The 115343-nt window shown below is 42.2% G+C and carries 94 protein-coding genes, 6 tRNA genes and 1 CRISPR repeat array (1 of these 101 running past the window's edge); of the genes, 42 read left to right on the forward strand and 58 right to left on the reverse strand.

Features of this window, described 5'->3' with window-relative positions:
- Positions 1 to 48: 48 nt before the first annotated feature.
- A CRISPR array of direct repeats spans positions 49 to 1082; the repeat unit is 31 nt; unit sequence CTATCAATCGAACCATCTCTGGAATTGAAAC.
- A 142-nt stretch (positions 1083 to 1224) separates the two neighbouring features.
- From H6541_07220 to H6541_07230, 3 genes are all read right to left on the reverse strand, one after another.
- Positions 1225 to 1416, reverse strand: a complete 192-nt coding sequence (locus tag H6541_07220) for a cold shock domain-containing protein (GenBank protein MCB9015572.1) — start codon at positions 1414 to 1416, stop codon at positions 1225 to 1227.
- 393 nt (positions 1417 to 1809) lie between these two features.
- The gene (locus tag H6541_07225; protein ID MCB9015573.1) at positions 1810 to 2730 is read right to left on the reverse strand and encodes a class I SAM-dependent methyltransferase; all 921 of its coding nucleotides are present in this window, start codon (positions 2728 to 2730) and stop codon (positions 1810 to 1812) included.
- A 237-nt stretch (positions 2731 to 2967) separates the two neighbouring features.
- On the reverse strand, positions 2968 to 5598 hold the full coding sequence (locus H6541_07230; protein ID MCB9015574.1) for a valine--tRNA ligase: 2631 nt from the start codon (positions 5596 to 5598) through the stop codon (positions 2968 to 2970).
- A 200-nt stretch (positions 5599 to 5798) separates the two neighbouring features.
- On the opposite strand from H6541_07230, the gene H6541_07235 reads away from it, so the two are divergent.
- From H6541_07235 to H6541_07250, 4 genes are all read left to right on the forward strand, one after another.
- Complete coding sequence (locus H6541_07235) at positions 5799 to 6668, forward strand: glycosyltransferase family 2 protein (protein MCB9015575.1); 870 nt, start codon at positions 5799 to 5801, stop codon at positions 6666 to 6668.
- Between the two features lie 198 nt (positions 6669 to 6866).
- Positions 6867 to 7304 carry a DUF5606 domain-containing protein gene (locus H6541_07240; GenBank protein ID MCB9015576.1) on the forward strand — a complete coding sequence of 146 codons (438 nt, stop codon included), beginning with the start codon at positions 6867 to 6869 and terminating at the stop codon, positions 7302 to 7304.
- Between the two features lie 63 nt (positions 7305 to 7367).
- Positions 7368 to 8177 (forward strand): dihydroorotate dehydrogenase electron transfer subunit, encoded by an 810-nt coding sequence (locus H6541_07245; GenBank protein ID MCB9015577.1) that lies wholly within the window; start codon positions 7368 to 7370, stop codon positions 8175 to 8177.
- An 86-nt stretch (positions 8178 to 8263) separates the two neighbouring features.
- On the forward strand, positions 8264 to 9175 hold the full coding sequence (locus H6541_07250) for a dihydroorotate dehydrogenase (GenBank protein MCB9015578.1): 912 nt from the start codon (positions 8264 to 8266) through the stop codon (positions 9173 to 9175).
- Positions 9176 to 9318: 143 nt separating this feature from the next.
- On the opposite strand, the gene H6541_07255 is transcribed toward H6541_07250, so the two are convergent.
- Together H6541_07255 and H6541_07260 are read right to left on the reverse strand one after the other, a co-directional pair.
- A complete protein-coding gene (locus tag H6541_07255) occupies positions 9319 to 9675 on the reverse strand; it encodes a TM2 domain-containing protein (protein ID MCB9015579.1) in 357 nt (118 codons plus the stop codon).
- A gap of 18 nt (positions 9676 to 9693) precedes the next feature.
- Positions 9694 to 9996: a DUF2752 domain-containing protein gene (locus tag H6541_07260; protein MCB9015580.1), complete on the reverse strand. Its 303-nt coding sequence runs from the start codon at positions 9994 to 9996 to the stop codon at positions 9694 to 9696.
- A gap of 534 nt (positions 9997 to 10530) precedes the next feature.
- On the opposite strand from H6541_07260, the gene fusA reads away from it, so the two are divergent.
- The 4 genes from fusA to H6541_07280 all read left to right on the forward strand — a co-directional run bounded on the left by fusA (position 10531) and on the right by H6541_07280 (position 15739).
- Positions 10531 to 12612: an elongation factor G gene (gene fusA / locus H6541_07265; GenBank protein ID MCB9015581.1), complete on the forward strand. Its 2082-nt coding sequence runs from the start codon at positions 10531 to 10533 to the stop codon at positions 12610 to 12612.
- 246 nt (positions 12613 to 12858) lie between these two features.
- Positions 12859 to 14148 carry a phosphoribosylamine--glycine ligase gene (gene purD, locus H6541_07270; protein MCB9015582.1) on the forward strand — a complete coding sequence of 430 codons (1290 nt, stop codon included), beginning with the start codon at positions 12859 to 12861 and terminating at the stop codon, positions 14146 to 14148.
- 9 nt (positions 14149 to 14157) lie between these two features.
- Positions 14158 to 15138: a hypothetical protein gene (locus H6541_07275; protein ID MCB9015583.1), complete on the forward strand. Its 981-nt coding sequence runs from the start codon at positions 14158 to 14160 to the stop codon at positions 15136 to 15138.
- Position 15139: 1 nt separating this feature from the next.
- Positions 15140 to 15739 carry a ribonuclease HII gene (locus H6541_07280; GenBank protein ID MCB9015584.1) on the forward strand — a complete coding sequence of 200 codons (600 nt, stop codon included), beginning with the start codon at positions 15140 to 15142 and terminating at the stop codon, positions 15737 to 15739.
- Positions 15740 to 15770: 31 nt separating this feature from the next.
- Here the strand turns inward: H6541_07280 and H6541_07285 are convergent, their stop codons facing one another.
- Positions 15771 to 16670 carry a hypothetical protein gene (locus H6541_07285; GenBank protein ID MCB9015585.1) on the reverse strand — a complete coding sequence of 300 codons (900 nt, stop codon included), beginning with the start codon at positions 16668 to 16670 and terminating at the stop codon, positions 15771 to 15773.
- Positions 16671 to 16853: 183 nt separating this feature from the next.
- On the opposite strand from H6541_07285, the gene H6541_07290 reads away from it, so the two are divergent.
- Positions 16854 to 19607, forward strand: coding sequence for a hypothetical protein (locus tag H6541_07290; protein MCB9015586.1), 2754 nt, complete (start codon positions 16854 to 16856; stop codon positions 19605 to 19607).
- Between the two features lie 50 nt (positions 19608 to 19657).
- Here H6541_07290 and H6541_07295 read toward each other — a convergent pair whose 3' ends face one another.
- A complete protein-coding gene (locus H6541_07295; protein ID MCB9015587.1) occupies positions 19658 to 20647 on the reverse strand; it encodes a glucosaminidase domain-containing protein in 990 nt (329 codons plus the stop codon).
- Positions 20648 to 20791: 144 nt separating this feature from the next.
- Between H6541_07295 and H6541_07300 the strand changes: the two genes are divergently transcribed.
- From H6541_07300 to H6541_07335, 8 genes are all read left to right on the forward strand, one after another.
- Positions 20792 to 21499, forward strand: a complete 708-nt coding sequence (locus H6541_07300; GenBank protein ID MCB9015588.1) for a response regulator transcription factor — start codon at positions 20792 to 20794, stop codon at positions 21497 to 21499.
- On the forward strand, positions 21483 to 22862 hold the full coding sequence (locus H6541_07305; GenBank protein ID MCB9015589.1) for a HAMP domain-containing histidine kinase: 1380 nt from the start codon (positions 21483 to 21485) through the stop codon (positions 22860 to 22862). Before H6541_07300 ends, H6541_07305 begins: the two co-directional genes overlap by 17 nt.
- A gap of 6 nt (positions 22863 to 22868) precedes the next feature.
- Positions 22869 to 23489: a 16S rRNA (guanine(527)-N(7))-methyltransferase RsmG gene (gene rsmG / locus H6541_07310; GenBank protein ID MCB9015590.1), complete on the forward strand. Its 621-nt coding sequence runs from the start codon at positions 22869 to 22871 to the stop codon at positions 23487 to 23489.
- A 120-nt stretch (positions 23490 to 23609) separates the two neighbouring features.
- Positions 23610 to 25067 (forward strand): aminoacyl-histidine dipeptidase, encoded by a 1458-nt coding sequence (locus H6541_07315; GenBank protein MCB9015591.1) that lies wholly within the window; start codon positions 23610 to 23612, stop codon positions 25065 to 25067.
- A 148-nt stretch (positions 25068 to 25215) separates the two neighbouring features.
- Positions 25216 to 25377, forward strand: coding sequence for a 50S ribosomal protein L34 (rpmH, locus tag H6541_07320; protein MCB9015592.1), 162 nt, complete (start codon positions 25216 to 25218; stop codon positions 25375 to 25377).
- A 263-nt stretch (positions 25378 to 25640) separates the two neighbouring features.
- Positions 25641 to 25898 (forward strand): DUF4834 domain-containing protein, encoded by a 258-nt coding sequence (locus tag H6541_07325; GenBank protein ID MCB9015593.1) that lies wholly within the window; start codon positions 25641 to 25643, stop codon positions 25896 to 25898.
- 18 nt (positions 25899 to 25916) lie between these two features.
- Entirely contained in the window at positions 25917 to 28382 is a 2466-nt protein-coding gene (locus tag H6541_07330) for a YfhO family protein (protein ID MCB9015594.1), read from the forward strand.
- Positions 28383 to 28396: 14 nt separating this feature from the next.
- Positions 28397 to 29695, forward strand: coding sequence for a glycosyltransferase family 4 protein (locus H6541_07335; GenBank protein MCB9015595.1), 1299 nt, complete (start codon positions 28397 to 28399; stop codon positions 29693 to 29695).
- A 2-nt stretch (positions 29696 to 29697) separates the two neighbouring features.
- Here H6541_07335 and H6541_07340 read toward each other — a convergent pair whose 3' ends face one another.
- Positions 29698 to 30705: a glycerol-3-phosphate dehydrogenase gene (locus tag H6541_07340; protein ID MCB9015596.1), complete on the reverse strand. Its 1008-nt coding sequence runs from the start codon at positions 30703 to 30705 to the stop codon at positions 29698 to 29700.
- A 200-nt stretch (positions 30706 to 30905) separates the two neighbouring features.
- On the opposite strand from H6541_07340, the gene H6541_07345 reads away from it, so the two are divergent.
- The 6 genes from H6541_07345 to H6541_07370 all read left to right on the forward strand — a co-directional run bounded on the left by H6541_07345 (position 30906) and on the right by H6541_07370 (position 36032).
- Complete coding sequence (locus tag H6541_07345) at positions 30906 to 31433, forward strand: HAD hydrolase family protein (protein ID MCB9015597.1); 528 nt, start codon at positions 30906 to 30908, stop codon at positions 31431 to 31433.
- 95 nt (positions 31434 to 31528) lie between these two features.
- Positions 31529 to 32170 carry an acetyltransferase gene (locus H6541_07350; GenBank protein ID MCB9015598.1) on the forward strand — a complete coding sequence of 214 codons (642 nt, stop codon included), beginning with the start codon at positions 31529 to 31531 and terminating at the stop codon, positions 32168 to 32170.
- A gap of 5 nt (positions 32171 to 32175) precedes the next feature.
- Positions 32176 to 33195 (forward strand): N-acetylneuraminate synthase, encoded by a 1020-nt coding sequence (gene neuB, locus H6541_07355; GenBank protein ID MCB9015599.1) that lies wholly within the window; start codon positions 32176 to 32178, stop codon positions 33193 to 33195.
- Complete coding sequence (gene neuC, locus H6541_07360) at positions 33177 to 34301, forward strand: UDP-N-acetylglucosamine 2-epimerase (hydrolyzing) (protein MCB9015600.1); 1125 nt, start codon at positions 33177 to 33179, stop codon at positions 34299 to 34301. The genes neuB and neuC overlap by 19 nt, the downstream gene beginning before the upstream one ends.
- Entirely contained in the window at positions 34282 to 35337 is a 1056-nt protein-coding gene (locus H6541_07365) for an NTP transferase domain-containing protein (protein MCB9015601.1), read from the forward strand. Before neuC ends, H6541_07365 begins: the two co-directional genes overlap by 20 nt.
- Positions 35334 to 36032 carry an acylneuraminate cytidylyltransferase family protein gene (locus H6541_07370; protein MCB9015602.1) on the forward strand — a complete coding sequence of 233 codons (699 nt, stop codon included), beginning with the start codon at positions 35334 to 35336 and terminating at the stop codon, positions 36030 to 36032. Before H6541_07365 ends, H6541_07370 begins: the two co-directional genes overlap by 4 nt.
- Here the strand turns inward: H6541_07370 and H6541_07375 are convergent.
- Genes H6541_07375 through H6541_07395 form a run of 5 tightly spaced genes read right to left on the reverse strand, consistent with a single transcriptional unit; the run spans position 36016 to position 41587 of the window.
- Positions 36016 to 37845: a UDP-N-acetylglucosamine 2-epimerase gene (locus H6541_07375; GenBank protein MCB9015603.1), complete on the reverse strand. Its 1830-nt coding sequence runs from the start codon at positions 37843 to 37845 to the stop codon at positions 36016 to 36018. The two genes, H6541_07370 and H6541_07375, sit on opposite strands and share 17 nt — an antisense overlap.
- The gene (locus tag H6541_07380; GenBank protein ID MCB9015604.1) at positions 37830 to 39287 is read right to left on the reverse strand and encodes a polysaccharide biosynthesis protein; all 1458 of its coding nucleotides are present in this window, start codon (positions 39285 to 39287) and stop codon (positions 37830 to 37832) included. Before H6541_07380 ends, H6541_07375 begins: the two co-directional genes overlap by 16 nt.
- Positions 39288 to 39341: 54 nt before the next feature.
- Positions 39342 to 40307, reverse strand: a complete 966-nt coding sequence (locus H6541_07385; protein MCB9015605.1) for a YihY/virulence factor BrkB family protein — start codon at positions 40305 to 40307, stop codon at positions 39342 to 39344.
- 8 nt (positions 40308 to 40315) lie between these two features.
- Positions 40316 to 41149 carry a carboxylating nicotinate-nucleotide diphosphorylase gene (nadC, locus tag H6541_07390; GenBank protein MCB9015606.1) on the reverse strand — a complete coding sequence of 278 codons (834 nt, stop codon included), beginning with the start codon at positions 41147 to 41149 and terminating at the stop codon, positions 40316 to 40318.
- A 24-nt stretch (positions 41150 to 41173) separates the two neighbouring features.
- Positions 41174 to 41587, reverse strand: coding sequence for a DUF4783 domain-containing protein (locus H6541_07395; GenBank protein ID MCB9015607.1), 414 nt, complete (start codon positions 41585 to 41587; stop codon positions 41174 to 41176).
- A 406-nt stretch (positions 41588 to 41993) separates the two neighbouring features.
- Here H6541_07395 and rlmH point away from each other — a divergent pair, with 406 nt between their 5' ends.
- Entirely contained in the window at positions 41994 to 42467 is a 474-nt protein-coding gene (rlmH, locus tag H6541_07400) for a 23S rRNA (pseudouridine(1915)-N(3))-methyltransferase RlmH (GenBank protein ID MCB9015608.1), read from the forward strand.
- Between the two features lie 18 nt (positions 42468 to 42485).
- Positions 42486 to 43073 (forward strand): non-canonical purine NTP diphosphatase, encoded by a 588-nt coding sequence (locus tag H6541_07405; GenBank protein MCB9015609.1) that lies wholly within the window; start codon positions 42486 to 42488, stop codon positions 43071 to 43073.
- A 36-nt stretch (positions 43074 to 43109) separates the two neighbouring features.
- Here H6541_07405 and H6541_07410 read toward each other — a convergent pair whose 3' ends face one another.
- Genes H6541_07410 through H6541_07420 form a run of 3 tightly spaced genes read right to left on the reverse strand, consistent with a single transcriptional unit; the run spans position 43110 to position 46385 of the window.
- Complete coding sequence (locus tag H6541_07410; protein ID MCB9015610.1) at positions 43110 to 44765, reverse strand: PQQ-binding-like beta-propeller repeat protein; 1656 nt, start codon at positions 44763 to 44765, stop codon at positions 43110 to 43112.
- Positions 44766 to 44800: 35 nt separating this feature from the next.
- The gene (locus H6541_07415; protein MCB9015611.1) at positions 44801 to 45163 is read right to left on the reverse strand and encodes a hypothetical protein; all 363 of its coding nucleotides are present in this window, start codon (positions 45161 to 45163) and stop codon (positions 44801 to 44803) included.
- 52 nt (positions 45164 to 45215) lie between these two features.
- Positions 45216 to 46385, reverse strand: a complete 1170-nt coding sequence (locus tag H6541_07420) for a WD40 repeat domain-containing protein (protein ID MCB9015612.1) — start codon at positions 46383 to 46385, stop codon at positions 45216 to 45218.
- A gap of 544 nt (positions 46386 to 46929) precedes the next feature.
- Here H6541_07420 and H6541_07425 point away from each other — a divergent pair.
- The 3 genes from H6541_07425 (at position 46930) to H6541_07435 (ending at position 50646) form a co-directional block, all read left to right on the forward strand.
- Positions 46930 to 47466 (forward strand): hypothetical protein, encoded by a 537-nt coding sequence (locus H6541_07425; protein ID MCB9015613.1) that lies wholly within the window; start codon positions 46930 to 46932, stop codon positions 47464 to 47466.
- Between the two features lie 105 nt (positions 47467 to 47571).
- Positions 47572 to 49992 (forward strand): TonB-dependent receptor, encoded by a 2421-nt coding sequence (locus H6541_07430; protein ID MCB9015614.1) that lies wholly within the window; start codon positions 47572 to 47574, stop codon positions 49990 to 49992.
- 195 nt (positions 49993 to 50187) lie between these two features.
- Positions 50188 to 50646 carry a hypothetical protein gene (locus H6541_07435; protein MCB9015615.1) on the forward strand — a complete coding sequence of 153 codons (459 nt, stop codon included), beginning with the start codon at positions 50188 to 50190 and terminating at the stop codon, positions 50644 to 50646.
- Positions 50647 to 50733: 87 nt separating this feature from the next.
- Here H6541_07435 and clpP read toward each other — a convergent pair whose 3' ends face one another.
- From clpP to H6541_07500, 13 genes are all read right to left on the reverse strand, one after another.
- A complete protein-coding gene (clpP, locus tag H6541_07440; protein ID MCB9015616.1) occupies positions 50734 to 51405 on the reverse strand; it encodes an ATP-dependent Clp endopeptidase proteolytic subunit ClpP in 672 nt (223 codons plus the stop codon).
- Positions 51406 to 51799: 394 nt separating this feature from the next.
- Positions 51800 to 52261 (reverse strand): hypothetical protein, encoded by a 462-nt coding sequence (locus H6541_07445; protein ID MCB9015617.1) that lies wholly within the window; start codon positions 52259 to 52261, stop codon positions 51800 to 51802.
- A gap of 622 nt (positions 52262 to 52883) precedes the next feature.
- Positions 52884 to 54167, reverse strand: a complete 1284-nt coding sequence (locus tag H6541_07450; GenBank protein ID MCB9015618.1) for a T9SS type A sorting domain-containing protein — start codon at positions 54165 to 54167, stop codon at positions 52884 to 52886.
- Between the two features lie 187 nt (positions 54168 to 54354).
- Positions 54355 to 54942, reverse strand: a complete 588-nt coding sequence (locus H6541_07455; protein MCB9015619.1) for a hypothetical protein — start codon at positions 54940 to 54942, stop codon at positions 54355 to 54357.
- A gap of 1307 nt (positions 54943 to 56249) precedes the next feature.
- Positions 56250 to 59480 carry a type I restriction endonuclease subunit R gene (locus tag H6541_07460; protein MCB9015620.1) on the reverse strand — a complete coding sequence of 1077 codons (3231 nt, stop codon included), beginning with the start codon at positions 59478 to 59480 and terminating at the stop codon, positions 56250 to 56252.
- Positions 59477 to 61351, reverse strand: coding sequence for a DUF262 domain-containing protein (locus tag H6541_07465; protein MCB9015621.1), 1875 nt, complete (start codon positions 61349 to 61351; stop codon positions 59477 to 59479). Before H6541_07465 ends, H6541_07460 begins: the two co-directional genes overlap by 4 nt.
- Positions 61352 to 61354: 3 nt before the next feature.
- The gene (locus H6541_07470; GenBank protein MCB9015622.1) at positions 61355 to 61771 is read right to left on the reverse strand and encodes a hypothetical protein; all 417 of its coding nucleotides are present in this window, start codon (positions 61769 to 61771) and stop codon (positions 61355 to 61357) included.
- Between the two features lie 260 nt (positions 61772 to 62031).
- On the reverse strand, positions 62032 to 63252 hold the full coding sequence (locus tag H6541_07475) for a restriction endonuclease subunit S (protein ID MCB9015623.1): 1221 nt from the start codon (positions 63250 to 63252) through the stop codon (positions 62032 to 62034).
- Positions 63249 to 65345, reverse strand: coding sequence for an N-6 DNA methylase (locus tag H6541_07480; protein MCB9015624.1), 2097 nt, complete (start codon positions 65343 to 65345; stop codon positions 63249 to 63251). The genes H6541_07475 and H6541_07480 overlap by 4 nt, the downstream gene beginning before the upstream one ends.
- 444 nt (positions 65346 to 65789) lie before the next feature.
- Positions 65790 to 66590: a nucleotidyltransferase domain-containing protein gene (locus H6541_07485; protein MCB9015625.1), complete on the reverse strand. Its 801-nt coding sequence runs from the start codon at positions 66588 to 66590 to the stop codon at positions 65790 to 65792.
- 2 nt (positions 66591 to 66592) lie between these two features.
- Positions 66593 to 67060 (reverse strand): hypothetical protein, encoded by a 468-nt coding sequence (locus H6541_07490; protein ID MCB9015626.1) that lies wholly within the window; start codon positions 67058 to 67060, stop codon positions 66593 to 66595.
- A gap of 538 nt (positions 67061 to 67598) precedes the next feature.
- On the reverse strand, positions 67599 to 68099 hold the full coding sequence (locus tag H6541_07495; protein ID MCB9015627.1) for a DUF4411 family protein: 501 nt from the start codon (positions 68097 to 68099) through the stop codon (positions 67599 to 67601).
- 3 nt (positions 68100 to 68102) lie between these two features.
- Entirely contained in the window at positions 68103 to 69230 is a 1128-nt protein-coding gene (locus H6541_07500; protein MCB9015628.1) for an ImmA/IrrE family metallo-endopeptidase, read from the reverse strand.
- A 101-nt stretch (positions 69231 to 69331) separates the two neighbouring features.
- Between H6541_07500 and H6541_07505 the strand changes: the two genes are divergently transcribed.
- The 4 genes from H6541_07505 to H6541_07520 all read left to right on the forward strand — a co-directional run bounded on the left by H6541_07505 (position 69332) and on the right by H6541_07520 (position 74733).
- Positions 69332 to 70531, forward strand: a complete 1200-nt coding sequence (locus H6541_07505) for an IS4 family transposase (protein MCB9015629.1) — start codon at positions 69332 to 69334, stop codon at positions 70529 to 70531.
- An 801-nt stretch (positions 70532 to 71332) separates the two neighbouring features.
- Positions 71333 to 71839 carry a hypothetical protein gene (locus H6541_07510; GenBank protein MCB9015630.1) on the forward strand — a complete coding sequence of 169 codons (507 nt, stop codon included), beginning with the start codon at positions 71333 to 71335 and terminating at the stop codon, positions 71837 to 71839.
- Between the two features lie 212 nt (positions 71840 to 72051).
- Entirely contained in the window at positions 72052 to 74202 is a 2151-nt protein-coding gene (locus tag H6541_07515) for a TonB-dependent receptor (protein ID MCB9015631.1), read from the forward strand.
- A gap of 66 nt (positions 74203 to 74268) precedes the next feature.
- The gene (locus tag H6541_07520) at positions 74269 to 74733 is read left to right on the forward strand and encodes a hypothetical protein (protein MCB9015632.1); all 465 of its coding nucleotides are present in this window, start codon (positions 74269 to 74271) and stop codon (positions 74731 to 74733) included.
- Positions 74734 to 74976: 243 nt separating this feature from the next.
- Here H6541_07520 and H6541_07525 read toward each other — a convergent pair whose 3' ends face one another.
- On the reverse strand, positions 74977 to 75423 hold the full coding sequence (locus tag H6541_07525) for a VOC family protein (GenBank protein MCB9015633.1): 447 nt from the start codon (positions 75421 to 75423) through the stop codon (positions 74977 to 74979).
- 292 nt (positions 75424 to 75715) lie between these two features.
- Between H6541_07525 and H6541_07530 the strand changes: the two genes are divergently transcribed.
- The 6 genes from H6541_07530 to H6541_07555 all read left to right on the forward strand — a co-directional run bounded on the left by H6541_07530 (position 75716) and on the right by H6541_07555 (position 81597).
- Positions 75716 to 76723: a hypothetical protein gene (locus H6541_07530; GenBank protein MCB9015634.1), complete on the forward strand. Its 1008-nt coding sequence runs from the start codon at positions 75716 to 75718 to the stop codon at positions 76721 to 76723.
- A gap of 159 nt (positions 76724 to 76882) precedes the next feature.
- Entirely contained in the window at positions 76883 to 77563 is a 681-nt protein-coding gene (locus H6541_07535; GenBank protein ID MCB9015635.1) for a hypothetical protein, read from the forward strand.
- Positions 77564 to 77790: 227 nt separating this feature from the next.
- A complete protein-coding gene (locus tag H6541_07540; protein ID MCB9015636.1) occupies positions 77791 to 79356 on the forward strand; it encodes a lipid A deacylase LpxR family protein in 1566 nt (521 codons plus the stop codon).
- 2 nt (positions 79357 to 79358) lie between these two features.
- The gene (locus tag H6541_07545; protein MCB9015637.1) at positions 79359 to 80516 is read left to right on the forward strand and encodes a CapA family protein; all 1158 of its coding nucleotides are present in this window, start codon (positions 79359 to 79361) and stop codon (positions 80514 to 80516) included.
- A gap of 495 nt (positions 80517 to 81011) precedes the next feature.
- On the forward strand, positions 81012 to 81293 hold the full coding sequence (locus tag H6541_07550) for an NrdH-redoxin (GenBank protein ID MCB9015638.1): 282 nt from the start codon (positions 81012 to 81014) through the stop codon (positions 81291 to 81293).
- 16 nt (positions 81294 to 81309) lie between these two features.
- Positions 81310 to 81597 (forward strand): co-chaperone GroES, encoded by a 288-nt coding sequence (locus H6541_07555; GenBank protein MCB9015639.1) that lies wholly within the window; start codon positions 81310 to 81312, stop codon positions 81595 to 81597.
- A gap of 99 nt (positions 81598 to 81696) precedes the next feature.
- Here H6541_07555 and H6541_07560 read toward each other — a convergent pair whose 3' ends face one another.
- The 7 genes from H6541_07560 to H6541_07590 all read right to left on the reverse strand — a co-directional run bounded on the left by H6541_07560 (position 81697) and on the right by H6541_07590 (position 92443).
- On the reverse strand, positions 81697 to 84534 hold the full coding sequence (locus H6541_07560) for a hypothetical protein (protein MCB9015640.1): 2838 nt from the start codon (positions 84532 to 84534) through the stop codon (positions 81697 to 81699).
- A 210-nt stretch (positions 84535 to 84744) separates the two neighbouring features.
- Complete coding sequence (locus tag H6541_07565; protein ID MCB9015641.1) at positions 84745 to 86844, reverse strand: DUF349 domain-containing protein; 2100 nt, start codon at positions 86842 to 86844, stop codon at positions 84745 to 84747.
- A 268-nt stretch (positions 86845 to 87112) separates the two neighbouring features.
- A complete protein-coding gene (locus tag H6541_07570; GenBank protein ID MCB9015642.1) occupies positions 87113 to 89437 on the reverse strand; it encodes a patatin-like phospholipase family protein in 2325 nt (774 codons plus the stop codon).
- 110 nt (positions 89438 to 89547) lie between these two features.
- Positions 89548 to 90732, reverse strand: coding sequence for a PLP-dependent transferase (locus tag H6541_07575; GenBank protein MCB9015643.1), 1185 nt, complete (start codon positions 90730 to 90732; stop codon positions 89548 to 89550).
- 43 nt (positions 90733 to 90775) lie between these two features.
- The gene (locus H6541_07580) at positions 90776 to 91177 is read right to left on the reverse strand and encodes a VOC family protein (protein ID MCB9015644.1); all 402 of its coding nucleotides are present in this window, start codon (positions 91175 to 91177) and stop codon (positions 90776 to 90778) included.
- A 5-nt stretch (positions 91178 to 91182) separates the two neighbouring features.
- The gene (locus H6541_07585) at positions 91183 to 91779 is read right to left on the reverse strand and encodes a DUF134 domain-containing protein (GenBank protein MCB9015645.1); all 597 of its coding nucleotides are present in this window, start codon (positions 91777 to 91779) and stop codon (positions 91183 to 91185) included.
- A 61-nt stretch (positions 91780 to 91840) separates the two neighbouring features.
- Positions 91841 to 92443: a DUF2179 domain-containing protein gene (locus H6541_07590; GenBank protein MCB9015646.1), complete on the reverse strand. Its 603-nt coding sequence runs from the start codon at positions 92441 to 92443 to the stop codon at positions 91841 to 91843.
- Positions 92444 to 92668: 225 nt separating this feature from the next.
- Here H6541_07590 and H6541_07595 point away from each other — a divergent pair, with 225 nt between their 5' ends.
- On the forward strand, positions 92669 to 92947 hold the full coding sequence (locus H6541_07595) for a hypothetical protein (GenBank protein MCB9015647.1): 279 nt from the start codon (positions 92669 to 92671) through the stop codon (positions 92945 to 92947).
- A gap of 151 nt (positions 92948 to 93098) precedes the next feature.
- Here the strand turns inward: H6541_07595 and H6541_07600 are convergent, their stop codons facing one another.
- The 19 genes from H6541_07600 to H6541_07690 all read right to left on the reverse strand — a co-directional run bounded on the left by H6541_07600 (position 93099) and on the right by H6541_07690 (position 110836).
- The gene (locus H6541_07600) at positions 93099 to 93404 is read right to left on the reverse strand and encodes a DUF3467 domain-containing protein (protein ID MCB9015648.1); all 306 of its coding nucleotides are present in this window, start codon (positions 93402 to 93404) and stop codon (positions 93099 to 93101) included.
- 71 nt (positions 93405 to 93475) lie between these two features.
- The gene (rpoC, locus tag H6541_07605; protein ID MCB9015649.1) at positions 93476 to 97786 is read right to left on the reverse strand and encodes a DNA-directed RNA polymerase subunit beta'; all 4311 of its coding nucleotides are present in this window, start codon (positions 97784 to 97786) and stop codon (positions 93476 to 93478) included.
- A 110-nt stretch (positions 97787 to 97896) separates the two neighbouring features.
- On the reverse strand, positions 97897 to 101703 hold the full coding sequence (rpoB, locus tag H6541_07610; protein ID MCB9015650.1) for a DNA-directed RNA polymerase subunit beta: 3807 nt from the start codon (positions 101701 to 101703) through the stop codon (positions 97897 to 97899).
- Positions 101704 to 101839: 136 nt separating this feature from the next.
- Positions 101840 to 102217 carry a 50S ribosomal protein L7/L12 gene (rplL, locus tag H6541_07615; GenBank protein MCB9015651.1) on the reverse strand — a complete coding sequence of 126 codons (378 nt, stop codon included), beginning with the start codon at positions 102215 to 102217 and terminating at the stop codon, positions 101840 to 101842.
- Positions 102218 to 102294: 77 nt separating this feature from the next.
- Positions 102295 to 102816 (reverse strand): 50S ribosomal protein L10, encoded by a 522-nt coding sequence (locus tag H6541_07620; GenBank protein ID MCB9015652.1) that lies wholly within the window; start codon positions 102814 to 102816, stop codon positions 102295 to 102297.
- A 40-nt stretch (positions 102817 to 102856) separates the two neighbouring features.
- On the reverse strand, positions 102857 to 103552 hold the full coding sequence (locus tag H6541_07625; GenBank protein ID MCB9015653.1) for a 50S ribosomal protein L1: 696 nt from the start codon (positions 103550 to 103552) through the stop codon (positions 102857 to 102859).
- A gap of 63 nt (positions 103553 to 103615) precedes the next feature.
- Positions 103616 to 104062 (reverse strand): 50S ribosomal protein L11, encoded by a 447-nt coding sequence (gene rplK / locus H6541_07630; protein ID MCB9015654.1) that lies wholly within the window; start codon positions 104060 to 104062, stop codon positions 103616 to 103618.
- A 43-nt stretch (positions 104063 to 104105) separates the two neighbouring features.
- On the reverse strand, positions 104106 to 104648 hold the full coding sequence (gene nusG / locus H6541_07635; GenBank protein ID MCB9015655.1) for a transcription termination/antitermination factor NusG: 543 nt from the start codon (positions 104646 to 104648) through the stop codon (positions 104106 to 104108).
- A gap of 76 nt (positions 104649 to 104724) precedes the next feature.
- The gene (gene secE, locus H6541_07640) at positions 104725 to 104922 is read right to left on the reverse strand and encodes a preprotein translocase subunit SecE (GenBank protein ID MCB9015656.1); all 198 of its coding nucleotides are present in this window, start codon (positions 104920 to 104922) and stop codon (positions 104725 to 104727) included.
- A gap of 19 nt (positions 104923 to 104941) precedes the next feature.
- Positions 104942 to 105014: transfer RNA gene (locus H6541_07645), tRNA-Trp, on the reverse strand.
- Between the two features lie 102 nt (positions 105015 to 105116).
- Positions 105117 to 106304, reverse strand: a complete 1188-nt coding sequence (tuf, locus tag H6541_07650; GenBank protein ID MCB9015657.1) for an elongation factor Tu — start codon at positions 106302 to 106304, stop codon at positions 105117 to 105119.
- 64 nt (positions 106305 to 106368) lie between these two features.
- A tRNA-Thr gene (locus tag H6541_07655) sits at positions 106369 to 106440 on the reverse strand.
- 58 nt (positions 106441 to 106498) lie between these two features.
- Positions 106499 to 106571 (reverse strand) — tRNA-Gly (locus H6541_07660).
- Between the two features lie 49 nt (positions 106572 to 106620).
- A tRNA-Tyr gene (locus tag H6541_07665) sits at positions 106621 to 106702 on the reverse strand.
- 30 nt (positions 106703 to 106732) lie between these two features.
- Positions 106733 to 106806, reverse strand: a tRNA-Thr gene (locus H6541_07670).
- Positions 106807 to 107029: 223 nt separating this feature from the next.
- On the reverse strand, positions 107030 to 107326 hold the full coding sequence (locus H6541_07675; GenBank protein ID MCB9015658.1) for a ribosome-associated translation inhibitor RaiA: 297 nt from the start codon (positions 107324 to 107326) through the stop codon (positions 107030 to 107032).
- A 13-nt stretch (positions 107327 to 107339) separates the two neighbouring features.
- Complete coding sequence (locus tag H6541_07680; GenBank protein ID MCB9015659.1) at positions 107340 to 108221, reverse strand: tyrosine-type recombinase/integrase; 882 nt, start codon at positions 108219 to 108221, stop codon at positions 107340 to 107342.
- 109 nt (positions 108222 to 108330) lie between these two features.
- Positions 108331 to 108525, reverse strand: coding sequence for a 30S ribosomal protein S21 (locus H6541_07685; protein MCB9015660.1), 195 nt, complete (start codon positions 108523 to 108525; stop codon positions 108331 to 108333).
- 103 nt (positions 108526 to 108628) lie between these two features.
- The gene (locus H6541_07690; GenBank protein ID MCB9015661.1) at positions 108629 to 110836 is read right to left on the reverse strand and encodes a S9 family peptidase; all 2208 of its coding nucleotides are present in this window, start codon (positions 110834 to 110836) and stop codon (positions 108629 to 108631) included.
- 155 nt (positions 110837 to 110991) lie between these two features.
- Here H6541_07690 and H6541_07695 point away from each other — a divergent pair.
- A tRNA-Val gene (locus tag H6541_07695) sits at positions 110992 to 111066 on the forward strand.
- Between the two features lie 25 nt (positions 111067 to 111091).
- Here H6541_07695 and H6541_07700 read toward each other — a convergent pair.
- A complete protein-coding gene (locus H6541_07700; protein MCB9015662.1) occupies positions 111092 to 112138 on the reverse strand; it encodes a DUF1624 domain-containing protein in 1047 nt (348 codons plus the stop codon).
- A 205-nt stretch (positions 112139 to 112343) separates the two neighbouring features.
- Here H6541_07700 and H6541_07705 point away from each other — a divergent pair, with 205 nt between their 5' ends.
- Complete coding sequence (locus tag H6541_07705; protein MCB9015663.1) at positions 112344 to 113129, forward strand: T9SS type A sorting domain-containing protein; 786 nt, start codon at positions 112344 to 112346, stop codon at positions 113127 to 113129.
- A gap of 97 nt (positions 113130 to 113226) precedes the next feature.
- On the opposite strand, the gene H6541_07710 is transcribed toward H6541_07705, so the two are convergent.
- On the reverse strand, positions 113227 to 115134 hold the full coding sequence (locus H6541_07710; GenBank protein MCB9015664.1) for a 4Fe-4S binding protein: 1908 nt from the start codon (positions 115132 to 115134) through the stop codon (positions 113227 to 113229).
- A gap of 161 nt (positions 115135 to 115295) precedes the next feature.
- Here H6541_07710 and H6541_07715 point away from each other — a divergent pair, with 161 nt between their 5' ends.
- On the forward strand, positions 115296 to 115343 hold the 5' end (the start) of the coding sequence (locus H6541_07715) for an endonuclease (protein ID MCB9015665.1). 1002 nt of this gene lie beyond the right edge of the window; the window shows 48 of its 1050 coding nt (coding positions 1-48); its start codon is at positions 115296 to 115298; its stop codon lies off the right edge, out of view.

Here is a 115343-nt window from a genome sequence, read left to right on the forward strand (position 1 = left end):
TGGAATTGAAACGTAAAAATTCCAAACAAAAACATCTCTCTTATTTTACTATAAATCGAACCATCTCTGGAATTGAAACTAAAGAGTTGAGCCGGGAACATTTACAAGATAAACACTATCAATCGAACCATCTCTGGAATTGAAACTTTCAATCGAACTGGCTCATGAGTTGGCTGCAAATTCTATCAATCGAACCATCTCTGGAATTGAAACGGATTTAAGCAGCGCGGCAACGCTTGTAGCAAAATCTATCAATCGAACCATCTCTGGAATTGAAACGCATCAGTAAATTCAAGTGCGCTATAATCAGAGATACCTATCAATCGAACCATCTCTGGAATTGAAACTCCGGCAAATCAAAACACGCAGTTAATTTATACAAACTATCAATCGAACCATCTCTGGAATTGAAACAAACTGATTGATTCTTTTTTGCATAATGGGAAAAGGCTATCAATCGAACCATCTCTGGAATTGAAACTCAAACGTTTCGAGCGGTTGAAATAGTAATTTCTTTCTATCAATCGAACCATCTCTGGAATTGAAACATCAATTCATTAAGCGAATAATACATTATACTTTTCCTATCAATCGAACCATCTCTGGAATTGAAACGAGTGTGTTAATTAATACCAAGCTTTGAGCCATTTCCTATCAATCGAACCATCTCTGGAATTGAAACTCGTGAATACATTTCAGTCCACGGGCAGTAAAATACTATCAATCGAACCATCTCTGGAATTGAAACCTCCGACTGCGCAATCAGACGGCCTGAATCCCCTATCTATCAATCGAACCATCTCTGGAATTGAAACTAAATAAACCCCGTTGTGAATCTAATCGGCAGTTTTCTATCAATCGAACCATCTCTGGAATTGAAACACAATTAGAAACACTGGGCTAATGATAGATAAAAGCTATCAATCGAACCATCTCTGGAATTGAAACACCTGAAGTGTACAGTTAGCTTCACCAGCAATAAATCTATCAATCGAACCATCTCTGGAATTGAAACTGAGGTTTTACAAAATTCAACCTCCAATGATGAATCCTATCAATCGAACCATCTCTGAAATTGAAATACCTGCACTAAAGGTGTATCACCCAAAATAGCCTCTCTATCAATCTAACTATCACCGATTTTATGCCCTTCTCTTGCTAAATATCAAACATAAAAAAACCCCGCCAATGAGCGGGGTAAAAGATTTAAGCTAAACTATAAAGTTAGGCTAATTTTACTTTTACGGCGTTTAAGCCTTTTTTGCCTTCTTGAAGTTCAAATGTTACTGAATCACCTTCATTGATACGGTCAACAAGACCTGTAGCATGAACGAAATACTCTTTTCCGGATTCGTCGTCGAGAATAAATCCGTAACCTTTTGATTCATTGAAGAATTTAACTTTTCCTGTTTTCATAATCTATTAAAAAATTAAAAATAAAGGCAAATTTAAACAAAATTGTATTCGCATTACATTCAGTACCAAAAAAATCAAGGAAAAGTAAATATTTTTTCATCTTTCCTTATTATTCATCCGCCTATAAATCTATTACTCTTTGATATTGAAAGCATTGCAAACACTTCAATACAAGGGTTATTTTTGCTGATTCGCAGCGAAATCATACTTTTTTTAAGCCAAACAAGCCTGATTTATGTTTTAACGGGCACTAAAATGGCTGCAAAACACCCAATCGAGTGCAAAAATGATCACAATTCAGGCAATTATCCACATGATTAAGAGAGGCATGCAGGTTTGTGGCAGGGAGATTTTACTATCAGCAAAATGGCCTAACCTTGGTTTAAACTGCATTTAAAGCCTTTTTAAATGGGTTTTAAACAGTCCGGCAGCAACTGGTGTGCGGTTAAGACTAAACTTTCCATCGGGCAACAGGCTTTCCATTTGCGGCAGCGAAGGGGCATAATAAAAGCTGCCACCGGGTTTGAGTGATCTGACAATTTCGGCGTATTTCAGCGCATAGGCCTTTTTGTCACCATCGTCGCGCAGCTGATGGTGCATAAAATGCACCGAAAAAGCCATATTGGAAAGAATAGTCCCCCACTCCCCTCTTTTAAATTCAGTTTCGAACCAACTGCATGATTTTATCCAGGGTTGCGACAAATGACATGAGCGGTCGAGGCCATGAGCATCCACACCCTTTTCGCGCAAAAAGCTCACCAGCAAGGCATTATCGCCACAACCCAGGTCAAGCACAGGTTCTAATAAAGCCTCAGGTTGAATGCCCAGCACCTCCAGCTGAAAAGCCGGCGAATAGTTGGCACAAACCACGCGGGCTACATTTTCATTTTCAGGCGGATTGATGCGCGCCAGATAGGGGTTTGAACTGATTAACCACAAACTCAGCCGGTTATAATGGGCTTCGGCAGTAATCTGCAAATTTTGCCTGCTGTATAAATCGTCAAATAACTGTTGATAGATGGTGTGAAGCTGAGTTATTTGCGCATGGCTGACTTCAATAAATTGATTGGCATCATAAAAGGCCGAAAGCACTTTTTGCACGGTGTAAGCAATCACCTGCTCACGAAAACCAGCTTGCTGTTTCAGCAACTCAAAGGCCGGATTTTGCCTTACAGCCTCTATTTCGGCCGAAAAGCCGGCCGAAAGCCCGGCAGCAAAAAGATTGGCATTGCGATTTAGCCATATCTGCCTGTCAATAGCTTCAAAAACAGCGGATGCCATCTGTTGCAGGTTGGCTTGATTCAGAGCTGTCATTTGGACTCATTGTTTTTCAGTTCAAAAATATAACTTTAAAACCAATACTGGTCATTTCGACTATTCCATAGAAATGATTACACGAAAAGCTTCTCAGGCAGCGCAAAAATGAAATGCTATCAATACCAGCAGTTGCAAAAACACCTCATTTGAATGCCAGGGCAATGTAGCCGCAGGTAACAGGCAAAAAAAACCTCCGGCATTTACCGGAGGAAAAAAATACTGTAAAGGCCTGTATTACTTTAGCCCCTGCAGCTGTTCTTTCAGCAGCTGAATTTTAGCTTCGGCATCGGCCTTTTTCTTTTGTTCAACTTCAATCACTTCGGGTTTGGCACCAGCCATAAAACGTTCGTTGCCCAGCTTTTTCATCACCGAATTCAAAAACCCTTCAGTATATTCAAGGTCTTTGCGGAGTTTCGCTCTTTCGGCTTCCATATCAATGGCTTCACCCAACGGGATATAATACTCGGTAGCTTTCACCATAAAACCAGCAGCTGCACCGGGTTTTTCGTTAACCATGCTTATTTGGCTGATGTTGCCTAACTTGGAAATCACATCCTCAAAACCATGTTCAACCGCAGGGCCTGAGATTTTTACCTGCATTTCAATGGCATCCTTAAAGGCTATATTTTTCTCTTTTCGCACGTTGCGCACGCCAATGATAACCTCTTTGGCTTCTTCAAAAGCGGCAAGAATACCTTCATCCACATTTCCGGCAACAGGCATACTGGCAATCATAATGCTGGTGTTGTCAGCGGTATCATTTAATATATGATAAATTTCTTCGGTAATAAAAGGCATAAACGGATGCAAAACCTTCATCAGTTTTTCGAAGAAACCGATACTTTCCTGCAGGGTGCGACTATCAATGGGCTGCTGATAGGCAGGTTTTACCATTTCGAGATACCATGAGCAGAAATCGTCCCAAACGAGCTTATAGGCAGTCATCAGGGCTTCCGACAGGCGATACTTGTCAAAATTATCTTCAATCTGCAGCAGGGCCTGATTCAGCCTTGCTTCAAACCATTTAACCGAGATGGCAGCATATGCAGGCTGGGACAGTGTCGGGTCTTCGTTCCAGCCTTTCACCAACCTGAAAGCATTCCATACTTTATTGCTGAAATTGCGGCCTTGTTCGCAAAGGCTTTCGTCAAAAGGCAAGTCATTACCGGCAGGTGAAGTAAGCAACATACCCACACGCACGCCATCGGCGCCAAACTTGGCAATCAAATCGATGGGGTCGGGCGAGTTGCCGAGTGATTTCGACATTTTGCGGCCGAGTTTATCGCGGACAATACCGGTAAGGTAAACGTTTTTAAACGGAATTTCGTTGCGGTATTCCTGTCCGGCCATAATCATGCGGGCTACCCAGAAAAAGAGAATTTCAGGAGCAGTAATTAGATCGTTGGTCGGATAGTAATATTTAATATCTTCATTTTCAGGATTCCTTATACCATCAAAGACTGAAATCGGCCACAGCCATGATGAAAACCAGGTATCGAGTACATCTTCATCCTGTGTAAGGTCAGAAAGGGCAAGAGCAGCATTGCCGGTAATTTCGCGGGCTTTAGCAAGTGCCAGTTCTTCGTTGATGGCCACAATAATTTCGCCATCGGGCAGATACCATGCCGGAATGCGCTGTCCCCACCACAATTGGCGGCTGATGCACCAGTCGCGTACATTCTCCATCCAGTGGCGATAAGTATTTTTAAACTTTTCAGGATGAAAATGAATGGTATCGTTCATCACTACATCGAGTGCCGGCTTGGCCATGTCGGCCATTTTAAGAAACCACTGTACCGAAAGTTTGGGCTCAATCACTTCATCGGTACGTTCAGAAAAGCCCACATTGTTGACATATTCATCAATTTTAACAATATGGCCTTTTTCCTGTAGTTCGGCAACAATCTTTTTGCGCACTACAAAACGATCTTCGCCGATATAAAGTTGAGCTTTATCGTTAAGGGTGCCATTGTCGTTAAAAATATCAATGGTTTCAAGGCGGTGTTTGATACCGATATGATAATCGTTGATATCATGAGCAGGGGTAATTTTGAGGCATCCGGTACCAAACTCACGGTCAACATACTCATCGCCAATCATGGGGATAGAGCGGCCGATAAGCGGCACCAGTACCCTTTTGCCCGCCAGATGCTGAAAACGCTCGTCTTCAGGATGGTAACAAACGGCGGTATCGCCCAAAATGGTTTCGGGGCGGGTAGTCGCAATGGTTACCCATTCATCATCCGTACCTTCTACTTTATAACGGAGATAATATAATTTTGAATTAACTTCCTTGTAAATGACCTCTTCGTCGGACAGAGCGGTAAGTGCTTTAGGATCCCAGTTAACCATGCGGACACCGCGATAAATCAGACCTTTGTTGTACAAATCGACAAACACCTGAATCACCGACTCATACATATCCTTATCCATTGTAAACTTTGTGCGGTCCCAATCGCAGGAAGCACCCAGTTTTTTCAGCTGTTCAAGAATAATACCCCCATGTTTTTCTTTCCATTCCCAGGCATGTTCCAGAAATTCCCCGCGTGTAAGGCTGCTTTTATCAATACCCTGCTCTTTAAGTTTGGCCACCACTTTGGCTTCGGTAGCAATGGAAGCATGGTCGGTACCCGGCAACCAGCAGGCATTTTTGCCCATCATACGGGCACGGCGCACCAGCACATCCTGTATGGTATTGTTGAGCATATGGCCCATATGCAGCACACCGGTAACATTAGGCGGAGGAATTACAATGGTATAGGGCTCCCGTTCGTCAGGAACCGATTTGAAATATTTTTTTTCAAGCCAGTATTGGTACCATTTTTCTTCAATACCCGAAGGGTCGTATTTGGCAGGAATTTCCATGAGGTTGTAAATGCTTGTTTTTAAGAAGGTGCAAAAATAGTAAAAAAGAAAGTGAACAACTAACAAGTAAAACAGAGATGTAAGCCCGGCTTAATGATGTCTGTTAAAAATAAAGCTACAAAAAGCCTTACACTAACCCCTGCAGGGATGCAGGCATATTCAGTTCAAACATTTACCTTTGCCGGATAAACAATCAGGTCATGAAAGTTTCAGGTTTTACCTTTATCCGCAATGCTGTTAAGTACGACTACCCTGTGGTAGAAGCCATTACATCCATACTACCGTTGTGCAATGAGTTTGTGGTAGCTGTTGGTAAATCTGACGATCAAACCCGTGCCCTGATAGAATCCATCGATTCTCCAAAAATCAATATCATCGACACTGTTTGGGACGATAGTCTGCGCGAGGGCGGGCGCGTGCTGGCAGTTGAAACCGACAAGGCATTTGACGCCATCAGCAGCGACAGCGACTGGGCATTTTACATACAAGGCGATGAAGTGCTGCACGAAAAATACCACGACCATGTTCAGGAAGCCATGCTCCGCTGGAAAGACCACCCTGAAGTAGAAGGCCTGCTGCTCAATTACCTGCATTTTTACGGTTCATATGATTATGTGGGCGACAGCCGCAGGTGGTATCGAAAAGAAGTAAGAATCATCCGCAACAACAAACAGATAAGGTCGTACCGCGATGCCCAGGGTTTCAGAAAAAACAACACACCGCTCAGGGTAAAACAGGCCGAAGCTACCATGTACCACTACGGATGGGTAAAACCACCCGAAGCCCAGCAAGCCAAACAGGAGTATTTCAATAAACTGTGGCACGACGATGAGTGGGTTGAAAAGAAAATACCAAAAGTTGATAGCTTTGACTATTCAAATATTGATGCACTGGCGCATTTCAATGCCAGCCACCCTGCTGTGATGCAACCCAGAATTGAGAGACAAAACTGGCATTTCACCTTCGACCCGACCACAAAAAGGCTTCCATTAAAATCAAGAATACTGCACACCATTGAAGAGTTGAGCGGCTGGCGCCCGGGTGAATACAAAAACTATAAAATAATATAATCACTTACAACCAGCTCACCATCGCAAAACCCATAAAGCACCACAAGTAAAAAACAGAAAACCGGGCATCGCGAAATCACTTATCTGTTACGCCGCATATGGGAATCATCAACAAAAAACCATTTGTTTAAATCCTTTTTCAGATTTTCATTATTCCTAATAATTCTTACTTTTGCCAAAAATAAATAACATACGCGTATGGATTTGAAAGAGATTATGGCCATTGCTGGTAAACCGGGACTTTACAAGATGGTAGCTCAGGCCAAAAACGGAATTATTGTTGAATCAATTATTGATCAGAAACGCATTCAGGCATTTGCCCACGACAAAATCAGCTCGCTTGAGGAAATCAGCATTTTCACAGAAACTGAGGACAAACCATTGAAGGAAGTTTTGAAAAACTTTTTCGACAAACTGGAAGGAAAAGCAACACCTGATTTTAAAGGAGATAACAATAAGTTAAAAGCTTTCTTTGGCGATGTTTTACCCGAGTACGACAAAGAAAGAGTGTATGTTTCGCACATGCAAAAAATTGTCAGTTGGTACAACCTGCTATTAGAACACAATCTGCTGGATTTCAGTGAAAAGGAAGAGCAGCCCGACCAGGCTCCTACCGAAGAAACCAAAGCTGAATAATTAAAGAGTCCGTATTGTTTACGGACTTTTTTTCTATTTTTACTTCCTACTCAATATACGCTGATGAAAAAGCATCTTATCGATTTTAAAGTTCTGTCGAACAGTAGTCTGAACTACAACCATAACCTGCTTGAGCTGAGCTGCGACCAACCCTTGCCTGCAATGGTTCCCGGACAGTTTGCCGAGGTAAAAGTAGACAATTCGCCGGCAACCTACCTGCGGCGGCCTTTTTCCATTCACCGGATTGACTATGAGAAAAACACCCTGCACCTGATCATTAAATCAGTAGGTGAAGGCACACGCAAAATAGCAGCCTTGCAGGCAGGCGACACCGTGAACATCATGTTGCCTCTGGGCAATGGATTTACCATCCCTCAAAATTCAGAAGTTCTGTTGGTTGGCGGCGGCTGCGGCGTTGCTCCGCTATGGTTTCTGGCAGCCGAGCTGCAAAAAAACGGCAATCAGGTAACCATGCTTATTGGCGGACGAACAGAGAAAGACATACTGCTTGCTGCTGAATACAGTCAATTTGGCGAAGTACTTATTTCAACAGAAGACGGCAGCCTGGGACAAAAAGGAATGGTAACTGCGCACACTGTTATGCTACAGGAAAAACTTCCGTTTTCGGCCATTTATTGCTGTGGCCCTGACGGCATGATGCGGGCTGTTTCTCATATTGCTGAAAAACAAAGCATTCCTTGTATGGTGTCGCTCGAAAACACAATGGCCTGCGGCATTGGCGCCTGTCTTTGCTGCGTGGTTGACACCCACAAAGGGCACCAGTGCGTATGCACCGAAGGCCCTGTATTCAACTCAAAAGATCTCAAAGGCTGGAGCGCCGAAACAGAGGTAGGCTGTTCCATCAATAAATAAAACCTCACCCAATTGCCCTTAAGCATGCTGCTACTCCTCACAAGAGACAGTCAGACAAAAATATTAACCATCACGCAATTATAAAAATGGCCAATCTATCTGTTAAACTGCACCACCTGAATTTAAAAAACCCGGTAATGACAGCATCGGGCACGTTTGGCTATGGTGAAGAATTTGATGATTTTATTGATGTAAATGCGCTTGGCGGAATTCTGGTTAAAGCCACCACATCGGGCCACCGCGAAGGCAACCCTTATCCTCGTATGGCCGAAACACCTATGGGCATGCTGAATGCCGTAGGACTTCAAAACAAGGGGATTGATTATTTTGTGGAGCACATCTACCCTAGACTACTTAAATACAACAACAGTGTAATTGCCAATGTATCCGACTCAACCGTTGAAGGATATGTGGAAGTTGCCCGTAAAATGAACCAGCTGGAACACATTGCAGCCATTGAGTTAAACATTTCGTGCCCTAATGTAAAAGAAGGCGGAATGGCTTTCGGCACAAGTTGCCCTTCTGCCACTGCTGTTACCAGGGCTGTTCGCGAAGTGTATGATAAAACCCTGATAGTTAAACTTTCGCCCAATGTGACCAGTATTGCTGAAATAGCCCAGGCTGTGGAAGCGGCTGGCGCCGACGCTGTTTCGCTCATCAATACCCTGTTAGGCATGGCTATTGATGCAGAAAAACGCAAACCTGTTTTATCTACCATCACGGGCGGATTATCAGGCCCAGCCATTAAACCCATTGCCCTGCGCATGGTTTGGCAGGTAGCCCGGGCTGTAAAAATACCTGTAATCGGAATTGGCGGCATTTCAACAGCCGCTGATGCCATTGAATTTATGCTTGCCGGTGCTACAGCTATACAGGTAGGCACCGCCAATTTTGTTGACCCGCGAACTACCATGAATATTATTGCAGGCATCGATGACTACCTTAATCGCCATCAAATAAACGATGTTAATGAGCTGATTGGCGGTTTGATTTGCTAGACAAACCCCGATATTTTAGAAAAAACGCAGCCTGTAATAGAAACTCCTGCCCTGCAACGACCATTCAACCAGCAAATGATTGATTGGCGACAAGCAAGGCAGGAGTTTTTAATTATGTTAAAAAACCAGTCCGGAGTAAATACTTAGTCAGCAATTGATTTGGCAAGTGGAGCCACTTCATTGGCAACATTGCGGTTAAATTCAAAAGCCAGCGACTGATAGTTTACCGCATCTACAATAGTGCCAATAAAACACAAGCCGGCGGTAAACAGGTAAAGGATTCCCATGCCAATCTGGTTAATCAGAATGCGGTGAATACCGGCAAAACCAATAAATCCAAGCAAACAGGTGAGCAATATCATCTGAGGGTCTTTGCGGCGTGCGCGGTAAATAACAGCAAACTGTGCAGCCTGCTTGTCGCTGAAGTCTTTAATCAGCATCTGAACATGATTTAGTTCCATTCCCTGCAACTCGGGCAGGTGTAAAAGTACGTTTGCCATTTTATGTTTGATTTTAGTTTAGTAATACAATACAGGTTTTCTGAAAATATCAACAATGCGCCAGGTAAGAATCAAAACTGCAGCTATCCCCAACGGATGAGCATGAAACGACTGCACAAGATCACCTCTGAAAAGCCAGGCGATGGCGTGGCCGAGGCCACATCCGGGACAAAAGCTGAAGCCCAGGTTTTTAAGCGGACAAAAACTGGCATGAGCATCAACAGGCGACATAACGGCCATCAGCGTCAGTCCTGTTATCCATACAAATGCTTCAAATCTTGCCCTTAGCAACTGCCCAAAGTGCCTGAAATCGGGTTTCATGGTCTTACTGTTGAAAAAACAAATGTAAGGCATGATTTTACGATTTGAAAGATAAATTGAATGAATATGGGTTTTGCTGCCCTCAAAGGTAAAAAAAGGCCTGTGAATGGCGCTTAACCAGGCCGGAGTTTTGACAAACCATGCTATCAGCGCGTCAGAAACAAGGTGAAAAGCACCCTCATCAAAACATGGCTGAAACAAAACATCAACCGGCACCAATACACTCAAATCAGCATGCAGCGAATAAACTGTTTACCATATTTAATAAACAGGAATGACTATACAAGCCATGCATGCACAGAATGGAAATAAAAACAGCAGAGAGGTTGGCAGGAGAAAAAAATAATATTATTTGTTCAATGTCAGACATTAAATAAAAATGTTTAATTTTGCCGCCCGTTTCAGGCCTCCAATTTTGTTCCCTGCTAATAAACTTAAGAATTAATTAACCTTCTGTTTGTCAAAAGGTCATAAAATATTATTTGCTTTGCAGGCCTGAACTGAACCGTTATTTTTCATTTATCAAAACCAATCATGTCATTTAACAAACTTAGAAACATTGGTATAGCCGCTCATATTGACGCTGGTAAAACCACCACAACCGAACGTCTTCTCTTTTTAACCGGTGTAAATCGTAAAATGGGAGAAGTTCATGACGGACAGGCTACCATGGACTTTATGAAACAGGAGCAGGAACGTGGTATCACCATTGCATCCGCAGCCATTTCCTGTCAGTGGAACGGCCATCAGATCAACATCATTGACACCCCGGGTCACGTAGACTTTACAGTTGAAGTTGAACGTTCGCTCAGGGTTATTGATGGAATGGTTGCTTTGTTTTGTGCTGTTGGAGGTGTTGAACCGCAGAGCGAAACAGTTTGGAATCAGGCTGAACGATATAAAGTACCCCGCATTGCTTTTGTAAATAAAATTGACCGCACCGGCGCTGATTTTCATGAGGTTGTAAAACAGATGAATGAAAATCTTGACGCACGGGCAGTAGCCTTTCAGCTTCCTATCGGACTGGAAGAGAACTTTAAAGGTATCCTCGACCTGATTTCCTTTAAAATGTATACTTTCCAGGATACCGAAACCATCACTTCTGAAATACCTGAAGAGATGAAAGCCCTGGCCAATGAATACAGACAGACCATGATTGAAAAGCTGGCTGACTTCAACGAAGAAATTCTTGAGCTTTTCCTTGAAGATAAAGAGGTGCCGCTTGAAATGATTAAGTCAGCAGCCCGCGAAGCCACTTTAAAACTGCTGATTACCCCGGTTTTCTGTGGTGCAGCCTATAAAAACAAAGGAGTTGTTCAGTTACTCGATGCTATTGTTGACTACCTGCCGTCACCAGTTGACAAAGGAGCTATTGTTGGAATGGATGTCGACGACCACGAAAAGGCACGTCATCGCAACCCATCGGTAAAAGAGCCTTTTGCAGCATTGGCATTCAAACTCATTCATGATCCTTATGTAGGTCAGCAAACTTTTGTCAGGGTTTACTCAGGTACACTCCGCAGCGGAATGCAGGTAATGAACTCAACCAAAGGCAAACCCGAGCGTATCGGACGCATCCTGCGCATTCACGCCAAGGATCGCGAAGAGGTGAGCGAAGCAGGACCAGGCGACATTGTTGCGCTTATTGGTATGAAGTATACCAAAACCGGCGACACATTGTGCGACATGGAAAACCAGCTTCACCTCGAATCTATTCATATTCCACCCAGTGTTATTGAGCTGAAAATAAACCCTGCTTCACGCAAAGATCAGGGAAAACTTGGCGAAGCCCTTTCCAAACTTGTAAATGAAGATCCTTCATTCCATGCCCGTTTCGACGAAGAAACCGAAGAAACAGTGATTGCCGGTATGGGCGAGTTGCATCTCGAAATTCTGGTTGACAGGCTCAAACATGAGTTTGGAATCGAAGTTGTTGTGGGCGAACCTTCTGTTGCTTACCGTGAAACCATTTCACAGGAAGTTGAAGTTGAATACAGACATTCAAAACAATCGGGTGGTAAAGGACAGTTTGCCCAGACCTACCTCAGACTTGAGCCCAACGAAGGCAAGGGTTATGAATTTGTTGACAAAATCAAGGGTGGTGCTATTCCAAACGAGTACATTCCTTCGGTTAACAAAGGTATTGTTAAAACAATGGCTGATGGTGTATTGGCTGGGTTCCCTGTTGTTGACGTTAAAGTTGTACTGCTCGACGGTCAGTTCCACCCGGTTGACTCATCTGACTTTGCTTTCCAGATTTGTTCGTCCATCTGTTTCAAACAAGGCTTCATGAAAGCAACACCATTGCTGCTTGAGCCGGTTATGAAAATTGAAATCAACGTTCCTGATGAATTTATCGGCGATATCGTAGGTAACCTGAACAAACGCAGAGGTAAAATTGAATCGATGCGCCGTCACCGCAAAGGCTCTCAAAAACTTAATGGTTATGTACCTTTGATGGAGATGTTTGGTTATGCAACCACCTTGCGCAACCTCTCAAGCGGACGCGCCAACTATTCAATGGAGTTTTACCAGTACATGCCTGTAACCAAAGCTGTTCAGGAAGAAGCACTGAAAAAGATTGCCGAGAAAAAACGTCTGGAAAACAACAGATAATTCTATCACACTGGGCTCAGCCCCTATATAATAAAATCCCGCCCTTCAGACTTTCCGGATGGCGGGATTTTCTTTTTTAGCTAAACACAAGCTAACAGGCAGCAAGCAGAGGGCTGTGACGGTGCATAATACATCAGGTTGGCGGCCTTTCTCATGGTCACACAAAGACAGAATCAAACAGAACAGCCGCTGACTTAAGCCCGATGGTAACAATAATTTCATTTTCTTTGCAAAAAATTACGCCTCATGAATATTCTACTGCTTGGTTCAGGCGGACGTGAACATGCTATTGCATGGAAACTTTCGCAAAGTACTGAAATACAAAAACTTTACATCGCCCCCGGAAATGCCGGCACAGGACTTACCGGCATCAACGTACCCATTGATGTCAATGATTTTGAAGCTATCAAACTCTTTGTTCTGGAAAACGATATAGACATGGTAGTGGTTGGCCCGGAAGAGCCCCTGGTCAATGGTATTTACGACTTTTTCAAAGGTGACGGGCTGCTCACTGGCATTCCGGTAATAGGACCATCAGCAGCAGGTGCGCGGCTGGAAGGCAGCAAGGGCTTTGCCAAATCATTTATGCAAAGACACGGCATACCAACTGCCGCCTACCGTACTTTCTCAACAGGCGAAACAACTGCTGCCATTGAATTTTTATCATCTCTTAAACCTCCGTATGTTTTAAAAGCCGATGGATTGGCTGCAGGCAAAGGAGTTATTATTTGCAACGAACTTGCGGAAGCCACCCGTGAAGTAACTGATATGCTTGACCATGCCCGCTTTGGCAAAGCATCAGAAAAAGTGGTGATTGAGGAATTTCTGAGCGGCATTGAATTATCGGTATTTGTGCTTACCGACGGAAAATCGTGGATTTTGCTACCCGAAGCCAAAGACTACAAACGTATAGGTGAAGGCGATACCGGGCCAAACACTGGCGGCATGGGCTCCGTTTCGCCGGTTCCTTTTGCCGATGAAATCTTTATGGAAAAGGTAAAACAGCGCATTATTGAACCTACCATTGAAGGACTTCAGTCAGAATCCATTGATTACAAAGGTTTTATTTTCTTTGGACTTATCAGTGTTAAAAACGAACCTTATGTGATTGAATACAATGTCAGAATGGGTGACCCTGAAACGGAGTCGGTGATGCCCCGTATTAAATCCGACCTGCTTTCTCTTTTCCGAAAAGTAGCAGACCAATCGCTGGCATCTGCCACCATCGAGTTTAACGAAAACTGTGCAGCAACAGTTATGCTTGTTTCGGCCGGCTACCCCGGCAATTACAGCAAAGGTCATCTTATTCAGTTACCAGATACCGACCTGCCGAGTATGCTCTTTCATGCAGGGACCAGATTTGACGAGGAAAACAAGCAGGTAGTCACTGCCGGAGGGCGGGTAATTGCGGTCACTTCTACGGCCACTGATATGGCACAAGCCCTGGCCCTTTCGTACAAAACCGCTGGCCAAATTCATTTTGAAGGCAAAAATTTCAGAACCGACATTGGATTCGATCTTCATCTTACCAAATAGAATCAGCAGATGCTAAAAAAGCTTGCTTTATCAGGAGTCATCACCCACTTGCTTATTCTGGTTGTTATTGTGCTGATTTTATTCTTCACACCCCAGGTAAGTTTTAGCAGCATTTTGCCCCCACTGCCTGTAGCTACTGCCGGTACCTGGCTTTACGGTTGGCTAAGCGCAAACCCGCTGCTGCTCAAGCCATTGTCTATTGCCTTGCTTCTGGTTATTTCACTGTTGTTTAATGCAATGCTTATCAGGCACGAAGTTGGCCTGCGCAGTTCACTGTTTCCGGCAGTAATGACAATGCTGCTGATGCTCTATACACCGGATGCCATCTACCTGATCATTACTGAAGTAAGCTTACTGCTTTTGATGGTAAGTATGCACAATATACTCAACCTTTACGGCGAACAGAGTCCGAAATATATGATTCTGAATGCCACAATGGCCGTAGCTGTTGCTTCCATGTTTATTCCCGAACTTATTGTATTTACTCTTTTTGTTTGGTTCGGAATGTTTACTTACCGGATAAACAGCTGGCGCGAATGGGTTATCTCAATACTTGGATTACTTATTCCATATATATATCTGGCTTTCTTCTATTTCTGGAACGATAACCTGGCATTTATCATCGCTGTTTATGAAAATTATTTCAGAAACTGGACATTTCACATGATCAAGCCAGCAACAATGCCATTTATCACCCTTTGTGCGTTAGCTTTTACAGGACTTATTTCGCTGGCCCGGTTTCTGACAGATGCCAGCGAAAAAATTATAAGTCTGCGTAAAAAAATGTGGATAACAGCTCAGTTTGCCTTTGCAGGTGTTGGGGTAATAATCATCGCAGGCTCAAATGTTTCAATGTTGCTTCCGGTATTGTTTCTACCGATGGCTGCAGCCCTTTCATACACCATTATCAACAGCCGCCGGACATGGTTTATGGATGCAGTCATTTTACTTGCACTGCTTACCATCATCGCCAACAGAATCAACGTGTAAGATGCTCAGAACAAGATACGCGCAAGGTACAGTCAGAGAAGCCGGAGCCGATGAAGCCGGGAGAGGTTGCCTGGCAGGGCCTGTATTTGCTGCCGCTGTTATTCTTCCTGACGACTATGTGAATCCGGTTTTGAATGACTCAAAGCAACTGACTGAAAAGCAGCGTAACCGTTTGAGGGTTGAAATTGAGCGTGACGCTGTTGCCTGGCAGGTATCTTCTGTCGGACCTGATGTCATCGACCGTATCAATATCCTTCAGGCCTCCATCAGGGCAATGCATCAGGCCATTGCAGGGTTAAAACCATCTCCCGGGCTGCTTCTGATTGATGGAAACCGATTTATCCCTTATCCTGAAACAGCCCACCAGTGCATCATTAAAGGCGACAGCCTGTATATGTCCATTGCAGCAGCCTCGGTACTCGCCAAAACTCACCGCGACGAATTTATGCTGCAACTGCACCAGCAGTTTCCTGAATATGACTGGCTTAGGAACAAAGGTTACCCAACCGCATTTCATCGCAAAGCTGTGATGGAATATGGCCAATCCGTCTGGCACCGGAAAAGTTTTATTATAAAAGAGCAGTTGAGACTTCCGCTTTAGCTTCACATCATCAGGGGCTCATTCAACTCAATTATGAAAAGCTAAGCAAATCGCGGAAACAAAGCTTCACAAAGAAGTTAAAATGAGGCGTAAAACCATTCGAAGGGTCAATCTTTATTTGCTTGTAATATAGTGTAAAGCCAGGTTCAATGGCAATGGCCGGACTAAACTCAAACCGGGCTCCAACAGTTCCGAAAATGCCAAAACCTATGCCCCCCTGCCTGATTTCATATGCCTGCTGTGTCCCTCCGGGAACATAAGAATTGCTGCCGTAAACATTCACCAGGTTGAATGATTTGTTTTCAATCCGTATGATGTGCTCCTTTACCAGAGAATTATTCATGCTTATGCCACCTCCAATAGTGAATCGGGCAAACTTGTTCTGACCAAAAGCATGAGTAAAACCCAAATCAACCATATTGCGTTCTTCTGTTCCCTGAATAGGATATAATCGTATGTCGGGCTCAGTCAGATATTCCTTGGGGTCAACCTCCACCGTTACCACATCTTTGGCCCTGAGCTTGGCATATGAAAACTGGACATAAATGCCTGTGTGACAGTTTAAATCATATTTGGCAAACAGTCCGAACGAAAAAGCCGGATTGTAGCGCATCTTTTCAGGATATTCCTTCACAAATACAGTATCGTAAGCCCCTGTCAGATAAAAAATTTCATCGTATCTGTATTTATTCTTAAACACATAATTGACATTATTTTCATTCCCGGGTTTACCCGAATAAAAATCAGCCGAAGCTCCGCCTGAAATATAGATACCGGCAATGGCTCCATACTCCAGTCCGCTGCGCTCTTTGCACTGTTCGGGGGTAGAGTAAAACTGGTCCTGCGCCCGGCTGGTTAAAAAAGCAGACAAAAGCAAGGTTAAAGTAAACAAAGCCGGAGTCAGGGAGGAAAAATTCAGGATTCTTTTCATCGGATATGTATTTTCGTTTCAAACGTACGCATTTTTTTTCATCATGAAAAGCAATTTGAAAAATGCATGCAGTGGCCAATTCTTTTCAGCAATTTATCAACATGAAGATGTTCATTAGTATTCATGCCTGAACTTGAATCCTCATTCAAATGCCCTTATATTTGAGCATTATACCTTCAGAAAATGAAGAAAATACGTAATTACCTGATAGCGGCAGTAATACTGACGGGGCTTGTTTTTTCGGTGATGGCCCTTCGGTCATACTATCTGTTTCTGAAAGAGCCTGTTGCGCAACTTGCCGGCGCCATTCCCGTTGAGTCGGCTGTGGTTATTAAAGCCGGGTCATTGAATCGTTTTGCAGAAACCGTGCAATCGTCGGCGCTGGCTGGATTGCTTGAAAACAGCAAAATCAGATACGGCTTCAGCACCCTCGCCCTCAAAAGCCAATCGCTGACAACACTCAGCAGCTTTTTTAAAGAGATACTGGAGCATGACGAGGTGATGATGGCCATAGTTCCTGACAAAGGAAACCAGCCCGACTTTCTATATGCTACTTTTATCGGCAAAACCAAACCAGGCCGAATCACCAGAGAAATTGAAGAGCTCTACCCCGGTTTAAAAATTGAAAAAATCAAAAATCAGCATGCCGATATTTATCATCTCAGCAACCAGAATGTTGATGTATGGTATTATATCAGCAGGGGAATTCTGGCTTTTACCTATAACCGCGACCTGCTTCTCAGGTCGCTCAACACATTGTATGCTCCTGAAAATCTGACCACAAACAAATCATTTTCGCGCCTGATGGAAACTTCGGGCAAGCTGGTCGATGGCGTTATGCTTATCCATAACCGGGTGTTGGCGTCCATGTTGATGCAAACCGAACCCGGTCCTCTCGATTTTGAAGGCTCACCTTTTACTTCGTGGACGACGCTGGACTTGAAAATAAAAGAAAATAAGGTATTGATGGACGGATTTACGGCCACTCAAACAGGTGATAACCTGATGGAAGGTCAGGAAGCTGTATCAGAAACCATACTTGCTCAGCTGCCACGCGAAACAGCCTTTGCCGTAAGCCTTTCGCTGAGCAACCAATTGCTTTATACTGAAAAAATAAGCCATAGTGACACCCTGCAGGTGGCAGGCTACGATTCGGCCAACCGGCTTATTTCTCATGAAATTTTCAGAAGAAAGGAGCAGATAAACGCATGGGCCGGCAAAAACATTGCCATCGCGGCTACTGATGATTATTTTAATGGCAATAACCTGTCGCGCTTGCTGCTGATAGAAGTAAGCAACCCCGACAGCGCCCGGCTCGCCCTGAAACCTTATCTTGCGCCTTATGACGACACGCTGCAGGTATTCACCGCAGGCAACCTGCCATCCAGACTTTGGGGACAGCTGTTTGCCATAAACGAAAAACTTTACTGCCATATCACCAGCCGTTTTGTATTGCTTTCTCCTTCAGCGTTTTTGCTTAAACAGTATCTTAAAAACAGTCAGGCTAACCTTTTATTGGGAACCACCCAGACCTATACTTCAGTAAGCGAACAAATTGGCGAAAAAAGCAATATCCTTGTTTTTATTAAACCAACGGCATGTCTGCCCTATTTAAAAAGAAATGTGCAGGCAGAAGGCAGAAAGCAATCGCTGAATTGGGCAGCTGCACCGGCAGGTTCAGACTTAATCTGCATACAATACAGTGGCGGTGGCCAGCTGATTTACACCCATGCTTTTGCCATCACAGGCTCAGGAAATAACTTAGAATCATCAAATAACAATAGCCTTTCCGAGCAAGCCAATTCCAGCACAACAACACCTGACACGCAAACATCTGTTGCAGAAAAAACGCTTGTTTCGGCTGACAAAACCACCATAACCCGGGAAAACAAGGCTATTCCAACTGCGCTTTTTGCGGTAAAGGGTAAAAAAAGCACCGAAAAGAGATTTATCCTTTATGCAGCTGACCATCAGGTAAAATGTTTCACAACGCAAGGCCATGAGTTATGGACATTCAACTGTAAAGACAAACCACTGGGCACGGTATCAGAGATTGATTACTATCGCAACGGAGGCCTTCAGTATATCATTGCAACAGAAAACCAACTGCATATAATCGACACCGAAGGCAATGAACTAAAAACATCACCCGTGAGGTTAAAGACGGGAATCAAGGACGAAATTTCGGTATTTGACTATGACCATAAAAAAGATTACCGGGTGGTATACCAGGGAACTGATTTGCGGCTCCATAATATCACCCTGAAAGGTGAAAGCCTTTCCGACTGGCAAAAACCCATGGCTGACAAAGGTTATTCAGGCCAGGTGCAGTTTATCAGAACTGCCGGTAAAGATTATTTAATTGCAGCCAACAATGATGGGCGGCTTCAAATAACTGACCGGCGCGGCAGAACAAGAATACAGGTTTCAGCACAGTTTCGCAAGTCGGCAAACTCCGGTGTTTATGAAAATGCAACCAACAGCAAAGGCATATTTCTGATGGCTTCTGCCGAAGGCAAACTGGCCTATGTAGATGCCACTGGCAAAACTTCTGAAAGCGATTTCGGGAACTTTGGCACAGACCCTTTCTTTCAATACCTTGATTTTGACAAAGACGGCACGCCTGATTTTATATTTGGCGGTAAAGATCGCATTGTGGTATTCAACCGGATGAAAAAAATGATTGGTGAAATCAATATGAAAAACGCAGACTTTGGAAAGCCATTTATTTCAGGTTCTGCTGACCGTCTGGCCTATCTGGCTGTAAGAGATAAAAAATCAGGAAAAGTTATTGTAATGAATGGCAAGGGGAAACTTATAACAACTGGAAAGCTCACTAGTGAAGCAGATCCGGTGCTTATACCAACTGGCAAAAATAATCAGCACATTCTGGTGAGCATTTCAGCCGGGCAACCTGTTATTACACCGGTTGAATAACTTCACGGGTGCAGGGGCGCAGGCGAATGCAATCCGCGCAATGCAAGGTTTCAGGGTTTGTTTTTTCTGAGATACAATACAGTGCCGGGTTCAGGTTCATGTCCCTGGGCAATCCGGTTTTTCTTATACAGCAATTTAAGTCTTATCCCATAATCCTGAGAAACTGAGCGCATTGTTTCGCCTTTGGCAAAGAGGTGGGTATCAGCTGCAGCTTTCTTCTTTTTAGGCTCAACATAAATCACCTCCCCGTCAGAAAGTGTTTCGTTTTTTCCCAATTCGTTGTAACGCAGAATCTGAAACGCATGTATACCCAAATCTCTGGCAATGGTGCGAACATCATCGCCCGGCCTGGCATAAATCAGGCGCACACCATTATTCTCGTATATTTTCCGATTCCCTTCAGCCACTTCAACAAAAGTAAAGTTGCGCGCCTTCAAAGGTTCTTCGGCCTGAAAACCATCTTTTTGGTGACGATTTTTTCTGTCTTTCCGGTTGTCGGCCAGTGCCTCCCCTGCATCGTTATCATAGAGATAGAGTTCGTTTTCTTCAATTATTTTGATAAGCATTTCGGCATACCTTGGGTTGGTGGCATAACCCGCACTTTTAAGCCCGTGGGCCCAGCCTTTATAATCGCGCAGGTCAAGGCTAAAAAGCCCTGCATACCGTGGTCGGGTAGTAAGAAAAAGCGAATGGTCATTAAACGACTCCTCAGGTGAATTATACTTTCTGAAGCATTCATTTTTCTCATCATCATCCATGGTGTAGGTCATGCCGGTCCACTCTTTATGGCATTTTATCCCAAAATGATTCCGGGCATTAAGCGCCAGTTCAGAATTGCCACTACCCGATTCAAGCAGCCCCTGTGCCAGTGTAATGCTGGCAGGAATCTTATATTCGTGCATTTTGCGAATCGCTATATCCTTGTATGTATTGATATACTCCTTGTAAGAAATTTTCCCTGGCAACGACTGGGATGTCCCCTGAAATGACGACAAAAATGCTGATAAAAAGAAAACTGAAAACAAAACGTTTCGGAACATAGGCCGGTTTTAAAAATTTCAGCAAAGATAATAAACCCGCGCCTATGCCAATCCGAAAAGTATATACGATAATTTGCACACCAAGCGTTAAAATGCGTAATTTAGTCGGGCAAACCACCTATACTCAATTTAAAATCTGTCATTATGCCGGATCCTAAAATTTTAATTGTTGAAGATCATGTAAAAATGGCTGATTCTATCAGTAAAGGGCTGGAAGAAAGCGGATTCCTGACCGATGTGGCTTATGATGGGTTTATTGGTCAGCGGCTGGCCAATGCCAATGAATACAACCTGATTATTCTGGACATTAACCTTCCGCAAATCAATGGATATGAATTATGCGCCAACATCAGGCAAAAAAATGCTCACACACCCATCATTATGCTCACAGCCCTGGGCAGCACCGAAGATAAATTGCTCGGATTTGACAAAGGCGCTGACGATTACATAGTCAAGCCTTTCGAATTCAGAGAATTACTGGCCAGGATAAAAGCCCTGATGAAACGCTCACAAACAGAAACCGTCAGAAATACCATTTTGCGGGTTGCCGACCTGGTGATTGATGTAGACAGCAAAACTGTTAGCAGGGGCGACAAAGCCATTGACCTCACAGCCAAGGAGTTTTCGCTGCTTGAGTATTTGGTCAGAAACAAAGGCCGCGTAATTTCGAAAGCTGATATTGCTGAAAAAATCTGGAATATCAATTTTGACACCGGCACCAATGTGATTGAAGTTTATGTAAACTTTCTGCGAAAAAAGATTGACAGAAACTTTCCTGTAAAACTGATTCACACGCATATTGGTATGGGTTATGTTTTAAAAGAAGCCGAGCAGGATGCAGATCAGAACTAAACTATCGCTTTCATTTGCCTTGCTTGTAGGAGGTATTCTTATTACCTTTTCATTCCTTATTTACACCTTATCTGCCACTTACCGAAAACAGGAATTCTCAAGCCGTTTAAAAGAACGCGCCATCAACACAGCCAAATTGCTGATTGAAGTCAAGGAAATTGACGACAACCTGCTGAGAATTATTGACAGCAGCAATTACAGTGCCCTGCTGGGCGACGAAGTTGTGGTTTTTGATTACTTCAAACGCAGCCGCATCTACATGAATGTTGACTCATCTAGCCTGAACATTACCGAAGATTTGTTATCAAAAGTCAGATCAAAAGAAGAAATAAATTTCAGACAGGGCAACCGTGAAGCTGTTGGATTGCTATACTCCAACGGATTGCGGCGGTTTGTCGTATTTTCATCTGCCGAAGACAAATATGGCATCAACAAGCTCAACAATCTGCTGCTGGTTTTGGTAATAGGGCTGATAGCTTCAATTGCACTCACTGTACTTACCGGCCTTTTCTTTTCAAAACAGGCACTAAAACCCATATCAGAAGTGGTAAAGCAGGTTTCAACCATCACTGCATCCAATTTGGGCCAGCGGGTTGACGAAGGCAACGGAAGCGATGAAATTGCCAATCTGGCCATCACCTTCAATAAAATGCTCAACCGGATTGAAATGGCATTTCAGGTACAGAAAAGTTTTGTATCAAATGCTTCTCATGAATTGCGAACACCGCTGGCTTCAATTACCAGCCAGATTGAGGTAGCCCTGATGAAAACCCGCACAGCTCCTGAATATGAAAAAGTACTCAACTCAATACTCGACGATGCCCGGGGGTTAACATCGCTTTCGAACAACCTGCTGGAAATTGCCCGTTCAGACCAGGATTTAAGTGCATTGAGCATCAATCCGGTGAGGCTCGACGAACTTTTTCTGCAAACACAGGCCGAAATTCTCAGACTGCACCCCGAATACAGTATTGAAACTTTTATCAACGATAACACAAGCGATGAAGACCAGGAGCTGGCCATCATGGGAAACGAAAATCTGCTGCGATTGATATTTGTAAACCTGGTTGACAATGCCTGCAAGTTTTCAGAAGGCAAACCCGTTACAGTAATCTTCAATTACAACCCCGATCAGGTACATATAAGGGTTTCTGACAAGGGAATCGGCATCAGTGCTGACGATTTGCCCCATATTTTCGAACAGTTTTACAGGGCTAAAAACGCCCAGACCATCAAAGGCCACGGCATAGGTTTATCGCTGATTTCAAAAATTGTTAAACTTCACAATGGCCAAATAAATATAACATCTGACGAAGGGGAAGGCACAAATGTTGATGTGTGGCTCCCTTACCAACTCACCTGAACACCCATGGAACTTATCCGTAAATACTTCCCGGAGCTTACTCCGGAACAACTTGAGCGTTTTGAAGCACTGCAGGGCCTTTACACACACTGGAACTCAGCCATCAATGTAATTTCCCGAAAAGACATTGAGCACCTTTACGAACACCATGTACTGCATTCACTCGGGATAGCAAGGGTTATAAAATTTGCCAGCGGCAGCCAGGTGCTTGACATAGGAACAGGAGGAGGATTCCCCGGCATACCATTGGCCATCATGTACCCTCAGGCTGATTTTCACCTGGTTGATTCTATTGGCAAAAAAATTAAAGTGGTGAATGAAGTAGCTGCTTCGCTAAAGCTTGACAATGTGAGCACAAGCCACAGCCGGGCTGAAGATATCACCGGAAAATACGATTTTGTGGTCAGCAGGGCCGTCACCTCCCTTCCTGAGTTTACCTCATGGGTAAAGAAAAACATTGCCAAAAAATCAATCAACCCACTGCATAATGGCATCCTGTATCTGAAAGGAGGCGATTTGACCGAAGAAATCAGGGATGCTTCAGGCAAATACCAGATTTACAGACTTGACCGCTACTTCGAAGAGCCCTTCTTTGAAACCAAATCAGTGGTGCATCTCTGGTTTTAACAATAGCCAAAAAAACATAAAACCACGCCATAAAAGAGACTGACAAATTTAAATTTGTACTTTTAGGCCTTCAATCAGACGAAACCTTATTTATTATAAACATCAAAAATCAAATAAACAATGAGTGACCAGATTCTGAGTCTTGAACCCAAAGCTGTTTGGAAACACTTTTACAGCCTTACACAAGTGCCTCGTCCTTCAAAAAAAGAAGCACGTGTTATTGAATTTATGAAAAACTTTGGCCTGTCACTTGGCCTTGAAACCATAGTTGACGAAGTTGGCAATGTGATTATCCGCAAACCTGCCACTCCCGGAATGGAAAACCGCAAAGGTGTTGTTCTGCAATCGCATCTCGATATGGTTCCGCAGAAAAACAGCGACAAAGCCCATGATTTTGAAAAAGACCCGATTGAAACCATTATTGACGGTGGATGGGTGAGAGCCAATGGCACCACCTTAGGAGCCGACAATGGTATGGGTGTTGCTGCCATCATGGCTGTTCTTGAGTCAAAAGAACTCGTACACGGCCCGGTTGAAGCCCTGTTTACCATCGACGAAGAAACCGGCATGACCGGAGCTTTTGAACTAAAGCCAGGCATTCTCAAGGGCGATATTTTACTCAACCTCGATTCAGAAGACGAAGGTGAGCTTTATATCGGTTGCGCCGGTGGTATTGACGGTAGTTTTGAATTTGACTTCAAACCGGTACCAGTTGAAAAAGACACAGTGGCATACCGCATCAGTGTAAGCGGATTAAAAGGTGGTCACTCAGGTCTTGACATTCCCCTCGGACGTGGAAATTCATGCAAAATTATTACCCGTTTGGTATATCATGGCGTTGAAAAACATGGCATGAGACTTTCCACACTTGAAGCCGGAAACATGCGCAATGCCATTCCCCGCGAAGGGTTTGCTCTGGTAACTATACCTGCTGCTGAAAAGGAAAAATTTGAAAAATGTTTCCTCAAAACAGTTGAAGAAATTAAAGCAGAACTCTCTGTAACAGAGCCGGGGCTTCAGATTGCCGCTATGGCTGCAGAAATGCCTGCCACCCTTATCGATACTGACACTCAAAACAGATTCCTTAAAGCTGCTTATGCCTGTCCTAACGGTGTAATGCGCATGAGCGACTCAGTAAACGGGCTGGTTGAGACTTCTACCAACCTTTCCATTATAAAGGTTGAAGGCAATGCCATTAAAATCAGCTGCCTGTTGAGAAGCTCAGTAAATTCTGCCAAAACTGATCTTACAGTAATGATGAGAAGTGTATTCGAACTGGCCGGTGCCAAAATTGAGTTCGACGGAGAATATCCCGGATGGAAACCCAATGCAGAATCACTGATTCTGACCACCATGCAGAATGTTTACAACAATCGCTTCGGTAAAGTACCTGAAATCAAGGCTATACACGCCGGACTTGAATGCGGTTTATTAGGAGCTGTTTATCCAAACTGGGATATGATTTCGTTTGGCCCTACCATTCGTTACCCTCATTCACCTGACGAAAAAGTAAATATTGACTCAGTTGAGAAATTCTGGATTTACCTTACTGAAACCCTGAAAAACATCCCTGCATAGTCAGATTTTACTGCTCAACATCAGCAACAGCTTACAGGTTGCTGATGTTGAGCTATTTACAAATTATTGAAAATATTGCAAAAAAATACCCCGAATATTTGTCTGTTAAAGATAAGTTCCTATCTTTGCAGTCCCAAAAAATACGACTATGAGCAAGAGAACATTTCAGCCATCACAAAGGAAAAGAAGAAACAAACATGGCTTCAGGGAGAGGATGTCAACCGCCAATGGCCGTAAGGTTCTTGCAGCACGCAGAGCTAAAGGCAGAAAAAAATTGACAGTTTCAGACGAAGGAAAGCATAAAGCTTAACCATAGCAGCTATCCGGCTGACCAAAAAATCCAGAAGGAGGTAATTCAGATTGCCTCCTTTTGTTGTATGCCCATGTGAGCACTTTTTATTTCACACAAGCTGCTGACTCATCAGCAAATTCAATTGTAACACAGTGCTAAGACTGGCTGAACCCAAAACTCAGCTGAATGACGCACGAAAGATTATTTTAACACGCCTTTCCTTTCAATATGCCAAAAAGCAGTAAATTCGCAAGCAAAAGGCAAAAACAACAAAACAGCCCATGGGCCTGATCAGATTTATCATCATTGTTTTTTTTATTTACCTGTTTTTCAGAATATTCAGCAGAATTATTCTTCCAGTACTTGTAAAATTCAGTGTAAACAGGTTTCAAAAACGCTTTTACGAACAAAATCCCCATCTGCGCCCGGAGCCTCCGCGCGAAGAAGGCGAAATTACGATTGAACATATTCCGGAAGAAAAAACCAGGACCAACGCCTCTGACCCAGGCGAATATGTTGATTACGAAGAAATTAAATAATCTAACCCCTTCCAGCAAATGAAAGATTTCAGCTTTAAGCAGTTTATTCCGCACCTTACAGCCATTGCCGTATTTCTGATTATCATCTTCAGCTATTTCAGCCCGCTGCTGGAAGGTAAAAAGCTCAGGCAATCAGATATTACCCAGTGGAAGGGTATGTCGAAAGAGATTGTTGATTACCGCGCCAAAACAGGTCAGGAGCCTCTGTGGACCAATTCGATGTTCGGTGGCATGCCGGCTTATCAGATTTCGGTTGAATACAGCGGGAATCTGATGCGGTACATTGACAAAGTAATGACGCTGGGCCTTCCCCACCCTGCCGGTCTTGTTTTCCTTTACTTCATTGGCTTTTTTATTTTGCTGATGGTGCTCAAAGTTGATCCATGGCTGGCTATTGCCGGCTCTCTGGCATTTGCATTTTCATCTTATTTCTTCATTATTCTTGAAGCCGGACATAACAGCAAGGCACACGCCATTGGCTATATGGCTCCTGTATTGGCAGGCATTATTCTTACATACCGTGGCCGTTTAATGGCCGGCAGCCTCCTTACAGCCCTGTTTCTTTCGCTTGAACTACGCGCCAACCACATGCAAATTACCTACTATCTGCTGATGGTGGTTCTGTTGCTGGGCATCATGCAGGTGGCAGAGGCTATTGCAAAAAAAACCATTCCCGCTTTTCTGAAAGCAACCGGCGTTCTTGTTGTAGCCGCATTGCTGGCGGTTGCCACCAACATTACCAATATCTGGGCCACATGGGAATATGGAAAAGAAACCATACGTGGCAAAAGCGAGCTTACACACGACAAGGATAACCGCACCTCAGGGCTGGATAAAGACTATGCCACACAATGGAGTTACGGCAAAGCTGAATCTTTTTCTCTGATGATACCTAATGTCAAAGGTGGCGGTACTGAAAGCCTGGGCAACAACGAAAAAGCCATGCAAAAAGCCGACCCTGCCTTTGCTCAAAGCATTGCCGGACAAAATCACTACTGGGGCGACCAGCCATTTACCTCCGGCCCCGTTTACGTTGGTGCCATCATGATTTTCCTGTTCATTTTAGGACTTTTTATTCTTGAAGGAAACTTACGCTGGTGGCTGTTGTCGGCAACCGTGCTTTCCATTATGCTGGCATGGGGCAAAAACTTTATGCCACTTACCGACTTCTTCCTGCACTATGTGCCGGGATACAATAAATTCAGAGCCGTTTCTATGATTCTGGTGATTGCCGAGTTAGCGATTCCCATACTTGGGATACTGGCACTGAATGAAATCATGAAAAATCCCAATATTGTCAAACAAAAATCAAAACAGTTTTATATTGCACTGGGCTTAACAGCAGGACTTGCCTTTATTTTTTACCTGCTGCCCCAAACCTTCTTTAGCTTTCTGAGTCAGGCAGAATCAGAAGCAATTGCACAACAAAGAGCATCGCTCGAAAGTGGTCAGATTGCCCAATTCAATGGAATTGTCAGCAACCTCGAAGCTGTCAGGATTTCCATTTTCAAATCAGATGCCATACGCAGTTTTGTATTTATTTTACTATCAGCCATTGTTTTATGGCTTTACGGACAGAAAAAACTAAATAAAACTGTGCTGATTGTTTCCGTTACGCTATTGATTGCTGCCGATTTGATTCCGGTAACCCACCGCTATCTGAACAGCGAAAATTTTGTATCAAAATCAAAGGTTACCAATCCATTCCAGCCCACTGAAGCAGACATGCTGATCATGAAGGATACCGATCCGGACTTCAGGGTTTTCAATATGACCGTTAATCCGTTTCAGGATGCAAGCACCTCATATTTTCATAAAAGCATTGGCGGTTATCATGGCGCCAAACTCCGCAGATACCAGGAGCTGATTGACAATCATATTGTAAAAAACAATGAAGCTGTGCTCAATATGCTGAACACAAAATACTTTATTGTTCCTGACAACCAGCGCAGGCCTACCCTGCAAATCAATATGCAGGCACTTGGGCATGCCTGGTTTGTAAATGACTTCAGAATGGTGGATAATGCTGACCAGGAAAATGAAGCACTTAACAATTTTGACCCGGCCTTTACAGCCATTATTGACAAACGGTTCAAGGCCAACCTCGACGGATTCAGACCAACAACTGACAGTACAGCCAGCATACAGCTTATTTCTTATGCACCCAACAAACTTGTGTACAAAACCTCCGCATCAGCCTCACAACTGGCTGTATTCTCTGAAATATATTATGACAAAGGCTGGAATGCATTTATTGATGGCAAACCGGCTCCATATTTCAGGGCAAATTATGTGTTGCGTTCAATGATTATTCCGGCAGGCAATCATGAGGTTGAATTCAGGTTTGAGCCGCAGGTTTACTATACCGGCGAAAAAGTATCTTTTGCAGGCTCTTTATTGCTTATCCTTCTGCTTTTGGCTTATGCAGGTTTTGAAGTGAGCAAATCGTGCAAAACCGGAAAAGCCCGGTCAACAAAAGCATAATCGGAGCCGGCATTATGCGGAAAGTATTGATTATTAGCTACTATTGGCCTCCTAGCGGAGGTGCCGGAGTTCAGCGATGGCTCAAGTTTGCCAAATATTTGCGCGAATTTGGCTGGGAACCTGTAATTTACACTCCGGAAAACCCGGAATACCCGGCCATTGACGATAGCCTGCAAAAAGACATTCCCGAAGGGCTGACAGTCATCAAAACGCCCATTTGGGAACCTTATCGTTTCTATAGCAAGTTTATCGGCGCCCGAAAAGATGAACGCATCAATGCCGGATTCCTCAGTGAAAAGAAAAAGCCCGGGTTGGCTGAACATTTCTCCATTTGGCTCAGGGGCAATTTTTTTATCCCTGATGCCCGTAAATTCTGGATTAAGCCTTCAGTAAAGTTTTTAACAGAGTACCTGAGGGCGCATCCTGTCGACGCCATTATCTCTACCGGGCCACCGCATTCCATGCATATGATTGCCCTTGGCCTGAAACAAAAAACCGGCCTCCCGTGGCTGGCCGATTTTCGCGATCCTTGGACCAATATTGACTTTTATCATGAGCTCAAACTATCAGGCCGGGCCGACAGAAAACACCACCTTCAGGAGTTAAGTGTGCTGAAAAATGCCAATGAAGTTGTGGTTATCAGTCCCTCTATGCGCACCGACTTTATTAAACTCCACAACCGACCATATAGCATCATTACCAACGGGTTTGATACTGACGACATTGGGACAGTGGCTGTAGAAACTGACAGAAAATTCTCAGTTTCGCATATCGGCACTATGGTAAAGACGCGCAATCCCGAAGCATTGTGGCTGGCACTCAAAGCCGAAGCTGAAGAAAATCAGCACTTTGCTGATGATCTGGAAATAAAACTGGCTGGCAGTGTTGACATTTCTGTTACCGAAAGTCTTGAAAAGCACGGGCTGATTTCTTTTGTCAACCGAATCAATTATCTGCCCCACAACGAGGTCATAAAATTACAGCAACAATCCCAGGTATTGCTACTGCTCATCAACGATACTCCGAATGCCAAAGTTATACTTCCGGGAAAATTCTTTGAATATATGGCAGCCCACAGGCCTATTTTATGCATTGGCCCGGCTGATGGTGATGCAGCCTCGGTTATCAGCGAAACCAAATCAGGCTTTGTTGCCGAAAAGGATGATGTTGAGGCCATCCGCCATGCCATAAAAACGCTCTATAAAGGTTTTCGTGAAGGGAAACCGGCCATTGACAGTACAGGCATTGAACAATTTTCAAGGCGCGCACTCACAGCCAGAATGGCAGGCCTGCTTCATCAGCTGGTCGGTTAACATCAATGCCCGTTTGAAGGCATCATAAAGGAATCGTTGTTAAGAATATTACCTACGAATTTTTTAATATTATATCCTCCGACAAAAATCTTATTCAGTTCGTTAAGCATATAATACTCTGTTTCCGGCAAACCCATCAATTGAAGTTTTTCGACAAGGATACCAGCTGCAATACGGCCTTCCAGCACAACTTTACCTGATATATCATCGGTAAAAAACCCTTTGCCAATCAGCAAACCCAGTGTACGGTTGCGGCTAAGGTCGTTAAGGGCCGTTAGTCCGAAGTCGCCAATACCGCAATACCTGAACATGGTTTCCTGTTTGCCTCCAAACTTCTGAAGGATGTGCCTCATCTCATTGAATGCTTTGGTAAACACCATAAAGCGAAGATTGGGCGAATCGAAATGCGCGTCTACAATCCCAATAATAATGGCATAAATATTTTTCAGGATGCTTAAAATTTCCACGCCCAACACATCGGTTGTATAATCGGTATGAATGGTGGTTGATGCAAAAACATCACGAAGCAACATAAAAATCTTTTCGTCTGCAGCACCCACCGTCATGGATGTAGGCATATGATTGATAAGTTCACGTGCAAAAGTAGGCCCTTTGAGGGTGCATACGGGGTTTGCGGTTACTTTCTGCAAATCAGCCACAATGGTTTCATTATCTTCACCAAAACCTTTGGCCAGATTCACCAGCACTGCACCAGGTTTAATAAAGTTTTGCAGTGTTCTGATATAGGATACAACGGCTACTGAGGGAATGGCCAGAAAAATAATATCAGCTGTCAGCAACACCGAATTATCGCCGGTAGCTTTCAACCTCTTGTCAAGCCTGATTTGTGGGAAATACAGCGAATTTACATGATTCAGATTAATATCCTCAATTACAGCATCTTCAACCGACAAGAGAGAGACATGAAGACTTTCCTTTTCAGCAAGAACCTGCCCCAGGGCTGTACCAATTGTTCCGGCGCCAGCGATACAAATATTTAAAGTATTCACAATAAACTGACTTTAATAAATAAACCGCAAATATAAGCCTAAATCCATTGCAGGTTTCATCTTTGGCAAGCAACTGTCCTGTACAATGCCAGATTCAACCAACAGATAAAAGGAACTTCATCCGAATTAACTAATTTCATGCAGGTTACCCCGGCACAGATTGATGCTTTAAAAAGCTTCAAATAGCTTATATTTGTAGTATGGACAAAAAAGTAAAAGTGGTTATTACCGATATAGATGGTGTGTGGACCGACGGAAAGATATATCTGAGTGAAGACGGGAACAGCCAGAAAGCATTCAGCACACAGGACAGCGTAGGAGTGGCACTGCTCAGGCTGATGAATATTCCGGTTATCATCATCACTGGTGAGGACTCTGAAATAATCAGACGCCGGGCTGATCAGCTCAAAATTGCCCATGTTTATACTGGTGTGCGCAATAAATTGCTGATTGCCCAACAGGCACTGGAAGAGCTCGGCTATTGTCTTGATGATGCTGCTTATATTGGCGATGACATAATGGATTTGCCTTTACTGAGTGCTGTCGGATGTGCTGCTGTTCCGGCAAATGCACCCGAATATCTGAAAAGCAGAGTTAACAACACCCTGAACAGAAGCAGCGGAGATGGAGTTTTCAGAGAATTTTGTGAAATGATTGCCAACAAACAGGGAATCTTAGATGAAACAGTTGAGAAATACCTGCTCCGCGCAACTTCTGCGAAATATTAATCTGTAGCTTTTTAAACATCTTTACCTTTGCCTGCGAAATAGCGTATTATTTTCAGAGGTAAAGTAAACATCAAGACTGGAACGAATCAGAAAGTATGCACAATATCAACAACATAGTTTTAGTAGGTGGTGGAGGTCATTGCAAATCGGTTATCGAAAGCATTGAATCAGAAGGCAAATACAAAATTGCCGGTATTTCTGACATTGCTACCCGAAAGGGTATTTCTATATCGGGCTACCCTGTTATTTATGCTGATGAAGAGCTTGAAGCCCTTGTAAATAAAGATTTTAAGTTTTTGATCACTGTCGGACAGATTCGCAATCCACTCCCCCGCAGAATGCTATATGAAAAACTAAAATCGGCGGGTGCAGGCATGGCCACTATTCTTGACCCTACTGCAATTATTTCGCCGCGTGCAACCATTGGTGAAGGCTGTGTGATACTCAGACAAACTTTTGTCAATGCAGGTGTCGTTATCGGCGAAAATTGCATTCTGAATACCGGAGCAATTGTTGAACATGATTCCATCATTGGCAGCCATGTGCATGTTTCAACCAAAGCCATCGTCAATGGCGATTGCCATATTGGCGACAATTGCTTTATCGGCAGCGGTGCCATCATATCCAATGGCGTTTCCATCTGTGCTGACACGCTTATCGGTGCTGGCACGGTTGTTTTCAAATCCATAACGCAACCGGGAACTTATATGGGCAACCCTGCCCGAAAGATAAAATAGATCGTATGCAGCAAATAATTATCATAGCGGAAGCAGGGGTTAACCATAACGGAAGCCTTCAGCTGGCTTACGGGTTAATTGACAAAGCAGCCGAAGCTGGTGCTGATTATGTTAAATTTCAAACGTTTATTCCATCGCGGCTGGTTTCATTTCACGCGCCAAAAGCAGAATATCAGGCCAGGAACACAGACGGTCACGCAAGCAGTCAACAATCAATGCTCGAACAGCTTGCACTTACTTTTTCCGATTTTAAATCGCTTCAGCAGTACTGCCTGAAAAAAGGCATTGGATTTCTATCAACAGGTTTTGATGAAGAAAGTGTAAGATTTATTGATGGCCTTGGTGTTGATTTTCACAAGATTCCTTCCGGCGAGATTACCAATAAACCGTATCTGGAGCTAATTGGTTCACTGGGCAAACCTGTCATCGTTTCAACAGGAATGGCCACCCTTGACGAGGTAGCCGCTGCGTTGGAAATATTATACGGGCAAGGGCTTACAAAAAACATGATAACGCTGCTGCACTGCACAACCGAATATCCTGCACCAGCCTCAGAGGTGAATCTCAAAGCGATTGAAACCATGCGAAGTACATTTGATTTGCCTGCAGGCTATTCCGATCACACTGCCGGAATTTTAATACCGCTTGCAGCTGCAGCCATGGGTGCATGCATGATTGAAAAGCATTTTACTACCAGCCGGCAGCTGCCCGGCCCTGACCACAAAGCATCGCTTGAACCTGCCGAACTTACTGAAATGGTAAAAAACATCAGGCTCATTGAACAGGCACTGGGCGATGGCATCAAAAAACCAACAGCTTCAGAAATAAAAAATATTGCAGTTGCCAGAAGAAGTATCCATCTAATCAACAAGCTACCCGAAGGACACATAATTTCGCATAACGATTTGATTATGAAACGCCCAGGCACAGGCATCAGTCCGATGCAGATAGATGCCGTTATTGGCAAAACATTAAAAACCGGTCTCGACCAGGACTCGATGTTATTATGGGAACACCTCAAGTAAAAATAGCCATACTCACCAGCTCCAGAGCTGATTTTGGCATCTACCTTCCTTTGTTGCGCATTTTATCAACAGAAGAAAAAATTGGCACAGATATTATTGCTTTTGGCACGCACTTATCAGCCCGATACGGACACACACTTTCGCATATTCAGGAAGCAGGGTTCAACATTGCCTGGAGTTTTGACACAGCGCCAGCTACCGACACCCCCGGAGATATTGCCAGAAGCATGGCCGAAACTACCCGGCAATTAACAAAAGTCTGGGAAAACAGCCATTACGACCTGATATTTGCATTGGGCGATCGCTATGAGATGTTCGCCGCAGTGGCTTCTGCCCTGCCCTTCAACCTGAAAATTGCCCATATCCATGGCGGAGAAACCACGCTTGGCGCCATCGACAACGCTTTCCGGCACGCCATTACCCATATGTCGGCCTTCCATTTTACAGGTGCCGAACCTTACAGAATGAAAGTATGCCAGTTGATTGATTCAGATAAAAACGTATACAATACAGGCGCATTGGGCATCGACAACCTATCAAAAATAAAATTGATGGAGATTGATGAATTCAGGAATCAGTTTGGCATTGACCTGCTTAAACCTTCCATCCTCATCACGCTGCACCCCGAAACCATCGGTTTTGACCAAAACCGTGACAATGCTGCTGAAATGTTAGGAGCGCTTGAAATGCTCTCTGATTTTCAGCAAATCATTACCATGCCCAATGCAGACACCTCGGGGCTAGTCATCAGGGAACTGATTGAAGCTTACAGCAAAAACAGACCGAATGTAAAAGTTGTAGAGTCTTTCGGCAGCCTTGGATACCTGAGTGCCATGAAACATTGCACCCTGATGCTGGGCAACACTTCAAGCGGCTTTATGGAAGCCTCCTTTTTTCCCAAATGGGTAATTAACCTGGGCAAAAGACAGGATGGCCGAATCAGAACCCCCAATATTACCGACACCGCATTTGACAGAAACCTGATTTCAGAAACAATCCGAAAAGTCTGCAAAACCCGGATACCTGACTTTGCACCTGTTTATGGTGACGGTCATGCAGCAGAAAAGATTTTAAAAATATTGAAAGATGAACTTGGCCTTAATTGAAAAACATACCATTGCTGACGATCTGCCTCTTAAACAGGCCCTCGAAAAGCTGAACAATGTACCCGACAATCTTACCCTGTTTGTGCTCAATAACCAGCAGCAACTGGTGGGCACATTGACCGACGGCGACGTTAGAAGAGGGCTGCTCAACGGACTCAGCCTGGATGACCAGGCAGGGCGCTTTATGTTTCATAATTTCCGTTTTCTGAGACAATTTGATTTCAGTCTGGCGCAGGTGAAAGAGTTGCGCGAAAAACGCATTAAAATGGTGCCGGTGCTGGATGAAAACCACCGGATTGTGCGGCTGGCCGACCTGAACGGATCCCGATCGCTGCTTCCGCTCGATGCTGTGATGATGGCTGGTGGTAAAGGCGAACGCTTGCGCCCTCTCACCGAAAACACGCCCAAACCCTTACTGAAAGTGGGCGATAAACCCATTCTTGAACACAATATTGACCACCTGGCAAGCTTTGGAATCGAACGTTTCTTTATCGCAGTCAACTATCTGGGCGACATGATCAAAGACTACTTCGGCGACGGCTCATCAAAAGGCATACAAATTGAATACATCAATGAAAACCGCCCCCTCGGAACACTGGGTGCAGTTTCAACTGTTGAAAATTTTGCTTACAACAACCTGCTGGTCATGAATGCCGATATATTGTCGGACATCAACATCGAAGATTTTTATAACGATTTTGAGCAACAAAACGCCATGATGTCGGTAGCTTCGGTACCTTATAAAGTAAATATGCCCTTTGCCGTACTTGAAACACAGCAAAACAGGGTGCTTTCGTTTCGCGAAAAACCGCAATACACATACTATACCAATGCAGGTATTTATCTGATGCGCCGCTCGCTTATCAAGCGTATACCCCTCGAAACCATGTATCACGCCACCGATTTAATGGATAACCTGCTCTCCAATGGCGAAGGTCTTGTTCAATATCCCATACATGGCGTGTGGATGGACATTGGCCGAAAAGAAGATTTTGAAAAAGCACAGGAAGAAATCAAACACATTCGTTTTTTATGAAAACACTCTTTCTGATTCCGGCCCGTGGAGGTTCAAAAGGCATCCCTGAAAAAAATATCAGGCTGTTTGCCGGAAAGCCCCTGATATTGCACACGCTTGAACTGGCCCGTCAATTTGCAGATGATAAAGACATTTGCATTTCAACTGACGATCAGAAAATTGCAGATACAGTAGCTCAGGCTGGATATAAGATTCCGTTTCTGAGGCCTGCCTCGCTGGCATCCGACACCTCCGGGATGCACGAAGTCATGCTTCACGCGCTTGATTTTTATGCTCAGCGCGGGCAGCACTTCGACAACCTGGTTTTGCTGCAGCCTACTTCCCCTTTCAGGCAAACGTCACATTTAAAAGAAGCGCTGAACATCTGGTCAGAAGAAACAGATATGATAGTTTCGGTTAAAATGACTGAAGCCAATCCTTATTATGTACTGTTTGAAGAAAATGAAGCGGGATTTCTTCGCAAATCAAAAGAAGCGCTGTTTGAAAGAAGACAAGACTGTCCGAACGTATGGCAGTTGAACGGCGCCATCTACATCATTCAAACAAAATCACTCAGAAACAGCAAAATGGCTGACTTCAAAAAGATTAAAAAGTTTGAAATGGATGCGCTTCACTCACTTGACCTCGACACTGAGCTGGATTGGCTGATAGCTGAAACCATCAACCAGAAGTATCACATTATAACCCCTGAATAAACGAAAGCACTCTTTCTGTTGCCTTTCCATCGATGGATGATGCATACTTTTGAATAAATAACCGGCAAGCTTCAGCATCAGGATAAAGCTCTCCGGAGAGAACGCCCGCTGAAACTGATTCAAGTGTTTCAGCATCAATGGCCTGCCAGGCCACTCCTTCGGCCTTGTAACCCAGTAAATCTTCCTGATGATGATCGAGAATGATAAGAGGCTTGCCAAAGTAAACAGCTTCTGTGCCAACAGTTGAATAACAGGTAATCAGCAGGTCGCAGGCAGCAATCAATTCATAAAGATCCACTTTATACACAATCCTGTAATTTGTACAACCGGCTTCTTTGGCAATTGCAGCATAATAAGCTTTTGCATCACGTTCGGCGGGATGCAACTTAACAACAAGAGTAGCCTGAGGCTGGTTTTTAAAGGCCGTAAACACATCAAAGGCTGCCTGCCTGCGCAGGTTCATATCAGGAATGGGTTGTGAAGCAAACACAACAAGAGGTTTTCCCTGGCTGAAAGCTTTTCGGTAATCTTCCGATTTATGCAGCATTTTAGGAATAATATCAGTACGCATCTGCCCGGTCACCACCACTGAATCTGTTGGGTAATTCCCTTTCGAAATTAAAAAATCTCTCCAGTATTCACCCCAAACCAGCGTATAATCAGCCATCACCTGATTCAGATAATCAAGCTGGGTGTACAAATAGGCCGGTTGACCATCACCAATATTACCATGCTGGATACCAATACTTAAAGCACCATTTCTGCGGGCTGCATCCAGCATACAGCGTGTTGACGGGCTATTCTCATCAATGGCAGATATGGTATCGGGCTGATGGATTTCAAAAAAGCGGGCAAAGGCCAGGTACTTTGTGATATAAAAAGAAGCAGACGGCATTAGTTTGACAAAGGAATGAAAAATAAGCCGCTCATTGCTATTAAAATCCATAGCACCAACCACTTCAATTTTTTGCTGAAGTTCTTGCAGCATCAGCCTGCGTTTCTGCTTTAATCCACGCGACAACAGGCCTCTGAATAAAATATATTCGCCATAAATGGTTTGGGAGCGCCGCCCCAGCCCGGCAAAATAATGCAAACTCATTCTAAAACGACCATTACCAGTTGTTTTGGGCGGTTCCGTTTCGGATATAATCAGAAAATCATTTCCGGCCAAATCAAACAGTGGCGATAAATTATAATTATCAGACTTCTGCTTAAGACTGATAACATGCCGGCAACGCTGTCGGGCCGACCGATCGACCACCACATGCTTCTTTCCGGCAAGATTTGGTTTAAGAATCCAGGATATCAATACCCGTAGAAGAAAGTATATTGAGTAACTCAGCAGCGCACGGTAATTTTTCTTTGCTCTCACAGCCTTTGAGCTCACCACTTCAAGCCTGTTGCCAAAATCTCTTACTGCCTCAGCTTCATTGGCATGGCAATAGCAAACCACCCTGACACTTCCCTGCAAATAGTGCTCAACCGCCTCTTTGATAACAAACAGGGGGCGCAGCATAAAGAAAATTCTGAAACGCTGATAATGCCACAAAGGGAAATTTCCCATATCGAAATACTTTCCAATTCCTGAGTCTTCAATGGTTAAATCACCAAAGGCAAGAATGGCATTCAATAACTTTTGCCCTGCAGCAACAGAAATGCCTGAAGGTAAAGACAGCACCTGCGCATCGGGCAAACCAGCCGGAAGCATATCAGGCGACTTTAGCACAACAAGACAATCGTTGTCAAGCAGGCGTTGCTTCAGCTGCCCCTTCTCGCTTTCGCTAAGTTGACGAAAAATCAGGACTGTTTCCATTTCCTATGAATATAAGTTTGAATTTCAGACCTGTATAAAAAAATCATCCCTCCAAACGCTGCAAAGGTAACCAGACTTGCAGAGATAAAAGGATTCAGGTCAAAATGAACCCTGATAATATCAAGAACAGCGGTTAAGGCTACAATAAGAACAGGAAATACGAGGGTTTTGGTAATATTCCAATGGATTTGAACAATGCGTTTCTGATAAATATAGATGCCGGCAACCATTATCAAATCGGCAGTCAGTCCGGCTGCTATTGCACCAAAATATTTAAATTCGGGAATCAGCAGGTAATTCAACACAATATTCAGCAGCATAGCACCTGTGTTCAGGTAAAGGAATATCTGCGTTTTTTTCAGATAATAAGAAGGATAGGAAAAAACGATAAACTGTGTACGCAGGATGCTTCTCATATAAACAAGAGCCACCAGACCCAGGGCCTGCTTTACATCAGTTACATAAAAAAAATGCAGATAAAGCATGGTAGGCAAGATGGCTGCAACAATAATGGCCATGCTTTGCATCAGCAAAATATTGCAAAATTGCCTGATTTCGTCCTGGTGCTTATCAATTCCCAGTTTCATCACCCTGAATACTTCAGGCTGGTTAGCTCCCTGCAATCCCTGCAGCACAATGGCAATTCCGGCAGCAAAAGTCACAGCGGTATTGTAAATACCCAAATCAGCCGGAAAGCGCTCAAGCATATACCTGTCGGCATAGGTCAACACCCAAACAATAACACTGTATTGTGTAAGAGGCATCGCAAAGCGGTTGATTTCGCGCATCATTTTGCGGTCGAAGCCAAAACCCGATTTGGTGTAAATGGCCACAAGAATCAACACGGAAACAATGGCTGTTCCGATGGCGCTTCCATTGATATAGCCAATAAAGGACATATCAAAATAAAAAAGGCCAATTAACTGAAATCCTGTTCTGAACACCCCCAGCCCCATACTGACGAGAATAAAACTCAGCACTTTTTTTTCATTCCTGAAAAGGGCTGCAGCGGTAATATTGATAGCCCGTCCGAGGCCTGTAACAATACAGGCAAAACCGTAATCAGGAAAATGCTGTAGCTGAGGCTGTTTGAATAAAAGGCCAATATAATCTTTCAGCAACCAGGCAATCAGAGCAATGAGCGCCCCCCTGAACAAAATGGAGGAGAAAATCCCTGAAACCATTTTGTGGTAAGCAGGGCTATCAGGCTCATAATCATAATAAAACCGGGCAATGGCATTTCCCATGGCAAAGAGGGCAATGGCAAACACCAGCGATGTAAAGAGTTCTGTAATAGCCAGATGTGAAAAATCAACAGCACCCAGCAGGTCTTTTCCTTCATAAACCGGCTGAATAAGCACCTGAAGTACAGGCGAAAACGCTGCTGCAGCCGTATAAATAAATGATAACCGAAGATGTTCCTTAAGATTAGCGCTCTTCATTTACAGATGAAGTTGGGGTGCAAAGATAACTGTATCTGCTGGATTGGCTTATACTCATGGCTGTGTATAATTTTTACGGGCCACCGATATGCTTGCATTCAACTCAAAACCAATCAGAATGATAATCGCATTAAAATAAATCCACATCATAAACACAATCAATGTTCCGATGGATCCATACAAAGAGTTGTATTTTGAGAAGTTATTCACATAAAAGTTAAAGCCAACCGAAGTAGCAATAAAAAGTAAAGTAGTTATGGTAGAGCCCAACGAAATAAACCTGAACCTTTGTTTGCCGCTGGGCGCATAATAAAAGAGAAAGGAAAAGGCAAAAAACAACAAAGCCAGTGTAATGATCCACTTACCAATACCAATAATAAAAATGGTGAGCCCATCGGTAAGCAGCCCTTTATTTACCAGCCAGTTAAGCGACAAGGGCCCGAATGTAATCAAGGCAATGGCCACAATAACGAGCACCGAAAGAATCAACACCAAAGCAATGGAAACCAGGCGCTGTTTAAAAGCAGTCCGGGTTTCGATGGCATGATAGGTTTGATTAAAGGCTTCAATCAGGCTATTGATGCTGTTGGTTGCAAAATACATAGCCAGCAGAAAACCAAAAGAGAGCAAACTGCCACGCGGCCGTTTAACAATATCAAAAAGAGTCTCTTCCACCATATCGTAGGCCTGGGTTGGAATAAAATCTTTCAGTAAATCGAGCAGGCTATCCTGAAAATTCTCGATGGGGATATAGGGAATCAGGGTAAAAAAGAAGATAATGGCAGGAAAAATGGCCAGAAAAGTATTAAAAGAGAGCGCTGCAGCACGGTTGGTAATAGACCCTTTGCGCATACCTTTGATAAAAAAAACGGCGACATCAAACAGCGGAACACCATCAAAACCGGGCAACACCAGGCGTTTCGACCAGATTAAAATAATTCTGACCGGTCGGCTTTCCAAAACGCCTGCATAAATACGCAGCGCTGTGGCAATCAAACGATCCCGGTATTTTTTTATCATTGGCTAATTCAATATGCTTTCAGACTAAGGTCAAGGCTTTTGATGTGATGGGTAAGTGCACCAACTGAAATATAGTCAACACCAGTTTCGGCATATGCCCGGATTGTGTCCAGCGTAATACCACCGGAGGCTTCTGTTTCATAACGGTTGTTAATCATTTCAACGGCTTTTTGCAGATTTTCAGGCGTAAAGTTGTCGAGCATGATTCGCTGTACCCCTCCGTGATGGATAACCTGCTGAAGTTCATCAAAGTTACGGACTTCTATCTCAATTTTTAAAGAACGGCCATGTTCTTTCAAGTAGGCATTGGCCGAATCAATGGCCCGTGAAATGCCGCCTGCAAAATCCACATGGTTATCCTTTATCATCATCATATCATAAAGCCCCATGCGGTGGTTGCTGCCGCCACCGGCCCTGACAGCATATTTCTCAAATTCGCGCAGCAAAGGAGTTGTTTTTCGTGTATCAAGTACCCTTGTACTGAGGCCTGCCAACTTTTCAACATAAACAGCTGTAGTTGTGGCAATCCCACTCATGCGTTGCATAAAGTTCAGCACCAGCCGTTCAGCCATCAGAATGGACGCCGACGAGCCTTCAACAGTAAAAGCCACATCGCCGGTATTGACTTTGTCACCGTCGTGAAGCAGAGGAATGAAGCGAAGGGTTTCGTCAACCTTTTTGAATATTTTTTCAGCAACCTGCATTCCGGCAAGCACGCCGGATTGTTTTACAATCAATCGGGCACGTCCCTGCACATGGCCGGGAATTACCGAACGTGTAGTATGGTCGCCATCGCCGATATCTTCTGTCAGCGCTTGTTCAATTATTTCATCAATGGTCATGCAATAAAGCGGTTGGAGTGTTTATCAATCGTCTTCCGATTCAAACTTCAGCTGATGTATCAGTTGCTGCCCCGACATCACCTTTACCAGAAAATAAGCCCTGAACTGTGTAGCTCCGCTTTTGTAAGTACCAATAGCAAAGTGTGAACCATCATTCGATTTTCCATTGTGGTTCAGGGTAAAGGAGGAAGGAGGATATTTCGAAAAAAAGCTTTTAACAATCATTTCGGCCTGCGCCTTGCTGTATGTCCCCTCGTTGCCGGGAGTGGTCAAATCAATGGTATTATTAAAATAACTGCTGAGATCCTTGGCATTGGCAGTTTTAATGGCAGCCGCTATCCTGGAGTTTACATCCTGGCCAAAAACAGTGCCCGAACATGCACCTGCCAACAGAAGTAACACAAATGATATCAACCTGTAATGTACTGCGTTTTTCATTTTTATCATATTTTTAGTCACAAACAAACCTGCTTCAATGGCAATGATTTGATTCTTAACTTATTTAAAAATATCAAAAACCGAACCAAATATAGTGATAATATGCCTGAGGGCACCTTTATTATAACAAAAAAGGTCTTTTACCTTTCAATTATGAAGCAATAGCGGGCATTTTTAACACGAAAATAAAGTAAAAACAAATTCAGGAATTCAAATTAATCCAATAACCAGTTTCATTTACCAAGCTTAGATGAAGGCATTAACCACCTGAACATAAGACATTAAGGATTTTTCAGCTCAATTTATCAGGCTCCGGTATAATTACCACCGGATATGCATCTCTGAAAAAAAGCAAGTAGTTCGGGTTGAAGGCATAATTAGGTAAATTTGCAATTTTATAACAATTATGAAGATAACTCTACTGGTAATAGGCAAAACTGATGAGGAATACCTGAACAAAGGCATCAGCATTTACACCAGCCGCTTATCGCATTACATTAAATTCGGGATGGTTGAAATTCTGCCTCCGCGCAATTTCAGGCAGTTAAACCCACAGCAGCTGAAAGAGGCCGAAGGTAAATTGCTACTTCGTTATTTCGAAGATTCTGACCATGTTATTTTGCTCGACGAACAAGGAAAGCTTCCCACATCTGTTGAATTCTCAGGCATACTGCAAAAGCACATGAATGCTGGCGTCAGACATCTGATGTTTGTGGTAGGAGGTGCTTTTGGCTTTTCAGATGAAGTATATCAGGCCGCAAAAAGTAAACTGTCGCTCTCTCCCATGACCTTTTCTCATCAGATGGTCAGGCTGTTTTTTACCGAACAACTCTACCGTGCGTTTACTATTCTGAGAAATGAACCATACCACAACAATTAATTCATCAACCCATCTTTTATGAAATCAATCGTATTTGCAACCAATAATCAACATAAAACTGAAGAGATTCAGGCCATTCTCGGAAATGATTTTAACATCATCACACTCAAGGAAATCGGCTGTACCGAAGAAATCCCGGAAACCAGCCTGACCATCGAGGGCAATGCCTCACAAAAATCGAGGTATGTATCAGAGAAATACCTTGTTGATTGTTTTGCAGATGATACCGGTCTGGAAGTAGAGGCGCTGAATGGACAACCTGGCGTAAATTCTGCCCGCTATGCCGGTCCGGGCCACGATTTTGAGGCCAATGTTACCAAACTGCTGACTGAACTCAACGGACAACTCAACAGAAAAGCAAGGTTTAAGACTGTTATTTCATTAGTTATGAAGGAAAAAGAAGTTTTATTCGAGGGCATTATCTCCGGAATTATCATACATGAGCGCCGGGGCGAAGGCGGCTTTGGATATGATCCTGTATTTGTTCCTGACGGATACAACCAAACCTTTGCTGAAATGCCTGCAAGTGTAAAAAATGCCATCAGCCACCGGGCACTGGCCACAAAAAAACTGATTGATTACCTGAAAGAACACTATACTGAATAAAAAAAAGCCGGTTAAACCGGCTTTTTTTTCAATGGATTATTTCGAAGTCTTTACCTTCGTAACTGTTTTATTCTCATACACATAAACGTACTTACCGTCTATGGACAATGTAGTGGTAGCCCCTTTGCGTGCGTTAAACTGAAGATAAGTGTTGGTATTGAGGTCAAACGCTGCAATATCAGCTCCTTCCGTTTTCATTATCACAATATTTTCAAATTTGTCTTCAAGTTGTGAGGTTTTATACTTACCGCTTCCAACCAAATCGCCGTTGTTCATTTTGAATGTTGACACACCTTTTTCGCCAACCACGGCAACCATATCCCTGTAAGGGAAAATAAGCTGTGCATTACCCACGCCGCCTTTGGCTACAGGAACTTCATAGAACTCGTTGCCATTAGAAATATCCATAGAGTACAAAGCCTTGCCACTTGAAACAATCACACGGTCGCCGGCATCAATCATATTGGTAATTCCCTTGCGGAAACGTTCGGAGTCCCAAACGAGCTTACCATCAGTAGTGCTGAAAGCCTGAACTCCATTAGGTTTCACATTGGGATACCAGATACGCCATTCTTCATAAATGGTAACAGAGCCATCGGCATTGTTGGTTCGTTTATAAATATATGCCTGCGCCTCAACGGCACCTCCAATTTGTAACACAATCTTATCGCCCATTACATACATATTCGGGATAGCTCTTGCATCTTTAATTTCAGGTGAAGTCCAGAGCAACTTACCCGAATTGGCATCATACTTTTTAAGATACTGATTGCGCTTGTTCGACATATCGAGAATATACAAATCGTTGCCTACCCTTACAGGATCAGCAACACCTCCGTAAACGCCAAACTTTTTGGCATTGGCCGGGCGGCCTGCAATTCCATCAGGTGTATAATCAAAAGCGGCTGACCAGACACTGGCTCCGGTTTTCAGATCATAAACCTGATAACCATTCATGCGAAGTACCACTTTATCGCCTTCAACATCCAGGTCGTACAAGAAATCGCGCGAGATAACTTTACGCTCAGCCCTGCCGATATAGGTATTTTCCCAGACAATATCTCCGTTTTTTACATTGATTTTGGCAATCTGGTTTTTAAAACCGGTAAACAGTGCGCCCAGTGAACTTGGTACAAAATTCACCGTAATCAGGTAACCTTCGGGCAGATAAACATATTTACCAACCACACCTTTAAATTTTGTGGTCGACCATCTTTCTTCTCCGGTTTGTGCTTTAATAAATACCAGCTCCTTCTTCAGCGAAATAGCAAAGCTTTGCTCTTCGGGAATGTAAACCACATTTTCTTCGTCAACATCCTGATATTTATCAGTGGACCAGAGAAAATTTCCGTTGACCATTTCAATACAGGCAATTTGATCTTTACCCAGCTTCCGGTCGAAGAGGAAAATAATATCAGACTCCCAAAACGGAATAATCTCGTCGATTTTTCCAAGTTTAGGGGCAATTTCCTTAAACCTTTTCGACCACCTGGCTTTGCCGGTTGCATTGTCAAAAACAGTAATTTCCTTATCAGAAGCGGCATAGCTGTAACCCCGCTCTTCTGTTCCTGTTCCGGTGTACTGAATCTTATGATCCATTCTTGACTCCCAAACGGTGGGCATCTCATCCTGCGCGTTGGCCAGGAACGCACTGCTTATCAGTGCAAACATCAGTAAAATCTGCTTTCTCATAAAGGTGTTGTTTGTTTGATTGTTCACTTGGTTTTTTACAAATTGAAGGTATATTGAAACTTGTAACTCTTCCCTTTGGGCACTTTGAATGAAAAGCGGTACCGCTTGACAATATCTTTCAGGCGGTTTTGCTGGGGAATGCCATTTACCCCGTCGTTCACAACAAAAACGGTGGCAATCACACCTTTTTCGCGCAGGGTAATATCAAATACATATTCACCCTGTATGCCGCTTTCGGCAATTTGCCTGTACAAATCACATTTAGGAGTAACCAATGCCGAGTCAAGCTCAGCTATCGCTTTGGTCACAATATGGTCGCGGTATTCAACCAGTTGTTTCTTTTGCCCGAAGGTGGCTAATGCCAACATTATCAGAACAATTGTCAATCCTTGTTTCATTCCTTTTGCTTGTGTTTTGATTAACTGAACTTTAAATGTATTTATACTATGCTCATTGCTGTTCGTCCTGAGGAATATTCCACAGCAGCAACTGATTGCCAAACGTGGCCAGAATCGATTTGTCACCGGGCATAAATTCAATAAATACTCTGCCATCAGATGGAAATTCGAGTTTGCGGATACCTTCCATCAAGCGGGAGCCCATTTCAAACCGATGCAAAACCACACCCGTTTCAAAGTCGTGCACTCTTAATTCAGGAAACTTTCCCCAGCTCACTACGCCCATTAACCGCCCGTTGTGACTCATACGAAAATCAGGTTCAAAATTTGAATTGGAAGGAAAAACTGTGCGCGTAGGTTCCAGAGTTGCTCCATCAATTACGCTGATAAAATTCTGTCGTCCCGACACGGCTGTTGTGGCTTTTGTATGCGGTATATTGAGGCAAAAAATAAACCTGCCATCGGATGACCATTCGAGCCGGTATATATTATCATAATATTCATTGATTGTCGTCACTTTCGAAAAACCGGCAGCCCTGTAAACTGTTACCACCTGCTTGTATTTTTGAGTGAATTTGCGGCCTTTCTTGTTCTTTCTGAATTGCGGATCACTGTTTAGAAAATCATCGCCCGGCCTTTCTGAAACTGCGATATATTGTCCGTCAGGACTCATGGCAAGGCTATTGGTTGCGTTGCCGGGAATGTTCATTGTCCGATCTTTTTGCCTGCTCCCCAAATTCCAAAATTCCAAAGCATTACCATTCAAAGCAACGGCATACTTTTCATCTGGCGAAATCTTTACATCATGGTATTTTTCAAGACGCAACACACGCTGGCCGGATTGCGCATCCACAATCTCAAAATTGACTTCCCTGTCTTTGTTTTTGGCAAAATCGAGATAAAAAAGCTGCTGAAGCAACAAATACCGGCCTGCGGCCGACCAGCTAACCCGCGAGCCGGCATACCAGTTACCAACATCAAATTGCTTGATTACCTTTCGGTTACTGATATCAAAAACAGAAAGTGGAAAGCTCTGAGTGCCGGCTATAGCCATAAATTGCATATCGGGCGACATCGCCATTCCCGATTGAATATACAGATCATCGGAAGCATGAAACTTTTCATATTCGGCATTAATAGTCTGTCCGTCGGCCACCATCCCTGAAGAAATACAGGCTATCAGAATCAAACCTGAAATTGTTTTTGGCAGATAATTTCTCATGTTAGAAGTATTGAAGGATTGGCAAATTTTCAACATGCTTTAAACACATAAATTTACGTCAATGTTTATGCTTTGATACCGGGCATCAGGTATGCTACCCGCGTTTCGACAGCCCCAAAAGGCAACATTTCAGCCATTCATATGCACACTTTTTTAATACATCTACTTCAGATTACCAAAAACTACTACGCTATATCACTAATTATCTTCACGTTACAACAAAGCCCATCATTCGCCCTCAAAAACCCTTATAAACCTACATTTTTCATGTGTACAAATTGCCGCAAAAAAAAATACGTATTTATAGGTATATAAATCATTAAGGTTAGGTAGGTGAAAAATGCCATTAAAACCAGAAAACGACGTAATTCCATAGTGTAAAGAATCCGGTTTTCATACCCGTAAGGAAAAAAAACAATGTTTACCGGCACAAACGTCAGTGCCGGGTAATATTAAACAGCAATCAAACCGCCATTAATTTGTTAAAAATAAGCCTCGTTTTTTTGAAGCATGAGAAAAATATAAGCCATACTTTTGCAGGAAGATGAAAGCCTTACGCCCCGGAATAGCTCTTCTGTTATGTGGATTATTTATTTATAATTCCATGGGATATCTGCTTGTATATTCTGCCATGCTATCTGTGCGGAAACAACAGGCCTTTGCTGAAATCCGCCAACTTCAAAAACAGCCAGTCATAGCCATCACACTGGCAAGAACAGATAAAAGCAAACTGGAGAGCAAAAAAAACAGACTTGAAATCAAGCTTAACGGTTGCATGTATGATGTGGTAAGAACAGAGACTTCGGGCGATAACATCATTTATTACTGCGTCAGAGATATCAGGGAAGAGCACTTGATACATCAGATGAATCTGTTGAGTAAAAATAACAGCGGCAGCAATCCCCTGCAAAAATCAGCCAGTTTGATTATTGATCAGGTTATCAAAACAGCGCTCATCAGCACGGCCCTTCATTTCGGCCGGTTCTCCACTATCATCAGATATCACACCAGGCTTATACCCACTTACTTCTCTCCGGTAATGGCCATTCCTGCCCCACCGCCCCAGTGTTTACCCGCATAATTTTTTCCTGAAACTGTAAATCCTTCCATCAGAAAGATTTGCATCAGCCATTTTCCTAATGGGGCGCTTCTGTTCCATTCATTATGTCATGTAAACTCATTTACCATGAAAAAAAACTTCATTTACTTTTTACTGCTTTTCATTTCATTCAATCTGAGCGCGCAGCAGGTGTATGTGCTCAACCGATCGACATTGCAACCAGTAAGCAACTGCCTGATTTTCAATGCAAATAAAACAATATCAGTTACCACCAACAACAGCGGGGCTGCCAGTCTTTCGGCCTTTGGCAAGTCTGATTCTATTTTTTTCAAACACTTATCGTTTCAGCCATACAAAGCTACATTACAGGAACTTTCTGCAAGCAGCTACAAAGTATTTCTGACTGAAACAGTGATTAACCTGGAAGAAGTTGTTTTTTCAGCCAATAAAGTTGAAGAGAACTACAGGGATATACCCATGAAAATAGACATCATCAGGGCCTCCTCCATTCAGTTTGACAATCCGCAAACATCAGCCGATATGCTTCAGCAATCGGGTAAGGTATTTGTACAACAAAGCCAGCTGGGAGGCGGCAGCCCGGTTATCAGAGGCATGGAAACCAACCGTGTATTGATTGTGGTTGACGGTGTACGGTTAAACAACGCCATTTACAGGGCCGGTCATTTACAAAATGTAATTACAGTTGATCCCAACATGCTCGAACGCGTGGAAGTGCTGCATGGGCCGGGGTCAGTCATCTATGGCAGCGATGCCATGGGCGGTGTGATGCATTTTTACACCAAAAATCCAATACTGGCCTCCAATGGCAAAGCGTATACTTCAGGTAGCGCATTTGCCCGATATTCTTCGGCTGCCAATGAGAAAACCGGCGGATTAACGTTGAATGCCGGCTGGAAAAAATTCGCCATTTTGCTGAGCGGCACTTTCAAGGATATCGGCGATTTACGCGAAGGAAAAAACCGCGATTCAAAATATGGCGACTGGGGCAAAAGACTTTACTATGCCGAACGCATTAACGGTGTTGATTCCATGATGGTCAACAACGACCCGCTGATTCAAAAACAATCGGGTTACACACAGTACGACATCACTGCCAGGGCTTTATGGAAGCCCAATACGGGCCATACTGTCAGCCTGAACCTTCAGTTATCCAACTCAAGTGATATCCCCCGCTACGACAGGCTCACCGAGATGCCGGGCGGAAAGCTAAAGTATGCCGAATGGTATTATGGCCCTCAAACCCGGTTACTCACCTCCTTAAAAAGCGAATGGCTTCATGAAACAAAAATGTATGACAATGCAGCCGTCATGGTTTCGTATCAGAATATCAGTGAAGACAGGGTTAGCCGCGGCTTTGGAAAATCAAAAAAGAAGCACCAGGAAGAAACAGTTGATATTGTTGCGTTTAATGCTGACATGATGAAAGAAATCTTCAGAAATTCAGAATTACGGTATGGCGTTGAGGCCAATGTAAACATGGTTGGCTCAAAGGCGTACAATGAAAATATCAAGACCAGTGAAATTACCAATGATGTGGCAACCCGTTATCCTGACGACAAAAACCGCATGACCACGCTGGCCGCCTATGCCTCCAACAACTGGGAAATCAACAAAAAAGTGATCTTCTCGCAGGGCCTCCGGCTGAGCAATGTTTCGCTGCTGGCATCCTATACTCCGGAAATGCTTGAAATAACCCAATTCCCATACTCCGATGATATGACCCAGAACAATACCGCTTTTAACGGAAGCCTGGGATTGGTGGTAATGCCGGAGAAAGGCTGGAGGTTGTCAGCCAACCTGTCGAGTGGGTTCAGGGCGCCGAATATTGATGACGTTTCCAAATTAAACGACTCTAACAGTTCCGACCAGTTGCTGTTTGTGCCCAATCCCGGTTTAAAACCCGAATATTCATACAATGCCGAACTAACCATTGAAAAAACCTTTAACCAGCAAGTGCAGGTGGGCCTGACCGGTTTTTACACCCTGCTCGACAATGCATTTGTAGCCCGCCCGTTCCTGTATAATGGTCAGGATTCAGTGGTGTTTGACGGAACACTATGCGGGGTTCAGGCACTTCAGAATGCCGGCGAGGCATACATCTACGGCCTCGAAGCCAGCATTGATGCATCCATAACTCATTATCTGTCGTTTTCCAGTTATCTGACCTATACTTACGGACGTGTTAAAAATGAGGACGTTCCCCTTGATCACATCCCTCCGGTATTTGGCATGACCTCTGTAAAACTCGACATCAAAAAATTCACAGGAGAATTTTACGCCAGGTACAATGGCTGGAAACGCATTAAAGATTACAGCCCGGGCGGAGAAGACAACGAAAATTACGCTACAGCCGACGGAATGCCATCATGGGTCACTTTAAACCTGCGTGCTTCGTATCAGGTTAACCGATACCTGAATGTGCAGGCCGGTATTGAAAACATCCTTGACACCCATTATCGTCTTTTTGCCAGCGGAATCAGCGCCCCGGGACGAAATGTAAGCCTGACACTCAGAAGCAACTTCTAAAAGCAGCTTCCTTAAGTCACAATAAAAACAGCCGGCATCCATTTAAAATGCCGGCTGTTTTTTTATATAACAAACTCATCATCACCAATTAAGCATTGATTTTATGGCAGATTATTATTATCTTTACGAAAATGCCGGTTCACAGCATTACGGCAACATTTACTTTTGTTAACAATGACAGGCAAACCCAACACCATGGAAAATCAGACACCCCCCGGAATTAAAAAGCGCAATCTGAAAGTAACGTTCATTTTCGCCGCAATCGGATGTTTGCTTATGGCATCAGGAATGATCGTTGGTATTTCTGACAATCCCCCAGGCATATTTCTAAGCTTTGCCGGATTAATCTTTCTTATTCTGGCAATAGTACATCCATGGAGGAATATTCGCAATTACCAGATTCTGCTCATTAGCGGCGCCATCGGATTTCCATTTACGGCAGTACTTCACAATGCCTTTGAAGCAGCAGGTCAGTATTTTGCTGAGATTTCAATACTTTCAGGCATATTTAACGGGATTGGAGCCTTTTTCTTTCTGGTCGCTATATTTCTTTGTCCGGTAATGATACTGACAGGATTGACAGGCATTGTTTACCTTGCTGTAAAAAAAAGGACATTAAAAAAACAGGCCGCAAATCATATTGGGGAGCAATAGCAGTAACAGCAAATGAAATCTGACAAAAACACAACAGGACTGCCGAACAAACGACAGTCCTGCTGAAGAATAAAGTCAGATGATTTCTTATTTATTGCCGCGTTGCAATACTTCATCAATCATACCATAATCTTTGGCTTCCTGAGCAGTCATCCAGTAATCACGATCAGAATCCTTTTCAATTTTTTTAAAGTTCTGTTTTGAATGCTGGGCAATTATGTCGTACAGTTCTTTTTTGAGTTTAAGAATTTCGCGGGTGGTAATTTCAATATCAGATGCCTGCCCCTGCGCGCCACCCATTGGCTGATGGATAAGAATGCGTGAATGTTTAAGGGCGGTACGCTTGCCTTCGGCACCGGCACAAAGCAGTACAGCTCCCATCGAAGCCGCCATACCAGTACAGATAGTTGCTACATCGGGGGCAATGTATTGCATTGTATCATAAATACCTAATCCGGCATAAACTGAACCACCGGGAGTATTCAGGTAAATCTGTATATCTTTTTTGGGATCAACTGACTCAAGAAAAAGCAGCTGCGCCTGGATAATATTGGCTACATAATCGTCAATGGGCACGCCAAGAAAAATAATCCTGTCCATCATCAGACGCGAAAAAACGTCCATGGTGGCTATATTTAACTGACGCTCTTCGATAATGGTCGGAGAAATATAACCGTTAACAGCCGAAGTGAATTTATCAAGTGTAAGGCTGCTGATGCCCCGGTGACCGGTGGCATATTTTCTGAATTCGTTTTGCATAGTTTGTCTGTTTATTTACTGTCAAATTTACAGTAATTCGGTGAATAGTCCTTTAAAAAGCAGGAATTAATTAAAAATTTAGTGTGTCGAATTTTATGCCACAATCCTGTTTTTTCCTGAAAATTATTCAAAAAAACCACGAACATCCCAATATGCCATGATATGAATTAAGCAAAGCCTTCCGGCTTTTACCATCAACTGCGTATGGTAAAGCATCATAATCCATCATAAATACCAGCTCTCCTGCCGGAAAAATATGAATAAAAAGCGGTTCAGGTAAAACACGCTATGTGTGACCAATTTTGCAACAAAAAGCAATGGCTGCAAACATGCAAACGACATTCATTATAAACAGCAACCATGTTTCAATAAATATCCGGCGTCATTTTTAACGTTACTTTCTATCCATTAGTCTATAGATGTAATAAATCAATGAAATTGCCATCAAAAGCGTTGCTATTAATGGAATACCAACTATTGTAATTTTTCCTAATTCTAAATCGTCGGGTGTCATTGCATATGTCATTGCAGCAAACATACAGCCGTTTAAAGTATTTAAAATTCTAAGTAGCCTAACGGCTGTCTTATACTGGAATTCCGCATTTTCGTGAGTAATCCTTTTTGGATAGTTGAATAGATGAGGGAATTTTTTTAGAAATGTAACGCCTACATAAATTGTCAACCCAATAAAAGGCAATATCCATAAACTCCAATTGTTATTTGTTTCTTTACCTGAGTAAATGTAAATAAATGGCAAACCAATCATAAATGCAACCGCAAATAAACCAATTGCTTCAATGATTATATCAAATAATTCTGGTTTTATAATTAGCCTTGGTCTTTCTTCGTTTCTCATATATTTCAGCCTTGTTGTCAATTGTCGAAAGTTGAACTGAAAAAATATTTCAGGTCAGCGGATGACAGTCAGCCCAACACCAAATTCAAGTCGTGCAATAAATTTCAAGCAGATAATCCAGATCTCATACAAGTTTTAAGCTGACTGTCAGCCAATGGCTTAAGCTCTTCAGCCCTGATTCTCAACCATTGGGCAAACAGTAGCCTCGCGATACATCGCACAGGTAGCACAAAAACCCATTTTCACAATCCAAATATCTGAAATTTACACCACACCTCAACCGGTAATTGGGCTTATTGCCGGACAGGCAGAAAAGTTTCCGGCGGCCAGTATTTGTTCATAAACGTATTTGGATAACAAAACAGAGTTTAAAAGGCATTTAAAGCAGTTTTAAAGCCTCTTTAAAAGTGATTCAAATCCATTCAATCTTTGTTGAGCTTGTGCTGCTCTTTTTCATAATACAAGTTTAATGGTTTTTGTCTAATTTTAAACTGTACTATTTTTTGGGGTACTTACATTAATAATTTGTGCTTGCGTGTGCAGGGCTACTACTGCGAAAAACAGGCAAATTGTTTTTCTAAATGTTTTCATGATACCGATTGGGTTTAAGTTTATAAAAATTTCAGCGTTTTATTATGTTCGCTGAATAAACTGATTCGTTGATATATACTGTTAAAACATAGAATCCTGGCAACAGGTGTGAAACATCAAGGCCGAAAGTACTCTTGCCAATGTTGATTTTGTTGCAGCTAATATTCCTGCCAGACAATTCTGTAATCCTAAAATCATACAGACCGTCTGTGATTGTTGTATTAAACCTCCCTACCACCATATTATTAGAAGGGTTGGGAGAAATACTAAGTACCTTATTTGGTTTAGAGATATTTATGTCTTTCACACTTGTAACAGTTGGTTCAATACTCCTGTATATAAAGTGTGAATTGGATTCCATCAATGCATAAACATAATCGTCATTGTCTGATTCTATTCCTCCAATTGGATAATATGGCAATCCATTATTTTCAAAATGAAAACTTAATCCATAGTCTGTCGAAACCAGAATCCCGTCAGGCCAGGCAGTCCCTGCATAGATATGCCCTGCTGAATTTAAGGCAAGGCCGTTTATGTTCGGCCCGGCAAGGCACTCAACAATCTGACCAGGATCGTCGTGATAAATGGCATAAATTCCGCCGGTTCCGTCATAGCCACCCCTTACCCCAATAATCAGATCACCCTGCTCATTGTATTCAAGGTTTTCAACCATACGGTTAAACAACCCCAGGAACTCCCAATCAGCACCTCCGCTGGTTGACTTGTATAATCCTCCCATATCAGGTAAATAGCACCCTAACCCAATACAAATGTCACCATTGGGGGCAAAGACAATATCTGCAACAAATTCACTGGTATGGTTTTCGGTTGAAAAAACCACCTCCCAATCCAAGCCTCCATTTTCAGATTTTAGCAACATAGCACCATTGGAAGCCCATTCACTTACAAAAAGGGTATCGTTACCTTGTGCAACAATTTTTACTTTACCCCCATAATCAGGCATGGTAAACGATTGCCAGGTTTGTCCGTTATCAGAAGATTTTGTAAGATCCCAACCAGGGCCTCCTCCAAACACAAAAATCTCTCCGCTTTCATTTATTGCTATAGATGAAGGTCCATAAACGCCCATGTCAAGTACCAATTCCCATGTCTGCCCATCATCTTGAGAGCGAAATACACCATCATAAGCTGTATTTGTATTCGTTCCAACAAAAATATCGCCTTGTTGATTAACAGCAAGGCATGAAATATCAAGACTGTCAGGAAATGGTAATAATTCCCAGAAATCCTGTGACAAAACAGAATTATTTAGCAAGAAAAGTTGAAACACAAAAATGATGTAAAGTTTTCTCATAGTTTTTAGCTCTTTACTTTTTCATATAGCAGCCAACGTTTGACAATATGAAACAGTTGGGTTTTCGGGCTGCGTTCGTATCCACCGAGGAAAACGCTGAGGCGAGAACCAAACCATCGCAAACCACTGAACCCCAACTGTTTTATATTGTGTGTTGGCATTTCGTTTTTTATTATTCTGTAAATTTTCAATTATCACAACCTTCTATATCTTTCTCAATATTTGAAATTGGAAGGTTTAATTCTTTTATCAATTCATAATAGTCATTCACTAGTTCACTATCAAATCCATAGAAGCTAATGATAAAATCATCCCCAGAAAATCCTTTATATTTCTTCAAATAGAAATTATTGCCTGCATGTCCAGGAAATTCTTCTCTGAATTTTGCACTTAATAATTTATGGGAGAATCTATAAATCGAATTTTTATGAATTTCATTCATAACTACCGTGCAAGAATCAACCATTTTTTTGAAAGGAGTATAATAGCTTCCTATGCTATCCTGAATCAAAACCATATTATCGCAATCCACACAATATTTTTGATAATGTATATAAAACATCTCATCACTCATGGTTGTAATAAAGATATTCTCCTCATGACCTCCCCATTCTCCGCATTCTGAAAACTTAACATTCAAGTCCATTATTTTCCTTGTCCCATGATATTGACTAGTCTCATTAGAAAAGAAATCCACATTCTCTGTAAGAGTCTTATCTTTATTGTCACATGAAAAAAGAACGATTAGAAAAAAAATGTATATATAAGTTTTCATAGGTTGTCGTTTTTAAAATGACCGCCAACGAGTAAATCCCCGCATCCTTGCGCATCCTCCCGACTTATCCGCAACCATCACTATTGCTTATTTAAATCGGTCTTTCATTACAAATATAGTATTAATTTAAATATCCAAACTATCCATCGGATTTATAATGCTTTTAATTCTTTAATTGTGTCATCTATAAAAATTTCTGATGATTTCATGCTGTATGCCCTGTCAAGCTTTGGATGTAAGACAAGTGAGGCCCGTTTTCGGGGTGGTGGGTTGCAAAAATATGCTGCAGTGTTTGGGGCGTAACCGCTTGGGCTTTCCCCGCTTTCCGGGCTATGTTATATACAACCTCCTGTACCAAATATTTTAACGAAAAATGCCGGTAAGTGCATACCCCCGCATGGGATGCGCTGCATTGAGCAGTTTAGTGAGCTTGTCGAACCATGGTCGAAATGTAGTTCAACCGGTAACCGGGGACGAAGGACGAGAACAGGGAAGCTGATAATCGCCGGGTTCCCGCTTAGGCGGAACAGGGCTTGCTCGCCGATTTAATTCCTGTTTGTTGGCCACAGTTATATTTTTTCTTTCAATGCTTTAAGCTCAATATATGCCGATTCAGTAACAGATTTATCTTTGAAATTAATTATTCCTTCTTTCCGAAGGTCTAATTATAAACTGTCTGAATTTTGGGGGTACTTACAAAATAATCAGATATATGACAAGGAATGTAAAACTGAAACCTTAACCTGACCTGAGAAATTGGCCCTGAATACCAACCGGAGTGTCAACCCCAAACATTAAATCCCCATGTAGTAATACTTTGGCAGGTCGGTAAAGTTCAACACTTACTTAAATCGCAGTCGTGAGATACTCAGGACTGCGATTTTGCTTTGTCGGCACGACCGCGTTTAAGTCTTATTTGTTGGCAACTGGTGTTCATTCATATCCGTCTGTTTGTCATTTATTTAGCTTTTAGTTTCTTGTCATTATCAATCTGCACCAACCTATCCACGAAGCACAAATTTATTTTATTTTTTTGAGCGTGGGCAACTGCGCTGCATTCACGAACACCTTTGAAAATAAAACAATTTGTGAGTAATCCTAAAACCGTCCTGAAAGGCGGTTACCCGGGCTGGCTTTGCAAGCTCTTTGACAAAGCTTTAGCTACGCTGATTTTAGCTGCGTTCGGCATAGCTCAAACAAGTTTGGCTCTGCACTCACTTAACGCAAAAATTGGTTTGTGCGTTGGCTTCCCGATAAAACGGGACAAGCTGTGTGGGCTTGCAAATGTGCTTACGACTGTGCGCTCGCTAATATCGTCCATAAATGCTCATTCCGCCTCCAAAATATTGATTTTTCAAGTGTTCATAAACTAAGTTTGTCCTTAAATCAATATCATCAGTTTGATATGTTGGATAAGGCAAAACTTCAAACAGTGTTTTGTTTACATAGTTAAAAACTGCTGCTGCTGTTACTGATTTATCAGCCCATTGGTCAACTCTTAATTTTTCCTTTTTCAATTCTTCCAATAGCTCAATCGAAATTTTCTTTATCTCGTTCTTTTCCTTTTCTTCAAGTTTTTTGCCTTGTCTAAGAATATCGAAAATTGCTTTTTGCTCATCAGTCAAACCTTCTCGTTTTGTGTCGGCTTCTTCTTCAGAATAGGAGTTTACAAGTTCAATCAGTTTTCTGAAAGTCTCTTTTATAACAACTTCGTCTTTCCCTCTATTATATTCTTCAATGATTTCCTGATAGCGTTTGTAATAATCAACTGTCAAAGGATTGCGTTCAACCATTTGTTTTAATTGCTTTTCAATCTTGTCTTTGAGCGACTGAACAACGGTATTTTTATTTTTTGTTTTCAAAAAGTACTGCTCCAATAATTCAAAATTCAACCCACTAAGGTCAATAATTTTCTCTTCGTTGTGGCCTGGTTCGGCAACCATATTTTCAATGGATTCATCAACTACAGCTTGAATTTTTTTCATTATATCAGCAACATCTGCACTTTCTACATTGTCCTCAATTGCTGAGTAGATTACATCAATAGCATCTTTTCTTGGAGCATATTGTTTTAAAACTTTGTCAGGTTGCAGGGCTTTATATTTCTTAAAAACCTCTCTTGCCAAAACCTGAAATTTACGTTTGGTTTCATCATTGGTATAAACAGCATTTACTGCTTTTTCCATTGCAGCTAATTTGTGTAAGCCATCTGCTTTGATTAATTCCTGCAAATCAAAATTTACTTCGTCTTGCAAAAATGTTTCAGTTGACTCTAATGCTTCTTCTAATTGTTTGATTAGTTCTTCTTTTGGTTTTACTGGTGGTTCGGGTTTTTCGCCACCACCGTTTCCACCTTCATCACCGCCAGAACCATAAATTGCCAAAGCATCTAATAAGGCAGTATAAGTTTCAATATAATCCACAATCAAACCATTGTTTTTGCCTTCACTTATTCGGTTGGCTCTTGCAATGGCTTGCATTAAAGTATGCGATTTTAAAGGTTTGTCTAAATACAACGTTGATAAAGTAGGCACGTCAAAACCTGTAATCCACATTGCACAAACAATTACAAAACGAAATGGGTCGTCCTCGTCTTTAAACCTCGTTTCAAGGTCTTGGGTGTTCATTTTCTCCCGATGTGGTTCAATGTCTAAATCCCATTTCTGAAATTTCTGAATTTCATTTTGCTCTGAACTAACAACAACACAGATTTCAGTTTCCTTTATCCAATGCAGTTCTCGGCTTTTCTCCAAAAGTTCCTGGTCGCCATATTTTCCTTTGGAAACTTCATTTTCCAATTGCTCAACAGTCAGTTTCCAATGATGCGTAATTAAATCATACATCCTTACGGCTGTGAGTTTATCCAATGCGATAAACATTCCTTTGCCTTTGTAGCCACGGTTGCAGAAATGCCAAACTGCATCTTTGGCAATTGCATCTAAACGTTTCCTGGCGGTAAGTATCGGATATTCCCTTGCAAAAAGTTGTTCGATTCTGCTGCGTTGGTCGCTGTCTAAATCTTCGCTATCGGCATCTATTACGGCTCGTATCTGGTCATTGATAACAGGGTTTTTCAACCCTAAATACTCTCCTCTATTTTCGTAGTATAGTGGAACGGTTGCACCATCATCAACACTTCGTTTAAAGTCGTATCGGGAAACATAATCACCAAAAATCCGCTTGGTAATTTCATCATCTTTGAAAAGTGGTGTTCCGGTAAAGCCAATAAATGAAGCGTTTGGTAGGGCATTACGCAAATTCATTGCTAAATTTCCGCCTTGTGTTCGGTGTGCTTCGTCTGAAATGACAATGATATTATCCCGCTTGGTTATTTCTTCTTCAAAGTTGAATTTGTGAATGAGTGTAAATAAATAGCGGTGTTCCGAACTCAATAATTCTTTTAAATGCTTTCCGCTGTTGGCTTTCAATGAATCTTTTGAGCCTGATTTTATTTGCGGTACTGCACCAATTCCGCTAAACGTGCCGTAAATCTGTGTATCTAATTCATTTCGGTCGGTAACAATCAGAAAAGTATAGCAACCTGTAAATTTGTGATGTATTTTTTGGCAAAAGAAAACCATTGAGTAAGATTTTCCGCTTCCCTGCGTATGCCAAAATACACCAAGTTTTTGCTTTTCTTCCAAACTTATTTTACCCAGTTTGTAGAGTTGTTCTTTATGCTGAATGTTTTCAATGGCTTTGTTTACGCCAATAAACTGATGGTTTCGGGCAATGAGTTTTACTACTTTGCCCAATGAATTATCAAACAGAATGAAGTTTTCAAATAAATCTAAAAAGCGTTTTTTCTCGCAAACTCCTACAATTATTCTATCTAAAGCAACAATGCCTTCGTCTTCTTCGGTGATGCGTTTCCATTCGTGAAAGTGCTGATATTTGCCAGTAACGCTTCCAATGCGACTTTCAATACCGTTACTTAACATTACAAAAGCGTTGTAATAAAAGAGTTTTGGAATTACGTCTTTGTAATCGGTGAAATTATCGTTGTAGGCGTTTTCTAATTTTCGGTGTGCTGCTTTTAATTCTATGAACAGAAGCGGAGTACCATTCACAAAACCTATAATATCGGGTCTGCGTTCACGGTTGCTCTTGCCCTGAATCCACAGTTGGCGAACTGCTAAAAAGTTGTTGTTGTCGGCATTGTCAAAATCGAAAATCTTTAACGTTTTGTTCTTAACCTGTTCGCCTTTTTCGTTGATAAAGTCAACAGGAATACCGTTTCTTAATAATTGATGTTTTTCAAAATTGATTTCAGCCAATGACTTGGTGATGCTTTCTTCTGTGAGTTTTTCGTAGGCTTGGTTGTAGGCTTGCTCGGGTAAGTTGGGATTTAATTCTTTGATTTTTTCAAAGAATATTCGTTTCAATACAACTTCTTTTTTGTTCAGTCTACCTAGCGTACTGCCCTCGCCAAATGTTTCTTTGTTGTATGCAATAGCGGTATCCCAGCCCAATTGATTGTGAAATAAATCAATGGCTGTTTGTTCTATTAAATTATCTTCTGAGTATTCCCAAGTCATGATTGTAAAATTTCACTTGTTGTTACGTCTTCACCGTTTGCCAACCTCTTCACTGCATTAACTATAAGTTCAGCCCTGGTTGATAAAAAGGATTCGTAATCCGCTTTTATTTTTTTTGCTTTTTCTTCATCATTTAACCCTAAGTAATCACCAGCCTTTAGCTCCTTTATGGGAATTAAATGACTATTCAGCCGTTGAGTAACAATAGCTTCGCTCACCCACTCATAACGCTCTTTCAAATAGGTCAATGGCTCTTTTCTTCCTATTGTCCTATTCGTATTTCCTGTGATAAGTGCACAATTGAGGGCAACAGTGCTATTTAATTCGTTCTCTATGAAATAGGTATTTGCATCTTCAATTAATGCGTCAGGAAAAATATGGTGGTACTCTCTTTTATTAACATTTGTATGTGTCAAAACCGAACCGTCAGCAAAATCATACGCACCAAAATAATTGGCTACAGCCAGAATACCTCGGCCTCTTATGCTGACTCTTTTAGGCCATGCTACATTCAACAATTGCTCTTCATTTGCAAGAGGAAAACTATTTCGATTTAAAACCGGTACATCTTGCTCATTTGCTGGTTGCCCGTTCGGTTTTATAACTCCTTTAATGATGTTTAAAAGTCCGATATAATCAGCATAGGCTCTTGAAGCTGCCGAGTTTTCATATCTATCAGTAAAGAAAGATGACCACAAATACTTTTTAAGAAGAACGTTTCCTAATCCAGCTTTATCACCCATTTCAGGAATTTGAGTGTATAAAGCAGCAATTACAGCCAAAACTGCATTTGTGGGCAATCGTTCTTCATCAAAAATTCTGTGCATCTCTAAAAAAGCTGCCATTTTAGACAAACCGCCCACCATTTTATCCCAGTTCTCAACCAAGACTACTTTATTCATATCCCAAATGCCAACACGATTAGGAATTTTTTCCTGCATTAAGGCAGATGTGTTAAGAATGAGATAAGACAAATCGAAATACCTACTTACAGCAGGGTGTTCATTGTTTAGCTTGGTTTGTAGTTCATGTAGTGACGTATCTTTCAATCCTTCAATTTCAGCTACAATAATATCATATTGTGTTAAGGGTTTGCTATTGGTGTTCATGTTGATAAACACATTCAATGCTGTATCTTTGGAAGTATGGGAAGGCAATGACAAAAATGGAAGGTTGTAATGCTTCACCGTTTCACGGTAGCGATTAATCAGATTGAGGAGTTCTTGTTTTTCTTGCGTGAACTTTTCAAAAGCCTCCTCAAAGTCAGGCGCCCCCGATTTAGGTTTCTTGTTCGCTAATGCTTTTTTAATCCAATCGTCTATTTCCGCATTGATATCCTCAGGCCTGAAAAGTTCCATAGGAATGCAACCTCTTTGAAAACATTCTTGTGGCGAATCTGCCCACAGCGGCATTTTGTTGCCTTTCTTTTTTCCTATCCACCGGCTTTGGCAATACACTTTAGTTTTCACGGCCTGTTGCTGTTCTTCTTCCTCATCCAGCGGGCTGTCGCTTGTCCAAACGGTATCATATTTTTTTACATACAAGAAATATTTTTCCCATTCGTAATTATTGTGCAATGCCCTCCAAATGGCTGTAAGGCGTTGCTGACCGTCCAATAAATGCTCATTTACTTTTGGAAAAGGCTCCTTGTGCTCAGCTGTAACCAAATAGCGGGAAATAAATTGTTCCTTGTCTACTTCTAAAATCAACGTAATGCCAAGCGGCAAATCGTGCATAATTGTAGTAAGCAGACTGGATATGCGCACTTTATCCCAGGCTTCGTGCCGCTGGAAACGGGGTAGTTTTATTTCGCCAAAACGAATCTTGTTATACCAAATTTCTATTTTTCTGTCTCTTGCTTGTACACTCATGTTTTACATTTTTTTCAATTTTCCCCTAATTACATTTAAATCGCCTTCAATATTCCTCACCAATTTCTTCCCTCTCGTATGTTCAAAATCGGAATAGTCCAACTCAATTAGTTTAATGCCATACTTCGGTAATAGTTCCCTTCTTCTTTGGTCATAAAGTTTACGTTGTTCTCCTCTGCCTACGCCACTAACTGTTTGCCTTCTATCAAAGAATTTAACTTCTTCTGTATGTTGTCTTTCTTTAAACTCAATGACTAAATTTAAAGAAGGGTAATAAGCATCAACCGGCAATCTGGTTCCTGAATCACCTTTGAGAAAGTCAAAGCGATGCTGACGGTGTGCTTTTAATTTCAATACTTCATCACACAAATCAATCACATAACTTTCGTCACTTGTGCTTCTTGCTGATTTTGGTTTAATTTCCTGAACTGTCGATTTTTGAGTAGGTGTTGACTTTACCTTTGAACCAGAATTAGCTGCTACTCCACCAACAATTTTGGCCACACTTAAAAACTGTTCAACTGTGTACCCATCTCTAAAGCCATAATCACTGGCGTAAAAACCAATCTTCCGTATTTTATCACGGATGCTTTTTTGCTTAGTTGGCTCCGCCTTTAGCTTTTCTTTTATCAACCTGATAATTTCTTCTGCTTCAACTTTACTAAATTCTGGTTTACTTTTCATAAGTACACTTCTATTTGACCGTTCATTAATTTGGGTAATAATATATCTCGTGCCTCTCGGAGTTTGGTATTTTGTTTTGCCAACACGAAAATTAGTTTCATCAGGCTTTCAACCTTTGAATTAAAATCTTCAATTACATTTTCAGAAGGCCAAAGAATTCGTAATGATTTTAAACTTTCTTGATTAATACCAGGTTGAGCAGCATTGGCGTTTAGCTGCTGCATTTTGTCGAAGTAAAGTTTTTGATAAAGTGTGAAAAACAAATAATTTTGATACAATTCATTTTTACTTCTCAATAAAAAAACGTGTTCATTTACGCAACATTTTTCGTGAGGAAAATCATCTTGAAACAATGTTGTTTTTCCAATGTATGCACCGTCTTTGTATATCAGAATGTCTTTATTTTCAATTTTTCCACGATTCATACTTTCAAAAAATGCTTCGGTAATGAGTTTTTCACTTTGATAATTGTACTTACCCAAACCAATCACATTTTCTGCCCCAACACTTGCTATACCCTCTTTTAAATCTTTGTCAATTCCACCCTTAGGTCTTGAACCAGATTCTAATTTCCAATAAATATCACCGATAGTTTTAATTGCCCATCCATTTGGTAAATTCTGCGGTTCTTTATCTCCGAACTGAAATTCTCCAAACTCAATTTTGTAATGCAGTTGTGCCTTCTCCTCCAGCAACTTTATCCGCTTCAAATTATTCTCTAACAAATCATCATAAGCCGATAAAATGGAAGCGATTTTGCGTTGGGTTGGGAGTGGGGGGAGATTGAATGAATAATCACGAACTGCTTTTAATCCTAGGTTCTTAATAGTTGAACCTGTTGCAAAGTCAATAGCATATCTCTGAAAATCGTGGTTTTCCAAAACATAACGAACAAAAAGTTTTTCTGCTTTATCATTTACATTTATGTAGCAAGCACTCTTACCCAATGCCACAGGTTCATCACGATACAATCCGACATTCCCTAGAGTTCCATTTATCGCTACAAGAACAGTTTTGTCACTCAGGTCTTTTTTGATTTTATCATACTCAATACTCGAAATTCTTTTTGTGTCTTCTTTTATTAAAATTTTGCCTTCTGATAGGTTGTTTCCATTGATAAAATGAAATTCACCATTATCATCATATTTTGGTGTTCCGTGTAATCCGTCACCAATTCTTGTTGAAATACTTTCTAAACTGACTTTTTCCCACTTCATATCGCCAACTCTTTATAGTTTTCAGAAATGGTTTTTGCCAAGGCAATGGCTTCTTCGTTTAATCCCTCCAACTCAATATGTATTTCATTTAATCGTTCTTCGTAATCAAAGTCCTCATCGGTGCTGGTGTCCACACCAACATACCTGCCCGGGCTCAGGCTCCAGTCTTTGGCTTCTATTTCTTTTTGGGTTACTAGTTTGCACAGCCCTTCCACATCAGTATAAACGCCTTCAGGGAAACGGCTCGTAAGCCAATGGGCTTGTTTATAGAAATATTCGGTTTCGTGAAGCAATCCGGGTTCTTCTTCATCGGGGTTGCCGCTCAATTGCTGTTGCAGGGCTTTCAGTTGGTCGAGCTGTTCTTTCAGGTTTAGTTCTTTCCAGTCTTTGTTTTTGCTCAGTTGGTATTCTTTGGCGGCTGTGCTTATGGCATCCAGCAATTGCTTAATGAGTTTGTCTTGTGGTTTGCGGAGTGCTTTGCACAAGTGGGCAATGCTTTCTAAAACTTCAATGTCAGCATTTGCCTTTTTCGCTTCGGCAATCAGTTTGTTTTGCTGCTCGTAAATGCTTGTGGTTTCATCAATGTTCAAGGCATTTACAAAAACTTGGGCTTCTTTGTTTTCTTTGGCGTATTTAGCTGCAAAGTCGCTAACGGTTTTCAATACCTTTTGCAATTGCTTTTGCAGTTCGGTAGTTGCTTCGGCAGTTTCTTTGGCTAAGTCTGCAGAAGTTTGCAAATAACCTTTTACTGTGCTTTCAAACTTTTGGGTAGCTTGCGGTGAGCCTGTCGAACCCGTGCCTCTGTACAGGTTTACAATGCAAATGAGGTCTTGCAATTGTTCGGGGCTAAAGTCGTTTACTTTACTGGTTACTTTGCGGTAAATTTTTCGGGCATCGAGCATCAACACTTTGTCTTTTCTTTCAATATCTTGTTCTTTTGCTCTGTCAAAAAACCATAGTGTGCAAGGCAATGAACGGGTATAGAAAAAGTTATTGCCAATAGCCATCATTACATCTACCGCACCAGTTTTTACCAATTTTTCCCGAATGTCTTTTTCGCTATGCCCGGCATCGCTGGCAGATGAAGCCATTACAAAACCTGCTCTGCCTGTTGGTTTCAGGTAGTTATAGAAATACTGAATCCACAAATAATTGGCGTTGTCGTTTTTCGGCAAGTTTACTTTGCCGTCAATCATCAAACGAGGGTCTTTCTTTACGGCATCTTTGGCTTTGTCCACACCATCCACATTAAATGGTGGATTTGCCATCACAAAGTCAGCACCCCCCACAAGGTTGTGTTTGTCTTCGTAAAATGTGTTGCCTTCCTGAATGTTGCCTTCCAGTCCGTGAACGGTTAAGTTCATCTTTGCCAGTTTGGTATTGAGGTCGGCTTTTTCCTGTCCGTAAAAAGTCACCTTTTCCGCAGGTTTCAGACCTTCGCTTTCAATGAAATAACCCGTTTGAACAAACATACCCGCACTGCCGCAGGCAGGGTCAAATACAATTCCGTGGTCGGGTTCAATTACGTTTACAATGGTTTGCACCAAGCTCATAGGTGTAAAAAACTCTCCTCCTTCTTGAGCTCCTGTCATGGCGAATTTGCCAAGGAAATATTCATAAATCTTTCCGAACAAATCGCCTTCGGCTTTTTGCAATACTTCTTTGTTGAAAATGCGGAGCAATTCCCGCAATAAGTCTTTGCTGAAAATGGAAAAGTTCTTTGGCAATACACCTTTAAGGTTGTCGTATTCGTCCTCAATCAGTTTCATTGCGTTGTCAATGGCTTCGCCAATGTCGGCACTTTCGGGCAAGGAAACCAAATAATCAAACTGAGATTTCTCAGGTAGGAACATCGAATTTTGCTCTTCGAAATCCTTTTTGGTTAAAGGCCGTTTGCCCCGTTGCGGATGCGAAGGCAAGGCTTTTTCAACTTCAATTTTTACTTTCTGAAAGCGGTTGTAGGCGTGTCTCAAAAAAATCAATCCGAGCACAGGCATTGAATATTCCGTTGCTGTCAGTTTACTGTTGGCTCTTAACTGGTCGGCTGCTCTCCAAAGTTCAGCTTCTAATTTTCTAAGTTGTTTTCCTTGCATTATATCTTAATTCCAATTCGTTTATTCATTTCTCAAAAGTAACAATTTAGCTCGGGTGCGTAAGCAAAATTACTCACCTAATTATTATATTTTCAAAGGTGCTCGTGAGCACCCTTCGGTCGGTTGCGGCTCTTTTGCTCCCGATAGCTATCGGGATGGTTTTGAGCGTCGGCTTCCCGAAGGGTCGGGACAAGCTGTGGGGCATGGCCCGAAAGCATTCGGGATTGGTTTTCCGCCTTGGCTGTTCATTATTTGGTTTTTAGTTTAGTAACAAATTGTCAGTTTTTATTCTTTTATACTTGGCGGTAATGGATGGCGGTATGGTTAGTTGCCGAATTCGAAGCACTTTTCTATCAAGTTACAACTACTTTTGATACGGGCTGAAATGCACGATAACCCACTGACTGCCAAATGTTTTACATACGTTGTTATGCACAGGTGTTTTCATTTCAGTCCGGGTAATAGTTTTTGCAACCATTCATATTGTTTATTTACATCTGCTTGTCTCTGCCAAGTTCCTTGATATTCTTTAATCCAGTTGAGTGCTTGTTTTGTGCCAGCGTGCTCGTGGTTGTAAGACAAATCACTCATTACACTTAAAAACTTGTCATAAAGGTTATCTCCGCTGTAAAAATATCGGTTTATTATCCATTTTTCCATTTCGTATGAGTCAAAAATACGTCCAGCATTTGAATTCCAATGTTTGCATAAACGAATAACATTTCTTACAATGTTGTTGCCATAAGATTGATTTTTTCTTGAAAGTTCATCATTAATATCATTTGGAATAGTTGTTCGCCAACTGTCGTTTGCACTTGGAATATAAAATGTCTCTGTATTGCTCCAACTTGTTTCAAGGTAACAAGGAACGACATCAAACATTATGTGATTCAATTCTAGCGTTACTGTTGGAAAATCTTTTTTAACTGTCGAAAGAGGATATGATGATGATAAAGCGTCTTTAATATTTTTTCTATAAGTGCCTGGAGTTTTTATTCCACTACGAGTATCAAAGACAACAAGGATGTCAACATCAGAATTTGCGTCATGTTTTCTTGGAAGAATAGTGTTTCGAGTATATGAGCCAAAAGTCAAAACACTACTTGCTTGGTTGTAAAGTTTGTCAGTTAATACTTTTTGAAGCTGATTTAAAGATGAGTTAATTTTATCTCTTTCTGCACTACTATAACCAAGTACAAGGTCTTGTTGCGCAAATGAAGTTAATAAGCCGTTTATTGTTGCCATAGTTATACTTTTAAAAACCAATTATCTGTTTCAGGGTCGTTTTTTTCAATTGCTTTTTTCGCCCATTTTCTAGCAAACATAGGTATTTCAGGTTTTTCGCTTTGGTCGAAACTGCTTACTTTTTTACTTAATTCGTCAACTTGTGATGTGGTGGCGTTACTCAAAAAATAACAACTTCTAATTTCTTTGTGTAAAGCCAAATATCTTTCAGCCGCTTCTTTGTGTTTTGTCCGATAGTTTTTTCCTTCACCTTCGTTCCAAATTAGAAGTCCAATTGTCCCGAATAATCCAATCGCAGAAAAAATTTTATTAGTGATAGGATTTATTTCAAAGAAACTAACAACATTTAATAAAGCACAAGTCCAAATAGTATATGTAATCAATTGTCTGCGGAGGTCGCATGCCTTAAAATGTCCCTTTGCGGAAAATATTGTTTCTTCACCAAGTTTTTTAAGTAGTTCCTTTTCCATTATTATTTATTTGTCTGTTTTAAGTTGTATCATCCTACACTTGTGCATAACGAATAAATCCCCGCATCCTTGCGCATCCTCCCGACTTATCCACAACCATCCCAATTGCTTATTTAAATCGGTCTTTCATTACAAATATAGTATTAATTTAAATATCCAAACTATCCACCGGATTTATAATGCTTTTAATTCTTTAATTGTGTCATCTATAAAAATTTCTGATGATTTCATGCTGTATGCCCTGTCAACCTTTGGATGTAAGACAAGTGAGGCACGTTTTCGGGGTGGTGGGTTGCAAAGGTTTGCTGCAGTGTTTTGGGGCGTAACCGCTTGGGCTATTCCGGCTTTCCGGGCCATGTTAATTACAACCTCCTGTACCAAATATTTTATCGAAAAATGCCGGCAAGTGCATAGCCTGGAAAGGGATGTAGTTCAACCGGTTATTTCGCCGGGTTCCCGATGAAATAGAACAGGCATGGCAGACCGCTCATATTCCTGTTTATTAGCGGCAGGTGTCTGATTTATTTTCGAAAGGTCATTAGAACGTTTCTCCTAGTTCTCTATACATTTCCATTACTCTTATATAACGAACATTAAGAGCATTACAGGGTTCTGGGATTTTAATTTTGCTCTTCATTTCGGGTCGGCTCACTTCCTGGGTAACAATTGTCCTTGTGGCTGGATTCCCCAAAGCATAAGCAACAATAAAGGCATCTGCTTCGTCAGCAGCTAAAAATTCATTTATAGCATTCTGTGAATAATGAGAACTTCTTGAAAAAGCCCAAAGTGTAACTTGTCTATATTCGTTAATAACATCTGAAGTGTCTTTGAAAAAATTATCAGGTAAATTATTCGTACACCAAAATTCCAAGGCATCATTTTTATCGTAAATCTCGTCTTTTACCTTATCAATGCTAATTATTTTACCTTCAAGTGCAAGTTGTTTTACTTTGTTCCAAAAACTGAAAGCAACATCTAATGGATAGGTATCTCTATGGGCCTGAATAAAAAAATTACTATCTACAATATAAACTCCCATACACTAAATGTGTTTAGTGAAATATGTTTGAAAGGTATCCCCTTTCAAACTAGTGAGTTTATATGCATCACGATATAATAATTTCCCAGATTTCACTGCATTATTAATATGTGCGGAAAAGGCTAATCCTAACCGTTTTCTTGTTGTAGCATAGAAATCGCCACCCGAACTTTGAGATTCTTTTTTAATAAACTCTCTATTCGTATATTCGTCGTAAAACCCAAAAAATCCAGCCTTTGTTATTTTACCTAAATCTAGAGCCCTGCGTGCAATAACTATTTCACTAACTTTAAAAAACCTTGCTGCATTTTTAATGTTTGGATTAGAATTCCAAACTTCATTAAAAGTTACTGCCGGGACTAAAAATTCTGCTGCTATTTTATCGCAAAGTCTCTCAATCGGGTCATTTGCCGGTTCAAGTTTTCTAAAGTCAAAACCAGCACTATGTCCTGTCCAAATGTGAGCTAACTCATGAACAATAGTGAACATCTGAGCAGCTTTTCCATCAGAATTATTGACAAACATGAACGGTGCCATTTCATCAACAAGAACAAAGCCACGACATTCTTCAACGCTAATAGGACGATGTGTATTATTTTCAACGATTCCGTTGAATACAGTAATAATCCCAATGTCCTCAATATGACGAATTAAGGATTCTAATGCATCTTGCCACGTTTTATAATGACCTGCCCAATTTTCAGACAAGTTTAGACTTCTTCGTAAATCAGTTACAATTTCCTGAACATTGTCACTTTTTCTATATTTACCAACAAAACTTAATGTTTCAAATTCACTCTCCTTAAGGTAATCTTTCAACCAATCCTGTCGTTGTTGTAATAACAAAATTGTATCATAAACATTTACACTTACTTGAGTGGCTTGAGTATTGTTGGTTCTGAAAAAAGGAATTGGAAGTTTTTCTTTTGGTGGTTCTGGTAAGAAAAAATAACCAAAAGGCAAATGAACCTTTTTAGAAAAATCTTCAAGTTGCCTTACTGTAGGTTTTTTGTCACCCTGTATCCATTCAAAAATACCAGGAACTTTATGGGCAAAATCATGCAAATCATATCCAGCACGAGCAATCGCCCACGTAAGCATATTTGCATTGATATTTACTTCAGTTCTCATATTGCAAATCACTGTTGTCCGGTAAAAAATTAAGAGCAGGGTGACCCGAAGGTCAACCCGACTCTTTTTAGTATTTTTGTTTTACCACAAATAAAAATACTATGGATAAAAGTACACATTTTTTTGGCACCTCGGTTTTCGGACAGCTGATTTCTTTAATTGATACAAAAATCATAACCAGCAGTGCACACAAGCACGATTCAGACCGCTATGTGAAGAAGTTTAAAACCAAAGATCACTTGATAAGTATGCTGTTCAGTTCTTTTGCCAAGTGCACATCACTACGAGAAGTAAGCGGTGCTATGCTTGGCTTATCAGGCAAGACCAAACATTTTCAATTGAATCATATACCCAAGAAAAGCACGCTTTCAGATGCAAATAAACGACGTGATGCAGATGTTTTTGGAGATATCTATAATAAACTTCTCAAGAAATATGGCCACTTTATCTCGGACAGCAGAATAAAGGATGTGATAAACAAACAAATAGAAATTATTGATAGTTCAACCATTAGTCTTTTTAAGGATATTTTGAAATGTGTTGGACGGAATCCCCAAAACGGTAAAAAGAAAGGTGGCATCAAACTTCATACAGTGATAAATGTAGATGAAGCCGTGCCAAAAATGCTTTGGTTTTCAAGTGCAGCCACCCACGACCATTTCTTGCTAGACAAACTCAAACCCGATTCAAACACCATTTATGTTTTTGACAAAGGCTATAACGATTACCTGGCTTTTGAAAAGTTCACCCAAGTAGGTACTGGTTTTGTTACAAGAATTAAGGACAATGCAGTCTATGAAACATTAGAAGATTGTGAGTTAGATGACTGCATACATAGTAGCGTCGAGAAAGACGAAATCATTGAACTTCAGGTAAAAGACAATAATATCACCAGGTCATTAAAGCTTCGTAAAGTGCAATTCTACGACAGAGTACTTAAAAGACGCTTTGAGTTTTTGACCAACCTTTTTGAAATGCGCGCCGATTTAATAGCTGCCATCTATAAACTACGCTGGCAGATTGAACTATTGTTTAAACAGTTAAAGCAGAACTTCCCGTTAAAATATTTCCTAGGTGATAACGAAAATGCCATTAAAATACAGATATACTGCGCTTTAATTGCAAATTTGCTGATGACAGTTGTCCAAAAAACGCTAAAGAGGCCATGGGCTTTTTCAAATCTGGTTAGCTTTTGTAAAATTCATCTATTCAATTACATTCACTTATTCAGATTCTTGGAGAACCCTGATAAAGACTGGCAAAAAACCTATGACGAACTAATGCAGCCTACCTTATTTTAGGGGGCTTACTTTTGAAAATTAATAAATCTTAAAATACAGATGTCTGATTGTCAAAGCCTTAAAAAATCAAACTATTAATTTTGTATTTTTATCGGACAGTAATGATTGCAAATATAATCAATTTAGTCCATCAACCTAAACCAACCAATTACGCCATAAGTTTAAATTGTCTGTCAATACGTTAGTCCGAATTGCTAGTATTTTCTCCAAATCTGTTCCTTTAGGTGATATAGTCAGTCAGGCAAAGGGAGTTTCACCCCAAGCCTTTCACAACTTGAGCGCGCAAGCCCGGGTAAGTTCTTTTCTTCTTAAAACCGGTGATTTACTTTTGCTAAAAAGTGGGGAAATTAAATTTGCTAATTGCCATTAAATCATCTGTTTAAACAAAAATACACCTTTACACGATTTAAATGACATTTAAAAGGCTTTTAAACAGGCTACATATTGAATTAAAACCATCCATCTGACAGTGTCACCCTAAAGCGTCAGCGCGTCACCCCAAAGTGTCAGCGCGTCACCCCAAAGCGTCAGCGCGTCACCCTAAAGTGTCAGCGCGTCACCCCAAACCCTCTACCTTAACCTTAAACTCAACCTACACTACCCGTCACCAACACCCGCCCAAAACAAAAAATAAAAAGAAGTCATACATCCGTTTGAAAAGTATTTGTACATTTCAAGCCTTAAACCATCGCCTGTAATTCGCCCCGGACTGAAAAAACCGGGCCGGAGTAATGAAGTATCTCCCGGTAACGGCTGGTAAATTATTCCGGAAAGATGGTCAGCAAGCTGCACCGCAACAAGATGAAGAAATATATTTCATTTATATTATCCGTTGCTTTTCTGCTCAACACCGGCGGTATATACCTGTGGCTAAAAGTATTGCAATATCATTACCAGTGCGAAATCAGGCAGGAAATCAGCATGGGCATTCAAAACAAAGACCTCTGCCTGATTACGATAACCAACAGCAACCTGCACGCCCTGCAATGGATTAAACCCGGCAAAGAATTCAGGTACAAAGGCGAAATGTATGATGTTGTACAAGCAAAAAGCGATAAACATCAGCAGCAATATTATTGCATCCACGATTTCAAAGAGAACAAACTGCTGACACAAATCAATAAAACGCGCAGAAATAAACGCGATTCTGAAAAACGGCTGAAAAGGGTTTTCAGTCCACAGTTTATTCTGCAGCAAGCCAAAGGGCTGAACAAGCCGGATGATTCAGGCTTCAGCTATCCAACGCTTGCCATACACTTCAGGGCTGCCTTTACGCACACCGCATCACCTCCACCGCGGCTGGCCTGAAACTATTTTTTCAGGGTTCTTCATTCATGCCATAGCATGGCCACAATCACCGCTGCCCAAACCGCAGAAACTGTGGCACATGGCCCCATTTCCGCAAAGCCCTGTTGCAAACCTATAACGTAACAGCTACCGCTAAATCCGGCACAAACTATATAATTATAGTTTGCCGGCGGCTGTACCATTATTCAACATTTTCACAATCAGCATTTTCAATGAAAAAACAAACCATTATCATTACATTCTTCCTGTGTATGGTCAGCATGATATATGCACAAAAAGGAATCAATGACACCACCCGAACCATCAGGTTAAACGAAGTTATCATCACATCCAACCGCACCCCGGTTCTGTTAAAAAATAATCCGGGTGCACTCACCCTGGTCACATCACCAGCCTTATCACTTATGCCCAAAGGAATTGGCGCAGAAGAGGCGCTGCGACTGGTGCCGGGCGTTCGCATTGACAATCAACACGATGGTGAGCGCGTGCATCTGTCTATTCGCGGACAGGGCATACTTACCGAGCGCGGATTGCGTGGCATTGGCGTCCTTATCGACGGCATTCCGGTGAACGACCCCTCAGGTTTTGCACCCGACCTGTACGATGCCGACTGGAGCACACTCGAAAAAATTGAAGTTCTTCGCGGGCCGGCAGCAGGGCTTTACGGAACAGGCGGAGCCGGCGGAGTGCTGAATCTTACCACCAAAAACGGCGGGGCCGCCCCTCTTGGCGGCGAAGTAAGTCAAACACTGGGCTCCAATGGGTTCAGCCGCTCTTTTGTGCAGCTCGACGGTTCACAACAAACCCTGGATTACCGCATCAGCTTTGGCCGCACCGACGGCGATGGCTACCGCGACCACCAGGCCTTCTGGAGCAACAAACTTTACGAAAAAGTAAACTTTCATCCGACCGGCAAACTTATGCTGACCCAGATTATTTCGCATACCGACTACTTTCAGCAAAACCCCGAAGGGCTTAATCTGCTTCAGTTTGACAACCTGCGCCAGGCCAACCCCGATGCCTGTCCGTTTAACGAATACCAAAAGACCAACCGCACAACAGCCGGACTCACCGGAATGTACAAAATCAGCAAAAGGCAGGAAATTTCAGCCACTTCATACCTCAGGAACGGGAAATACAAAGAAACCAGCAACCGGGCAGCCGAATATCGCACCATAACCAACCCGGGCGCCAGCCTGCAATACAACCTGCACCTCAACAGCAAAGAAGCAAAGCACACACTGAGTGCCGGCGCCGACCTGAAGTGGCAGGACATCAGCATGTATAAACTGCAGAGCGCAGGCAACCCTTACAGGGAAGAGAGCACCGACGAAACCAATATTGAAACCGACAGCCTGCTGGCCAATCAACTCATCAATCAACGAAGCACTGGCATTTTTGCCTTATACAAACTGGAGCTTGGCAAGCTCAACCTGATTGCCAATGTACGCTATGATGATATCCGCAACGAACTAACCGATAAAATGCTTGGCGCTGACACAGCTGTTACATCTAAAAGTTTCTCCCAAACATCGGTACGTTTGGGTGCCAGTTACGAGCTGCCTGCCGGCATTGCTGTTTTTGCCAACTTCAGCCAGGGCTTTATGCCCCCATCAACCGAAGAACTGGCCAACAACCCTGTAGGTTACTCAGGCTTTAACACCCATCTTGTTCCGGCCACCTCCAACAGTTTCGAAATTGGTGCCCGTGGTTCGGTAAATAACCGGTTCAACATTGAAATTACAGGCTTTATCATGAAAACCGAGAATGACTTCTTCCGCTTCAAGCAATCGGGCCGCGGCAACCAGGAAGTATTTTACGGCAATGCCGGCAACAGCAAACGCAATGGCATTGAGCTGTTTATGTCGTACGAAATACGCAGCAACCTGAGCATTCAGATGGCCTACACCCTGGCTGATTACACCTACACTTCGGCCAGCATCGACCCGGTGTATACCGACACAGCCTATGTATTAACCACCCCTCCTGCCGAAGGACAGTGGCTTCCCAACTCGCCCAAAAACCAACTTTATGCCGAGCTCGTGTACACGCTGAATAAAAATTTCAAATTCAGCCTGGGCACTGAATATCAGTCAAAATGGGCCATTTACACCGATGCCAAAGCCTATAACAACGAACTTGATCCTGCAATTTATCAGAACTGGCAGGATGGTTTTAACCTTTATCATGCACGTATCGCCTATTTGTGGCAGCTTAAAGGGCTAAAAGGCGAATGCAGCCTGTTTGCCCGCAACATAACCGGCGAAAAGTATATGGCATTTACCGAACCTGACCCCGACGGCAACTCATACCAGCCGGGACCCTCAACTGAAATAAACGCTTCATTGAAAATTAAATTTTAAACACCCCATCAGTTCAGACAGCCCCCGCAAAGGAGGTTGTCTGAACTTTATTTAAACCTGTCATTTATGAATTCAGCACACATTCATCTGGCCTTATCACATGCTCCCATTTTTGGTTCATTCACCGGTTTGTTTATTCTTGCGGCAGGCATGTATACCCGTAAAAACCTGATAAGCATCACCGCGCTGATTTTGTTTGTAGCCACTGCGCTGGCAGCCATCCCCGTATTTATTACCGGCGAAGATGCAGGCGAAATCATCCGCAACCTGCCCGGGGTAACCGACAGCGCGAGAGAAGCTCATGAGGAGCTCGCCGAAAAAGCCATCTGGCTCATGGGCATGCTGGGCGCACTTTCGGCTGCAGCCTTGTTTGCTTACATCAAAATAAAAGACAAATTTAACTTAGCCTGCAAAATCATACTTGTGCTGGCATTGCTCACTTGTGGCTTTATGATTAAAGTCGGCAATTCGGGCGGACAAATACGCCATACAGAGATATCATCGCCGCCCATCAGGCAGAATTTCGAATAAAACGCGCTCAGGCCACAAAAATGCTGACATTAAATTTTTGCTGCTGAACGGTGATGAACACACGTTTTCAACCGGCTTTTCAACCAATTTAAACGCCAATGGAACACCTTTAAAGCCGGATTACAACAGCAGCATCTTCATCGCCCGGACGAACCACTCACCTGCGGCAAACAACAGAGTTGAAATCAGCATGTCGCCATCCCGGCAATTTTTACGCTCCATTTGCACCGTAGCGTATGGGTTTTATGAATGACAACCCTGGTACCGGGGATCAAAATCCACCATCCATTCAATGCCATATTTATCTCTTAACATACCAAAGAAAGAACCCCAGGGGCTGTCAGCCAGTGGCACTTCTATTTTTCCTCCGGCAGAGAGTCCATGAAATATCTTCCCGGCTTCTTCCTTACTTTCAGCACTTATGATAATTTTGCTTCTGTGCTCGTTTTCATTTACCTGCCCCATAAATGACGGAACATCACTTGCCATTAAAATATCGCATTGACCAATGGGCAAAGCAATATGCATAATTTTGTCTGCTTCATCTTCCTGTAACGGACGCCTGGCATCGCCGGGCATATCTTTAAAACGCACCAGCATGGAAAATTCACGCCCAAAAACCGATTTATAAAATGTAAATGCCTCTTCTGCATTACCATTAAAGTGGATGTATGGATTAATCTTTGCCATGTTTTTTTTCGGTTAAATTAATACATTTTGCCACCGGGATTTTATTATTCAATAATCAACAGGCCTCAGGGGATGCATACAGCTGCAAACTATTGCCTTAACCTGACAACCGGTTTCGTTATTTACCATTCGCCTCAAAAACATGGAAAGCCCCTTCAGGCTGAAAAATTTCTACTTTTGTAAGACCATTCAAGGAAAGTTGTTACTTATCCCAAAATCTGGTTACGTCTGTTTATGCCTGCGGGAGAAAACAGAAAAAGACCAACCAACTAACCACCAACCAGCAGTGAAAATGATATTGTTTCGTTACATTTCAAATCTGTTACACCTGCCGGGACTGGTGATTCCATTAATTTTCAGGCTACGCAAACAAAAGCAGCTGGTCAGAAAAACCCTGATGGCAGAAATTGCCGAATGCCGTAAGCAACACCACAACAATCTGAACGAATACGATATCAAAAAAATAACGTCCTACTATGGCACAGCTGTTCCTGTGTTGCCTGGCGAATCGTATTGCACACTCAGGGGAAGGCGCATGTCGGACAGCGAAAGGCTTTCCATCACCTATCTTGGCGGACTCACCGGCCTGTTCGACGATTTTTTCGACAAGCACCATCTGCCTGAAGCTTACATCAAAAGCATGGTAGAGTATCCTGAAAAATCGCAGGCAGCCAATGCCGCCGAAGCCCTTTTTCTGAGTTTCTACAACAAAGCCCTCACCTTATCGGCAAACGCTCCGCTGATAAAAAAATATGCCCTTAAGGTATTTGAAGCCCAGACACTGAGCAAGCGGCAAAAAAGCAGTGACATCTGCCCACTGGAAATCGAAGAAATCACTTTTTTAAAAGGCGGGTACTCTCTGTTGCTTTACAGAAGCGTTTTTACCGAAGCGGCCGACACCGGTGAACAAAAAATGCTGTTCAGGCTCGGGGGGCTGGGCCAGCTTGAAAACGACGTATTCGATATTTACAAAGACATGCAGGACAGTATCAAAACACTGGCCACTGAAGCAAATTCTATAAGCGAACTGCGCCGGAAATACCTTGACATGACCCGTGAAGTACATCATTGGGCTCATCAAACATCCTACCGGCGAAAAAACATCCGCCGTTTTCTCCGTATGATCAACCTCATCACCAGCCGTGGACTGGTAAGCCTTGATATACTCGAAAAATGTGAGGCATCCTCCAATGGTACATTTGCGCCCGCGCTTTACAACAGAAAAATGTTGATCTGCGACATGGGCAAACCCGTCAATATTCTCAAAAGCATTCATTATTACGCGCTGTCGGAAGTTTAAACACCATAAATTCCACCACCCGCAATATGTGCAGGCCAATCCGGCTGCTCATTTACCTGTTTTTGCGGCTACCTTCTCAACCATATAAAAATTACAGCCTGTTATCCATAACATCTTCAATAATTTACTAACTTTACATAATATCAACACCTCTATAAAATGCGCAGGATAACCATCGGATTGATTGCCCTGACTGTTCTGATTTACACACAGTATGCAACAGCGCAGGAAAACTGCAGGGTACTGAATATCAACATATCGGAGAGCTACACCGGCAAATGTAAAAACGGACTGGCTCACGGACAGGGCACAGCCACTGGCATCGACCGGTATGAAGGCCAGTTTAAAAAAGGATTGCCTGATGGAAAAGGAAAATACACATGGTCAACCGGCGAAGTTTATGACGGGCAATGGCGGGCAGGCAAAAGAGAAGGCATTGGCAAATACACTTTTCTGAACAACGGCCTCGACACTATCAATGACGGACAATGGGTAAACGACCGGTACATAGGCCCGGTTTACAACAAACCTTCATTTAAATACAAAGAAGGTGTAGACCGTTACTCTTTTCAGAAAAACGGCACACAGAAGAACCGGGTACTCATTAACCTTTACCAGAATGGAGGCCGCAATTCTACCATCTCCAACCTGTTGATCTCCTCATCAAGCGGCTATGAAACAAGCCTGGGACAGGCATTTGGCTTTGATGCAGTAACCTTCCCGGTAAACATCAAGGTCATGTACACTTCAATGAATAAGCTGCACACTTCAACCATTTATGTGCGCTTCGAATTTGAAATATCAGAGCCCGGCGACTGGACATTAGACGTCCACAACTAAACACCCGGCCATTGCTTTTTACAGGCAGGGTTCGTAAAACAACTGAGTTTAACACTTTGCATACCGCGGCTGCCATCCAGACTTCACGCTCCGCTTTTGAACACGCTGTTTATTGCGTTCAAAACAAAAGTGCGTCATTCATCGTGCAACACCTGTAAATGATGCAACAAGCTCATTTTTATGTAACTTTGCCGGTTACTTAAAATCAATTGGCTGATTATAAGCGTATGAACAGGTTTACAGGCATATTATTTCTGATGCTTTTGCTGACAGTCAATGCCTGCCGGCAACCCGACACGCCTGTTTCTGAAGCACCACCTCCTGAAAAAGCAAAGCCCGACACAATCATCACCTTCAAGCATCCGGTTGTTGTATTCACCTACCCGACAAAGGCTGCAGCCGACAGCATGATACAAACAGCCGGCGCCGAAGCCTATTACCAACTCGCCGATAAAAACGGGGCCTGTTTCCACCATATTCGTCAACTGGCATCCAAACACAAACTTGACACATGGTCGGGCGCAGCAAGCAAATTTCGTTTTATCACCAGCGAAGGGGCCATCATTGAAACCGATTTAAGTTTGGTGGCATCGCCATGGAAAGTACTGCTGTTTAACGGAAACGACGCCCCTGTCCTGGCCAATCCCGACAAGGCAGCCTCCCTGCTTAAACAAACATTTAAACTAAAGACACGCCAAAGCAGACCTTTGTCAAAAACGCCTGCGCTTTCTTCACCTGAACAGATTTCTGAAAATAACGACCCGCTCATTGCCAGAGAAAAGCCACTGCCCCGCACCGGGCTCAGAGAAACCACCATCAGGCTGATTATCTTCCCCGGCGAATCACCCCCTCCGGTTCGCAACGAAACTGACGGCATCCGCATTGTAAATAGTTACATCAGCCCGCATCATCGCTTCTGGCTTTACTTCGACAACGATATGTTTGCGAATACCGACAGGTATTACACCAATGGTGTAGTGCTGGGCTATACAGCTCCTGCATTCACATCGTGGCAGCTCAACCGCTTACTTATCCGGCGCAACCGCAACAGCGTTGTACATTCGGCGCTGAGCCTGCACCATGCCATGTTTACACCACTCACCACCAAGGAGCCCCCTACCCTTGCCAGCGACCGGCCATATGCATCCACTCTTTTTCTGCGATACAGCCAAACCTCAGATGAAGCACTGCAGGGCATACGTTTTACCAGCGCCATAGAAGCCGGAGTCATCGGCGATGCAGCCCTGGGGAGCACACTTCAGCGCTCGGTTCATGCAGCCATCCCTTCAAACGACGAACCCATCGGATGGGAAACACAAATCAAAAACGACCTGGTGCTCAACTACAGCATTCATCTGCAAAAACAAGTTTTTAAAACGCCGCATACCGAGATTTACGCCGAAGGCTCTGCCAGTGCAGGTACCTTATACACCAACACCACTATCGGCATCAATGCCATTGCCGGCACGTTTAGCCCCGGTATCACCAACATTCCCGCCAATTACAACCAGTTGACCATAACCGGAAATCACTGGCAGTATGGAATCAGAGGCGGTGCTGAATTAAGAATTTGCGGTTATGACGCCACCCTCCAGGGCGGATTATTTAACAGGCACAATATTTATGCGTTGAAGCCCGACGAAATTGAGCGACTGGTTGCCTCTCTTCATCTGGGCCTTTTCGCCCGGTATAAAAAACTGGGACTGAGCATATCCCAGTTTTATTTAAGCCCTGAATTTCATGACGGACGTCAACATTTCTGGGGTCAGATTGGTTTACAGTATGGATATTAAACATGAGTATGATTATTGAATACTTCAGATATGCGCTACTGGCCTTTACGGTGCTGGTTTCGACACTGGTTGAGGAAACCACTCCTGCAGCGCCTGTAAATGCGCCCGATTCCACTGCAGTCACCTTTATTTTTGCCGGCGACATCATGCAGCACGGCCCGCAGATTGAAGCTGCCCGTCATGCCGGTGACAGCTCATATGATTACCGGCCCTGCTTCAGCTATATTGCACCCATCATCAGTAAAAAGGATTTTGCCATAGCCAATCTTGAACTCACCCTTGCCGGAAAACCATTTACCGGTTACCCGCAATTCAGCGCTCCCGACGAACTGGCAGTGGCCCTGCGTGAAGCCGGATTTGATGTGCTGGTTACAGCCAACAACCATAGCTGCGACCGCGGGAAAGCTGGTGTAATAAGAACAACGGAAGTACTTGACAGCCTGGGCATGCTGCGCACAGGCACTTTTCGCGACAGCGCCGACTTTACCAGCCACCATCCACTGATTCTCCAAAAAAATGGCATCAGCGTGGCGCTGTTCAATTATACTTACGGCACCAACGGACTCCCCGTTTTTGCCCCCACCATTGTCAACCGTTTGGATAGCAGCCGCATTGTGCATGATTTAAAACAGGCTCATAAACAGCAGTTTGACTTTGTAATTGTCTTTTTTCACTGGGGAAATGAATACCAGTCAACCCCAAACGCACAACAGGAAGCATTGGCTGCGCTGTGCCGCGAAAACGGGGCTGATGTTGTCATAGGCTCGCATCCGCATGTATTGCAGCCTATGGCGTATTATGCGCCTTCTGATACCATTCCCGGCGGGCATCTGCTGGTGTATTCGCTAGGCAACTATGTATCGAACCAACGCGACCGCTACAAAGACGGAGGCGCTATGATTGAATTTACTCTTTCCAAAACATGGAACAAAAAAACGGTAAGCCAACCTGCCTATCACCTCACCTGGGTTTACAATCCATACGAAAACGGCCGGAAGCAGTATTACATCCTTCCTGTAAGTCAGTTTGAAAACGATACGCTTACAGATACAGCCTCCCGGCAAAAACTGCAGCAGTTTGCAACGGATTCGCGCCTGCTTCTCAACTCCTCCGTCAGCCCTGTATCTGAATTTCAGTACAACGATTCAATACCTTTTTGACCTTTCTCCCTTTTACAGGACATCAGCGAAACATTTCTGCCATTTCGTCAGGCAGGCTTAAAGGGCATATATCAATTTCGTCACCCTTTTGAATAAATCGCTTAATTATCACCATTTTTTTTCACAGCCAGGTCAAAAATGCCCGGGATGGCATACAAATTGATTTCACAGGGTCAATAAAAAAAATAAGAAACCATGAAAGTGAAAGCAATAACCTCTCTTCAAGAGCTTCAAGGAATCATTAACGCCAACGAAAGAACATTTCTGTTGCTTTACAAAGGCAATTCACCAACCTCGGGCTGTGCAGAATCGTACATCGATACAGCAGCAGCATCTGTAGCAGAAGCTGTAGTTCTGAAAGCAGATGCCACTATTGTCAGAGACATTCATCCTGCATATGGGGTCGACACTGTTCCTTCTTTACTGGTATTTGAAAAGTCATCGGTTAAAAACATCATCAAAGGCTGCCAGACCGCTGATTATTATAAAAAACTGATGGAAAACCAACTATATCAGGCTGCATCGGGCACATCGGGCGGTCCGTCGGTAACAGTATACTCAACGCCCACCTGCCCGTGGTGCACCACTTTAAAGAATTATCTGCGCCAGCATAAAATCCGGTTTACCGACATTGATGTTTCAGCTGATCCGGCTCAGGCACGCGCACTGGTAAATAAATCAGGCCAAACAGGCGTACCACAAACAGAAATCAACGGCGAAATGGTTGTTGGTTTCGATAAAGGAAAACTCAACAGATTACTCAACATAAACGGATAACAATAAAAAAATAAACATGAAAGAATTACAACCTCTCAACCAGAATGTTTTGCTTGACATGACTCAACCAACCGGTGAGCAAAAGACTGCAGGCGGCATTATTATCCCCGACACAGCCAAAGAAAAACCTCAGATGGCCAAAGTTATTGCGACAGGCAATATTGAAAACAGCGAAATTGCTGCCGGCGACACGGTCATTTTCCGAAAATTTGCAGGCACCGAGCTCGACTATGAAGGCAAAAAATACCTGATACTGCCTTATAGTGACTTGTTGGCTAAAGTTGTAGAAACAGAAAGCATATAAATCTCAGCTAAGCAAAAAGAGCGATGGCAAATACACCATCGCTCTTTTTTTTGTTCAGTTTTAACACCTGAATTAACATCAACATATCCGGCACGCGGGTTATTTTCCTTCAGCCTTATCTCTGGCCTCCTGAATAATTTTATCAGACTCCTGCTGCGCTTTGGCCATCACGGCATCTGCTTGTTTCTGAGCTTCCTCTACGAGGCGGGTAGCTTTATCATTGCCCTCTTTGCGAACCTTTTCGGCAGCTTTTTTGGCCGCCAGTTCAGCAATAGGACCATTTTTCTTCCCTTCGGCAAGAATCTGATCTGCACGTGTTCCGGCTTCTGATCTTACCTTATCGGCAGATTCGTTGGCAACCTTCATGATATTATCTGCCTGTTTCTGCGCGCTTTCCAGCACTTTCTGAGCGCGGGCATTGGCCTCCTCAATATATTTACCGGCTTCTTCGCGCACCTTTGTTACAGCTTCTTCCTTTTTCTGCTGAATGGCTTCTTTCATCTGCTGTTTCATTTCCTCCACCACATTCACCGCTGCACTTTTAATGCTTGTAGATATTTTAGGATTTGTAACTGTTCCGCTAAGCAGCACTGACACCGGAATTACATCTCCCACACTGAAATTTGCCCCCTTTTTGTTGGCTTCACCAACCAAATTATTGAGCACACCATTGGCAGCACCGCCAAACTCACTTCGCGGAATCGACAACTGCATCACATATTCCATCGTCTCATCAAATGAATTCCAACCCGAAATTCCTGCCTTTGTCTTACCCAAAGCTGTTTCAAAAGGCTTTACAAACACTTTTCCATCCACAACCTCAAAGGAGAGATTGATTTTTTCAACCACCCATTGTTTGAATTTATCAATTTTAAGTGCATCTGCAATTTTGGTAAAGCTGTTTACATTGTTAAAAGTAAGTGAAGGAGACATCAGTTTTCCGCCGCCATTCACCGAGCTGAACACAGGCATCATTTCACCATTCAAGTCAGTTTTAAGGCTCAGCTGCGTACTTATTCTGCCATCGGCCGCACCTGCAATGGGCGCCAGTTTTTGCATGGTATTGAAGGTTTTGAAAGCCTGCTGAATATCCACATCCCTGATGTCGAGCATAAAATCAACCACCGGTTTGCCTGGCTCTGCAGTAGAATAAGTCCCACTCACGCCAATACTTCCATCCAGTGTATTCATACGAACATATTCCAGAATCATCTGCTCGTCCTTTACCCTGAGTGTACCTTCCACATTCTTCAAATCCATATTGTCATAAAGCACTTGCCCGAATGAGGCACTCATGGTAAAATCAATGCCGGCAGGTATCTCAACAATTCCTGCCGAAGCAGTATCAGCCGCAGCGCCTGCATTGTCAGACGATGACATAAAATCATTTACATTGAAATAAGAAGAGTTCAACTGCAGCGACCCTTTCAAATCAGCCTTATCAAAGAAATAAGCCATCAGATTTTCGAGTTTGCCACTGGCAGCTATATCATTTTTGCCAATCTGCGCTTTCAATACCGGCATATCGGCATAAGCCGGACTAAGGTTAAGCCGGGCCTCACTCACACTCAACTTTTCAGGGAAGGCCGCCGTTTTGTAAACAAGGCCAGCAACAGAAAGATTGCCAAGTGCTGTAAACTGGTCGAACTGCTTTTTATCAATGGCCGAAAGTTTACCTTTGGCGGTAATATCGGCATCAAGCTGGCCCGAAAGTTCATCGCCCGATTCAAGCGGGTAAAATTTACCCACATCAGCCATATTCAACTTCCCCTTTATCTGCGTATCTATATAAGGATCGCTCACAGGCGTTGAAGCATACAAACGCATATCAACGGGGTTTCCAGCCATCTCAAGATGCAGCTGTTGCATATCAATAACGGTGGCATCCGGGTCGCCTGTTGCATTGCTTATAACAGCCTTCATCGAAATATTCTCGACAGCTTCCGGCAAATCAGGATATCTGAACATCGCATCAGCAATAGCCATATCCAACCCAAAACCGGGCATGGTAGCATCGCTGTACAAGCCTTTCACAAAACCTTTGAGAGACAAGGTGCCTTTGGTCTGAACAGATGCAAAATCCCTGGCATAAATGGCCGGAACAAGCGACAGAAAGCTTTTAAAGTCATTTTTAACCGCTTCAAATTTGATATCCATGTCATAACCATTGTCAGGCATAGCAAAGAAACCCGAAGCAAGCAAATCAAGCTCATTTACCCGCAGGGCTGCATCAGGAAATGTGAACCGGTACGCATTGAGGTCAGCTCCGATTTTAGATTTAAGCGATGTCTGAGCATGGTTCATATACCTGATTCCTTCATAGTCTACCGTAAGTCCGCCAATATGGGTTTCGGTATTTAAATCAGTAAAATCAGCCGTCAAATCACCACTTAATTCATGATCAATGCCACTGGCTTCAATCCTCATGGCCAGAGAAGCGTCGTCATAAACCACTGTGCCACCGGAAATGACAAATTTGCGCAAAGCAGCCTTAAACGGGGCAGATGGAGGGGTTTCAGCCGTTGCAGCAGTGTCGGACGAAGGTTTTACAATATCCCAGTTGGCACGGCCATCCTGCAACACCCGAAACCTGAAAACTGGCTCCTCCATTTTAACTTTCAGAATTTCGTATTGCGTTCCCTTAAAAACACTCATCAAATCGATGGTAAGAGACAAATCGGGAATCTTGGCCAGGGTGTCATTTTCAAATTCAGCAACGCCTACCAGCGAAAGGCCATTAAGCCCAAGAGAAAAATTGGGAAAACTTCTGATAAGAGACAGGCTGACATCATTAAAATCAAGCTTTGCATTGATTGATTTATTGGCTTCACGCTTGACGGCTTCTATAATTTTGCCTTTAAACAGAAAAGGAACCGAAACCATGAACACCAGAAGCGCCAGAACCACTATGGCAGAAATCTTAATAGCCTTTTTCATTTATTTATCGTTTTGAGTTAAGCTTTACAATAAACCCCAACCTGTGAAAATTGTTATCAGGTTTGGAAAACAAATATCCGTTGGCGGGAACAGGAAGTCCTGAACCAAACAAAACAATGGCGCTGCGAAGACGCAGGCCATTGTGCTAAATTACAAAAGAAAGAAATGGGATAGAAACAAAAACCGCCGGAAAAACCGGCGGTTGAAGAATTATTGGTTGGCTTCGCGAAGCATTTTCAGTTTTGCTTCGAGCAATTGAAGCTCCTCTTTGGCTTTATTGATTTTCTTCTCAAATTCAATCTTCAGGAGGTTAGCTGTTTTGGAAGCGGCGAAGAAACCGATGTTATTTTCCCACAGTTTGATATCGTCCTGCAATTGCTGGATTTTACCCTGAACATAGCTGCGTTCCTTGCTAATCAATCGTCCTGCGTCGGGAGAATCCTTGGCCATTTTTTCGACCCTGCTGCGATAATTCATCGCGCCCATATTGATCGACTCCATTTTCAGTTTCTCAAAATGCTTGCTGATAAGGGTACGGAACTCAGTTTGCAGTTTTTCCTTTTCCTTGATGGGTACATGACCAATTTCCATCCACTGGCGCTGAAAATCTTTCAGTGTTTCAACAGCCTGATTACGGTCATCTCCAACTTCAAAAGCTTTCACTTTCTCTATCAGTTCAAGCTTCAGCTTCATATTTTCCTCTTCGTGGCTTGAAACATTTTTAAAATACTCAGCCTTGGTTGAGAAAAATTCATCACAGGCAGCCCTGAAGCGCTTCCAGATTCTATCGCTTTGTTTACGGGGAACCGGGCCTATTTTTTTCCATTCATTCTGCATATTGATCAGATCGCGGCTGGTATTTTTCCAGTCGGTACTGTTGCGCAGAGCTTCAGCCTGAACACACAAATCGAGTTTCAGGTTAAAGTTATTCATTTGCTGTTCTTTCAGCTTGTTGAAAAACTCTTTTTTGGCATTAAAGAAGCCATCCAGCGAAGTTTTAAAGCGGGCCCAGATTTCGTTATTCTGTTTCTTGGGAGCCGGTCCGATAGATTTCCATATCTTCAGCAACTCAGTGATCTGAGCTGTGGCGTCCTGCCAGGCTTTAATAGAGTCGCTTTCAGTTTGAAGAATCTGCTCAGCTTTTTCGCAAAGAATAACTTTAGCTGTAAGATTTTGCTCCAGACCGTCCTGCATTTGTGTGTAATAATCACGACGGCGCTCATTAATCTTTTCAGTAGCACTGCGGAAACGATCCCACAATTCATCCTTTTTATCCTGAGGAACCGGGCCAATTTCTTTCCACTCTTCATGATACTGCTGCAACTGCTTGAACGACTTAATAATAGAAGACTCCAATACCAGTTCTTCGGCTTTTTCACAAAGGTGAATTTTAGCTTCAAGGTTCTTTTTCAGATCAAGATCCTTCAGCTCTTTATTGATTTTAACCTTATCGAAGAATTTTTCAACCAGAAAATGATAATTCTGCCACAGGGTATTGATTTCCCCTTTGGGCACCATCCCGATAGTTTTCCAACGCTCCTGCAGGGTCTTAAATTCGTCGTAGGTCTTTTTCAGCGTCTCTTCGGAATTGATCAACACTTTCAGCTCATCAAGAATCTGCGTTTTAGCTTCCAGATTGGCAATTTTAATCTTTTCCTGTTCTTCGTTATATTTACCTTTATTGTGCTTGTATATATTAAAGGCTGTTTTAAATCTTTCCTCAATTTCATCATCCTGAATAACCTGAGGAGCTGCAGCTGATTCGCCTTCGGTATCCGAATCAGTATCATCTGACACTTCGGCCAGTTTTGCATATTGCTCCTGCTTAAACTCCTTGTTCAGTTTCAGAAATGCAATTCGTATCAGGCCAACCGTTGATTTAATGGCATTTACGTTGGCATCCTGAACCAATTCTTCAAGCTTTTCAACCAATTGCTCACGGGTAAGCCCTTCAAACTGTGACTCCAGCTCTTCTTCCTGTTCAATTGAAGACTCGTCAACCTCATCTTCTTCTGTTGCATCATCAGTACTCAGAAATGTGTCTTCAGTCCCGGTTTCGTTTGCTACAGGTGCAGTTTCGGCTACAACTTCTTCAACAACAGCTGGCTGAGCAGTTTCTTCTTTAGTTTCAGCCTCAACAGTTTCAACTGGCTGCTCAACGGGAGCTTCGTCAACAGGCGTTTCTTCAGTTACAGCTTTATCTGCAACGTTTTCAACGTTTTCAACCGTATTTTCAACGGGAATGAGATTCTCCTCCTGACTGCGGTCATTATTTTCAGGATTCTGATTGGATTGATCTTTGGTTTCCATGAAGAATTCAAATGAATGATTAATAATAGGTTAACTCAGGCATTCCATCCATATCCGGTTTAAAGCGACTTCCCGGTAAACTGAACAAAAACTTACTTTTCAGGAGAAGCAATATTCCGGTTGCTACGGAGGCAGGATGATTAACTGTTAATTTTTCAGTTGTTTGGGTTCAAATTATCTTTTAGGGTTGCAAAAATAAGAATTATTTAATGCACCACCTATTCTTTTAATGAAATCAACGTCAATTATCTACAAATCCGAAAATTCCTCAAAGCGGCCTTTTATTAAAGATGAGGTAACCGAATTTAAGAAAAAAAGACCAGGGCTCGTTGTCGCCATTAAAATAATTAAGACTCAGACTAATAGGCCCAACCGGGCTAAAGAAAACGGTTGATGCCGATGCGATAGGCCATACTTTAAGCTTTTCGGCATTGGTAGCAAGACGGGTAATAGGTGTTTGCTCAATGCCGCGTGTTGGCATAAAGGCGAATGCTTCCAGCCTGAGATCCACATTCTTATGCAATTTGTAAATGTTTTTAAAACCAGCAGCCACATATTTATTTGCGCGCAAATGCGGAATAAAGCGCACACAACTTTCAGGAATAGGCTGAAAGGCGCTTGACGACAAAATACTTGAAGTATAATTGGAGAAATAGTCCTGTGAAGAGTAGAACGCCTTACCTAAAAACCCTAAACGGTAGTTACCACGGTTAACAAAGAAGTTTTCGTAAGTAAGGCCAGCCTGCAGCCAGGTATGCTTTTGGCGAATGCCTTCCGTTACAAGCGATGTGCTTCCGGGATGATAATTCTCCACTGCAAAAACAATAAATGTTTCCAGAGCCAGCCGGGCACCACTGCTTGGATATTCCTTGTTGTTCAGGGTATTAAACTCAAGAGTAACGCCCGGCGAATTAAAATTGAGCATAGTTTTATCAAGGGTGTCAGACCGCGAATATGCATTGGTCTGATAGTAGTCATCCCTGTTTAATCCCGATTTAAATTCAAATGTCAGCATCCCATCATTGGTAACCGGAAAACCCGTTGCCAGTGAAAGATAATTATCTCTCTCAATTAAAAAGAAAGGATCCTCATCCTCAAAGAAATAAGTATTGGTTTTAAAATAGTTAAACTTATTAAAAACAAAGCGGGCTCTGACAAAAAAGGGGGTTTTACGGGGAAAATCCAAACGAGTTTCAACAAACCCTGAATTGTAAAAGCGTCCAAAATAGCCATTGGCTTTAGCCTGAAATGAGTTTCTGTTCCACTTGCTGTATTGAAATTGCAGAAAAAGCTCATTAACAGCACTTGAAGTAACAGCACCTCCAACACTTGCCAGCAAATTATTTTGCGCCTGCACATCCAGTATCAAATCATAAAAGCCTGTGGATGCATTATATTTCATCTGCGGATAAATGTGCTCAATCTTATCCTCTGTCAAAAGCTTAAAATACTCCGGTTTAATCAACTCCAGACTAAGTCCATTACTTTTATTCCCGTTTTTAATTTTTGAAGTATTGAAGATGTTTTTTCTTAAAATCCGGTTCACATATTCAAACTGACCACTCGAAAGCCCTGAAACCAAAAAATTACTGATATAAAGTGGCGGTTTTTTGTTTAAGAATCTTTCACGTTTAATGGCCATTTCATCTTTACTCACACTGTCCACTACAAACTTCCTGATTTGAGGAATCAGCCTTTGGGCCGCCACATAACCGCTATCGATAAATTGTCGGGTGTTGGAAAAATCGAGCACACTTACTTTTTTCAGTTGTGGCTTTATCAGAACGCTATTGTCGCAGATGACCGAATAATCGCTTTTTTGCATCAGCATATTCTGCAATTGCGAAACCAGGTTGTTGGCTTCAGGTTCGGCATTATTTGAAGCCGCCTGACTACCAATAATAATATCCGGGAAAAAATCGTCGAGCATTACGTTGGCCGGAAAATTATTGTACATGCCACCGTCGAACAACAATGTTCCGTTAATTCTGATGGGTTTAAAGTAAAAAGGATAGGTCATAGACGCTCTGACAGCACTGCCGAGGTCCCCGTTTTTTAGTGTAACCGGTTCAGCCCTGGCAATATCAGAAGCCATGCACCGGTAAGGAACCATCAGACTGTCGAAATTATAATTTGCGGCAGCACCTGCACCGGCAAAAATCTCCATAAATACAAAATCCATCAGTACAGGAGAAACGATATTGGTTGGAAGTAAAGGGGTAATAACAGAATCAACCCTGAATTTAAAATCAACCCAACTGGCATCTGGCTCCGGTTTTTTAAAGAAATAAGCATACTTCTTATCAATCTTACCTGAGACCCAGTAATCAAATTCTTTGGAGGTAACTATTTCTTCCATTTCGTCAGGCGAATACCCTGAAGCATATAAACCACCAATGATGGCTCCCATTGATGTGCCCGCAACATAATCGATAGGAATTCCGGCTTCTTCAAGTGCACGAATCACCCCTATATGTGTAACGCCTTTAGAACCTCCTCCACTGAGCACCAGTCCAACTTTTTGAGCACAGGCCTTTTGCAAGCCGGTAAGCAGCAAAATAAAAGAAAGAAGAAAGAGTAACTTCCTGATCATAAATTATTTCCGGAAATTTTCAACAACAATAATTAAAACGTAAAGGTAACAAAAAAGCCCGGATATGTATCTGAAAACACATCCGGGCAATATTAAATCATGATGAAATTTCAGGCTTTGTCGAGCCCCTGCTTCAAATCAGCTATAAGATCATCAACATCCTCTATGCCAACCGAATAACGAACCAATCCATCGGAAATACCGGCTTTTATCTTAGCTTCGTGAGGCACTTTGGAGTGAGTCATAGAGGCCGGATGCTGAATAAGTGTTTCAACACCACCCAATGACACTGCCAGAATTGCCAGCTTCACATTATCCATCAACACCTTACCGGCTGTCAGTCCTCCCTTTAATTCAAAACTAATCATCGAACCAAAACCATCCATCTGAGATTTGGCTAGTTCGTGCTGAGGATGAGACTCCAGACCGGGATATTTAACCCACTCAACCTTCGGATGATTTTCAAGAAAACGTGCTATTTTCATTGCACTTTCCTGGGCGCGTTCTACCCTTATTCCCAATGTTTTAACTCCGCGAATAACCATATAAGCCTGATGAGGATCCATATTGCAACCCATGGTTACCATCATGCTGCGCAATTTAGTTCCAAGCGCTTTATCTTTGGCCACAATCATTCCGGCTACAATATCAGCATGACCATTTAAAAATTTAGTCATGGAATGAAAAACCACATCAGCGCCAAGTTCAAGCGGCCGCTGAAGATAAGGACTGCTAAACGTATTGTCCACTACCAAAACTATACCGTGAGCATGCGCCAGTTCGGCACAAGCTTTCAGATCGGTAATATCCATGGTCGGATTGGCGGGCGTTTCAACATACAACATCCTGGTATTGGGTCTGATGGCAGCCTTTATTTCTTCAATGTTAGCTGTATTCACATAAGTTGACTCTACCCCAAAGCGCGACCAGTGTTGTTCCATCACAACACGTGACGGGCCGTAAACAGCGGCTGAACTGACCATGTGATCACCTTTTGATAAAAGTGCCATATAAATGGTATTCACCGCAGCCATACCCGAGCTTGTGGCAATACCCTGTGTACCAGACTCCAAATCAGCCACGAGAGTTTCAAGCGCATGAATGGTTGGATTGCCTATACGGGTGTATATAAAACCATCATCTTCACCTGAGAAACATCTGGCCCCGTGGTCAGCATTATCAAAAATAAAAGTTGATGTCTGATAAATGGGAACGGTAGCGCTTCCCAGCGGATTTTCAAATTCTCCTCCATGAATCATTCGGGAATTCATCCCTAATTTGGTACTGTGTTTCATTGTATGATTTGTTAGTGTTTATTTTCGATTTCTTTCTGTACAATCAGGCCTCCAGTGGCCATGGCTTGATTTCAAACAGATTTCCGGAACGATCAGTAATAAAGGCCAGCTTTTTCTCAGGCTGGTCGATGACCACCACTTTGTACCCTGCGTTTTCAGCTGCCCTGCATACGTCATCAATCACAGGTAAGTTGAGGCAAATGTGAGAAACAGCCATACCTGCCTGCATCTCAAAGTGATAAAGTTCAATTTTAAAATTTTCTCTCTCAACCACTGTCACTTTCAGCACGCAATCTACACCAAATATCCGGAATGCAGTTTCCCTGTCAATGCTAAAGGCGTATAATTCAATAAATCCAAGAATTTTACAGTAGAAATCCTGAATATCTGCCGGAAACCTGACAGGAATGGCCACATGATTCAGAAAGTTGCTTAATTTTTCCATTTGAATTAATCGTTACTGGAATTACTGATGGGATGATTTTCGCGAATCATCACAGAACCACATGAGGTACATACCAGACTTCTGCATGGAATTCCCGCCTGATGTGAAACCCGCAAACCACAGCGGGGACAGAGACAATAACCAGTTTGATGAACAGCAGGCCGGGGCAGCAAATCACTGTTATCAGACAAAACAGGCTTGCTGAGCAGCACTATATGAGAACTCCGGCACACCGGGCAACCGGAAACTTTAGGTTGATTTTCAGGCGGACTGAAAGCAGTACTGCAAGCCTTGCACCTAAACCAAACTTCATCGAACGACACGTTTCCACCTTCAATAAGCACCGAAAGGCCCTCTACCAAAGCTCTCGCCAGTTTTTGTCTGGCCTGATCATAAATCCTTGAATAAGTCGGACGCGAAATATTCATTTTATCAGCGGCTTCCTGCTGCGGAATTCCCTCATAATCAGAAAGTCTGAGCGACTCATACTCTTCATACAACAAGGAAACACTTCCGTTTGAGCCTGATGAGATACCAAACGGAGCAAAGCCGGATGCTACCGGTGGCCTGTAAATTCGTCTGTTTCTTTTGGGTCTGGGCATAAGTACTCTCAACTTTGAGCCCGCAAAGTTATGAACATTCGTTCAATAACAAAACCGCTGATTACTTATTCTTTTTAACGCCCCAGGAAAGGCTTTCAAATGCCGTTTTGCTGCGGGTTTCCTTAAAAATTCCCTCATTAATGGCTTTAATATCTTCAATTGTATAAAAAGCGTTGGGGTTAAAACGATTGATAATCGACGTAACATGGGCAATATCCTTTCGTTTGATGATAGTAAATACAATATTTACCACCCCTTTACTTCCTTCGGCCTCAACCGAAGTTACACCATAATTATTTTCCCGAAGAAAGGCAATCAATTCGCTGGTATCCTTTTTAGGAATAATCCGTATCAACACATTCCCCAGCGACAATTTTTCTTCAATCACCATACCAATATAATTGCCCATCGCAAAACCACCACCGTAAGCAATATAGCACAAGACATTATCAAGGTGTTTCATAATTTGACTAACAGCCAAAAGCCATATGATGACTTCAAAAAAACCAAGAAATGGTGCCAGTTTTTTATGGCCTTTCGAAAGAAAAATAAGTCTCAGCGTTCCAATAGTCTGGTCGCTGATGCGGGCAAGAAAAATAAGCAGGGGAAGGATTACCCAGGTGAACACAGGTGAATCCTGAATAAAAAGCGACGAAATATCCATAGGGTTATCAAATTATGCAATTACAAAGTTAATCTAAAACAAAATCGCAGCCAAACGCACCTTCGCCCCGAGTCAGGCAATTGGTTATAGATAAACCATGTCAATATACACTTTAACTTTAACTTTAACTTTAACTGCAACCGCACACCCTTAAAATCTGCCTATCCGGCAGACATTAAATTTTGTACATTTGATTGCAGTAATCAAAAACGAAGCATATACCCCATGGAGAATCAGGAAGTAGAAGAAATAAAGCACATTTCGGTTGGCGATTGGCTTTTAACTATTCTTATAACAATAATTCCCTTCGTCAACATCATCATGTTGTTTGTTTGGGCGTTTTCAAAAGGCACCAATAAATCAAAGGCCAACTGGGCCAAAGCCTCTCTTTTATGGATAGTGATATCAGTCATTCTGGCCACCCTCATCATCGTATTTTTTGGAGCTGTGATGTTAGGATTTTTAGAATCAGGGCCTGACTTTATTGACACCCCTTCCTATTGATCAGATATTGACTCATAACAGATCCTTTCAAAAAAGCTTCATCAGGCCTTCGTTTTGTTTTGCAAAACCAGGCAGCTGTAACAAAATGGGCATAAAAAAAGCAGGATTGCTATGAAACACATAACAGTCCTGCAAAAAAGATTTGAATAAATTAAGCCTGGGCTGTTGGGCCTCCTAATGAAAAAGGCATACTTGCATCACTTTCCTTGATATTACCATGAATAGCTTCAAACTTGGCAATATTTTCGCGCAGAGCTCCCATCAGGCGCTTTGCATGTTGCGGTGTAAGAATAATTCTCGACTTAACTTTAGCCTTGGGCACACCAGGCATCATTTTAACAAAATCAATAATAAACTCAGCATTAGAATGTGTAATGATAGCCAGGTTTGAATAGATACCTTCAGCCATTTCATCACTAAGTTCGATATTAATCTGGTTTTGTTTGTTATCGCTCATTTTCGTAAAATTTTATCAATGAAAACAAAGGCGACAGTTTTCGTTAACCTGCCGCCTTTGTAATTTATAGATTAAGCATCATAGTCATCGGCTTTCGAAGCCATGAGCTTTTCATATTCGTCCTTTGAGCCAACAATAAGATCGTCATACTCACGAAGACCTGTACCGGCAGGGATAAGGTGACCTACAATTACATTCTCTTTAAGGCCGAGCAGTTCATCACTCTTGGCATTAATGGCAGCAACTGTGAGCACTTTGGTTGTTTCCTGGAACGAAGCAGCAGAGATAAAGCTCTTTGTCTGCAACGAAGCGCGGGTAATACCCTGTAGCACTTGCTTAGCTGTAGCAGGCTGAGCATCGCGGGCTTCAATCAGTTTTTTATCACGACGCTTGAGCAATGAGTTTTCATCGCGCAGTTTACGCGCCGTAACAATCTGACCTGATTTGAGCGTAGTAGAATCACCGGCATTTACAATAACCTTTTTACCGAAAATCCAATCGTTCTCATCGTGGAAATCAATCTTATTTACAAGCTCACCTTCGAGGAACTTGGTATCGCCCGGGTCAGCCACTTCAACTTTACGCATCATTTGGCGCACAATCACCTCATAATGTTTATCATTGATTTTCACACCCTGTAAACGATAAACCTCCTGAATTTCGTTGACGATATACTCCTGAACTTTCATCGGGCCTTTAATTGCCAGAATATCGCTTGGAGTCATAGCACCTTCTGAAAGCGGGGTACCTGCTTTAACATAGTCGTTTTCCTGAGCGAGAATCTGTTTGGAGGTAGGAATCAGATAACTCTTTTCCTCACCGGTTTTTGAAGTAATGATAACTTCACGGTTTCCTCTCTTAAGCTTCTTGCCAAACGAAACAACACCGTCAATTTCGGCAACAACAGCCGGATCGGATGGGTTACGCGCTTCAAACAATTCGGTAACACGTGGCAAACCTCCCGTGATATCGCCTGACTTACCAATAGCACGTGGAATTTTTACAAGAATTTCCCCTGCTTTGATTTTCCGGTTTTCTTCAACAATGATATGCGCACTTACAGGAATATCGTAAACCCTTAAATCTGAGTTATCAGCACCAACAATGCGGATACTTGGGTTTTTGGTTTTCTGACGTGATTCAATAATAACTTTGTCATGATATCCGGTTTGCTCATCCGATTCAACGCGGTAAGTTGTACCTTCAATAATATTATCAAAAATAACTTTACCAGAAACTTCAGAGAGAATGACAGCGTTATAAGGATCCCAGTCGCTAATCATAGCTCCTTTTTGCACTTCATCGCCCTGGCGGAAATATAAATTAGCGCCATAAGGAATATGAGCAGAAGCGAGAATAATACCGGTATTCTTATCAACGATACGCATTTCAGCCGAACGACCGATTACGATATCATATTTTTTACCTTCAGCATTCTCATATTCAACAAACCTGAGCTCATCAATTTCGAGAATACCATCGTATTTTGCTTCAATACGGGATGAAACGGAGATATTGGAAGCAGTACCCCCAACGTGGAAAGTACGCAATGTAAGCTGAGTACCAGGTTCACCGATGGATTGTGCGGCGATAACTCCAACAGCTTCACCTTTCTGTACCATTCGGCCGGTAGCCAGGTTACGTCCGTAACAATTGGCACAAACACCTTTTTTCGATTCGCAGGTAAGTACCGAACGAATTTCAACCGATTCAATCGGAGAATCTTCAATAACCCTTGAAATCTCTTCGGTCAACTCAGAACCTGCAGAAACAATGAGTTCTCCTGTTTGAGGATGATAAATATCATGCAGGGATACACGACCAAGAATACGATCGTACAGTGTTTCAACAACTTCCTCATTTTTCTTAAGGGCGGTAGTTGTTAATCCGCGAAGTGTTCCACAGTCAGGTTCAGTAATCACCACATCCTGCGAAACATCTACAAGCCTACGGGTAAGATAACCGGCATCCGCAGTTTTAAGAGCGGTATCGGCCAAACCCTTACGGGCACCGTGCGTTGAGATAAAGTACTCGAGAACCGACAATCCTTCCTTAAAGTTTGAAAGAATCGGGTTTTCAATAATTTCGCCTCCTGTAGCACCTGATTTCTGTGGTTTGGCCATCAGACCCCTCATTCCTGAGAGCTGACGAATCTGCTCTTTGGAACCGCGGGCACCTGAATCAAGCATCATATAAACAGGGTTAAATCCTTGTTTATCCTTCGCCAGATTTTCCATCAGGGTGTAAGTCAAACGGGAGTTGGTATGTGTCCAGATGTCAATAATCTGGTTATAGCGTTCGTTATTAGTAATGAAACCCATGTTATAGTTACTCATTACCTCTTCAACCTCAGCATTGGCCTGGCTCACAAGCTCTTCTTTCACTTCCGGAACAATAACATCACTCAGGGTAAACGACAAACCTCCTCTGAAAGCCATCGTGTAACCAAGGTTTTTGATATCATCAAGGAATTGAGCTGTTTTAGCTGTACCTGTCTTTTTCAATACATCTCCGATAATATCGCGAAGCGCTTTTTTCGTAAGCAACTGATTGATATAACCGAACTCTTTGGGCACAACCTGGTTAAAAAGAACACGACCAACAGTTGTTTCAATCATTCTCTCAACGAATTCACCATTTTCAGGAACGCTGATTTTGATTTTGATATGAGCATGCAGGTCAATAACCTTCTCATTATAAGCAATAATCAGTTCTTCCGGTGAATAGAAAATCATACCTTCACCTTTTACAGGGCTTTCAGGAATTGATTTACGGCCTTTGGTCATATAGTAAAGACCAAGAACCATGTCCTGAGAAGGAACTGTAATAGGCGCACCGTTGGCAGGGTTCAGAATATTGTGAGAAGCAAGCATCAGCAACTGGGCTTCCAGCACTGCTGCGTTACCAAGCGGAACGTGCACAGCCATCTGGTCACCGTCAAAGTCGGCATTGAAAGCCGTACAAACGAGCGGGTGAAGCTGAATAGCTTTTCCTTCAATCAGCTTGGGCTGGAAAGCCTGAATACCTAATCTGTGAAGAGTTGGAGCACGGTTGAGCATCACCGGATGGCCTTTCAGGATATTTTCGAGGATATCCCACACAACCGGATCTTTTCTGTCAACGATTTTCTTTGCTGATTTGACCGTTTTTACGATACCGCGTTCAAGCATTTTGCGGATAATAAATGGTTTAAACAGCTCAGATGCCATATCCTTGGGGATACCGCATTCATTAAGTTTCAATTCAGGACCTACAACAATAACCGAACGGCCTGAATAGTCAACACGTTTACCAAGAAGGTTCTGACGGAAACGGCCTTGTTTACCTTTAAGACTATCGCTTAAAGATTTGAGGGCACGGTTTGATTCCGTTTTAACGGAATTGGCTTTACGTGAATTATCAAACAATGAATCAACAGCTTCCTGAAGCATACGTTTTTCATTACGCATAATTACATCTGGAGCCTTGATTTCAATCAGTCGTTTTAACCTGTTGTTACGAATAATAACCCTTCTGTAGAGGTCATTCAAATCGCTTGTTGCAAATCGTCCGCCATCAAGAGGCACCAAAGGACGAAGTTCAGGTGGAATAACAGGAACCACTTTTACAATCATCCATTCAGGGCGATTCTCAATACGGGTCTGAGCATCGCGATAAGCTTCAAATACCTGGAGGCGTTTGAGTGCATCAGCTTTACGCTGCTGAGAAGTTTCATTATTCGCTTTGTGCCTGAGCTCATATGATTCAACATCCAGGTCAAGACCTTTCAATAATTCATATAGGGCTTCGGCACCCATTTTAGCCACAAATTTCTGAGGATCACTATCATCAAGATACTGATTTTCTTTGGGAAGTGAATCCAGAACTTCAAAATATTGCTCTTCGGTAAGGAGCGCCATTTTTTCAATTTTGACTTCCTCTTTCAGCATCACACCTTCCATGATACCAGCTTGAACCACTACATAACGTTCGTAGTAAATAACTGAATCAAGCTTTTTTGTATTCATGTTCAGCAGAGCGCCGATTTTATTCGGCAATGATCTGAAGAACCAGATGTGAGCTACTGGAACTACAAGCTGAATGTGTCCCATACGTTCGCGGCGAACTTTCTTTTCAGTTACTTCAACCCCGCAACGGTCGCAAACAATGCCTTTGTAACGTATTCTTTTATACTTACCGCAATGACATTCCCAATCTTTTACCGGCCCGAAAATACGTTCGCAGAATAAACCATCTCGTTCAGGTTTATAGGTACGATAGTTAATGGTTTCGGGCTTCAGTACCTCACCACTTGAGCGTTCGAGAATCATCTCGGGCGACGCCAGACTAATGGTGATTTTGGAAAAATTGCCGGAGATAGTGCTGTCTTTTCTGAAAGCCATATGCTTAGGAATAAATATATTAACGTGAAAAATGTGAAATACCGGTTTTACCTGTCTGCCAGGCTATTCCGCTAAGCGAAAAGGACGGGCAGACAGGTATTCCGTTTTTATCAATCGAAAGTTATATTCAGGCCAAGACCCCTGAGCTCATGCACAAGTACATTGAACGATTCAGGAATTCCGGGTATTGGCATATTCTCACCTTTAACAATGGCTTCATATGCTTTAGCCCTGCCCATTACATCATCCGATTTAACTGTAAGTATTTCCTGAAGTATGTGCGAAGCACCAAATGCTTCAAGTGCCCAGACTTCCATTTCACCAAAACGCTGACCTCCGAATTGTGCTTTACCACCAAGCGGTTGCTGCGTAATGAGCGAATAAGGTCCGATTGAACGGGCATGCATTTTATCATCAACCATGTGATGAAGCTTAAGCATATAGATATACCCAACGGTTGCGGGTTGATCAAAACGCTCTCCGGTACCTCCGTCATGCAGATAAACACGACCATTTTCAGGCAAGCCTGCTTTGCGCAGGTACTCATTAATTTTGTCGTGGGAAGCACCGTCGAAAATTGGTGTGGCAAAGCTCAAACCAAGTTTCTTTCCTGCCCAGGCCAGAACAGTTTCATAAATCTGTCCCAGGTTCATACGTGAAGGTACTCCCAAGGGGTTCAGTACAATATCAACCGGTGTTCCATCAGCCAGGAACGGCATATCCTCTTCACGAACGATACGGGCTACAATACCCTTGTTTCCGTGACGTCCTGCCATTTTATCACCGACTTTAAGCTTACGTTTTTTCGCAACATAAACTTTTGCCATCTGAACGATACCGTTTGGAAGATCATCGCCCACAGTGGCCACAAACTTCTTACGGTTATATACTCCAAGTATTTCCTTGTACTTGATAATGTAATTATTGATCAATGACTTGACCAAATCATTTACATCCTTATCCGTGGTCCATTTACTTGGATTTACACTCAGGTAATCAACACCCATCAGCATTTTCTGGGTGAATTTTACCTTTTTAGGTACGATTTCTTCTTTAAAATTGTTGTAGACACCCTGAGATGTTTTACCTGAAACCAGAATAGTAAGTTTATCAACCAACTTCGTTTTCAGATCGTGTGAATTTTTAACAAACTCATCATCCAGAATCTTGACAACATCCTTCTCTTTGGCTTTCACCTTGCGGTCTTTAATCATCCGCGAGAAGAGCTTCTTGTCCACAACAACACCTTTCATTGAAGGAGGTGCTTTCAACGATGCATCTTTCACATCACCGGCTTTGTCACCAAAAATCGCTCTCAGAAGTTTCTCTTCAGGTGTAGGATCACTTTCACCTTTCGGTGTGATTTTTCCAATCAGGATATCGCCTTCATTAACTTCAGCACCGATGCGGATAAGTCCATTTTCATCCAAATCCTTGGTTGCTTCAGTACTTACATTCGGAATATCATTGGTTAATTCTTCAACACCACGTTTGGTATCGCGAACCTCCAGAACAAATTCCTCGATATGAATGGAAGTAAAGATATCTTCTTTAACTACTTTTTCAGAAATAACAATAGCATCCTCAAAGTTGTAACCCTTCCACGGCATAAAAGCTACCATCAGGTTACGTCCCAGTGCTAAATCGCCGAGGTTTGTACCGTAGCCTTCACAAAGTACCTGACCTTTTTTAACCTTATCGCCCTTGCGAACGATAGGACGAAGATTCATACAGGTATTTTGATTGGTACGCGAAAATTTGGTGAGAGGATAATGCTTCACATCATCGTCAAAACTCACCAGTTTTTCGTCTTCCATGCGGGTATGACGAATAACAACCTCAGTAGCATCAACAAACTCTACAAGTCCGTCACATTCAGCTGTAACAAGCACGCGTGAATCAAATGCCACACTTTTCTCAATACCAGTACCAACAATTGGGGCTTCAGGATTCAGCAAAGGCACAGCCTGACGCATCATGTTAGAACCCATCAAAGCACGGTTGGCATCATCATGTTCAAGGAAAGGAATAAGGGAAGCCGCAATGGATGCGATTTGATTGGGGGCTATATCAATAAGGTCAACATTCTCCTTTTCAACAATAGGATAATCTGCAAGGTACCGTACCTTAATACGATCGTGCACAAAATTACCATCATCATCCATTGGAGTTGTTGCCTGAGCAATTACTTTGTTTTCTTCTTCCTCTGCGCTAAGATAAACAGCGTCTTCCTTAGGATCAACCCTTCCATTCACTACCCTTTTATAAGGCGTTTCGATGAAACCGAGACGGTTAATCTTGGCGTAAACGCAAAGAGAGGAAATAAGACCAATATTCGGACCTTCAGGAGTTTCGATAGTACACAAACGACCATAATGGGTATAGTGAACGTCACGAACTTCAAAACCAGCTCTTTCACGTGAAAGACCACCCGGACCCAGAGCAGAAACCCTGCGTTTGTGTGTCAATTCAGCAAGAGGATTGGTTTGATCCATAAATTGTGACAACTGATTGGTTCCAAAGAAGGAGTTGATAACAGAAGACAGTGTCTTTGCATTGATCAAATCCATTGGTGTAAACACCTCATTGTCACGCACATTCATTCGTTCTCTGATGGTACGGGCCATACGAGCCAAACCAACACCAAACTGATTGTACAACTGCTCGCCAACGGTACGAACCCTACGGTTACTCAAGTGGTCGATATCATCTACTTCAGTGCGCAGGTTAATCAGGCTTATCAGGTATTTAATAATAGAGATAATATCCTGTTTGGTCAGCACCTTGGTATCGAGCGATGTATCAAGGTCAAGTTTTTTATTGATACGATAACGGCCTACATCGCCTAAATCGTAACGTTTGTCAGAGAAAAACAGTTTCTCAATTATACCACGGGCAGTTTCTTCATCAGGCGGCTCAGCATTACGCAATTGCCTGTAAATATATTCAACAGCTTCCTTCTCAGAGTTGGCTGTATCTTTTTGCAGGGTATTAAAAATAATTGAGAAGTCAATATTATCAGGATCATCGCGGTGTAACAGAATAGTTTTAGCACCCGACTCAACAATAAGATCAATATGATGATTTTCGATAACGGTTTCGCGGTCAATAATCACCTCGGTACGTTCAATCGAAACAACTTCTCCGGTATCTTCATCCACAAAGTCTTCTGTCCAGTTTTTCAACACTCTGGCAGCAAGACTACGACCAACCACTTTTTTAATACCGGCTTTCGAAACTTTTACTTCTTCAGCGAGATTAAATATTTCAAGAATATCCTTATCAGTTTCATAACCAATAGCTCTTAACAATGTGGTTACCGGAAGTTTTTTCTTTCGATCGATGTAAGCATACATCACATTGTTAATATCAGTAGTAAATTCCATCCAGGAACCTTTAAAAGGAATAATCCTGGCAGAAAAGAGCTGAGAACCATTAGCATGATAACTGGTACCGAAAAAAACGCCAGGAGAACGGTGCAACTGAGAAACCACCACCCTTTCAGCTCCGTTTACCACAAAAGTGCCTTTCGGAGTCATATAAGGAATCATACCCAGATAAACATCCTGTATGATAGTTTCAAAGTCTTCGTGCTCAGGGTCGGTACAATAAAGTTTAAGTTTGGCCTTCAGCGGGACACTATAGGTGAGGCCCCTTTCAATACACTCTTCGATAGAGTAGCGCGGAGGATCAATAAAATAATCGAGGAACTCGAGTACAAAATTGTTCCGTGCATCTGTGATCGGAAAATTTTCCGCGAAAACCTTATATAAACCTTCAGAAGCCCTGTTTTCAGGGTTTGTTTCCAATTGGAAAAAATCCTGAAATGACTTGATCTGTATATCAAGGAAATCAGGATATTCGGCTTTATTTTTTAAGGTTCCGAAACTTATACGTTCGATAGTTTTTGAAGCCAAGGTTGTAAAATTTAAAGTAAATACTCAATTATTTAAACAATTAAACCCGATTAAATAATCGGGAAACAGCAGATTCTGCACCTAAGCGTACGCCCAGGAACAGAACCTGCATGTATAATTGTAAAATATCATCTACTTATTTTACTTCAACCTCTGCTCCAGCTTCTTCGAGTTGTTTTTTCAGTGCTTCAGCTTCGTCTTTAGAAACGCCTTCTTTGATTGCTTTAGGAGCTGCATCTACAAGTTCCTTAGCCTCTTTAAGTCCAAGGCTGGTAAGCTCTTTTACAAGCTTAACAACTGCCAGTTTAGCCTGACCAGCGTTTTTCAGAATTACGTCAAATGCAGTTTTTTCTTCAACTGCTGCAGCTTCACCTGCACCTGCACCTGCCATCATAACAGGAGCAGCTGCTGCTGGCTCAATTCCGTACTCGTCTTTAAGAATCTGGGCTAATTCGTTAACTTCTTTAACAGTCAGGTTAACCAATTGTTCTGCAAAAGCTTTTAAGTCTGCCATTTTTATTTTTGTTTAAATTGTTTTACAATGAAAGATTTTGACTCATTTTGATTCATTCCAATGCTTCTTAATGAAGCTTATGCTTCCCTTTCAGAAAGGGTTTTAAGAACGCCACTCAACTTATGACCGCCAGATTGCAATGCTGAAATAACATTATTAGCAGGCGATTTAAGAGCGAGAATGATATCTCCGATGAGTTCATTCTTCGATTTAATGCTGACAAGCATATCAAGGCTTTTGTCGCCAACAAACGACATTTCTTCAACATACGCACCTTTTAAAATAGGTTTAGCGCTGGTTTTACGAAATTCCTTGATCAACTTTGCAGGTCCATTGTTTTCTTCCGATAACATGATGGAAGTCGCACCCTTGAGCGTATCATAAAGTCCTGAAAAGTCCTTATCGGTACGTTCCATCGCTTTACGCAACAATGTATTTTTTACTACAATCAACTTCACATCCTTTTTGAAGCATAACCTTCTCAGATTACCGGTCACTTCAACGTTGAGGTCAGAGATATCAGTAATATAGATGTTGTTGCTGTTTTGCAGCTGCTCGGTTAGGGTGTCAATCAGTTGACTCTTTTCTTCTTTTCTCATGATTTTTTTTCAGTTTACGAGGAAAGTTCCACAGATTAACTTACGCAGTGATTGATTTTTGATCAACACGAATACCCGGGCCCATAGTACTAGACATAAATAAAGTTTTCATGTAAGTACCTTTAGCTGCGGTCGGCTTCAGTTTCACGATAGTCTGGAGAAGTTCTTTTGCATTTTCGAGCAATTTAGCTTCTTCGAAAGATGTTTTTCCGATGGCAGCATGCACGATACCGAACTTATCCACTTTGAAATCGATTTTACCGGCTTTTGCTTCAGTAACCGCTTTTCCTACTTCCATAGTAACGGTTCCGGTTTTGGGGTTTGGCATTAAGCCACGTGGTCCCAGGATTTTTCCAAGAGCACCAACCTTAGGCATAATGCTAGGCATAGTGATCACCACGTCAACGTCTGTCCAACCTTCTTTGATCTTTTGGATATATTCATCCAAACCATAAAAATCAGCACCGGCTGCTTTGGCTTCCTCTTCCTTGTCAGGAGTACAGAGAACCAAAACCCTTACAGTTTTACCGGTACCGTGAGGCAACATAACAGTACCCCTGACCATTTGATTGGCTTTACGGGGGTCAACACCTAACCGAACGTCAATATCAACTGAACTATCGAATTTGGTATTTGAAGTTTGCTTCACGATTTTTATGGCGTCGCTCAGGGTGTAGGTGCTGTTCTTATCGAACTTTGCTAGAGCCTCTTTCCTTTTTTTTGTCAATTTAGCCATTTCACGCCTTGTTAAGATTTTGTTTTAACAAATTTACTGTCACTGTTTTGTGTCAGTTTGTTATTAGTCAATAGCAAACGGTGGGGTTCCCGAAACGGTAATTCCCATGCTTCTTGCTGTTCCGGCAACCATACTCATTGCGGATTCTACAGTAAAAGCGTTGAGATCGGCCATTTTAATTTCGGCAATTGCCTTAACCTGATCCCAGGTAACAGATCCCACTTTTTTACGGTTGGGTTCTGCGGATCCACTTTTCAACTTGGTTGCTTCTAACAACTGAACTGCTACAGGAGGTGTTTTGATGACAAAATCAAATGATTTGTCTTTATAAACAGTTATGATAACCGGTAGGACTTTACCTGCCTGGTCCTGCGTACGCGCATTAAACTGCTTACAAAACTCCATAATATTAACACCTTTCGAACCCAAAGCAGGTCCGATAGGCGGTGAGGGATTGGCTGCAGCACCTTTTACTTGCAGTTTGATAAAACCGCTTATTTCTTTTGCCATTGTTGAAAACTTAGTGATTTATTACTTCACAATCACCCGTTCGTCAGTCTTTCTCTACTTGCATAAACCCTAATTCGAGGGGAGTTTTACGGCCAAATATTTTAACCATAACTTTCAATTTCTTCTTCTCCTCGTTAATCTCTTCGATTACACCGGTAAAGCTATTGAAAGGCCCATCAATTACGGTAACGGTTTCGCCAACGATAAACGGTACACTGACTTCTTCGCCCTGTTCCGTTAATTCATCAACTTTTCCTAAAATGCGATTAACTTCAGCGGGTCTAAGGGGAACGGGTTCACCTTTAGAACCAAGGAAGCCTATAACTCCTGGCACATTTTTTATGATGTGAGGAATTTCTCCAACCAGTATTGCTTCAATCAGAATATAGCCCGGAAGATAATTCCGCTCTTTACTCACTTTTTTACCTTTACGAACCTGATAGATTTTTTCAGTTGGGATAAGAACCTGTGATATATAGTCGCTGATTCCAAGACGGCTAATTTCGCTTTCAAGGTATTGTTTTACCTTTTTTTCGTTCCCGCTGATGGCCCGGATTACGTACCACTTTTTATTTTCGTCGCCCATACAGAAAAACGTAATAGATAAGATTGAATATCAAATAACTGATTGTTATTTATAATAGAGAAAGTGGTTACTTCGATTAAAACAGCAGGTAGAACTGTTTCAACAAAGTCTGGAAAGACATATCCATCAGATAAACGAGTAACGCGATTATGAGGGAAGCGATGGATACTACTATTGCACTACTTTGAAGTTCACTCCATGTAGGCCAGGAAGTTTTATTAATCAACTCGTCGTAACTTTCGTTGATATAGTCCTGAATTTTTGTCTTTGCCATTTTGACCAGATTTTTATTGCACGGGAGGAGAGACTCGAACTCCCAACCAACGGTTTTGGAGACCGCTACTCTACCAATTGAGCTACACCCGTTTGAATTCTTCCATGAGGAATAATCCCCGCCGAAATTATTATTTAATATGGCAGAGATAAAGGCATTCTTGCGAACACCTTTATCTCATGTATTCTTATGTATTAGTCAAGGATTTCTGTTACCTGTCCAGCACCTACTGTACGACCACCCTCACGGATAGCAAAACGAAGGTTCTTTGACATAGCAATCGGAGCAATCAACTTAACTGTAACTGAAAGGTTGTCACCTGGCATAACCATTTCAACTCCTTCAGGCAGAATTACTTCACCTGTAACGTCGGTTGTTCTGAAGTAGAACTGAGGACGATATTTATTGTGGAATGGAGTGTGACGTCCACCTTCTTCTTTTTTCAGGATATAAACCTCACCTTTAAATTCTTTGTGAGGAGTAACTGATCCAGGTTTGGCAATTACCATACCACGACGGATAGCTTCTTTGTCAATACCGCGAAGTAACAGACCTGCGTTATCTCCAGCTTCTCCTGTATCAAGGATCTTACGGAACATTTCTACTCCGGTTACTACTGATTTCAGTTTCTCTGCATCAAGACCGATGATGTCAACAGGGTCGCCAGTGTGAATAACACCAGTTTCAATACGACCTGTAGCAACAGTACCACGACCTGTGATTGAGAATACGTCCTCAACCGGCATCAGGAATGGTTTGTCAACATCACGTGGAGGCAGCGGAATCCATGCATCAACAGCATCCATGAGTTCAATAATTTTTTCTACCCATACTGGTTCTTTATTCAATCCACCAAGGGCTGAGCCACGGATGATAGGTGAGTTATCACCGTCAAAACCGTAGAAAGTTAACAAATCGCGGATTTCCATCTCAACGAGGTCGAGAAGTTCTGGATCGTCAACCAAGTCAACTTTATTCATGAAAACTACAAGGCGGGGAACACCAACCTGACGAGCGAGCAGGATGTGCTCACGGGTCTGTGGCATAGGTCCGTCAGTAGCAGCAACTACCAGAATTGCACCGTCCATCTGGGCAGCACCCGTAACCATGTTTTTAACGTAGTCAGCGTGACCCGGGCAGTCAACATGAGCATAGTGACGGTTTAATGTCTGGTACTCAATGTGAGCGGTATTAATTGTAATACCTCTTTCTTTTTCTTCCGGAGCATTGTCAATCGAATCGAATGACCTGAACTCTGACCATCCCTTGTCAGCAAGACACAGGGTGATAGCAGCGGTTAAAGTGGTTTTACCGTGGTCAACGTGACCGATGGTACCAACGTTAACGTGCGGTTTGGAACGATCGAATTTTTCTTTTGCCATATTAAATAATTGTTGTGTTAATTTTTGTAATTATTAAAAACTTACCATCAGTTAAATAATTCAGAGCCAATGACGAGAGTTGAACTCGTGACCCCTTCCTTACCAAGGAAGTGCTCTACCACTGAGCTACATCGGCTTATCACTAAATACCTGCCTGCATCGAATAAATCGGGCAGTACAGGTAATCAGCTTTGAGCGGAAGACGGGGCTCGAACCCGCCACCTATAGCTTGGAAGGCTATCGCTCTACCAAATGAGCTACTTCCGCATGTTGTATGAACAGGACTTGCACCTGTCATCATACAAGCATTAGTTTGTGGGGGGAGGAGGATTCGAACCTCCGAAGGCTGTGCCAACAGATTTACAGTCTGCCCCATTTGACCGCTCTGGTATCCCCCCGCAATTTTTATTTCAATACTTAAAGAACTGAGCCGATGGAGGGATTCGAACCCCCGACCAGCTGATTACAAATCAGCTGCTCTGGCCAACTGAGCTACATCGGCACGATGTCAATTTTTAAGAAGCATAATGCTACTTATATTTCCTTCCGGCTTGAAGACGAATAAATTTTTTAATCAACTTATTCACTAGAGCATTCCGGCTTTCGAAGAACTATGCTGCTTCGTTTTTAACTTGCAGCCCTTCTTTTCTAAAAGGACTGCAAATGTATAAACTATTTTGACACCAACAAATACTTTTCACTTTTTTTTAAATAATTCTTCAAAATTATTTTCTGAACTTCTCCTTATGTTTATCTAACTGCTTGCGTAGCGCGTCGATAGCTGTATCGGTCGCTTCTTCAAATGTTGTGCTCTGTTTTTTGGCAAATAGGTCATTCCCTTTTATCAATAGCCTGATTTCGGCAATTTTGTTATCATGTGATTCTACGTTATCGAGTTTGAGCGTTACTTCGCTACCTATGATACCATCATACACACCCGACAATTTCTCTACTTTTTCGTTGATAAAATCTTCCAGTTTCTTGTCGGTTCTGAATTTAACGGCGTTGATGCTAACTTTCATGATTCCTCCTTTTTTAAGCCCTTGGATGGGCGAGTTTGTATATAGACTTCAATTTTTCGACGCTCAGATGTGTGTACACCTGAGTTGCAGCCAGGCTGCTATGACCGAGTAATTCTTTAATTGCATTCAAATCTGCTCCTTCATTTAACATATGCGTGGCAAAAGTATGCCGCAAAACATGCGGACTTTTTACTCCACTTAGCCCTGCCCTGCTCAGGTAATAATTTACCTTACGATAGATAAACACCGGATAAGCCTTTTTTCCCTGATTAGTAACAAATATTTCCTGAACTCCCCCTGAAACAACGCCTGAACGTAAAATGAGGTAGTCATTTATCAGCTTCAGCAAGTCTTTAGTAACCGGAATTACCCTCTGTTTATTTCTTTTACCTGTAACTTTTATTGTGCAGGCTGAATAGTCAACATCTGACAGGCGAAGGTTAATCAACTCTGACAACCTGATGCCTGTACAGTAAAAAACTTCGAGAATCAGCAAATCACGACTAACTTCAAATGTATTGGCCTGAGCATTATGCTCCAGCGCCCGCTCCATTTCCGATACAGATGCAAACTGAGGAAGCCGCGACGGGGTATTGAGTGAAAATGCTTTTTTCAGCGGATTTTGGCTGAGAAGACTTTCCTTAAGTAAATAACGGTAATATGCCTTGAGGGAGGATAGTTTTCTGTTCACACTACGGGCACTTATACCCTGATCAATGAGTGCAGCCAGCCATGAGCGGATCATGGCATAGGTAACCTCAATGTCCTGTTCAATTCCATAACGTTCTGCGATAAAACCTTCAAATTGGGCAAGATCCGATTTATAGGCTTCGACAGTATTTACAGAGTAACGCTTTTCGAGTTGTATATATTGATAGAATTGAGGTCTGATCATGCACAAAAAAAAAGGAAAACTTTGAATCCTTGAAATTAATGTCTAAAAGTAAGACAATAATTCAGGAACACAAAATTTTCCTCCTTAAATCGCACTTAAAAAAGGCGGACTAGTTCTCTTCTGCCTGCTGTAACTGCTGAACGTAAATAGCGTGTAACCTTTGTTCACGATTTTTTACGGACGGTTTTGTAAATTTCTGCCTTTCACGCAGTTCTTTAACAACTCCGGTTTTTTCAAACTTTCTCTTCAGTTTCTTTAAGGCTCTGTCGATGTTTTCGCCTTCTTTAACGGGTACGATAATCATACGAAATACGCTCTCTTTCTGTTAATGGTTAATTGAAATCATTATTTAGGGGTGCAAAGATAGAATTTAGTTTTTACTTAACAAAATTCTAACTCATTTTTTTTCAGAGGTTTTCATTCAGATAATTTTCAATTAATGTAAAAAGATGCATTCTTGTGTTGCCTCCGTAAATACCGTGGTTACGATTTGTGTACAGCATCTGGTCAAACTGCTTACCAGCCTGTACCAGCCTTTCTGACAACTCCAATGTATTCTGGACATGCACATTGTCATCAGCTGTACCATGAATCAGGAGCAATTTGCCCTGCAGTTTTTCAGCAAAAAACAGCGGAGAGTTCTGATCGTATCCCTCTGGGTTGTCCTGAGGTTTGCGCATAAAACGCTCAGTATATATATTGTCATAATATCTCCAGTTAGTAACTGGCGCAACAGCAATACCGGTTTTAAAAACTCCTTCACCCTTTAACATACACGATGAGCTTATATATCCGCCAAAGCTCCAGCCCCAGATACCAATCCGGCCAGCATCAGCATAAGGCAGCGAAGCAGCGTAACGGGCAACCTCAATCTGATCTATGGTCTCATATTTACCCAATTGCATATAGGTAACCTTCCTGAAGGCTTCGCCCCTGGCTCCTGTCCCTCGGGGATCCACACACATAACAATGTAGCCTTTCTGAGCAATATATTCATCAAAGCCAAATCCCCATGAGTCAAGTACTTCCTGTGAATTAGGCCCGCTATACTGATTGAGCAGAACCGGATATTTTTTTGTTTGATCAAAATCAGGGGGATAAATCACCCATCCGTTAAGCGCAACACCGGCAGACGTGGTAAAAGTAAAGAACTCCTTTAAAGATGGATTATATTCATTGAGAGTGGCCTTTAAACTTTCGTTACTCTCAAGTACCCTTATTTGCTTACCAGATGCATCATACAAGGTATAAACAGGTGGCGTGCCAGCAGAGGAGTATTTATTTATGAAATAACGGAACGAACGGCTGAATTCGGCACTATTCGTACCTTTTTCTTTTGATACCGGTTTAATTTTACCGTCCATATTTACAGAATAAACTTCGCGTTGCAGGGGCGAAACGGCTGCAGCCTGATAATAAAACAGTTTTTTTACAGGGTCAAATCCATAATAATCAGTCACATCAAAACTTCCGGATGTAAGCTGCTTAACCCTATTCCCCTGCATATCATACAAATACAAATGACTCCACCCGTCCTGTTCACTTGTAAGAACAAAATGTTTGCTGTCAGGCAGAAAGCTGATATGGTCAAAATTACCTTCGTCAATATAGCATTTGTTTTCTTCAGTGTATAAGACCTGCGACTGCCCTGTTTGAGCATTTGACAGAAGAATTTCAAGCTTGTTTTGCAAACGATTTAACCTTAGTACGGCTAAAGACGAAGGGTTTTCGGTAAAGAAAATGCGAGGAATGTACTGGTCTTTTTCTGTTCCGATATCAGCCTGTACCGTTTTTGCTGATGCTACATTATAAATATGAACAGTTACTACTGAATTATCTTCACCAGCTTTCGGATATTTAAACTCGCTATTGGAAGGATACAAAGCATTCTTGTCAAGCGATGGTTTCTGCCCCTGAAACATGGTCATATTAAACATCTTTACGAGACGTTCATCAAATTTCATATAGGCCAGGCTTTGGCTGTCTGACGACCAGCTAAAGGCCTTGTTAAACTCAAACTCTTCCTCATACACCCAATCAGGGGCCCCGTTGATTATTTCATTGAATTTCCCATCACTGGTTATCTGAATTTCCGTGCCTTTAGCCGGATCTGCAATAAAAATATTGTTCTCACGGACAAATGCAACAAGTTTTCCGTCAGGCGAAAAAGTTGCCAGTTGCTGCATACCATTCACAGATAAAGGAACAAATGTACGCGCAGGTATGCTATATATATAATAGTCGGCAGTAAAAGACCTTCGGTAAAGCGGCTTATAATTGGACTGAATCAGGATGCTGTTTTCATCAGCACTAAATTCATAATCAACAATCATTTTCACTTTGCTTTCAGGAAAATCATCCAGATTAAGAATATGGACCACACTTTCGCCGGTTTTATAGCTGAATTTCTCAATTTTCCGGTAGTCGTCACTTAAGGTGGTGTAGTGAGCACCATCATTCATTGATTTCAGTCCATCGACAGACGAGGCTGCAAACACCCGGTTGGTGAGCACATCATTCAGTGTAAAAGGCTTTCTTTCAATTTGAGCCGTTGAGTCAATTGAAATCTGAACCAAAGCCAGAAAAATTGACAGCGTAACAAGAAGTTTTTTCATAAACAGAGCAAAAATTGTTAATTTATCGGGTCATTAAGTTTTTAAAACGTCAAAGATATAACTATCATGTGATTAAGAATGGAGAAACCGCCACAAACATCACAAAAAAATAATTAGGAAAAACCGTAAATCTTTTATCTTTGCAAACCCGTAACGGGATGTTAGCTCAGTTGGTTTAGAGCATCGCCTTGACAGGGCGGGGGTCACTGGTTCGAATCCAGTACATCCCACAAAAGCCGCTTTATTGCGGCTTTTTTATTGTAATTTCTTCCTGCTTTCAGTTCCCTTCAGTTGCCCGTATAACCACACCAATATACTGGTGGACAAGGTAATGCCAACAAACCATGCCACCAGTTCAATTGCATTCACTGTTTGATAAAGCACTGTTGCCAGATTCCCAATAATCAGCCATTGAAACACGTAAAATGCAGTTACATTGCGGCCTGTCCATTGCAAATAACCCACAATACGGCCGGAGTCATAGTGTTTAATTAAAATTCTAAAAGCTATAAGCCAGGCTCCCATAAACAATAAAGTCCACAGAAAATAAGAAATTCCGTGATGATAATAGGCATGTAAATCAGTGGTTATCGCCATTCCGTAAGGAGAAAACACTAAAAAGAGAATTACCAATGCAGCTGCTGCTTGCAGAACTCTGGAGGAAGGGATTTCGTGAATAATAAACTGTTTTTCGAACAAATAGAAACAATATCCCGCTAAGGGATAGGCAAGCCAGGGGAAAACCGGAAAATATGACCACCAGGTTGGTTTATAAAAATAAGCTTCCAGAAAAGTTAACCAACTATAATCAGTTGCACTTACGGGAATAAACATGACAGCTGCTGCTACCAAAATTGCAGATAAGAGCCAGTAAAAAACAGAATCACGAAAAATCAATCGTAAAAACGCAATGATGATAATGCTGAGTCCGGCAAGAAATAAGATATCAACTCCAAAAACATAGGATAGCCAATTTACCTGCAGTTCACCCCTGAGAATATGAAAAAAGAGGTTAAGATTAAGTCCTATATTCAATAAAAAGCCATACAACAACAACTTAAGTCCGCGAAGAATCATTTTTAGTGTTCCGGCGCTGGATTTTGCAAGAAAATACCCCATAACAGCCATGAATATTGGTGCAGCCGGAGGCCCTCCTAAAAAAAGTGAGACTTTACCCCAAATGCTGTGATAAATGTCCTGCGTGGCAAACAGCTCCATCAGATGCACCTGAATCATGAGTAAAACAGCTGTACCCTTCAGCACATCCGGCAATATCATCCTATTAGTCAAGGCTTTATCCATATTCTTGTTCAATTATCAAATTAATTGTGCACACCAGCTTACAAACCAACGGCATTGCATAGCGCAAACATAATATATTTGCATTTGCTGTAACATCAGCCTAATAATATTGCACAATTATTCAGGAATAGTATAACTCTCGGGCTAACGTCCAACACTATTTTTGCTTTCTTAAAAATTTCTCACAATTTTCAAACTTCCCAAAATGAAAAAACTCTTTATTACTTTATTGCTGTCAATGGCTTTAGCAATAGGTTTTAGCCAGATTACGCCTGACTTTTCTTACAATTATTCAGGAACTTTTGCAAAACTCTCCAGTTCAGGAAACAAGTTCTATCTGATGGATGTGGGATTATCGCAATGCAGAATTTACAACATGAATAATACCTTATGGAAAACCATTAACCTTTCTGTACCATCAGGAAACTATCTATATGACATTAAATATCTTTCTGAAGGACTTTTTACCAGTGACAACTCGCTGAGTATGGCTTATGTATATTACGCTTATGACGCCACCAATGCTTATTACACCTTTAATGCCAGAATTATCAGGGAAAACGGCACTGAGCTTCTTTCCATTCCCGGCTGCCAGTACATGGAAGTAATCAACATGGAGAATGATGGCCTGAAACTGGTGGCGTATTGCTATGATTATTCGGTGAGCCCCTATACCATCCAGACAAAAGTATATTCATTGCCCGGCACACTTCTGGCAACTGAAAAAACAGAAATCAATTCAGCGTCCAGACTTCCATTTCCCAATCCGGCGATTGAATATACAACCATTTCATATCAGCTTGGCAACGGAACCAGTACAGCAAACATGATTATTCATGATATACAGGGAAAAGAAATTGAAAGATTTACCATCAATAACAATATAGACCATATTACACTGCCAACAGGCAATTACAAATCAGGGATGTACTTCTACACCATTGAATCAGGGAACAACAAACAAGATTCAGGACGTTTTCTGGTAAAATAAGAGCCCGAATTCATTTTTCAATATAAAACGGAAGAGCTGCAGTCACCTGCAGCTCTTTCGTTTTATTAAGTCTTACCCTCAGGCCCTGAGGCTACATTTAAAACCTGTATGGATTTGGCATTGATTTTTCGGTACCATCACTCATATGCACATGTAAATCAGGCTGATTGAGCAGATTCATTATCTGTTCTTTTCCGGTAAGTGCAGGAGAATAAGTTAACCTCAACACCATTCCATTGTCTGTAAATAAAGTAGCAAACCTGACCACCCCTTTCTCATTGCTCAAATGACTGAGTAAATACCAGGGCATATCAGTCAGTTCAGGATCGGCTCCGTCAATAAAAGGCACATCCAGTGAATCAAGCTGTGATGGCTGATAGCTTTCAAAATCATTAAAATCAAGGACAACCGGTTCATATTTCAGACTTAAATATGCTGACAAGGATATCGCCTCTTCCTTAAGACGGATAGAAGCCACTTTAAAATCGGTTTCAGCTTCATAGGTCTCGCCTTCAAATGCCCATTTCAACTTTTCCTCTTCAATCAATTGCTTGATTTTATCAGTATTAAGCAACCGGCTGTCGAAATAAATGAGAGCATGTACAGGTTCTCCAAAAACAGTTTCAAAGGCCAGAATACCTTTAACCTGTTTGAAGCGAATTTCCAACAACATGGCATCATTTGGGTCAAAAAACTGATCGATGGCAGCTTCGGCAACTGCTACTGACGACAGACCCTGCGCAGGAGGTGCAACAATTGAACTTACCGGCGTAAAAATAGCCTTTTTAATTTCCTCATCAGTAAGAACAGATTTGTCGTAAAACACTTTAATGCTATGATCGGAAACAAATGTTTCGACACCCAACACCCCCTTAAGCTCTTTCATATGATTAGCAAACGACATGGAGCTACCATAGCATTTAATGCTTGTAAGACCTGCCTGGCGATAAATACCGGCTTTGCTGATCTGTTCGGATGTCCCCCACCGGATATTAATGGTAGGGATATCGGTAAATGATGCAAAAACAAGGCCTGACACTACTAAAACAACCACAGCTGCGGCCGGCAGCCAGTTTAATTTCTTACGGTTAATCATCAACGTATCCTTCTCAGGACATTGGGTTATACAATCGCCGCAGAGGTGACAATCAATATGCTCAACCGAAGGTTTATCAGAGATTTTAATGGCCATCGGACAAACTTTATCGCAAATTCTGCAGGAAGTGCACGTATCAGCATTGCGGGTTATTTTAAAGAAAGGCATCCCCAGGAATTTAAGCCTGGTTGTTTCAAGAATCATTCCGGTAAGGCACAAGGCGGCTAACAGCCATATCCAACTGATTGAGATTCCGGCTACAAGCGTTAAAAGCATATAAACGCCCGTTATTCCCAGGAAGAAATAGCCGTATGTAAAAATATTGGATGCCGCGCTGAGCGGGCAAAAATATTTGCACCACAACTGGCGAACGAAGAAAGAGCCGGGTATTGCCAGAAAAAGTGCCATAATAGCGTAACTGAGTACCACATCAGAACTAAATCCTGAAAAAACAGCATAATAGGGATCAAAGGTTTTGCAAAACAACTCGCTGCTCGACACACTATAATAAAAGGTAATAAAAAGAATAGCATACTTAACCACCCGCAACAAACGATCAGCCATTCCGCTGATTGTAATATTCAGTTTCATTTTCCTTCCCAGGCGGCTCAGCCATTCTGTAAAAGTTCCAATCGGGCAAATGTAACTGCAAAAGAGCTTGCTAAAGATAAAAATGCCAAGCATCAAGGCCAGCCCCATTGAAATTTGAGTTGTAGTCATTGAACAAGCCAGAGAGCTATTGGCCAGAAAAGATGAGAATGCCTGCAATCCGCCAAACGGACAATAAGCCTCAAAATCAGAAGTATAAGTTTTATCAAAATAAGGACGGATTACAAGGTAAGCCAGCATGAGCACTACAAGCCATTGTAATACCAGGCGATAATAATTCTTTTTAACGACTCTTGCCATATGAATTTGAGTTATTGATAATTTAAAGCTCAAATGTAAAAACTTATTCAGCCCGCCTGCATCTGTCATCTAATTCAGAATGTTTATAAACAGCAATAGCAAGATGAAAGCGGGAAGAAGCTCAAAAAATTTGTAAGTTTGATTCCATGAATCAGCCATACATGAAAATGATAAATATCCTGAAAGCAACACTGCTATTGGCAGGAATA

The organism is Lentimicrobiaceae bacterium, assembly GCA_020636745.1.
GTDB lineage: Bacteria > Bacteroidota > Bacteroidia > Bacteroidales > Lentimicrobiaceae > Lentimicrobium.

Excerpts from the sequence above, each read along its gene's own strand:
- H6541_07480 (MCB9015624.1), bottom strand. The coding sequence starts at position 65,345 with ATGCAAGGAAAACAACTTAGAAAATTAGAAGCTGAACTTTGGAGAGCA.
- H6541_07250 (MCB9015578.1), top strand. The coding sequence starts at position 8,264 with ATGGCCAATCTATCTGTTAAACTGCACCACCTGAATTTAAAAAACCCG.
- H6541_07305 (MCB9015589.1), top strand. The coding sequence starts at position 21,483 with ATGCAGATCAGAACTAAACTATCGCTTTCATTTGCCTTGCTTGTAGGA.
- H6541_07705 (MCB9015663.1), top strand. The coding sequence starts at position 112,344 with ATGAAAAAACTCTTTATTACTTTATTGCTGTCAATGGCTTTAGCAATA.
- H6541_07525 (MCB9015633.1), bottom strand. The coding sequence starts at position 75,423 with ATGGCAAAGATTAATCCATACATCCACTTTAATGGTAATGCAGAAGAG.
- H6541_07595 (MCB9015647.1), top strand. The coding sequence starts at position 92,669 with ATGGAGAATCAGGAAGTAGAAGAAATAAAGCACATTTCGGTTGGCGAT.
- H6541_07290 (MCB9015586.1), top strand. The coding sequence starts at position 16,854 with ATGAAGAAAATACGTAATTACCTGATAGCGGCAGTAATACTGACGGGG.
- H6541_07535 (MCB9015635.1), top strand. The coding sequence starts at position 76,883 with ATGCGCAGGATAACCATCGGATTGATTGCCCTGACTGTTCTGATTTAC.
- H6541_07485 (MCB9015625.1), bottom strand. The coding sequence starts at position 66,590 with ATGGCAACAATAAACGGCTTATTAACTTCATTTGCGCAACAAGACCTT.
- H6541_07690 (MCB9015661.1), bottom strand. The coding sequence starts at position 110,836 with ATGAAAAAACTTCTTGTTACGCTGTCAATTTTTCTGGCTTTGGTTCAG.
- H6541_07315 (MCB9015591.1), top strand. The coding sequence starts at position 23,610 with ATGAGTGACCAGATTCTGAGTCTTGAACCCAAAGCTGTTTGGAAACAC.
- H6541_07600 (MCB9015648.1), bottom strand. The coding sequence starts at position 93,404 with ATGAGCGATAACAAACAAAACCAGATTAATATCGAACTTAGTGATGAA.
- H6541_07475 (MCB9015623.1), bottom strand. The coding sequence starts at position 63,252 with ATGAAGTGGGAAAAAGTCAGTTTAGAAAGTATTTCAACAAGAATTGGT.
- H6541_07500 (MCB9015628.1), bottom strand. The coding sequence starts at position 69,230 with ATGAGAACTGAAGTAAATATCAATGCAAATATGCTTACGTGGGCGATT.
- neuB (MCB9015599.1), top strand. The coding sequence starts at position 32,176 with ATGCAGCAAATAATTATCATAGCGGAAGCAGGGGTTAACCATAACGGA.
- H6541_07530 (MCB9015634.1), top strand. The coding sequence starts at position 75,716 with ATGATATTGTTTCGTTACATTTCAAATCTGTTACACCTGCCGGGACTG.
- H6541_07445 (MCB9015617.1), bottom strand. The coding sequence starts at position 52,261 with ATGAGAAACGAAGAAAGACCAAGGCTAATTATAAAACCAGAATTATTT.
- H6541_07370 (MCB9015602.1), top strand. The coding sequence starts at position 35,334 with ATGAAAACACTCTTTCTGATTCCGGCCCGTGGAGGTTCAAAAGGCATC.
- H6541_07710 (MCB9015664.1), bottom strand. The coding sequence starts at position 115,134 with ATGGCAAGAGTCGTTAAAAAGAATTATTATCGCCTGGTATTACAATGG.
- H6541_07450 (MCB9015618.1), bottom strand. The coding sequence starts at position 54,167 with ATGAGAAAACTTTACATCATTTTTGTGTTTCAACTTTTCTTGCTAAAT.
- H6541_07590 (MCB9015646.1), bottom strand. The coding sequence starts at position 92,443 with ATGGATATTTCGTCGCTTTTTATTCAGGATTCACCTGTGTTCACCTGG.
- rlmH (MCB9015608.1), top strand. The coding sequence starts at position 41,994 with ATGAAGATAACTCTACTGGTAATAGGCAAAACTGATGAGGAATACCTG.
- H6541_07345 (MCB9015597.1), top strand. The coding sequence starts at position 30,906 with ATGGACAAAAAAGTAAAAGTGGTTATTACCGATATAGATGGTGTGTGG.
- H6541_07410 (MCB9015610.1), bottom strand. The coding sequence starts at position 44,765 with ATGAGAAAGCAGATTTTACTGATGTTTGCACTGATAAGCAGTGCGTTC.
- H6541_07505 (MCB9015629.1), top strand. The coding sequence starts at position 69,332 with ATGGATAAAAGTACACATTTTTTTGGCACCTCGGTTTTCGGACAGCTG.
- H6541_07565 (MCB9015641.1), bottom strand. The coding sequence starts at position 86,844 with ATGGAAACCAAAGATCAATCCAATCAGAATCCTGAAAATAATGACCGC.
- H6541_07700 (MCB9015662.1), bottom strand. The coding sequence starts at position 112,138 with ATGGATAAAGCCTTGACTAATAGGATGATATTGCCGGATGTGCTGAAG.
- H6541_07685 (MCB9015660.1), bottom strand. The coding sequence starts at position 108,525 with ATGATTATCGTACCCGTTAAAGAAGGCGAAAACATCGACAGAGCCTTA.
- nadC (MCB9015606.1), bottom strand. The coding sequence starts at position 41,149 with ATGACCATTGATGAAATAATTGAACAAGCGCTGACAGAAGATATCGGC.
- nusG (MCB9015655.1), bottom strand. The coding sequence starts at position 104,648 with ATGGGCGACGAAAATAAAAAGTGGTACGTAATCCGGGCCATCAGCGGG.
- H6541_07540 (MCB9015636.1), top strand. The coding sequence starts at position 77,791 with ATGAACAGGTTTACAGGCATATTATTTCTGATGCTTTTGCTGACAGTC.
- fusA (MCB9015581.1), top strand. The coding sequence starts at position 10,531 with ATGTCATTTAACAAACTTAGAAACATTGGTATAGCCGCTCATATTGAC.
- H6541_07495 (MCB9015627.1), bottom strand. The coding sequence starts at position 68,099 with ATGGGAGTTTATATTGTAGATAGTAATTTTTTTATTCAGGCCCATAGA.
- tuf (MCB9015657.1), bottom strand. The coding sequence starts at position 106,304 with ATGGCAAAAGAAAAATTCGATCGTTCCAAACCGCACGTTAACGTTGGT.
- neuC (MCB9015600.1), top strand. The coding sequence starts at position 33,177 with ATGGGAACACCTCAAGTAAAAATAGCCATACTCACCAGCTCCAGAGCT.
- H6541_07280 (MCB9015584.1), top strand. The coding sequence starts at position 15,140 with ATGCTCAGAACAAGATACGCGCAAGGTACAGTCAGAGAAGCCGGAGCC.
- H6541_07335 (MCB9015595.1), top strand. The coding sequence starts at position 28,397 with ATGCGGAAAGTATTGATTATTAGCTACTATTGGCCTCCTAGCGGAGGT.
- H6541_07325 (MCB9015593.1), top strand. The coding sequence starts at position 25,641 with ATGGGCCTGATCAGATTTATCATCATTGTTTTTTTTATTTACCTGTTT.
- rplL (MCB9015651.1), bottom strand. The coding sequence starts at position 102,217 with ATGGCAGACTTAAAAGCTTTTGCAGAACAATTGGTTAACCTGACTGTT.
- H6541_07230 (MCB9015574.1), bottom strand. The coding sequence starts at position 5,598 with ATGGAAATTCCTGCCAAATACGACCCTTCGGGTATTGAAGAAAAATGG.
- H6541_07395 (MCB9015607.1), bottom strand. The coding sequence starts at position 41,587 with ATGAAAAACGCAGTACATTACAGGTTGATATCATTTGTGTTACTTCTG.
- H6541_07560 (MCB9015640.1), bottom strand. The coding sequence starts at position 84,534 with ATGAAAAAGGCTATTAAGATTTCTGCCATAGTGGTTCTGGCGCTTCTG.
- H6541_07550 (MCB9015638.1), top strand. The coding sequence starts at position 81,012 with ATGGAAAACCAACTATATCAGGCTGCATCGGGCACATCGGGCGGTCCG.
- H6541_07620 (MCB9015652.1), bottom strand. The coding sequence starts at position 102,816 with ATGAGAAAAGAAGAAAAGAGTCAACTGATTGACACCCTAACCGAGCAG.
- H6541_07255 (MCB9015579.1), bottom strand. The coding sequence starts at position 9,675 with ATGGCAAACGTACTTTTACACCTGCCCGAGTTGCAGGGAATGGAACTA.
- H6541_07220 (MCB9015572.1), bottom strand. The coding sequence starts at position 1,416 with ATGAAAACAGGAAAAGTTAAATTCTTCAATGAATCAAAAGGTTACGGA.
- secE (MCB9015656.1), bottom strand. The coding sequence starts at position 104,922 with ATGGCAAAGACAAAAATTCAGGACTATATCAACGAAAGTTACGACGAG.
- H6541_07520 (MCB9015632.1), top strand. The coding sequence starts at position 74,269 with ATGAATTCAGCACACATTCATCTGGCCTTATCACATGCTCCCATTTTT.
- rplK (MCB9015654.1), bottom strand. The coding sequence starts at position 104,062 with ATGGCAAAAGAAATAAGCGGTTTTATCAAACTGCAAGTAAAAGGTGCT.
- purD (MCB9015582.1), top strand. The coding sequence starts at position 12,859 with ATGAATATTCTACTGCTTGGTTCAGGCGGACGTGAACATGCTATTGCA.
- H6541_07295 (MCB9015587.1), bottom strand. The coding sequence starts at position 20,647 with ATGTTCCGAAACGTTTTGTTTTCAGTTTTCTTTTTATCAGCATTTTTG.
- H6541_07235 (MCB9015575.1), top strand. The coding sequence starts at position 5,799 with ATGAAAGTTTCAGGTTTTACCTTTATCCGCAATGCTGTTAAGTACGAC.
- H6541_07330 (MCB9015594.1), top strand. The coding sequence starts at position 25,917 with ATGAAAGATTTCAGCTTTAAGCAGTTTATTCCGCACCTTACAGCCATT.
- H6541_07515 (MCB9015631.1), top strand. The coding sequence starts at position 72,052 with ATGAAAAAACAAACCATTATCATTACATTCTTCCTGTGTATGGTCAGC.
- H6541_07380 (MCB9015604.1), bottom strand. The coding sequence starts at position 39,287 with ATGAAGAGCGCTAATCTTAAGGAACATCTTCGGTTATCATTTATTTAT.
- H6541_07420 (MCB9015612.1), bottom strand. The coding sequence starts at position 46,385 with ATGAGAAATTATCTGCCAAAAACAATTTCAGGTTTGATTCTGATAGCC.
- H6541_07375 (MCB9015603.1), bottom strand. The coding sequence starts at position 37,845 with ATGGAAACAGTCCTGATTTTTCGTCAACTTAGCGAAAGCGAGAAGGGG.
- H6541_07465 (MCB9015621.1), bottom strand. The coding sequence starts at position 61,351 with ATGAGTGTACAAGCAAGAGACAGAAAAATAGAAATTTGGTATAACAAG.
- H6541_07675 (MCB9015658.1), bottom strand. The coding sequence starts at position 107,326 with ATGAAAGTTAGCATCAACGCCGTTAAATTCAGAACCGACAAGAAACTG.
- H6541_07275 (MCB9015583.1), top strand. The coding sequence starts at position 14,158 with ATGCTAAAAAAGCTTGCTTTATCAGGAGTCATCACCCACTTGCTTATT.
- H6541_07300 (MCB9015588.1), top strand. The coding sequence starts at position 20,792 with ATGCCGGATCCTAAAATTTTAATTGTTGAAGATCATGTAAAAATGGCT.
- H6541_07240 (MCB9015576.1), top strand. The coding sequence starts at position 6,867 with ATGGATTTGAAAGAGATTATGGCCATTGCTGGTAAACCGGGACTTTAC.
- rsmG (MCB9015590.1), top strand. The coding sequence starts at position 22,869 with ATGGAACTTATCCGTAAATACTTCCCGGAGCTTACTCCGGAACAACTT.
- H6541_07510 (MCB9015630.1), top strand. The coding sequence starts at position 71,333 with ATGAAGAAATATATTTCATTTATATTATCCGTTGCTTTTCTGCTCAAC.
- H6541_07625 (MCB9015653.1), bottom strand. The coding sequence starts at position 103,552 with ATGGCTAAATTGACAAAAAAAAGGAAAGAGGCTCTAGCAAAGTTCGAT.
- H6541_07405 (MCB9015609.1), top strand. The coding sequence starts at position 42,486 with ATGAAATCAATCGTATTTGCAACCAATAATCAACATAAAACTGAAGAG.
- H6541_07430 (MCB9015614.1), top strand. The coding sequence starts at position 47,572 with ATGAAAAAAAACTTCATTTACTTTTTACTGCTTTTCATTTCATTCAAT.
- H6541_07350 (MCB9015598.1), top strand. The coding sequence starts at position 31,529 with ATGCACAATATCAACAACATAGTTTTAGTAGGTGGTGGAGGTCATTGC.
- H6541_07580 (MCB9015644.1), bottom strand. The coding sequence starts at position 91,177 with ATGGAAAAATTAAGCAACTTTCTGAATCATGTGGCCATTCCTGTCAGG.
- H6541_07455 (MCB9015619.1), bottom strand. The coding sequence starts at position 54,942 with ATGAAAACTTATATATACATTTTTTTTCTAATCGTTCTTTTTTCATGT.
- H6541_07425 (MCB9015613.1), top strand. The coding sequence starts at position 46,930 with ATGAAAGCCTTACGCCCCGGAATAGCTCTTCTGTTATGTGGATTATTT.
- H6541_07285 (MCB9015585.1), bottom strand. The coding sequence starts at position 16,670 with ATGAAAAGAATCCTGAATTTTTCCTCCCTGACTCCGGCTTTGTTTACT.
- H6541_07575 (MCB9015643.1), bottom strand. The coding sequence starts at position 90,732 with ATGAAACACAGTACCAAATTAGGGATGAATTCCCGAATGATTCATGGA.
- H6541_07570 (MCB9015642.1), bottom strand. The coding sequence starts at position 89,437 with ATGATCAGGAAGTTACTCTTTCTTCTTTCTTTTATTTTGCTGCTTACC.
- rpoC (MCB9015649.1), bottom strand. The coding sequence starts at position 97,786 with ATGGCTTTCAGAAAAGACAGCACTATCTCCGGCAATTTTTCCAAAATC.
- clpP (MCB9015616.1), bottom strand. The coding sequence starts at position 51,405 with ATGCAAAACGAATTCAGAAAATATGCCACCGGTCACCGGGGCATCAGC.
- H6541_07225 (MCB9015573.1), bottom strand. The coding sequence starts at position 2,730 with ATGACAGCTCTGAATCAAGCCAACCTGCAACAGATGGCATCCGCTGTT.
- H6541_07490 (MCB9015626.1), bottom strand. The coding sequence starts at position 67,060 with ATGGAAAAGGAACTACTTAAAAAACTTGGTGAAGAAACAATATTTTCC.
- H6541_07415 (MCB9015611.1), bottom strand. The coding sequence starts at position 45,163 with ATGAAACAAGGATTGACAATTGTTCTGATAATGTTGGCATTAGCCACC.
- H6541_07365 (MCB9015601.1), top strand. The coding sequence starts at position 34,282 with ATGAACTTGGCCTTAATTGAAAAACATACCATTGCTGACGATCTGCCT.
- H6541_07460 (MCB9015620.1), bottom strand. The coding sequence starts at position 59,480 with ATGACTTGGGAATACTCAGAAGATAATTTAATAGAACAAACAGCCATT.
- H6541_07385 (MCB9015605.1), bottom strand. The coding sequence starts at position 40,307 with ATGATAAAAAAATACCGGGATCGTTTGATTGCCACAGCGCTGCGTATT.
- H6541_07245 (MCB9015577.1), top strand. The coding sequence starts at position 7,368 with ATGAAAAAGCATCTTATCGATTTTAAAGTTCTGTCGAACAGTAGTCTG.
- H6541_07555 (MCB9015639.1), top strand. The coding sequence starts at position 81,310 with ATGAAAGAATTACAACCTCTCAACCAGAATGTTTTGCTTGACATGACT.
- rpmH (MCB9015592.1), top strand. The coding sequence starts at position 25,216 with ATGAGCAAGAGAACATTTCAGCCATCACAAAGGAAAAGAAGAAACAAA.
- H6541_07680 (MCB9015659.1), bottom strand. The coding sequence starts at position 108,221 with ATGATCAGACCTCAATTCTATCAATATATACAACTCGAAAAGCGTTAC.
- H6541_07545 (MCB9015637.1), top strand. The coding sequence starts at position 79,359 with ATGAGTATGATTATTGAATACTTCAGATATGCGCTACTGGCCTTTACG.
- H6541_07435 (MCB9015615.1), top strand. The coding sequence starts at position 50,188 with ATGGAAAATCAGACACCCCCCGGAATTAAAAAGCGCAATCTGAAAGTA.
- H6541_07260 (MCB9015580.1), bottom strand. The coding sequence starts at position 9,996 with ATGAAACCCGATTTCAGGCACTTTGGGCAGTTGCTAAGGGCAAGATTT.
- H6541_07585 (MCB9015645.1), bottom strand. The coding sequence starts at position 91,779 with ATGCCCAGACCCAAAAGAAACAGACGAATTTACAGGCCACCGGTAGCA.